The organism is Oceanisphaera pacifica (assembly GCF_017498065.1).
GTDB lineage: Bacteria > Pseudomonadota > Gammaproteobacteria > Enterobacterales > Aeromonadaceae > Oceanimonas > Oceanimonas pacifica.
This window is the reverse complement of sequence record NZ_JAGDFX010000004.1, coordinates 115,343-226,032: the sequence shown is the minus strand read 5'-3', so window position 1 is coordinate 226,032 and position 110,690 is coordinate 115,343. Positions and strand designations below refer to the sequence as shown.

96 protein-coding genes and 4 tRNA genes (1 of these 100 cut by a window edge) are annotated in these 110,690 nt (G+C 47.5%); 56 read left to right on the top strand and 44 right to left on the bottom strand.

Annotated elements, in window-relative coordinates; translation table 11 throughout:
* The coding region (locus J3U76_RS05085) for an IS630 family transposase (protein WP_208004751.1) at positions 1 to 485 on the top strand (485 nt) is incomplete at its 5' end.
* Positions 486 to 635: 150 nt separating this feature from the next.
* Positions 636 to 1,574: a D-alanyl-D-alanine endopeptidase gene (pbpG, locus tag J3U76_RS05080; protein WP_208004765.1), complete on the top strand. Its 939-nt coding sequence runs from the start codon at positions 636 to 638 to the stop codon at positions 1,572 to 1,574.
* A gap of 80 nt (positions 1,575 to 1,654) precedes the next feature.
* Here pbpG and recD read toward each other — a convergent pair whose 3' ends face one another.
* The 4 genes from recD to J3U76_RS05060 form a co-directional block, all read right to left on the bottom strand.
* Positions 1,655 to 3,715, bottom strand: coding sequence for an exodeoxyribonuclease V subunit alpha (recD, locus tag J3U76_RS05075; RefSeq protein WP_208004750.1), 2,061 nt, complete (start codon positions 3,713 to 3,715; stop codon positions 1,655 to 1,657).
* Complete coding sequence (gene recB / locus J3U76_RS05070) at positions 3,712 to 7,596, bottom strand: exodeoxyribonuclease V subunit beta (RefSeq protein WP_208004749.1); 3,885 nt, start codon at positions 7,594 to 7,596, stop codon at positions 3,712 to 3,714. Before recB ends, recD begins: the two co-directional genes overlap by 4 nt.
* Positions 7,593 to 11,099 (bottom strand): exodeoxyribonuclease V subunit gamma, encoded by a 3,507-nt coding sequence (gene recC, locus J3U76_RS05065; RefSeq protein WP_208004748.1) that lies wholly within the window; start codon positions 11,097 to 11,099, stop codon positions 7,593 to 7,595. Before recC ends, recB begins: the two co-directional genes overlap by 4 nt.
* Before the next feature lie 132 nt (positions 11,100 to 11,231).
* On the bottom strand, positions 11,232 to 12,086 hold the full coding sequence (locus J3U76_RS05060; RefSeq protein WP_208004747.1) for a helix-turn-helix transcriptional regulator: 855 nt from the start codon (positions 12,084 to 12,086) through the stop codon (positions 11,232 to 11,234).
* A gap of 332 nt (positions 12,087 to 12,418) precedes the next feature.
* Between J3U76_RS05060 and J3U76_RS05055 the strand changes: the two genes are divergently transcribed.
* From J3U76_RS05055 to J3U76_RS05045, 3 genes are all read left to right on the top strand, one after another.
* Positions 12,419 to 13,303, top strand: coding sequence for a LysR family transcriptional regulator (locus tag J3U76_RS05055; protein ID WP_208004746.1), 885 nt, complete (start codon positions 12,419 to 12,421; stop codon positions 13,301 to 13,303).
* 293 nt (positions 13,304 to 13,596) lie between these two features.
* Complete coding sequence (locus tag J3U76_RS05050; RefSeq protein ID WP_208004745.1) at positions 13,597 to 14,574, top strand: DUF1852 domain-containing protein; 978 nt, start codon at positions 13,597 to 13,599, stop codon at positions 14,572 to 14,574.
* Between the two features lie 26 nt (positions 14,575 to 14,600).
* Positions 14,601 to 15,629 (top strand): methionine synthase, encoded by a 1,029-nt coding sequence (locus J3U76_RS05045; RefSeq protein WP_208004744.1) that lies wholly within the window; start codon positions 14,601 to 14,603, stop codon positions 15,627 to 15,629.
* Between the two features lie 90 nt (positions 15,630 to 15,719).
* Here J3U76_RS05045 and J3U76_RS05040 read toward each other — a convergent pair whose 3' ends face one another.
* The gene (locus tag J3U76_RS05040; protein WP_208004743.1) at positions 15,720 to 16,031 is read right to left on the bottom strand and encodes a monooxygenase; all 312 of its coding nucleotides are present in this window, start codon (positions 16,029 to 16,031) and stop codon (positions 15,720 to 15,722) included.
* A 157-nt stretch (positions 16,032 to 16,188) separates the two neighbouring features.
* On the opposite strand from J3U76_RS05040, the gene J3U76_RS05035 reads away from it, so the two are divergent.
* A complete protein-coding gene (locus tag J3U76_RS05035; protein WP_208004742.1) occupies positions 16,189 to 16,791 on the top strand; it encodes a transglycosylase SLT domain-containing protein in 603 nt (200 codons plus the stop codon).
* Between the two features lie 94 nt (positions 16,792 to 16,885).
* Here the strand turns inward: J3U76_RS05035 and J3U76_RS05030 are convergent, their stop codons facing one another.
* From J3U76_RS05030 to cysK, 6 genes are all read right to left on the bottom strand, one after another.
* A complete protein-coding gene (locus J3U76_RS05030; RefSeq protein WP_208004741.1) occupies positions 16,886 to 18,253 on the bottom strand; it encodes a D-serine ammonia-lyase in 1,368 nt (455 codons plus the stop codon).
* Between the two features lie 146 nt (positions 18,254 to 18,399).
* Complete coding sequence (locus J3U76_RS05025; RefSeq protein WP_208004740.1) at positions 18,400 to 19,746, bottom strand: alanine/glycine:cation symporter family protein; 1,347 nt, start codon at positions 19,744 to 19,746, stop codon at positions 18,400 to 18,402.
* A gap of 87 nt (positions 19,747 to 19,833) precedes the next feature.
* Positions 19,834 to 21,936, bottom strand: a complete 2,103-nt coding sequence (locus J3U76_RS05020) for a tRNA(Met) cytidine acetyltransferase TmcA (RefSeq protein WP_243454078.1) — start codon at positions 21,934 to 21,936, stop codon at positions 19,834 to 19,836.
* A complete protein-coding gene (locus tag J3U76_RS05015; RefSeq protein WP_208004739.1) occupies positions 21,914 to 22,192 on the bottom strand; it encodes an HlyU family transcriptional regulator in 279 nt (92 codons plus the stop codon). The genes J3U76_RS05020 and J3U76_RS05015 overlap by 23 nt, the downstream gene beginning before the upstream one ends.
* A gap of 34 nt (positions 22,193 to 22,226) precedes the next feature.
* Positions 22,227 to 22,736: a PTS glucose transporter subunit IIA gene (crr, locus tag J3U76_RS05010; RefSeq protein ID WP_208004738.1), complete on the bottom strand. Its 510-nt coding sequence runs from the start codon at positions 22,734 to 22,736 to the stop codon at positions 22,227 to 22,229.
* A 156-nt stretch (positions 22,737 to 22,892) separates the two neighbouring features.
* Complete coding sequence (gene cysK, locus J3U76_RS05005) at positions 22,893 to 23,861, bottom strand: cysteine synthase A (protein ID WP_208004737.1); 969 nt, start codon at positions 23,859 to 23,861, stop codon at positions 22,893 to 22,895.
* A gap of 250 nt (positions 23,862 to 24,111) precedes the next feature.
* On the opposite strand from cysK, the gene J3U76_RS05000 reads away from it, so the two are divergent.
* On the top strand, positions 24,112 to 25,752 hold the full coding sequence (locus tag J3U76_RS05000; protein WP_243454077.1) for a L,D-transpeptidase family protein: 1,641 nt from the start codon (positions 24,112 to 24,114) through the stop codon (positions 25,750 to 25,752).
* Between the two features lie 340 nt (positions 25,753 to 26,092).
* Positions 26,093 to 26,677, top strand: a complete 585-nt coding sequence (mepK, locus tag J3U76_RS04995) for a peptidoglycan L,D-endopeptidase MepK (protein ID WP_243454076.1) — start codon at positions 26,093 to 26,095, stop codon at positions 26,675 to 26,677.
* On the opposite strand, the gene cysZ is transcribed toward mepK, so the two are convergent.
* Positions 26,620 to 27,402 (bottom strand): sulfate transporter CysZ, encoded by a 783-nt coding sequence (cysZ, locus tag J3U76_RS04990; RefSeq protein ID WP_208004736.1) that lies wholly within the window; start codon positions 27,400 to 27,402, stop codon positions 26,620 to 26,622. The two genes, mepK and cysZ, sit on opposite strands and share 58 nt — an antisense overlap.
* Before the next feature lie 371 nt (positions 27,403 to 27,773).
* Here cysZ and zipA point away from each other — a divergent pair, with 371 nt between their 5' ends.
* Both zipA and ligA read left to right on the top strand, forming a co-directional pair.
* Entirely contained in the window at positions 27,774 to 28,958 is a 1,185-nt protein-coding gene (zipA, locus tag J3U76_RS04985; protein WP_208004735.1) for a cell division protein ZipA, read from the top strand.
* Positions 28,959 to 29,145: 187 nt separating this feature from the next.
* Positions 29,146 to 31,179 carry an NAD-dependent DNA ligase LigA gene (gene ligA, locus J3U76_RS04980; protein WP_208004734.1) on the top strand — a complete coding sequence of 678 codons (2,034 nt, stop codon included), beginning with the start codon at positions 29,146 to 29,148 and terminating at the stop codon, positions 31,177 to 31,179.
* 34 nt (positions 31,180 to 31,213) lie between these two features.
* Here the strand turns inward: ligA and J3U76_RS04975 are convergent, their stop codons facing one another.
* On the bottom strand, positions 31,214 to 31,741 hold the full coding sequence (locus tag J3U76_RS04975) for a LysM-like peptidoglycan-binding domain-containing protein (RefSeq protein ID WP_243454075.1): 528 nt from the start codon (positions 31,739 to 31,741) through the stop codon (positions 31,214 to 31,216).
* A 239-nt stretch (positions 31,742 to 31,980) separates the two neighbouring features.
* On the opposite strand from J3U76_RS04975, the gene gltX reads away from it, so the two are divergent.
* The 6 genes from gltX to J3U76_RS04945 all read left to right on the top strand — a co-directional run bounded on the left by gltX (position 31,981) and on the right by J3U76_RS04945 (position 35,033).
* Complete coding sequence (gene gltX / locus J3U76_RS04970) at positions 31,981 to 33,393, top strand: glutamate--tRNA ligase (RefSeq protein ID WP_208004732.1); 1,413 nt, start codon at positions 31,981 to 31,983, stop codon at positions 33,391 to 33,393.
* 319 nt (positions 33,394 to 33,712) lie between these two features.
* Positions 33,713 to 33,788 (top strand) — tRNA-Ala (locus tag J3U76_RS04965).
* Between the two features lie 39 nt (positions 33,789 to 33,827).
* Positions 33,828 to 33,903 (top strand) — tRNA-Ala (locus J3U76_RS04960).
* Between the two features lie 49 nt (positions 33,904 to 33,952).
* A tRNA-Ala gene (locus J3U76_RS04955) sits at positions 33,953 to 34,028 on the top strand.
* 19 nt (positions 34,029 to 34,047) lie between these two features.
* Positions 34,048 to 34,123 (top strand) — tRNA-Ala (locus tag J3U76_RS04950).
* A 238-nt stretch (positions 34,124 to 34,361) separates the two neighbouring features.
* Positions 34,362 to 35,033, top strand: coding sequence for a DNA-3-methyladenine glycosylase I (locus tag J3U76_RS04945; RefSeq protein ID WP_208004731.1), 672 nt, complete (start codon positions 34,362 to 34,364; stop codon positions 35,031 to 35,033).
* Between the two features lie 59 nt (positions 35,034 to 35,092).
* Here the strand turns inward: J3U76_RS04945 and J3U76_RS04940 are convergent, their stop codons facing one another.
* Positions 35,093 to 35,707, bottom strand: a complete 615-nt coding sequence (locus J3U76_RS04940) for an arylesterase (RefSeq protein WP_208004730.1) — start codon at positions 35,705 to 35,707, stop codon at positions 35,093 to 35,095.
* Here J3U76_RS04940 and J3U76_RS04935 point away from each other — a divergent pair.
* On the top strand, positions 35,706 to 36,389 hold the full coding sequence (locus J3U76_RS04935) for an ABC transporter ATP-binding protein (protein ID WP_208004729.1): 684 nt from the start codon (positions 35,706 to 35,708) through the stop codon (positions 36,387 to 36,389). The two genes, J3U76_RS04940 and J3U76_RS04935, sit on opposite strands and share 2 nt — an antisense overlap.
* Entirely contained in the window at positions 36,382 to 38,826 is a 2,445-nt protein-coding gene (locus J3U76_RS04930; protein WP_208004728.1) for an ABC transporter permease, read from the top strand. The genes J3U76_RS04935 and J3U76_RS04930 overlap by 8 nt, the downstream gene beginning before the upstream one ends.
* Positions 38,827 to 38,944: 118 nt before the next feature.
* Here J3U76_RS04930 and J3U76_RS04925 read toward each other — a convergent pair whose 3' ends face one another.
* Positions 38,945 to 39,742: an IclR family transcriptional regulator gene (locus J3U76_RS04925; protein ID WP_208004727.1), complete on the bottom strand. Its 798-nt coding sequence runs from the start codon at positions 39,740 to 39,742 to the stop codon at positions 38,945 to 38,947.
* A gap of 193 nt (positions 39,743 to 39,935) precedes the next feature.
* Here J3U76_RS04925 and xsc point away from each other — a divergent pair, with 193 nt between their 5' ends.
* Positions 39,936 to 41,771, top strand: coding sequence for a sulfoacetaldehyde acetyltransferase (xsc, locus tag J3U76_RS04920; RefSeq protein ID WP_243454074.1), 1,836 nt, complete (start codon positions 39,936 to 39,938; stop codon positions 41,769 to 41,771).
* A 126-nt stretch (positions 41,772 to 41,897) separates the two neighbouring features.
* A complete protein-coding gene (locus J3U76_RS04915; RefSeq protein WP_208004726.1) occupies positions 41,898 to 42,659 on the top strand; it encodes a sulfite exporter TauE/SafE family protein in 762 nt (253 codons plus the stop codon).
* A 90-nt stretch (positions 42,660 to 42,749) separates the two neighbouring features.
* On the opposite strand, the gene J3U76_RS04910 is transcribed toward J3U76_RS04915, so the two are convergent.
* The 4 genes from J3U76_RS04910 to J3U76_RS04895 all read right to left on the bottom strand — a co-directional run bounded on the left by J3U76_RS04910 (position 42,750) and on the right by J3U76_RS04895 (position 46,253).
* Positions 42,750 to 43,127 carry a Lin0512 family protein gene (locus tag J3U76_RS04910; RefSeq protein ID WP_208004725.1) on the bottom strand — a complete coding sequence of 126 codons (378 nt, stop codon included), beginning with the start codon at positions 43,125 to 43,127 and terminating at the stop codon, positions 42,750 to 42,752.
* A complete protein-coding gene (locus J3U76_RS04905; RefSeq protein WP_208004724.1) occupies positions 43,120 to 43,473 on the bottom strand; it encodes a Lin0512 family protein in 354 nt (117 codons plus the stop codon). Before J3U76_RS04905 ends, J3U76_RS04910 begins: the two co-directional genes overlap by 8 nt.
* 63 nt (positions 43,474 to 43,536) lie before the next feature.
* The gene (locus J3U76_RS04900; protein ID WP_208004723.1) at positions 43,537 to 45,273 is read right to left on the bottom strand and encodes a cobaltochelatase CobT-related protein; all 1,737 of its coding nucleotides are present in this window, start codon (positions 45,271 to 45,273) and stop codon (positions 43,537 to 43,539) included.
* A complete protein-coding gene (locus J3U76_RS04895; RefSeq protein ID WP_208004722.1) occupies positions 45,270 to 46,253 on the bottom strand; it encodes an AAA family ATPase in 984 nt (327 codons plus the stop codon). Before J3U76_RS04895 ends, J3U76_RS04900 begins: the two co-directional genes overlap by 4 nt.
* A gap of 281 nt (positions 46,254 to 46,534) precedes the next feature.
* Between J3U76_RS04895 and J3U76_RS04890 the strand changes: the two genes are divergently transcribed.
* On the top strand, positions 46,535 to 46,918 hold the full coding sequence (locus J3U76_RS04890; RefSeq protein ID WP_208004721.1) for a nuclear transport factor 2 family protein: 384 nt from the start codon (positions 46,535 to 46,537) through the stop codon (positions 46,916 to 46,918).
* Positions 46,919 to 46,962: 44 nt separating this feature from the next.
* Positions 46,963 to 48,408 (top strand): NAD(P)/FAD-dependent oxidoreductase, encoded by a 1,446-nt coding sequence (locus J3U76_RS04885; protein ID WP_208004720.1) that lies wholly within the window; start codon positions 46,963 to 46,965, stop codon positions 48,406 to 48,408.
* 6 nt (positions 48,409 to 48,414) lie between these two features.
* On the opposite strand, the gene pdxR is transcribed toward J3U76_RS04885, so the two are convergent.
* Entirely contained in the window at positions 48,415 to 49,881 is a 1,467-nt protein-coding gene (gene pdxR / locus J3U76_RS04880) for a MocR-like pyridoxine biosynthesis transcription factor PdxR (protein WP_208004719.1), read from the bottom strand.
* Between the two features lie 319 nt (positions 49,882 to 50,200).
* Here pdxR and J3U76_RS04875 point away from each other — a divergent pair, with 319 nt between their 5' ends.
* The 5 genes from J3U76_RS04875 (at position 50,201) to J3U76_RS04855 (ending at position 54,827) form a co-directional block, all read left to right on the top strand.
* Entirely contained in the window at positions 50,201 to 51,214 is a 1,014-nt protein-coding gene (locus J3U76_RS04875) for a TRAP transporter substrate-binding protein (RefSeq protein WP_208004718.1), read from the top strand.
* 99 nt (positions 51,215 to 51,313) lie between these two features.
* Complete coding sequence (locus J3U76_RS04870; RefSeq protein WP_208004717.1) at positions 51,314 to 51,877, top strand: TRAP transporter small permease; 564 nt, start codon at positions 51,314 to 51,316, stop codon at positions 51,875 to 51,877.
* A 2-nt stretch (positions 51,878 to 51,879) separates the two neighbouring features.
* A complete protein-coding gene (locus J3U76_RS04865; protein WP_208004716.1) occupies positions 51,880 to 53,220 on the top strand; it encodes a TRAP transporter large permease in 1,341 nt (446 codons plus the stop codon).
* A 68-nt stretch (positions 53,221 to 53,288) separates the two neighbouring features.
* Positions 53,289 to 53,780, top strand: a complete 492-nt coding sequence (locus J3U76_RS04860) for a universal stress protein (protein ID WP_208004715.1) — start codon at positions 53,289 to 53,291, stop codon at positions 53,778 to 53,780.
* 12 nt (positions 53,781 to 53,792) lie between these two features.
* Entirely contained in the window at positions 53,793 to 54,827 is a 1,035-nt protein-coding gene (locus J3U76_RS04855) for a YeiH family protein (RefSeq protein WP_243454073.1), read from the top strand.
* A gap of 133 nt (positions 54,828 to 54,960) precedes the next feature.
* Here the strand turns inward: J3U76_RS04855 and J3U76_RS04850 are convergent, their stop codons facing one another.
* The 4 genes from J3U76_RS04850 to J3U76_RS04835 all read right to left on the bottom strand — a co-directional run bounded on the left by J3U76_RS04850 (position 54,961) and on the right by J3U76_RS04835 (position 60,289).
* Positions 54,961 to 55,851 carry a TIGR01777 family oxidoreductase gene (locus J3U76_RS04850; protein WP_208004714.1) on the bottom strand — a complete coding sequence of 297 codons (891 nt, stop codon included), beginning with the start codon at positions 55,849 to 55,851 and terminating at the stop codon, positions 54,961 to 54,963.
* 282 nt (positions 55,852 to 56,133) lie between these two features.
* Positions 56,134 to 56,634 carry a thiol peroxidase gene (gene tpx / locus J3U76_RS04845; protein ID WP_208004713.1) on the bottom strand — a complete coding sequence of 167 codons (501 nt, stop codon included), beginning with the start codon at positions 56,632 to 56,634 and terminating at the stop codon, positions 56,134 to 56,136.
* 260 nt (positions 56,635 to 56,894) lie between these two features.
* Positions 56,895 to 59,060, bottom strand: coding sequence for a phosphate acetyltransferase (gene pta, locus J3U76_RS04840; RefSeq protein WP_208004712.1), 2,166 nt, complete (start codon positions 59,058 to 59,060; stop codon positions 56,895 to 56,897).
* A 14-nt stretch (positions 59,061 to 59,074) separates the two neighbouring features.
* On the bottom strand, positions 59,075 to 60,289 hold the full coding sequence (locus tag J3U76_RS04835; protein ID WP_341534306.1) for an acetate kinase: 1,215 nt from the start codon (positions 60,287 to 60,289) through the stop codon (positions 59,075 to 59,077).
* 219 nt (positions 60,290 to 60,508) lie between these two features.
* Between J3U76_RS04835 and yfbV the strand changes: the two genes are divergently transcribed.
* The 4 genes from yfbV (at position 60,509) to J3U76_RS04815 (ending at position 65,718) form a co-directional block, all read left to right on the top strand.
* The gene (gene yfbV / locus J3U76_RS04830) at positions 60,509 to 60,949 is read left to right on the top strand and encodes a terminus macrodomain insulation protein YfbV (protein ID WP_208004710.1); all 441 of its coding nucleotides are present in this window, start codon (positions 60,509 to 60,511) and stop codon (positions 60,947 to 60,949) included.
* 108 nt (positions 60,950 to 61,057) lie between these two features.
* A complete protein-coding gene (locus tag J3U76_RS04825) occupies positions 61,058 to 61,822 on the top strand; it encodes a M15 family metallopeptidase (protein ID WP_208004709.1) in 765 nt (254 codons plus the stop codon).
* An 89-nt stretch (positions 61,823 to 61,911) separates the two neighbouring features.
* The gene (locus tag J3U76_RS04820; RefSeq protein WP_208004708.1) at positions 61,912 to 63,357 is read left to right on the top strand and encodes a succinate-semialdehyde dehydrogenase; all 1,446 of its coding nucleotides are present in this window, start codon (positions 61,912 to 61,914) and stop codon (positions 63,355 to 63,357) included.
* A 264-nt stretch (positions 63,358 to 63,621) separates the two neighbouring features.
* The gene (locus J3U76_RS04815) at positions 63,622 to 65,718 is read left to right on the top strand and encodes a BCCT family transporter (protein ID WP_243454072.1); all 2,097 of its coding nucleotides are present in this window, start codon (positions 63,622 to 63,624) and stop codon (positions 65,716 to 65,718) included.
* 66 nt (positions 65,719 to 65,784) lie between these two features.
* Here the strand turns inward: J3U76_RS04815 and J3U76_RS04810 are convergent, their stop codons facing one another.
* Positions 65,785 to 66,057 (bottom strand): hypothetical protein, encoded by a 273-nt coding sequence (locus J3U76_RS04810; protein WP_208004707.1) that lies wholly within the window; start codon positions 66,055 to 66,057, stop codon positions 65,785 to 65,787.
* Positions 66,058 to 66,357: 300 nt separating this feature from the next.
* Between J3U76_RS04810 and J3U76_RS04805 the strand changes: the two genes are divergently transcribed.
* The 4 genes from J3U76_RS04805 to J3U76_RS04790 all read left to right on the top strand — a co-directional run bounded on the left by J3U76_RS04805 (position 66,358) and on the right by J3U76_RS04790 (position 70,031).
* Positions 66,358 to 66,915: a glycine betaine ABC transporter substrate-binding protein gene (locus tag J3U76_RS04805; protein ID WP_208004706.1), complete on the top strand. Its 558-nt coding sequence runs from the start codon at positions 66,358 to 66,360 to the stop codon at positions 66,913 to 66,915.
* 92 nt (positions 66,916 to 67,007) lie between these two features.
* Positions 67,008 to 68,189 (top strand): formate-dependent phosphoribosylglycinamide formyltransferase, encoded by a 1,182-nt coding sequence (gene purT, locus J3U76_RS04800; protein WP_208004705.1) that lies wholly within the window; start codon positions 67,008 to 67,010, stop codon positions 68,187 to 68,189.
* A gap of 140 nt (positions 68,190 to 68,329) precedes the next feature.
* Complete coding sequence (locus tag J3U76_RS04795) at positions 68,330 to 68,917, top strand: histidine phosphatase family protein (protein ID WP_208004704.1); 588 nt, start codon at positions 68,330 to 68,332, stop codon at positions 68,915 to 68,917.
* A gap of 352 nt (positions 68,918 to 69,269) precedes the next feature.
* Entirely contained in the window at positions 69,270 to 70,031 is a 762-nt protein-coding gene (locus tag J3U76_RS04790) for an META domain-containing protein (RefSeq protein WP_208004703.1), read from the top strand.
* 71 nt (positions 70,032 to 70,102) lie between these two features.
* Here the strand turns inward: J3U76_RS04790 and pncB are convergent, their stop codons facing one another.
* Together pncB and J3U76_RS04780 are read right to left on the bottom strand one after the other, a co-directional pair.
* Positions 70,103 to 71,323 carry a nicotinate phosphoribosyltransferase gene (gene pncB, locus J3U76_RS04785; protein WP_208004702.1) on the bottom strand — a complete coding sequence of 407 codons (1,221 nt, stop codon included), beginning with the start codon at positions 71,321 to 71,323 and terminating at the stop codon, positions 70,103 to 70,105.
* A complete protein-coding gene (locus J3U76_RS04780; protein ID WP_208004701.1) occupies positions 71,316 to 71,963 on the bottom strand; it encodes an isochorismatase family protein in 648 nt (215 codons plus the stop codon). The genes pncB and J3U76_RS04780 overlap by 8 nt, the downstream gene beginning before the upstream one ends.
* A 151-nt stretch (positions 71,964 to 72,114) precedes the next feature.
* Between J3U76_RS04780 and J3U76_RS04775 the strand changes: the two genes are divergently transcribed.
* The 3 genes from J3U76_RS04775 to J3U76_RS04765 all read left to right on the top strand — a co-directional run bounded on the left by J3U76_RS04775 (position 72,115) and on the right by J3U76_RS04765 (position 74,985).
* Positions 72,115 to 72,456 (top strand): DUF2750 domain-containing protein, encoded by a 342-nt coding sequence (locus tag J3U76_RS04775; protein WP_208004700.1) that lies wholly within the window; start codon positions 72,115 to 72,117, stop codon positions 72,454 to 72,456.
* Positions 72,457 to 72,693: 237 nt separating this feature from the next.
* Positions 72,694 to 73,806 carry a cell division protein ZapE gene (gene zapE, locus J3U76_RS04770; RefSeq protein WP_208004699.1) on the top strand — a complete coding sequence of 371 codons (1,113 nt, stop codon included), beginning with the start codon at positions 72,694 to 72,696 and terminating at the stop codon, positions 73,804 to 73,806.
* Between the two features lie 147 nt (positions 73,807 to 73,953).
* Positions 73,954 to 74,985, top strand: coding sequence for a transposase (locus tag J3U76_RS04765; RefSeq protein ID WP_208004698.1), 1,032 nt, complete (start codon positions 73,954 to 73,956; stop codon positions 74,983 to 74,985).
* Positions 74,986 to 75,196: 211 nt separating this feature from the next.
* On the opposite strand, the gene J3U76_RS04760 is transcribed toward J3U76_RS04765, so the two are convergent.
* Positions 75,197 to 75,715: a DeoR family transcriptional regulator gene (locus J3U76_RS04760; protein WP_208004697.1), complete on the bottom strand. Its 519-nt coding sequence runs from the start codon at positions 75,713 to 75,715 to the stop codon at positions 75,197 to 75,199.
* 172 nt (positions 75,716 to 75,887) lie between these two features.
* Here J3U76_RS04760 and J3U76_RS04755 point away from each other — a divergent pair, with 172 nt between their 5' ends.
* The 11 genes from J3U76_RS04755 to J3U76_RS04705 all read left to right on the top strand — a co-directional run bounded on the left by J3U76_RS04755 (position 75,888) and on the right by J3U76_RS04705 (position 88,137).
* A complete protein-coding gene (locus J3U76_RS04755) occupies positions 75,888 to 76,940 on the top strand; it encodes an efflux RND transporter periplasmic adaptor subunit (RefSeq protein WP_243454071.1) in 1,053 nt (350 codons plus the stop codon).
* Positions 76,941 to 76,997: 57 nt separating this feature from the next.
* Positions 76,998 to 80,060, top strand: a complete 3,063-nt coding sequence (locus J3U76_RS04750; protein WP_208004696.1) for an efflux RND transporter permease subunit — start codon at positions 76,998 to 77,000, stop codon at positions 80,058 to 80,060.
* A 140-nt stretch (positions 80,061 to 80,200) separates the two neighbouring features.
* Complete coding sequence (locus J3U76_RS04745) at positions 80,201 to 80,782, top strand: anthranilate synthase component II (protein WP_208004695.1); 582 nt, start codon at positions 80,201 to 80,203, stop codon at positions 80,780 to 80,782.
* Positions 80,783 to 81,200: 418 nt separating this feature from the next.
* On the top strand, positions 81,201 to 82,415 hold the full coding sequence (locus tag J3U76_RS04740; RefSeq protein WP_208004694.1) for an aspartate aminotransferase family protein: 1,215 nt from the start codon (positions 81,201 to 81,203) through the stop codon (positions 82,413 to 82,415).
* Between the two features lie 85 nt (positions 82,416 to 82,500).
* Positions 82,501 to 83,550, top strand: coding sequence for an arginine N-succinyltransferase (astA, locus tag J3U76_RS04735; RefSeq protein WP_208004693.1), 1,050 nt, complete (start codon positions 82,501 to 82,503; stop codon positions 83,548 to 83,550).
* Between the two features lie 20 nt (positions 83,551 to 83,570).
* Positions 83,571 to 85,073: a succinylglutamate-semialdehyde dehydrogenase gene (astD, locus tag J3U76_RS04730; RefSeq protein ID WP_208004692.1), complete on the top strand. Its 1,503-nt coding sequence runs from the start codon at positions 83,571 to 83,573 to the stop codon at positions 85,071 to 85,073.
* A 132-nt stretch (positions 85,074 to 85,205) separates the two neighbouring features.
* Positions 85,206 to 86,078: an NAD(P)-dependent oxidoreductase gene (locus tag J3U76_RS04725; protein WP_208004691.1), complete on the top strand. Its 873-nt coding sequence runs from the start codon at positions 85,206 to 85,208 to the stop codon at positions 86,076 to 86,078.
* Between the two features lie 321 nt (positions 86,079 to 86,399).
* The gene (gene hupA, locus J3U76_RS04720) at positions 86,400 to 86,672 is read left to right on the top strand and encodes a nucleoid-associated protein HU-alpha (RefSeq protein WP_208004690.1); all 273 of its coding nucleotides are present in this window, start codon (positions 86,400 to 86,402) and stop codon (positions 86,670 to 86,672) included.
* Positions 86,673 to 86,818: 146 nt separating this feature from the next.
* Positions 86,819 to 87,250, top strand: coding sequence for a hypothetical protein (locus tag J3U76_RS04715; RefSeq protein WP_243454070.1), 432 nt, complete (start codon positions 86,819 to 86,821; stop codon positions 87,248 to 87,250).
* A gap of 1 nt (position 87,251) precedes the next feature.
* Positions 87,252 to 87,608 (top strand): sirohydrochlorin chelatase, encoded by a 357-nt coding sequence (locus tag J3U76_RS04710; RefSeq protein ID WP_208004689.1) that lies wholly within the window; start codon positions 87,252 to 87,254, stop codon positions 87,606 to 87,608.
* A 46-nt stretch (positions 87,609 to 87,654) separates the two neighbouring features.
* Positions 87,655 to 88,137, top strand: a complete 483-nt coding sequence (locus J3U76_RS04705) for a GNAT family N-acetyltransferase (protein ID WP_208004688.1) — start codon at positions 87,655 to 87,657, stop codon at positions 88,135 to 88,137.
* 277 nt (positions 88,138 to 88,414) lie between these two features.
* Here the strand turns inward: J3U76_RS04705 and purD are convergent, their stop codons facing one another.
* The gene (gene purD / locus J3U76_RS04700) at positions 88,415 to 89,707 is read right to left on the bottom strand and encodes a phosphoribosylamine--glycine ligase (protein WP_208004687.1); all 1,293 of its coding nucleotides are present in this window, start codon (positions 89,705 to 89,707) and stop codon (positions 88,415 to 88,417) included.
* A 193-nt stretch (positions 89,708 to 89,900) separates the two neighbouring features.
* Complete coding sequence (gene purH / locus J3U76_RS04695; protein ID WP_208004686.1) at positions 89,901 to 91,484, bottom strand: bifunctional phosphoribosylaminoimidazolecarboxamide formyltransferase/IMP cyclohydrolase; 1,584 nt, start codon at positions 91,482 to 91,484, stop codon at positions 89,901 to 89,903.
* 227 nt (positions 91,485 to 91,711) lie between these two features.
* Between purH and zntR the strand changes: the two genes are divergently transcribed.
* The 5 genes from zntR to J3U76_RS04670 all read left to right on the top strand — a co-directional run bounded on the left by zntR (position 91,712) and on the right by J3U76_RS04670 (position 97,140).
* Positions 91,712 to 92,140 carry a Zn(2+)-responsive transcriptional regulator gene (gene zntR / locus J3U76_RS04690; RefSeq protein ID WP_208004756.1) on the top strand — a complete coding sequence of 143 codons (429 nt, stop codon included), beginning with the start codon at positions 91,712 to 91,714 and terminating at the stop codon, positions 92,138 to 92,140.
* Positions 92,141 to 92,322: 182 nt separating this feature from the next.
* Positions 92,323 to 93,603 carry a purine/pyrimidine permease gene (locus J3U76_RS04685; protein WP_208004685.1) on the top strand — a complete coding sequence of 427 codons (1,281 nt, stop codon included), beginning with the start codon at positions 92,323 to 92,325 and terminating at the stop codon, positions 93,601 to 93,603.
* 69 nt (positions 93,604 to 93,672) lie between these two features.
* Positions 93,673 to 93,870 carry a heavy-metal-associated domain-containing protein gene (locus J3U76_RS04680; protein ID WP_208004684.1) on the top strand — a complete coding sequence of 66 codons (198 nt, stop codon included), beginning with the start codon at positions 93,673 to 93,675 and terminating at the stop codon, positions 93,868 to 93,870.
* A gap of 127 nt (positions 93,871 to 93,997) precedes the next feature.
* Positions 93,998 to 94,390, top strand: a complete 393-nt coding sequence (gene cueR / locus J3U76_RS04675; protein WP_208004683.1) for a Cu(I)-responsive transcriptional regulator — start codon at positions 93,998 to 94,000, stop codon at positions 94,388 to 94,390.
* 272 nt (positions 94,391 to 94,662) lie between these two features.
* Positions 94,663 to 97,140 (top strand): heavy metal translocating P-type ATPase, encoded by a 2,478-nt coding sequence (locus J3U76_RS04670; RefSeq protein ID WP_208004682.1) that lies wholly within the window; start codon positions 94,663 to 94,665, stop codon positions 97,138 to 97,140.
* A gap of 279 nt (positions 97,141 to 97,419) precedes the next feature.
* Here the strand turns inward: J3U76_RS04670 and chrA are convergent, their stop codons facing one another.
* Positions 97,420 to 98,550 (bottom strand): chromate efflux transporter, encoded by a 1,131-nt coding sequence (chrA, locus tag J3U76_RS04665; RefSeq protein WP_208004681.1) that lies wholly within the window; start codon positions 98,548 to 98,550, stop codon positions 97,420 to 97,422.
* 221 nt (positions 98,551 to 98,771) lie between these two features.
* Here chrA and J3U76_RS04660 point away from each other — a divergent pair, with 221 nt between their 5' ends.
* A complete protein-coding gene (locus J3U76_RS04660) occupies positions 98,772 to 98,915 on the top strand; it encodes an entericidin A/B family lipoprotein (protein ID WP_208004680.1) in 144 nt (47 codons plus the stop codon).
* A 110-nt stretch (positions 98,916 to 99,025) separates the two neighbouring features.
* Here the strand turns inward: J3U76_RS04660 and J3U76_RS04655 are convergent, their stop codons facing one another.
* The 3 genes from J3U76_RS04655 to hmpA form a co-directional block, all read right to left on the bottom strand.
* Positions 99,026 to 99,391, bottom strand: a complete 366-nt coding sequence (locus J3U76_RS04655; RefSeq protein WP_208004679.1) for a glutathione S-transferase N-terminal domain-containing protein — start codon at positions 99,389 to 99,391, stop codon at positions 99,026 to 99,028.
* Between the two features lie 109 nt (positions 99,392 to 99,500).
* Positions 99,501 to 100,343 (bottom strand): HpcH/HpaI aldolase/citrate lyase family protein, encoded by an 843-nt coding sequence (locus J3U76_RS04650; protein ID WP_208004678.1) that lies wholly within the window; start codon positions 100,341 to 100,343, stop codon positions 99,501 to 99,503.
* Positions 100,344 to 100,459: 116 nt separating this feature from the next.
* Complete coding sequence (hmpA, locus tag J3U76_RS04645) at positions 100,460 to 101,656, bottom strand: NO-inducible flavohemoprotein (protein ID WP_208004677.1); 1,197 nt, start codon at positions 101,654 to 101,656, stop codon at positions 100,460 to 100,462.
* 203 nt (positions 101,657 to 101,859) lie between these two features.
* Between hmpA and J3U76_RS04640 the strand changes: the two genes are divergently transcribed.
* On the top strand, positions 101,860 to 102,447 hold the full coding sequence (locus tag J3U76_RS04640) for a DUF4202 domain-containing protein (RefSeq protein ID WP_208004676.1): 588 nt from the start codon (positions 101,860 to 101,862) through the stop codon (positions 102,445 to 102,447).
* Between the two features lie 472 nt (positions 102,448 to 102,919).
* Here the strand turns inward: J3U76_RS04640 and J3U76_RS04635 are convergent, their stop codons facing one another.
* The 10 genes from J3U76_RS04635 to J3U76_RS14665 form a co-directional block, all read right to left on the bottom strand.
* Positions 102,920 to 103,234 (bottom strand): AzlD family protein, encoded by a 315-nt coding sequence (locus tag J3U76_RS04635; protein ID WP_208004675.1) that lies wholly within the window; start codon positions 103,232 to 103,234, stop codon positions 102,920 to 102,922.
* Complete coding sequence (locus tag J3U76_RS04630; protein ID WP_208004674.1) at positions 103,231 to 103,950, bottom strand: AzlC family ABC transporter permease; 720 nt, start codon at positions 103,948 to 103,950, stop codon at positions 103,231 to 103,233. The genes J3U76_RS04635 and J3U76_RS04630 overlap by 4 nt, the downstream gene beginning before the upstream one ends.
* A gap of 170 nt (positions 103,951 to 104,120) precedes the next feature.
* Positions 104,121 to 104,612 (bottom strand): porin family protein, encoded by a 492-nt coding sequence (locus tag J3U76_RS04625; RefSeq protein ID WP_208004673.1) that lies wholly within the window; start codon positions 104,610 to 104,612, stop codon positions 104,121 to 104,123.
* A 305-nt stretch (positions 104,613 to 104,917) separates the two neighbouring features.
* Positions 104,918 to 106,585, bottom strand: a complete 1,668-nt coding sequence (gene ettA / locus J3U76_RS04620; protein WP_208004672.1) for an energy-dependent translational throttle protein EttA — start codon at positions 106,583 to 106,585, stop codon at positions 104,918 to 104,920.
* Between the two features lie 206 nt (positions 106,586 to 106,791).
* Positions 106,792 to 107,565 carry a heme ABC transporter ATP-binding protein gene (locus tag J3U76_RS04615; protein ID WP_208004671.1) on the bottom strand — a complete coding sequence of 258 codons (774 nt, stop codon included), beginning with the start codon at positions 107,563 to 107,565 and terminating at the stop codon, positions 106,792 to 106,794.
* Positions 107,565 to 108,581 (bottom strand): FecCD family ABC transporter permease, encoded by a 1,017-nt coding sequence (locus J3U76_RS04610; RefSeq protein WP_208004670.1) that lies wholly within the window; start codon positions 108,579 to 108,581, stop codon positions 107,565 to 107,567. The genes J3U76_RS04615 and J3U76_RS04610 overlap by 1 nt, the downstream gene beginning before the upstream one ends.
* Positions 108,581 to 109,411, bottom strand: a complete 831-nt coding sequence (locus tag J3U76_RS04605) for a heme/hemin ABC transporter substrate-binding protein (protein ID WP_208004669.1) — start codon at positions 109,409 to 109,411, stop codon at positions 108,581 to 108,583. Before J3U76_RS04605 ends, J3U76_RS04610 begins: the two co-directional genes overlap by 1 nt.
* The gene (locus J3U76_RS04600) at positions 109,408 to 109,833 is read right to left on the bottom strand and encodes an ExbD/TolR family protein (protein WP_208004668.1); all 426 of its coding nucleotides are present in this window, start codon (positions 109,831 to 109,833) and stop codon (positions 109,408 to 109,410) included. Before J3U76_RS04600 ends, J3U76_RS04605 begins: the two co-directional genes overlap by 4 nt.
* The gene (locus tag J3U76_RS04595) at positions 109,830 to 110,453 is read right to left on the bottom strand and encodes a MotA/TolQ/ExbB proton channel family protein (RefSeq protein ID WP_208004667.1); all 624 of its coding nucleotides are present in this window, start codon (positions 110,451 to 110,453) and stop codon (positions 109,830 to 109,832) included. Before J3U76_RS04595 ends, J3U76_RS04600 begins: the two co-directional genes overlap by 4 nt.
* Before the next feature lie 3 nt (positions 110,454 to 110,456).
* On the bottom strand, positions 110,457 to 110,690 hold the end of the coding sequence (locus J3U76_RS14665; RefSeq protein ID WP_208004666.1) for a TonB family protein. It continues 462 nt past the right edge of the window; the window shows 234 of its 696 coding nt (coding positions 463–696); its start codon lies off the right edge, out of view; it ends in the stop codon at positions 110,457 to 110,459.

The following is a 110,690-nucleotide window of genomic DNA, read 5'->3' as shown; positions in this document are numbered from 1 at the left end:
GCCAGCAAAATACCACCACTCGACTGTGGGCTAGAACAGGCACACGTCCCCGAGTAGTCCGTCAGCAGCAGTTTGAATATGCCTATCTCTTCGGCTCCGTCTGTCCAGGCAGAGGAATAGGCCAAGCCATTGTGGTTCCATGGACGAACAAAGAAGCCATGCGGCTCCATCTACAACAGATCGCTGACATTACTGAGCCAGACCGGCATGCGGTAGTGATAATGGATGGTGCAGGCTGGCATACCGATGACATTGCAGCCGAATTTGAGAATGTCAGTATCATTAAATTGCCACCGTATTCACCTGAATTAAACGCGATAGAACAAGTGTGGAGTTGGATGCGTCAGCACTGTCTTGCCAATCGCGTTTTTAAAAATTATGAAGACATCATGAGCAGCGTCTGCGAGGCCTGGAACACCTTTATTGAAAGTGCCGAACGCGTGACACAAATGTGCTCCAGAGAGTGGATAAATCTGACCAGTTAATTTTACAGAATGGTATCACAGGCAGAGGTTAAGCCTAACTACATGAAAAACAGACAACTTGTTCAATCTAATTTATTGGTTATCTGTAAATTTTAAAAGCGAAGCTTGTGAATCAATACTGTAAACTAACCAATTTGAGTACTGTTTGTGATGATATCTAAATTAATTAATCCCTTTATTCTGGCCTGCAGCCTCTTGCTGGGCACGGCTATTAGTCATGCTTATGCTGCGGATGTACCGGTGAAACAGCCCAGTGTTGAGCAAAGCTTGGCCGCTGGCAGTGCACTTTTGGTGGACTTAGAAACCAATGAGGTGCTGTATGCTGATAATGCAGATTTTGTTGCGCCCGTTGCTTCGATTACTAAGTTGCTCACGGCTATGGTGGTGTTAGACGCAGAGCAATCTCTTAAAGAGCAGTTAGCGATTGTGATCAGTGATAATGCAGATATGGATGGCGTGTTTTCTCGGGTGCGTTTGGGCAGTACCTTAAGCCGTCATGATCTATTGCTGATCACCTTAATGGCATCCGAAAACAGAGCGGCGACCAGTTTGGCACACCATTATCAGGGGGGCTATCAGGCGTTTATTAAAGCGATGAATGAAAAAGCCCAAGCTTTGGGCATGCTAGACAGTGCTTTTATTGAGCCAACGGGACTGTCTGAACATAATGTGTCTAGCGCGCAAGACTTGGTATTATTGCTGAGTGCGGCTAACGATTATCCGCTTATCCGCAAGTTTAGCACCCTAGGCAAGCAGACTATGGTGTTTAGCAAGCCTCGTTATAGCCTGAACTTTCGCAATACCAATTATTTAGTGCGTAAGGATAATTGGCAGATTGAGCTCAGTAAAACCGGATTTACCAATAAAGCGGGGCATTGTTTGGTGATGGTCACCGAAATGAATGCGCGCCCGGTGGCATTTGTGGTGTTGGATGCCTTTGGTAAGTATACCCATATTGCCGATGCCAATCGGTTAAAGAAGTGGTTAGAAACAGGGGCGATAACGCCGGTGCCGGTTGCGGCGCTGAATTATAAAAAAGCCAAACAGCAAGAGCGTAAAGAGCAGGCTTCATTGCTCAGCCAGCAATAAGGTGTGGCGGATATTTTATTGTTAAATTAGAAATGTTTATTAGGCGCCGTATAACAGCGCCTAATAATAAGTGTTAGGGGCTAAGCCCTTAAGCCACTGGCGCGTGTTACTCGGCTATGTAGTGCTTGCTGTAACACGGCGTCTTTGCTGTGTATTAAGGTGAATTTTTCTTTAGAGCGAGTAATGCCGGTATAAATTAACTCTTTCGTTAATACCGGATTGCCATAGTCGGGCAAGACGAGGGCGGTGTGAGTAAACTCTGAGCCTTGAGACTTGTGTACTGTCATGGCAAACACGGTTTCTACCCCTTGTAGCCGGCTGGGTAGCACCCAGCGAATGCCTTGTTCGCCATCAGGAAAGGCCACTCTTAAGCCAACGTCTGGCCAGTATAAACAAATACCAATATCGCCATTCATTAACTTTAAGCTGTAGTCGTTGCGCGTCACTAATAAAGGGCGACCGGCATACCAGATGGCGTCGCCTTGAGGAAGTAAGTTTTTCTGTTGCAATGCCTTGGCAATTTCTTGATTTAAGTTATCAATGCCTACCGTGCCTTGGCGCACGGCGCTAAGCAGTTGAAATTGATTATGTTCGGCAAATACCTCCAGTGCCCACGCGTTTAAGGCGCCTAGGTTGGCATCGGGATCCTTGGTGAGTTGAGGAGGCTGTTTGGCCTTAGTTAAATAAGCCTGATAACCGCTCACCGCCAGTCGTGTTAGGGGAGTGAGATCCATAAAAAACTGATTATTGGCCGCCGACAGCGTTAGGCTATTTAAGCTTTGAGGTGCTTGTTTTACCGTATTGTTGAGGGATGAAGGCGTTGCTTGTCCGGAGTTAACTAAGGTGGCCAGCTGGCCGATGCCAGGATGAGCACTAAAACGATAACTGTGGCGTAGCATACAGGTGGCCTGTTGTAAGGCGCTGCCTTGAGGGTCAATAAACGACTCGGCGATATCTTCGTTGCTCAGCTGTTTTATCCAAGCTTGGGTCTTGGGGGTATAGTGAGCGGCATCGGCGGTTTGGCATAAGTCGCCTAAAATAGAGCCGGCTTCTACTGAGGCTAATTGATCTTTATCGCCCAATAAAATGAGTCGGGCGTGCTCGGGAAGTGCATCGACTAAATTGGCCATCATTTCTACGTCCATCATGGAAGCCTCATCCACCACTACCAGATCGGTGATTAAGGGGTTGCTGGCATGATGACGAAAATGACGAGTGTTGGGTAAACTGCCTAGCAGGCGATGCAAAGTGGTCACCTCAGTGGGAATATGGCTGCGCACCGATTCTGCCAGCTCGTGAGGTAATGGCAGTTTGGCCACGCTGCCGGCAATGGACTCACTGAGTCTGGCCGCCGCTTTACCCGTTGGCGCGGCTAGGTGAATGTGCAAGGGTGATTCTTGATTGGTGATACGCAGGCCTTGCAGTAACGCCAATAGCTTAACCACTGTGGTGGTTTTACCGGTGCCGGGGCCTCCGGTAATGATGGAAAAATGACTGCGGGCGGCTAATAAACAGGCCACTTTTTGCCAGTCGGTGGCGCGCGCTGTGGTATTGTCAGCCGATGTGCTGGGTGCAAACAGGGCGGCCAGTAAAGTTTGGGTCGCCGCATGAGGCAGTATGACTTGCTTAGCTAAGCGCTGGCTAAGGGAGTGCTTAATGCGTTGTTCATAAAGCCAGTAGCGACGCAAATACAGTAAGGGTCGCTCGGGGCTGCCAGCTAAAACCAGTGGCGTGTTATTGTGCTCGCTGTGTGGCGAAGCGCGGTCTTTGAGTTGGTTTTCTACCACATTGCTGGCGCTTAACTCGGCCAGCCAATGCTTGATATCAAGGTGGGCCAAATGGGCGCTCAGCTCTTCGCGCGCTTGGTGCTCGCTTACCCCATCGGCCATATTATGGATTGTGGATAATAATAATGCAGGCTGAGCCAGCGCTGCTGTTAAGTCTAAGCAAACATGGCCGTGGGCGTTACGCTCACTGACTAAGGCGACTGATAATAGAAGCAACTCACTGCTATTGGGCGCTTGCTGGTCAATAAAGCGGGTAAGTGCTAAATCTAAGCTGCGTAGTGCCCCAAGTTCTACCCAGGTGGCTAGCTGACTCAGCATTGCGGGTATGGGCAATGGGGTTGAGGTTGTGGTCATAAGCTCACTCCTTTTGTGGTATGGCTAAGCTCGGGGCTGTTACTTAGCTCAGGGCTGTTTACCTGCTCAGGGCTGTGACTAAACAAAGAATCTAGGGCTTCAATTAAGGCTTTGGGCGGTTTGTCGTGAAATATGCCTTGGTTAGGGGCCTGCCAACCTCGTAAAAATACATATAAAGCGCCGCCTACATGCTGGTCGTAGTCGTAATCGGGTAAGCGAGCCGTTAGTTGTCGGTGTAGGGCCAAAATATACAGCAGATATTGCAGATCGTATCTGTGTTCGAGAATGGCTTTTTGCAGGGCATCTTGGCTGTAGTCTTGGTCGTTGGGGCCTAAGTAATTCGACTTCCAGTCAATCACATAATATTGGCCATCTTGTTCGGCCACCAAGTCAATAAAACCTTTAAGCATGCCATTTAGCTGGTTGCCTTTTGCCTGTGGCGCAGTGGCCCCTTTAACGGTGTAAGGACGCACTAAGTTATCAAGGCTAATGGCATTGACGCCATGCACTTCAATTAAAAACTCTAATTCTACGGCTATATGCTTAGGGGTTAAGTCGCTGAGCGCAAAGCCGGTACAGGACCAAGATTGCAGTAAAAAGTCTTTTAGCCAGGCACTTAACGGTGCGGCTAGCTCTTCAATATTACGCAGTTTGCAGCGACTGGCGATCAGCGCCTCTCGGCCTGCATTATCTTCTATGGCCGCGATAAAACCGGTTAAGTGTTGGGTGTCGGGCTGAGTGCCCCGCGCCACGGCGGCCCATTCTAATAAGCCATGCAAAAAGGTCCCCCACTTAGGGCCCCGAGGAAATTGATGCATAAAGTCATTGCTGGCAGCGTGCTCTTGAATGGCTGAATATAAAGGCGTTGTTAAATGCAATGCGTGGGCGTCATCGACTTTGGGCTGACTTAATTCAAGTAATTGATCTTCTTGAGCGCTGGTGGGCTCATCTGGCTGTAAGCTGTGCGCTGATACAAGCGAGGCATCTGGTGACTGTCCTGTAAATTGCAGCGCTGAATAACTGGCTATCCACCAATTATTTAAATTGCCTAATGTAGGGGCAGCAAGGGCGTCTTCTAAAGGTTGCTCGTTAAGCTTGGGCGCTACTAAGTCGTGTGCCTTGGGGGCGGAGATTAAGCAAATCGCCGGATGCTCGGCTAGCTCTTTTAGCGCTTGCCATACCGCTTCAACATCGTTAAATTTCTGGCCGCCATTCAGTACATGGCCCAGTGCGGATCGTTCTAGTTGCACGTTTTTAGTGGTGCCTAAAGGAGCGATACCTAACCAGAGTGCGTGGCTGGCGCGGGTGAGCGCTACATATAACAGGCGTAAGTCTTCGTTAATGCGCTCGCTGTTGGCGATCGTCCACGCTTTTGGGAAGCGTTTTGTATCGGAGACTTCCGTATAAATACCAGCCTCTAGTTGGTAGGGCACCTGTTTTTGCTTGCCATCAATATTTTTCCAAGTGCTAATAAACGGCAATAACACCAAGGGAAACTCTAAGCCTTTAGACTTATGAATGGTGATAATTTTAACCCGATGCGCATCACTTTCTAGGCGCAATAAAAGTTGTTGATCGTCTTCGCCTAAGTGTTCGTAGAGGTGGCGAATTAAAGCCTGTTCGCCGTCTATTTGGCTGGCAGTTTGTTGTAACCACTCGCCCAAATGCAACAAGTTAGTGAGGCTACGTTCGCCTTTGGCTTGGGCTAACAAGCGTGCGGGTAGCTGGTAATGGGCCATTAGGCGTTGCAGCATCACCAAAATACCTTGTTGGCGCCAAATGCGTTGCCAGCGGCTAAACTGCTGCATTTGTGCCTCCCACGCTAATTCATCTTCTTGCCAGTGCGCCAGTTGGTGAAGTGATAAGCCTAAGGTGTAGGTGCCTAAGGCGGCTTTTACTAATTGTTCGTCGTTAGGCTCGGCACAAGCGCGTAACCAATGTAATACATCAGCAGCTTCTGGGCTGGCTAATAAGGCTTCGCGATCCGATAAAAAGACGCTGGGAATATTGCGCTGGTTAAGCGCTTCTGTGATCAAAGTGGCTTCTTTACTGGTTCTCACTAATATCGCAATATCACCTGGGGCCAGCGCGCGTTCTATATCTTGCTCACCAAAACCGGCTTTATTGGTAGCGGCGCTGTTTAGCCATTCGCTGATCTGACTGGCCGCGACCTTGGCGGCATGTTCACGAAACACTCCCATACTCAGGGGCGTGTTTTCTTCCTCATTGCTAAAGTACCAAAGAGTCATGGGAGCGGCGGCTTTTTGATCGAGAAACAGCTGCTCATTTCGGCCTTGGGCGTCTACCGGAATAAAGGGAATGGGATTTTCTGTGGCTTCATCATTTTGATAACGAAAAGCCGCCTGAGGTTGTTGTTCGGCATGGTTAAAGAACGCATTACAGGCATCCACCACGCCTTGGGTAGAGCGAAAGTTTTTCTTTAGGGTGTAATGACGACCTGCAGTGGCGTCACGCACTTGTAAATAAGTATGAATATCCGCACCGCGAAAGCCATAGATCGACTGCTTAGGATCGCCGATCATAAAAATGCCTTGCTCATCAGGGGTGTTGGCTACCTGATAAATGCGGTCAAATATTGAAAACTGAATGGGATCCGTGTCTTGAAACTCATCGATCATGGCAACCGGAAAGTTGCGCCCTAAAGTAGCGGCTAACGACAAAGCATGCTCACCAGAATGGTTGGGATCGAGCGCTTGTTCAAGCTGTATTAAAAGATCGTCAAAGCCCATTTGTGCATCTTGGTGCATGCGCTTTTGAAACTCGGTTTTAACCCATAAGGCGGCGTCAGCTAAAATAGCGACATTTATCGGCAATTCAGGCTGTTCTGCGTTGCGCAGTGCGTTTAATTCACTTACCCGATCAAATGCAGGCCAAGGTGCTAATTGCTTGATAGCGGCTTTTTTATTAATTTTTAACGCATCGGGAGCAAAGTGGTGCAGCTTGGCAGGCTCTGGCCCTTGGCCGTTGAGCCAGGCGGCAATGTCTGCTAAGACGTCAGGAAATTGCTCGGGCTTAAAAGATGTTTTATTCAGCCCAGGTTGCAAGGCGATTAAATGCTCACGTATCTCTTGCCAGCGCTCTGCCCATGCGGCGCGCACCTCGGCCAACTTTTGTTCTACCTGAGCTTGGTGATCTGCCCATTGCTGTAAAGTGCTATCAACTAACTGGGGTTGCGCCTTGAGTGGCTGGCCTATAAAGCTAATACCTTGGCTGGTGGGTTTAATAAGGTCAGTTAATGCCGCCTCTAGTTTGCTTGGCGAGGTAAACGCATCCAGCACGGCGCTGGCCTCCCCTCGGCTGAGCCCGTAAAAATGCACGCGCCAATAGTCTTCTACTACTTCAGTTAAGCGTTCACTGCTGTCGGTAACTAACTCTCGATTAAACAAGCCTCGAGTATCAAAGGTATGCTCCACTAACATACGGTTACACCAGCTATGAATGGTGGATACACTGGCTTCGTCCATGCTTTCGGCGGCCATTTGTAAACGCCAAGCGCAACGTGGCCATTCTGGTTCGGGGTAATCTTGGCGCAGCGCGACTAACAAGGGGTCTTGGGCAAGCTCGGGCTGTTTAAAGTAATCGGCGGCATCAACTAATCGTGCGCGAATGCGATCCCGCAACTCGCCCGCAGCTAGTTCGGTAAAGGTCACCACTAAAATTTCTTTAGGAATAAGCGGGCGCTGAAAGCCACATTGATTATTGCTTTGGCCTAAAATGAGCCGCACATATAACAGTGCCAAGGTAAAGGTTTTACCTGTGCCGGCACTGGCCTCAATTAAACGGCTACCAAATAACGGAAAGGTTAATGGATCAAGCTGTGCCACCTTAGGTGTCGTTGCTGTGGTTTGCGCTGAGCTCATAATGTGGTCTCCACTAAAGGCTGATAGAGTAAACGGGCAAAGTCCATAAAACGCATATCCTGAGTGAGGCTGTGATAATCGGGCCATGTTTGTTGTAAGGGGGGGATATCGGCCAGCTCGCCACGGTTTTCATAATCTGACGTGCTGTATCCGCCTTCATAGACCTCTTGCGGCTTTGCCGAAGCCACTAGGGAGGCAAACGCCGTTTTGCAGGGCAGGGGCAGCAATTGATCCATGCCGGCTTGATAAGCCGATAACATATCTAACAACAGTGTTTGAGCTGCCTCAGATGTCATGGATGGCAAAATAATATGGGTGTTGGGGCCGAATAAATGGGTTTCTACGCCTTGGCATAATTGCGCAAATACATGGGCGGGCCACTGGCGTATTAAGTGCTCATATTTATAGCTTTGACCTGAGTGTAAGTTGCTGGCTTGCATGATCAGGCGCACGAATTTTCCCTCGCCATTATGACGAATATCTGCCAATCCATCATTAAGCGTTAACGCTCCCATGCTGAGCTGTTGTACTGCTAGGGGTAATCGCTGTGAGTAGTCGGCCAGCCCTTGTTGGTATTCAGTGAGGGGCGGCGTTAATTCATCGCTTAGTGCCGTTTGTACTAGCGCGGCAAATGGCATCATGGGCAAGCTGCCGGCGCGCTGTAAACGCGCTAAGTTCTGATTTAGGCTATCAGTAATAGCAAGCTCGGGCTGCTGGATAAGCTCTGCGGTTACGCGTTCTATCAGTTGTTGTCTTAACTTCCAACTGTCGAGGCCGCTGGTGCTGAATAGCTCGTTATCTTCAATTTCTTGATTATTATCAAACCACTGAATACCTAAACGATGCTGATAAAAGTACATGGATGGGTGACGTAAAAAACGGCTGAGATCGCGCAGTGTAATGGTAGCTTGAGGTTGCCAAGGGGCTAACTCTTTGGGAGCCGCTGGTTGTTGTGGCTGGGTATGCAAGGCGCGCCACTCTTTAGCATAGGTAAACAGGCGTGGATCACGGTCTTGTTCAAAATAGCGCTGACTAAAAGGCTGCAATGGGTGCGCTGTGGTGAGAGCACTTAATACGTCGTTTTCGGAAGACGTTGCGGCCTCGGGGGCTAATTGCCAACCGGCGTGAATGTGGTCCCTAAGTTGGTTAACGATAACCGACGGCGGGCGTTCGGTATTATCGCGAATATCTCGGCCCACCCAACTGATGACTAACCGCTGACGAGTAGAGAGCAGGGCTTCTAAAAATAAATAACGATCGTCTTCACGGCGTGAGCGATCGCCGGGGCGATAATCTAGCGCCATTAAATCGAAGTCGGCGGGGCGCACATTGCGCGGATAATCGCCATCGTTCATGCCCAGCAGCCATAGCTGCTGAAAGGGAATGGCGCGCATTGGCATTAGGGTGGCAAAGTTAATGGAGCCGCCCAAGAATTTTTGGGTGAGCGTGGGGGCATCTAGGCCATTGAGTAATTCTTCTCGCACCACCTCAATGGGCAATAATTGCTCGCTCAAGCCGCCTTCTTGCCAGCTGGTTTGCAAACTTTCTAGCTGCATCTCTAAGTTAGTGATAGCCCAGCTGTCGGCTTGGCTGGTTTCCACAAAAAAATCTGCCACTAAACGCTCGATGATCTCAAGCCAAGCGGTGGGGGTGTGCTCGGCTAGCAGTTGCTGCTGCGCCTGTTGTAAGGCATCTAATAATAAGGCGAGCGGACCTACTAATGCAGCGTCTAGACCTGCAACTTCTTCGTAAGGTTCAATGCCTTGCCAGCTGGCATGATTGCCCACCGCAAAACCTAGCAACATGCGCTGTAAACCAAATAGCCAGGTGTTTTGCTCTAAAGGAGGGAGCTGTAATTGCTGGCGCTGAGCGGCGTTGAGTCCCCAGCGAATATTGGCTCCGTGGATCCAATGGCGCAAAGTGGGTAAGTCGGCTTCATTAATACCAAAGCGCGCGCGTAATGCTGGCGTATCCAGCAGATCAGATAACTCGCTAACGGTAAAACGCGATTGAGGTAAGTGCAGCAACTTTTCAAGGGCAATTAAGAGGGTATTTTGGCCGCGCTGGCTTTGATCAGAAATATGAAATGGCAAATATCGTGGATCCCGAGGCGAGTTAGCGTCATCGTTACTGGATAAATAGCGACCAAACACTGCCTGAATATGCGGGGCATAGATATTGATATCTGGCACCATCACCAGAATATCCCGTGGATTGAGTACCTCGCCTTTTGCCTTTGCTTTGGCAAAGCTGGCTAGCAGTTGATCGTGTAAGATCTCAACTTCGCGCTGGGCGCTATGTGCCACCATAAATTGCAGGCTGTTATCTTGCTCAGGGTTAATTGTTGTGTGCTGCGCTTGACGCTCGGTGAGTGGGCATAAATTGAGAATATCGGATTGCAACTGATGTAATAGGCAGCCGTCACCGGGTTCGCTAAACAAGTCTATTTTTTGTTGATTAAAGTGTTGGCGATAGCTGTCGGGCTGATCGTGCTCATCAAGCAGGTGTAAAAAGTCGCGGCCTTGTTTACCCCAAGAAGCTAATAATGGATGACCATAGGCATGCAAATCTTCCAAGTTTAAATTGGCAGGCGTTTTACGCTCAGCAATGCGTTTATATTCTTGCTTAAGCAGCGACTTGCCTTCAATTAAATCTCCCCAGTAATGTTGGCTGGGATTAGTGGCAAACACCATTACTTGGGTAAACTGAGCGATAGCTTGTAATAACTCCAGCGTTTGGCGGGGCAAAGAGGCAATGCTAAACACTATCACGCGACGTGGTAAATCGGCGGGGCGCTGCTCTGGGCTATATTGTTGGCATTCTTTAATAAATTGCTGATGCACCAAAGCACGGCTGGCGGTCGCCCAAGGACTGTCGGTTTGCGTGGCCAGTTCACTATGAATATCTTGACTGAGTACCCGCCATAAACAGGCTTGCCAACGCTGCTCTGGGGCTAATGGTTGGCGCTGGCCGGTGGCGGTAATAATAATATCTTGATCGGCTTCCCACGCAGTTAACCAATCGGCACGGTACAACTGATATTGATCGTAGAGATCCGACAAATTGGCCGCTAATTGATAGCGCCGACGAGGGTCTTGATCGGCGGTTAAAAATCCGGCCAACGGACCTAACGCCTCGGCCTGATCGCCAAGGCTTGCTTGTAGGCTTGGCCAATCTCCCAATAAGCGATAGATGCGCCAAGTTAAGGGCGTTTTATCAAAGGGCGAGCTGGTGGGGAGCTCGGCAAACACCGACCGATAAGCTTGCCAAATAAAGCGCCCCGGCAGTTGTACATTGAGTGCCGCGGCTATGCCTTTACCTTGCGAGTTAGTGGCTAAGGCCATTTTTAGCCATTGGGCCATGCCGTTACTTTGCACCAAGATACATTCATCTTCTAATGGGCCCAAAGGGTGCTGGGCCAGCCAATGTACGGCCACTTCTCGCAAGTCTTCTAAGCGGTTGCCTTGCAATACCATAAAGCCTGGAGATAAAGGCGAAAGCATAAGAAATTCCTCATTTATAAAGGTCAAGAGCGGGATAAAGCAACGATAGCCGTCAGTAATAATTGATAAGCTAAGACAAATTTCAGACTAATAGCAGCTGCAACCGCTGGCCGATGGTGTATGTATTTGTTGTTAAGTGGCATTAAAGCCAGGCGCTATGGCCATAGACGCTAGGGTTAATAATTCATGGCGATTAGCCAGATAAAGCGGATATTCAATCGGCGATAACACCCCTTGTAAAGAAGCATCGACTCGCAAAGAACGCAGGGAAAATCCGGCTAATGCTTTGCGCGTGCTGATATTACACACGGGTTTATCAACCAAACCTAAATCCATTTTTAGCGCTGCTGGATGAGTGTGCTTAGGATGCGGCATCAACGTTAGGGTCACGTATTGCTGCCAGTCTTTATCGGGGGGCACCATAACACTAAGCTTGGTCTGCTTGGCTGATAAGACGCGACTAAAACGAAATATTCGAAAGTCGGCTTTATCTACGTCATAACCGCGAAAATACCAAGTGCCTGTGGCTTCAAAAATGGCCAAGGGATAGACGCACCGTACCTTAGACTCAGAACTGGCCGAGTAATAATGAATATCAAGCGGGGTGGCTAAGGTAAGTGCTTTGGTAATCTGACTAATAGTGGTTAGGCTTTGGGCTTGATTGAGTGCTAAGTGACTCGACAAGGTGGGCAGTGTGGATAAATCGGCTTTTTGCAGCTCACCTATAAAGCGTTCTATGGTTCCATGAGCGATCACATTAAGTGCATCTTGTGCGCTGTGGCTAAATGCGGGTACAAAATCATCGGCTGCAAAATAGGTTTTTAAACGAGCATCGTAATTGATGCTATCAGGAAACTGCTCACGATATTCAGACAAGGCCCGAGACGCGGTTGCCACACTCATTTCGCCATGCAGCATTAAATCAGCCCGACGTAAGCGACCAAAAAAGGTGAGATAAAAGTCGATTATAGTGAGGTGTTTTTCCATGTGGCTCAATGCTGCCTCTGGTGAGCTTGCTGTGTATTAATGGCCGGTTACCCCTTGGTTTAGCTAACGCCCTTAATAAAATATGCCATTACTATGACCTATTAAGTATTAAAAACCAACCAAATTAATATCAATTGTTGATTTTAACTTTTATTATTAGAATCAAATGATTTGCATCTTTAGGGTTAAACGTAAGAATGTGGCATGTGAAAACTAAGAATGCGTCAGTCATGACGTCATGAATGGCTTTTAAATGATGAAAACCATACTCTGTTATTATATTAGTTATGAATATTACTCATTGTATTGAGTGTTAAAAAGCGAGAGTTGTGATGTTAGAGCGGTTTCATCTTGAAGTATTGGCGGCAATAAAAGAGCAGGGCACCTTAACGCAGGCGGCAGAAACGCTAAACTTATCTCAGTCGGCATTAAGCCATAGCATTAAAAAGCTAGAAGGCTTACTTAAAACGCCGGTGTGGAAAAAAGAGGGGCGAAGCTTGCGCCTGACCCATGCCGGTGAGCAAATTTTAACGTTGGCCAATCGGGTGTTGCCGCAGTTTAAACACACCGAATTGTTATTATCACAAATGGCAAAAGGTGAGATGGGATCATTGCGGGTGGGCATGGAGTGCCACCCTTGTTATCAGTGGTTATTAAAAGTCATTGAGCCCTATCTTGAAAAGTGGCCCAGTGTTGATATTGACGTTAAGCAAGAGTTTCAATTTGGCGGGTTGGGGGCTTTGCATAACTATGAGATAGATATGTTGGTGACACCGGATCCCTTATATAAGCCGAATTTAATATTTATACCCGTGTTTGATTATGAGCACCGGCTGGTGGTCTCGTCATCTCACCCTTTAGCTGCGCAAGATCATGTCATGCCTGAACAACTCAGTGATGAGGTGCTATTTAGCTACCCTGTTGAGCCGGAGCGGTTAGATATTTACAGCCAGTTTTTAAACCCAGCGAAGTGCACGGTTAAGCAGCATAAGACCATAGAAACCACAGAGATTATGTTGCAGATGGTGGCGGCGGGTCGAGGGGTGAGCGCCTTGCCGGGCTGGCTGGTGGATGAGTTTGCCAGCACCATGAACATTAAAAGCCTGCGCTTTGGTGAAAGTGGCATTAATAAACAGATCTTTTTAGGCGTACGCAAGGGCGAGGAGCAAGTTAGCTATTTGCAAGATTTTGTCACTTTAGCGCAAACCATTAGGTAACCAAGGCCGCGCCCATCCCTTTGGGAAGCGGCACGTGTAACGCTGTACGCCTTATATTAAAACAGACGCTCGTTGCTTTACGTATCGTGCTTGGCGGATAACGGAACTGGCTATTGATGAGACTTACTCATGTATTGATGAAATTAAATCATTTTTGTTCATGCAATGGGCGCGATATAACATACTCATAGCTTAGCTCTAGACATCTGGACTTCTCGTTAATCAAGGTCATCAAGCCCAGAAGAGCTACAACAAATTTAGATTTAACCTTAGCCGATGGGATACCCGATACGATGAGTAACAACTTTCAATTTACGATCAGCAGCATTGCCTTTGATGAAAACTACCACCCGTCAGACAACAGCCGTGCCACCACTAACTTTGCCAACTTGGCCAGAGGGGAAAGCCGTCAAGAGAACTTGCGCAATACCCTAAGAACCATTAACAATCGGTTTAATGCCTTGGCGCAGTGGGATAACCCTAAAGGGGATCGTTATTCAGTTGAGCTAGAAATTGTATCGGTCGATATGGATGTAGAGGGCAATGGCGATGCTTTTCCGACCATAGAAATATTAAAAACCTACATTGTTGATCATAAAACCAATCAGCGTATTGAAGGCATGGTTGGCAATAACTTTTCATCTTATGTGCGCGATTACGATTTTAGTGTGTTGTTGCTAGAGCATAATAAAAACCAAGCCAATTTTAGTATCCCAGAAGGCTTTGGTGACTTGCATGGCAAGATGTTTAAATACTTTGTTGATTCAAATAGTTACAAACAAAACTTTAACAAACCACCGGTTATTTGCTTAAGTGTATCGGATAACAAAACCTATCATAAAACTGAAAATGAGCACCCTATATTAGGAGTAGAGTATCAGCCCAACGAGTCTTCTTTAACGGAACAATATTTCAAGAAAATGGGCTTAGATGTACGTTATTTTATGCCGCCTAATAGTGTTGCGCCCTTGGCTTTTTACTTTTTTGGTGACTTGTTAAACGATTACACTAACCTTGAGCTGATCAGTAACATTAGTACCATGGAAACGTTCCAGAAAATTTATCGTCCCGAAATTTATAATGCTAATGCGCCAGCAGGCCAGTGCTATAAACCAAGCATTAATAACCCAGATCACTCTTTAACAAAAATTGTTTATGACCGAGAAGAGCGCGGTAAGTTAGCGATTAAACAGGGTAAATTTACCGAAGAGTACTTTATTAAGCCCTATCTAGCGACGCTTGAGAAATGGTCAGCAAATTACGCTGTATAATTAATTTGGATTAAATGGTATTTACAATGACAAAATTATTACCCACTTCAACGGCAGGTAGCCTGCCTAAACCGTCTTGGTTAGCAGAGCCAGAGAAACTGTGGTCACCTTGGAAGTTAGAAGGCGAAGCACTGATTGCCGGCAAACAAGATGCATTGCGAGTGTCGTTGCAAGAGCAAGCGAATGCCGATATTGACATTGTGAGTGACGGTGAACAAACCCGCCAACACTTTGTTACTACCTTTATTGAGCATCTTAATGGGGTCGATTTTGAGAACCGTAAAACCGTTAAAATTCGCGATCGTTATGATGCGAGCGTGCCAACAGTTGTGGGGCCGGTGAGTCGTCAAAAGTCGGTATTTGTGGAAGATGCAAGGTTTTTACGCCAGCAAACTGACAAGCCAATTAAGTGGGCATTGCCAGGCCCCATGACCATGATTGATACCCTGTATGATGATCATTATAAAAGTCGCGAACAGCTGGCTTGGGAATTTGCCAAAATACTTAATGAAGAGGCAAAAGAGCTAGAAGCGGCAGGGGTCGACATTATTCAGTTTGATGAGCCGGCCTTTAATGTATTTTTTGATGATGTGAATGCTTGGGGTATTGCCACGCTAGAGCGTGCCATTGAAGGACTTAAGTGTGAAACCGCGGTACATATTTGCTACGGCTACGGCATTAAAGCGAATACCGATTGGAAAAAGACCTTGGGCTCGGAGTGGAGACAATACGAAGAGGCATTTCCTAAGTTACAGCAATCTAAAATTGATATTATTTCCTTAGAGTGCCACAACTCTCATGTGCCTATGGATTTATTGGAGCTGATCCGCGGTAAAAAGGTCATGGTTGGGGCGATAGATGTGGCTGATAATCGCATTGAAACGCCAGAGGAAGTCGCTGATACGCTGCGCAAAGCCTTGCAGTTTGTTGATGCGGATAAGCTTTATCCCTGCACTAACTGCGGCATGGCTCCTTTATCTCGTGAAGTGGCCAGAGGCAAGCTAAATGCACTGAGTGCGGGTGCGGCTATTATTAGAAAAGAATTATCCGCTTAAAACTTTAAAGCCTTATCAAGCATGTAAGCGCTCACTTAGTGGGCGCTTTTTTCGTTAATAAGCCAATGCTTCTTGGTAAGGAGTTTAGGGCTATTTTTGATAGTGTCCGTGGTTAATATCAGTCAGCTCAGTATTAATATCAAAAATATTGGCTTTAATATCAGTTGCGCCCATGGCCGCTACACGCTCGGTATGCATACTTGCGTAGCGCTGAGCCAGTGCTTGGGTGGTAAAAATATAGATACCTCCGGCCCGCGCGGTGTGGGTATTTTCCGTCCAAATTTTAGAAATAAAGCCCGGTTCTTCGTTAATGGAGTGCGCAAGCTGTTGTGCGCCTTGGGTTAGCGCCTCACCCATCATGTGAACGGGAAAAGTAAAGTCAATTTGCAATACAACGGCCATAAAGACGTTTCCTTTAATATTAAGCAGCAGCTAGATATGAATGGTATTTAGCCGTCTATTACACCCTATACTCGCTGTTTAAAATGGGAGCTATCTGGAAGTTTTTCAAATGAACAGGCACTATTTACCTTAACTGTTCCTTAAATGAGTCAGCATCATGACCCCAACGCTCAAAATCTCTGCCTGCTTGCTGGCGACACTGTTGCTTAGCAGCTGTGCAGCTTCACCGCCGCGTAATCCTGAAAATATTTGCGCCATTTTTAAAGAGCATAAAAGTTGGCATAAGTCGGCGAAAAAAGCCCGTGAGAAGTGGGGGGCGCCCGTGCATGTCACCATGGCGATGATGTATCAAGAAAGCAGCTTTAAACATGATGCTCAGCCGCCGATGCGCTACTTTTTATTTATCCCTTATGGCCGCGCATCAGATGCTTATGGCTATGCGCAAGCTAAAAAAATGACCTGGGCTGATTATCAGCGGGAAAGCGGTAATGGCTGGGCCAGCCGCAGTAACTTTGACGATGCCATGGACTTTATGGGCTGGTATATGAGTAAAACCAGTAAAATTAATGGCGTGTCTAAGTGGGATGCCAATGGTCAGTATTTGAATTACCACGATGGCTGGGGTGGCTATCGCCGAGGCACCCATAAGCGCAAGGGTTGGTTATTAAAAGTGGCGCGCAAAGTGGATGCTCGCGCCAAACGTTATGCTAATCAATATTGGCAGTGCAAAGATGACTTAAACAAAGGCTGGTTTTGGTAAAGCTCCGTGAAGAGTGAAGTGTAATGGGTGAAGAGGACGAGATAACTCGAGAACTAAAGAAAACACTGCGCCTTAAGCCTGTTTCCTTACCCTTTTACTCTTCACTAGCCAGAGCAGCGGCTTGCGCTAAATATTGTTGCATTTCTTTTTCTGGCACCATGCCGCCGCCAGTGGCCCATACTAAGTGATGAGCATTAGCCAGCCTCTCTGGGCTAAGCCCTAAGCGCTGTAAATAATCGTTATCTTGAATAACTCGCCATGGGCCGGGCATACCGGCTAGAGCTGAGGGCTCTAACTGAATATGCTCTTGCTCATTTAGCTGGCCTAACAAAGTGAGCATGTCATTATCACTTAGGGTGTAAAAGCCATCTAGCATAGGAGACATAGTGCGCCCCACAAAACCAGAGGCGCGGCCTACGGCTAGCCCATCGGCGGTAGTGATATTATCTAGGCCGATATCTTGTACTGATATGCGCTCGTGTAACCCACTGTAAACGCCCAATAACATGCAAGGGGAGTGGGTGGGCTCGGCAAAGATACAGTGTACCGCATCGCCAAACGCCAGCTTTAACCCAAAGGCTACACCGCCAGGGCCGCCGCCTACGCCACAGGGTAAGTAGACGAATAAGGGGTGATTGCGATCCACCTTAATTTTTTGCTGCTCTAATTGTGTTTTAAGACGAAGGCCGGCAACGGCATAACCTAAAAAGAGCTGTATTGAGTGTTCATCATCCACAAAGTGACAGTAAGGATCGCCTTTGGCCTGCTCTCGGCCTTGGGCCACGGCAACTGAGTAATCACTTTCATACTCCACCACAGTCACGCCCTGTTCGCGTAGTTTATCTTTTTTCCACTGGCGAGCATCAGCTGACATATGCACGCTGGTATTAAAACCAAGTTTAGCGCTTATCATACCAATCGATAAACCGAGGTTACCGGTAGAGCCAACAGCAATGCTATATTGACTAAAAAACGTCTTAAAGGACTCGCTGTGTAGTTTCGCGTAATCATCTGTGCGTTGCAGTAAGCCGGCTTTTAACGCCAGCTTTTCGGCATGCTGTAACACTTCATAAATACCGCCTCTGGCTTTAATGGATCCCGAAATAGGCAGCTGGTTATCCAGCTTTATCCAAAGTTGTCCCGTTAATGTTTGCTGATATTGGCGATTCAGAGTGCGCTGCATAGCAGGAATCGCCTGCAAAGGGGATTCTAATAAACCCTGGCTAGAGACTGTTTCGGGAAAGGCGGCCTGAAAGTAGTTGGCAAAACGCGCTAAGCGTCGGCTAGCTGCATCGACGTCGTCGGCGGTTAACCCGACCACAGCCAGTGCCTGCTCTGCGGGCTGGCGCTCGGGATTAAACCAGCTGACAGGTTTGAGTGCTATTAATTCATTAACTAGGGGCTTGTTAAGGCAAAGCTCACTAATGGCCTGTTTATTGTAGTGCGGATAAGTTGGTATCATGCTTAACCCCGAATGATGAGCAGATTATGCAATGAGTATATCAGGTTCTCGCGTGAAAAAAGATCATAAAAAGGGAGTAAGCTTGAGCTTACTCCCTTTTTATTTAGGTGTGACTCTGAATCACTTTGTCATATTGACTTGTTAGATTAAGACTTTGCTTGGGCTTGCTTGGCAAAGTATTCCTTGGTTAAGCGAAACACTACTGGGCTTAATAAGGCTAATGCAATCAAGTTTGGAATGGCCATCATGGCGTTAAGCGTATCTGCTAGTAGCCAGATAAATTCCAGTGATTGAGTGGCACCAATTGGCAGAGCCAGTACCCAAGCTACACGAAATGGCACTATGGCTTTTACACCAAATAAGAACTGTACACATTTCTCGCCATAGAAACTCCAACCCAAGATAGTGGTAAAAGCAAACACGGCTAACGCCAAAGATACGATGTATTCGCCTCCTGGAATCGCCATAGAAAAGGCGAGGGCGGTTAACGAGGCTCCCGTTTCACCACTGCTCCAGCTACCGGTAACCACAATAGCCAAGCCGGTAATTGAACACACCACTATGGTATCTATAAAGGTCCCTAGCATGGCTATTAAGCCTTGGCGTACCGGGTCATCAGTTTTGGCAGCAGCATGAGCAATAGGCGCACTACCCAGACCGGCCTCATTTGAGAAAACCCCTCGTGCCACACCAAAGCGAATTGCCATCCATACCGCTGCACCAGCAAAACCACCTTGGGCGGCAACCGGTGTAAAGGCGTGCTCAAAAATTAATGCTAACGCGCTGGGCAGCTCAGGGGCATTCATCCCCAATACCACTATGCCAGATACAAAATAGGCCACTGTCATTAACGGCACTAATTTACCGGCTACCTCAGAGATCCAGCGAATACCGCCAATTAACACTAAGCCGACTAACACCATTAATACTAAGCCGGTCACACCGTGCGAAAAGCCAAAAGAGGATTCTAGCGCGTCGGCCACTGAGTTGGCCTGTACTGTGTTACCAATACCAAAGCCAGCAATACCGCCAAATAGCGCAAATGCCACCCCTAGCCAAGCCCATTTTTTACTCAGGCCATTTTTGATGTAGTACATAGGCCCACCAACGTGGTTGCCTTTTTCGTCGGTTTCACGAAAGTTAACTGCACACACGGCTTCGGCATACTTAGTCGCCATGCCCACCAATGCGGTCATCCACATCCAAAACAACGCACCCGGACCACCTAAGAAGATGGCGGTGGCGACCCCTGCAATATTACCGGTACCTATGGTGGCGGCGAGCGAGGTCATCAGTGCGTTAAAAGGAGAGATTTCCCCTTTTCCTGCTTCTGCCTTACTAAATAATAATTTAAAACCTGTACCCAGTTTGCGGATAGGCATTAACCCCATACCTAGTTGTAGGTAGAGCCCTAGGCCCAAAATACCCACCAACATAGGAACTCCCCAAACTACCCCATTAATCGAGGTTAACGCATTAGTAAGCCATTCCATATGCCATACTCCTAACCAAACTAGTATTAAGTGATACGTGCTTTACGCTGTTAGCCTAGCTGACTTTATATGTAAATAACAAGTGAATTATGGTTCAGATGGAGCTTTAAAGAAATGTTGCATTATGTTGCGCGATTGTGATATTGCCGTTTTGTAACCAGAGAGGCCATAGTGCGTGGCTACTTGGCTAGGGTTGGCTCCTGGCGTGAGCAGCGCTGTTAATATATTTTGTTGGTTAATTGTTAATTTATTTGGCCAAGGTTGCCTTTTAATAAAACGTAACAGTGCTGGCTGATCGCAGAGTAAGTCTCTGTGAAAGAAGGCAAAATCATGGGCGATTAGACGGTCTTGTTGAGCTGAATAGGTGGCTGGCGCTAAGCTGAGTTGCTGATAAATGGGCGTTAATGCCCGAGGCCAGATACCTTGACGATAAGCCTGCAGGTTAGCACTAAACTGTCCTTGCCAATCAAAGAGTATCTGTTGTGCCGAGGCCGAGCAGGGCCAGAGCATCATAATGGCATGCAAGCCGCTGACGCCGTCGCGACTTTGGCCTAAGCGCAGTGCTTTAAAACCATTATTTTGCCAAAAAGTGAGCAGCGAGGGACTGGCGCCAAAGCTGGTACCGATAAAGTCGCAGTGTGTTTTTTGCGGCAAATGCTGTTGTAGCCAAGCTAATAGCTGACTACCCAGACCCTGTTGCTGGCTATGAGGGTGCACCACAATGCGCATAATGCGATAATAACTATATTGTGTGGCCGTTGCTAAGCCACCGTGAAACGCCAAAGATTGCGGCAGCAAATGGCCTCGGGGGCGACGCTGTCCACGCCAAACGCCTTGGCTAAGCGCTGCTGATAATGGCCCTTCGGCACACAGCAGCGCCACGGCAATCGGCAGATTTCCTTGAAAGGTCACAGCTAGCAATAAGTTGGGGGCATCTAATAAGTGGCGTAAATCGCTGGGGCGCGTTTGATAATGTGCCAAGGTCAGCAAGCCAAACAACTGCTGTAATAAGGCATCGTTATCCAGCAAAGTTGCGCGGCTTATCCACTGGGTTTTGAGCCCCGATTTTGTTAATCCTCTAGGAGATTGCGGCTCGGCATTTAGAGCCAGTAAGTTAAAGATCAGTGGCTCTAGTGAGTCTTGTGGGCTCCAACGTGCCGGTGTATGTAAGTGCACTTTTCGCCAATGGGGCGATAGCTCATTGAGCTTTGGCTGAAACTTAAGTTGAAATCCCAAACCGGTTCCCTCATAGCCGTGCTCTGTGCTGGCAAAAATACAACAATAACGTTGAGCAAGAGTGACGAGCATGGGCACAGGAATGGCGGCTGCTTCGTCAATGAGTAAGATATCGGCAGTAGGCTGCTCAGATAACAGCGCATCAGGCGCCATAAAACGCAGTGGACTGGCACAGTGTTTAAATGCCTGTGCGGGGGCATCTTGATTGGATGCACTGAGCAACACCGTTAACCCAGACTGCAGTAAACGCTGAGCCGCTAACCCTAAAAGACTGGATTTACCTCGGCCACGATCGGCTGTTAATACCATATGTGTGCGGGTACGGGCACAGTGCAATATATTGGCTAAAGCGTGACGCTGCTGGCGATTTAGGCATCCTTTTGTATCGCGCACTGGTTGCCAAGCCTGTTGTGAGCAGCCTTGTGGTGAGTTAAGTGGTTGTAACAGAGCGGGCAGGGCAGGAAAGGGCTGGCCTTGATGCCAGATAATAACCTGCTTGTTGTGTTGTAACTCGCGTATAAAACGTCGTAAAAAACGGCTGTCTAGCGCTAACGCTTGTTCGGCTTGTGCCACATAGCGCGTTAAATCAGGGTCAGCATAGTCGGGCCATTGGGCTAGCGGTGGGCATAATAGCAACATGACGCCGCCTGCCTTTAAGGTGCCGGCTGTGGCGCCTAACGCGTCTGGGTGTAAGCCACTAAAGGCATTAAATATCAGGCTGTCGTATTCTTGGCCAAGGGCATTTTTAAACTTATTCGTCGCCAGTGCTTTGGAGTGTGTCGCTGGTGCTTGTTCGCCAAGCCACAGTTGGCAAGAGCCTGAATGGGGCATTAAATGATGCGCTTGCTCTATGGCCCACTCTTGGGTGCCAGCTAATACCAGTAAACGCCGTTGGCCATTGTATTGTAATTGTTGGCGCCAAGTGCGCCAGTTAGTCAAAGAGGCGAGCGCCATTTTCGTCAATAACGCGCTTAGCTTTATCTATCATTAAGCTAGCAGCGAGCTCTGCGCTAGGCAACAGATCGGAACGGATCAGGCGATACTCTTGTTGTTCGCCATTATGTTGTTGGGTTATGCGGCCATGTAAACGAAACTGGCCATGTTCTGCCAAAGGCTCGGGATAAATAGTAAAGCCTTGGTACGATTCTGGCTCAAACTGAGCGGGGTTATCCACTTTGGGTTGAGCTAAGCGTTTGAACCAATTAAACATGATGTAACCTAGATAGAAGTAAATTGCAGCGCTATTATTTTTTGACGCTAAGTATGATGTCTTCCGAGACGTTAACGGCACCGGTGTGTTTAGTGAGCTCTTTTATTTCATCCATATTAGAAATAACAATGGGAGTGAGTGTCGATTTGGTATTGGCTTCAAGAAAGGCTAAATCAAACTCAATAATAGTATCCCCCGCTTTTACCTGCTGACCTTCTACGGCAATGCGAGTAAAGCCTTCTCCCTTTAGCTCAACGGTATCAATACCAAAGTGTACAAATAGCTCTATGCCCGAATCAGACTCAATAGAAAAAGCATGATTGGTTTCAAAAATTTTACCAATAGTTCCATCGCACGGAGCCACCATTATGTTGCCGCTGGGCTTAATAGCTATACCATCACCGACTATCTTTTCGGCAAACACTACATCGGGTACATCTTCTATTGCAACCAACTCCCCTGAAAGCGGGGCAAAAATAGTGATGTTGCTGATATCTGCGACGTCGTCAGATACCATTCTCTTCAATTTATTGAACAATCCCATTATATTTGCTCCTCGCATTAGTTAATGCTGATGATACCAGCGCCACGCCATTAGCGCCAAACTTAGCCTTGTTTTACCAAGAGCAGATGACAAAAGCGCAGGCGGTAATAATACCGTCTGCGCTTTTATTGTGTACAAGCTCGTTAGCCTAGCTTGCTATGCGTTAAGCTCTTGCTCAGTAAACACACCTTGAAACAAAGCAGTGCTTAAATAGCGCTCACCAGAGCTTGGCAAGATGACCACAATGGTTTTGTTGGCAAACTCAGGTAGCTCGGCTAGTTGGTTAGCGGCCACAACAGCTGCGCCAGAGCTAATACCGGCTAAAATACCTTCTTCTTTCATCAAGCGACGCGCCATCTCAATGGCATCGTCACTGGTGACTTGTTCAACTCGGTCTACAAGAGACAGCTCTAAGTTGCCAGGTATAAAGCCAGCGCCAATGCCCTGAATTTTATGTGGCCCCGGCGTTAATGACTCGCCGGCCAACGCTTGGGCGATAACAGGAGACTCCACCGGCTCAACGGCAACGGTGGTAATGGCTTTACCTTGAGTATTTTTAATGTAGCGAGACACGCCGGTTAAGGTACCGCCTGTGCCCACGCCTGATACAAACACGTCAATGTCACCGTCTGTATCTTCCCACAGCTCTGGGCCTGTGGTTTTTTCGTGGATTTCTGGGTTAGCAGGGTTATTAAACTGCTGTAGTAATACAAATTTTTCAGGGGCAGAGTCTCTTAACTCTGTGGCTTTATCGATTGCGCCTTTCATGCCTTTAGCCCCTTCAGTAAGGACTAAATTAGCACCCAGTGCTTTTAATAACTTACGGCGCTCTATACTCATGGTGTTAGGCATGGTGAGAGTAATGGGATAGCCGCGAGAGGCTGCTACAAACGCCAACGCAATACCTGTGTTCCCACTGGTGGGTTCAATAAGCTCTTTACCAGGAACAAGTTCGCCGCGCTTTTCGGCATCCCAAATCATATTGGCACCAATACGGCACTTTATGCTAAAGCTTGGGTTACGGCTTTCTATTTTTGCTAGTACGCGACCCTTACTAACTCGGTTTAATTTGACCAGAGGTGTGCGTCCAATGGTTAAAGAGTTATCTTCAAATATCTTGCTCATCGTGACTATCCCTACCGTTTATTAATGCTGTGAGTATTGAATATATAAACAGCTTACTCATTCTTTTTTAAATGAGAAGTGACAATTTGTTATAACTATATGTTATTAAATGATTAAGTGATATTCCTTTTGTGCTTTTGAAGGCGCTGTTTTTAGGGGCTGAGGGTAAGTTTGCTATCAAGAGCCTAGTAAGCAGGGTATTCTATTAATAAGATACAAGGATGTAGTTTAAGGGATGAGGCGGCATTAAATGATAAATAACAAATGGATAAAACAATGTCGAGCCATAAGCGGACTCTGGATCTTGCTGTATTTAGGTGTCGGGAATGCCCTCGCCAGTAACTGGCAGGATGAGCCTGAAGCGCGGCAAAAATTGCATCAAGTAGGGTTAGAGCTCGCATTAGCCGACGTACATCCTAAGCTGACTTTGTGGTGGCAGCAGGCCGTAGGAGCAGAAACAGCTTCTGATGTGGCGGACGATAGACTTTTGCTGGGTATACAAAGTTTTTGGCGTTACTGGGCCAGTTTATCTTTTATTGAGCGCCAGCATTTACGTACGCGCCAAGCTGACTTGTCTTATACAGACAGTGATCAGGATAATTTACGATTGGCAAGTCAGTTACAGCGGCGTTTTAAATTAGTGGAAGGCATAACGCCAAACTTTGCCAATTATGCGCAATTACAGCAACAGCTGGCCCATTTACTCGCACAAAAACAAACCGCTTGGCCAGCACTGCACAGTGCAACCGTGCGCCCTGGTGACAGGCGGCCTGTGGTTGAGCAGATTAGAGGACGGTTGCGTATATTGGGCGATATGCCTGAAGTTGTCGAAATAGACACACCTTTAGTGCCTGATGTTGATACTGTGCCTGATATTGAGGTTGAACTGAATACTGCGGGAGCGCTACAACAGCCAGCACAAAGCCAAGGCACTCAACCTTCAGTGGCTTCGGTTCGTGACTCTTTGCAAGGAGAGGTCAACACCGCTTACGTCAGTAGCTCCCCAGTTACCAGTGAATTTGTTGACCCTTTGTTGTACGACGCTAAGTTAGAAAAGGCTGTGCGCAGCTTTCAGCAGCGCCATGGGTTAACGGTTGATGGCGTGATAGGGCCCAACACATATGAATGGTTGGATGCGACTCCTCTCGCTCGGGCGCAATTACTGATGCGTAGTATGATGCGAACGCTTATCAGTGATGAGCTACCTTCCTCTTACTTACTGGTGAATATCCCTGAGTATCACATGCGCTTGTATCAAGATCAGGTGATGGTATTAGAGAGCAGCATTATAGTAGGACGTGATAAGCGCAGAACGCCCATTATGGCTAGCAAAATCACTAATGTGGTGTTTAATCCACCTTGGAATGTACCGCGTTCTATTATCAATAAAGACATAGTGCCTAAGTTATATCGCGACCCCAGTTACCTACAAAGACAAGGGTTTGATGTACTGGAGGGAGGCAATAAAGTACCCAGAGAAGTGTGGCAAACGCGGTTAGAAGAAGGAGGCGGGTTTCCTTATCACCTGCGTCAGCGTCCGGGGCGGGGTAATGCACTGGGTGCTTATAAGTTTCATTTGCCCACGACGAATGCCATTTATTTACATGATACGCCTTCTCGTGGTTTATTCGCCCGCGACAGTCGTGCTTTAAGTTCGGGGTGTGTACGAGTAGAAGGGGCTGAGCAGCTAGCTAACTGGCTGGTAGAAGAGCGATTAGGCAGCCGTAGATTAGCCGCGTTAAAGGCTAAACCGACCACTAGCTGGGTGAAAGTGAGCGATCCTTTGCCGCTATTTATGGTGTATTGGCCTGGTTGGCTAAGCGCTGACGGTGTTGCGCATTATCGAACAGATATTTATAAGTACGATAAACGCTTAAATAGCCCTTTCTAACAGTCGATCCATACCAGTCTTTTTAGCCCGCGCCGCTGTCTTCTTTTTTATCAGGCGCGGGTTGATAACAGCAGTCTGAATGACCTATAAGTTAGCTTGGTGTCGTTATTGGGTGCCAAGCGCATCTGTATCTATTTTTTACTAATCCAATGGTGGTTTTTTAGTCTATTGTAGGGTATTTTCTCTGCTGTTTAGCGTGTGCATATCTGACAATAGTCAAAAATAACTGCCTAATAGATGCCAATCATTTGGGGCGGCAAGTACTGTGAGTGCTTGTTTATGCCATAGAGGGGGTTGAGATGATGCACCGATATTATTTTTGAAAAATGAGTTTGTTATTATGTTTAACTTTATGAAAACAGGGCAAGACGCGCAAAACAACAGTCAGCAGACGAGTCGCCGTCGCTTTTTATTGGGTGCCGGTGGCCTAGGGTTAGCTGCTATGTTGCCCTTATCGGCGCAGGCCAGTTTATCGGCTCCGGTACGTAAATTGCGTTTGCATAATTTGCACACCGGCGAGCAGGTCAGTGCTGATTTTTGGGAAAATGGGCGTTACTTAAAAGATGGACTCAGTACCCTTAATCATATTATGCGTGATTTTCGTGAAAACGAAGAGTTCGATATTGATCCTAAACTGTTCGATCAACTGTATTTGTTACAACACCGTTTAGGTAAACCTGGTGAAATCCAAATTATTTCTGGTTATCGCTCGCCTACCACCAATGCTATGTTGCGTCGTAAGAGCCGAGGCGTGGCCAAAAAAAGCTACCATATGAAAGGACAAGCCATTGATTTACGCCTGCCTAATGTGGAGCTATCACAGTTACGTAGAGCGGCTCTTGATTTAAAAGTTGGCGGTGTGGGCTATTATCCTAAATCTAATTTTGTGCACTTAGACACAGGTCCGGTACGTAGCTGGGCATAATGATCAACCCATAAGGCGGTTGCGCCACATACGGCCACAGGCATCACGAGTAAGTTGATAAAGGGCACGCCAGAACACACAGTAACAGATGCACCAAACCCCCAGTTAAGTGCGCGCTTATTGGCCAAGGAACGGCGCATTAAATCAAAGTCTACTTTGTGATTATCAAACGGATAATCACAATATTGGATGGCCATCATCCAAGCGCTAAAGGCAAACCAGACTAACGGAGCCAGTGTTTGCCCTATCACTGGCACTAAAAAGAGCAATAAGCAGGCGAGTGCGCGGGGTAAGTAATAGCCCATTTTGTGTATTTCACGACTGAGCATGCGAGGTGTGTCTTTGATTAAATCTAGCCAGCCCTCATCATTGATCTCTGAACCCGTGAGTTTTAGCTCGACCCGCTCAGCTAACAAACCATTAAAGGGGGCAGCAATAAAGTTAGCCACACTGGTAAAGATAAATGAAAACAACACCACTATAGTCAGCACGGCGATGGGCCATAAAATGTAACTAAGCCACTGAAGAAAGCTAGGAATTTGGCTTTCAAACCAAGTAAACAGCTGATCTAATTGCAAATAAAGCCAATAAAAAGCCCCGCCAAATAGTAATAGATTAATCGCAAGCGGGATCAGCACAAACAATCGTAAATCTCGCTCTGTAATAAGAGAAAGGCCCCTTAGCAAATAATGGGGTCCTCTAAGCTGATGAAAAGAAGCGGACATAACGGGCATCCTTGAATATCAATAAAGTAAAAGCAGACCGTAAGTGGTCTATTGGCTAAAGGCTCATTGGTTGTGAGAGTTTAACGGGCTAGCGCGAAGCCATTTGTCGTAATCAATCTTTATCAGTCATTCAGTAAGAAACTGCTCACATTTACGACAACATAGCGCCATTAACAGCAATCATGGCGGCTATTCTAGATAAAAATACAGAAAATGTTGATTTTTATTGCATCCTCGCCTGTCTGACTCTTGTCAAACCTTGATGGTAAACATACCCTTGTATTATCTTCAGTGATATTCCGGCTTAAGCCATGTTATTTATGCTGGTGTTAGCAATGGCCTAACATAAGCAAAAATTTAGAGATACGATAATGCAGGATTTGCGAATTATCTTGATCATTCTGGGAGCAGTGGCGATTGCCGCTTTACTTATCCACGGATTGTGGACGAGTCAGAAAGGACGTCAAAAGAATATAGGTGACAAGCCAATTAATAAAGTGGCTAACCAGACGGAGGATCAGGTCGAAAACGATCCTGATGGTTTCGATAGTGACGGTATTGGCTCGGTACGAGTAGTGAGTAGCAATCATCAAGCAGCCTCTTTGGTTGATGATGCTAATGCCATTGATGATTGGCACGAAACTCCTCATTTTTCGGCGGTAAATGAGGATGAAGATGATGAACCCCAATTAGGTTTGCCTCCTCGCCTGTCTAAAAGTACCTTTTCGGGCGCAGAAAAATCAGTTTTACCGGAAAGCACTGATACAGATAAAGCACCAGCACCCGAGAAAAAAGCATCTGATGCGGCATTAAGTCAAGATGCAGTGATAACAGACACGACACAAAGTCGCGAAACTGACGCAGAACAACGGGTACGCCGCTACCAAGAGGGAGAAATAGATCCCTTGTTTGATGAGCCCAAACAAACAACGTCAGAGGCTGATGAACCATATCCGGAGCCGCCCCAATCCGAGCCTGAAGCGCCTCTTGCCACAAGTATGAAAGACAGTGCACTTTTAGATGCAGAACAGGCAGAGCCTGAAGAAGTTCATACAGCTACACCACAAGATGACGTTGAAAGTAAACCTGAGCCAATGCCTGAGCCTGCGAAGCCGCTACGTGAAGTGCCTAAAACCTGGCAAGATGTGTATGTGATAAACCTAGTTGCGCGTCCTAATAAGCAATTACAAGGACAGGATTTGATTCGAGCGTTAACTCAGGCTGACTTTAGCTTTGGTGAAATGGATATCTTTCATCGTTATCAAAATGCTAACGCTCAGGGAGAACCACTATTTAGTTTAATTAATATGGTGCAGCCAGGCACGTTCAACCCTAACGCTATGGCCGAATTTAGTACTCCTGGGGTGTCAGTGTTTATGCAACTGCCACAACCTGGTATGGCTAAAAACCAGTTTAACTTAATGATACAAGCGGCAGAGAATATGGCAGAAACGCTAGATGCTATCCTGTTGGATGGGCAACGACGCCCGCTCAGTCCTGATTATTTGGCGCAATGCCGAGAGCAACTTAGAGACTTCGACAGTCAGGTGCAGTAAGCATTATAATCAACGTTAAGTGCGACCATAGGTCGCACTTTTTATTCGTGCTGTAGTAAAGCATTAAAGATATCATCTAACCCCACAAGACGCTTATATAATGGCGCCTAAAGCAAAAATGAGCTGGGCGTTTTTGCTTATCATTTCTTTACTCTTTTTAACCTAACTATTTAGTGGACCTCTCTCAATGATTGATGCCAAAGCTCAAGTGTTAGCCTTACGTGAGCAACTCGAACGTTATAACGAACAATATTATGTTGCCGATGCGCCCACTGTGCCGGATGCAGAATACGACAGAGTGATGCGTGAGCTTATCGCATTAGAGCAGGCTCACCCTGAGCTATTAGATGCCAGCTCACCCAGTCAAAAAGTGGGGGGCGCGCCTGTTTCGGCGTTTCCTGAAGTACGTCATGCGCTGCCTATGTTGTCACTGGATAATGTGTTTAGTGATCAAGAATTAGCCGCCTTTGAAAAGCGACTCATGTCACGATTAGACAGCACTACTGAGGTGACCTTTTGCTGCGAGCCCAAGCTAGACGGGTTAGCCGTTAGCTTGCTTTATGAGCAAGGGCAATTAGTACAAGCCGCCACCCGAGGCGATGGCACCACGGGTGAGGGAATTTTAGAAAATGTGCGCACCATTAAAGCCATTCCGCTGAAACTAAAAGGTCATGATTGGCCTGCACGGTTAGAAGTGCGCGGTGAAGTTTTTATGCCCAGTGCCGGTTTTGCTGCCATGAATGCTAAGGCCTTGACTAAGGGCGATAAAGTGTTTGCTAATCCGCGTAATGCGGCGGCGGGGAGCTTACGTCAGCTCGACTCTCGCATTACTGCTAAGCGACCCTTGTCATTTTATAGCTATGGCGTAGGGCTAGTAGAGGGGGAGCCACTTGCCGATAGCCACTTTGCTACTTTGCAACGCCTTAAAGACTGGGGCATGCCCATTAGCCCAGAAGTTAAACGCATGCCAGGGCGTGCGGGTTGTGAGCAATATTATGCCGATATTTTAAGTCGCCGAGATCAATTGCCTTATGAAATTGATGGTGTGGTGTACAAGGTGGACGATTTGGCTTTGCAAGCCGAGCTTGGCTTTGTTGCGCGCGCACCGCGTTGGGCCACCGCTCATAAATTTCCGGCACAAGAAGAGCTGACCAAGCTGCTTAATGTGGAGTTTCAAGTGGGGCGTACTGGCGCGATAACACCGGTGGCCAAGCTTGAGCCAGTGCAAGTGGCAGGTGTGGTGGTTTCTAATGCGACCTTACACAATGCCGATGAAATTGCCCGACTTGGCGTTATGGTGGGCGACACTGTGATTATTCGCCGTGCGGGTGATGTGATCCCCCAAGTGGTGGCGGTGGTGTTAGAAAGGCGCCCAGCTGATGCCACTGTGGTTACATTTCCGCAGTTGTGTCCGGTGTGCGATGCTGACATTGAGCGGTTAGAAGGCGAGGCAGTGGCCCGTTGTACCGGTGGCCTGTTTTGTGCGGCACAACGTAAAGAAGCCATTAAGCACTTCTCTTCGCGTAAGGCGCTCGATATTGAAGGCCTAGGCACTAAGGTGATTGAGCAACTAGTTGATTTAGAACTGGTAAAAACGCCTGCAGATTTATTTACCTTAGAACACGCCACCTTATTACAGCTAGAGCGTATGGGAGATAAGTCAGCCAGTAAGCTCTTGCAAGCCATCGATAAGGCACGAACCACCACTTTAGCGCGTTTTTTATATGCCCTGGGCATTCGTGAAGTTGGGGAGGCAACCGCCAATAATCTCGCGCAGCACTTTTTAACCCTAGAAGCAGTCATGCAGGCCGAAGTAGATAGCCTGTTAGCCGTGTCTGATATTGGGGATATTGTTGCTAAACATATTTATTACTTTTTTCGACAGCCTGACAATCAAAATGTGGTGCAAACACTGGTGGCAGGCGTGGAGCAAGGCGGCTGTGGATTAAGCTGGCCTGATATAGCAAAGCCCACCAGTGGTGGTCAGCCACTAGCGGGGCAAACCTTTGTGCTAACCGGCACCTTAACGCAGTTGTCTCGTAGCGATGCCAAAGCGGCATTACAAGCGCTGGGGGCTAAAGTGGCGGGCTCGGTATCTGCTAAAACCAGCTGTGTGGTGGCCGGAGAAGCCGCGGGATCTAAGCTAGTTAAAGCCCAAGAGTTAGGCATTGCTATTTTAGATGAAGAAGGCCTGTTGGCACTGCTGGCTGAACAATCTTAAATTGCCTGAGGGTTGGATAATCCAGCCCTCATTTTTAGGGGGTAGTAACTAGGCTAAACTCTTGCCCCATGCGGCGAAACGCATTTAATAGGCGCCCGTGATCATTCACTTCTAAATAATGCAGCTCCCCCTTTGCGTTAATAACCGCGGTAATATCTTGGCCTGCTTTTAGGTTACTCAGTGGTTGGTAAGATGGCTCAGCGCGGATCAGGGCAATAAGATCTCGACTGGGTAACTGCCATTGGCGAAAGAGTGCAGCTAGGGTCTCGCCCTGAGTCAGAGTATGATCAAGGCGTTGCCCGCCGTTTGGCACGGGTATCTCTCGCGTTTCGTTAGCAGCAACCGATAAGGTTAAGCGACCACTTATTTGTGCTTCGGGGGTCTTAGCCGCGGGCTGCCAAGCAAGTAATCCAAGCCATAAAGGCGTGAGTAATAATAAGCCCAGCTTATGCAGTGTGGGCACGCGCTGCCATGCCCGTAGCCCTCGGCCTATACCTTTACGAGCGGGAAGGGTAATGGCATTTATTTTGCTAAGTAAAGACTGGGGTTGATTACGTTTCATTGTTTTTCTTTTTGACATGAGTTAAGCACCTCGCTAAACATCAGTGTATCTAGGGGATGGCGACTCGACAAGCCATTAGCGTGCGCTATGGGCGGGCAGATAGGTGTATCGGCGCGTATATTGCTATCTTATCGGCAAAAAGAGACAAAGCGTTTAACCCTATGGCTGCCAGTGCTAAAATGAACGACACTTTTTGATCCCAGTCCATTTGGGCTTTATTTATTAGCAAAGGCAGAATGATGACAGTTAAAACGCGGTTTGCTCCTAGCCCTACCGGCTTTCTTCATGTTGGCGGTGCTCGTACGGCTTTATATTCTTGGCTTTATGCTCGCCATCTCAAGGGTGAGTTTGTATTGCGCATTGAAGATACCGATCTTGAACGCTCAACCCAAGAAGCCATAGATGCCATTTTAGAAGGTATGCAGTGGTTGGGTTTGAATTGGGAAGAGGGCCCTTATTATCAAACTGAACGTTTTGATCGTTACCATTCATTAATAGATCAACTGCTAAAAGAAGATAAAGCCTACAAATGTTATTGCTCTCGCGAGCGCCTTGATGGCCTTCGTGAGCAGCAAATGAATGATGGCGTTAAGCCTCGTTACGACGGTCATTGTCGTCATAGCGATCATCAACACGCCGCTGACGCCCCTTATGTGATCCGTTTTAAAAACCCAACGGAAGGGACAGTGGTGTTTGACGATCATGTGCGCGGGCGAATTGAAACCGGTAATGATCAGTTGGACGATCTCATTATTCGTCGTACCGATGGTGCCCCTACCTATAATTTTTGTGTGGTTGTTGATGACTGGGACATGGAAATTACCCATGTGGTGCGCGGTGAAGATCATATTAATAACACCCCACGCCAGATTAATATTTATCAAGCCTTAGGCGCGCCCGTGCCCGAGTTTGCCCATGTCTCTATGATCTTGGGTGACGATGGTGCCAAGCTGTCTAAACGCCATGGTGCAGTTAGCGTGATGCAATATCGTGATGACGGTTACCTGCCGCAAGCGCTGCTGAACTATTTAGTACGCTTGGGCTGGTCGCATGGCGATCAAGAAGTGTTCTCGGTTGAAGAAATGATCGAGCTGTTCTCGCTCGATGCCATTGGCAAGTCGGCCTCGGCGTTTAATACCGATAAGTTATTATGGCTAAACCAGCACTATATTAAGACGTTGCCTGCCACTGAGGTGGCTGAATATTTAGTGTGGCACATGCAAGCGCAAGGCATTGCATTTGAGCAAGGCCCAAGCTTGGCTGACATTGTGACGTTATATGGCGAGCGTTGTCATACATTAAAAGAAATGGCTGAACAAAGCCGTTATCTATTTGAAGATATTAGCGAGTTTGATGCCACTGCCGCTAAAAAACACTTACGTCCGGTGGCTGCCGCGCCATTAACCTTAGTACGCGAAAAGTTAGCAGTCTTAACAGAGTGGCAAGCCGCTGCCATTCATGAGCAGATTAACGCCGCCGCCGCCGAGTTAGAGTTAGGTATGGGTAAAGTGGGTATGCCATTGCGAGTGGCTGTTACGGGTGCGGGTCAGTCTCCGGCTATTGATGGCGTGATTGCGCTATTAAGCCAAGCACAAACCCTAGCCCGCATTGATATGGCGCTGGCCTTTATTGCCGAGCGAGCCAAAGGGTAAAAAAGCCGTAAGCCATAAGCTAAAAGCCAAAAGCGTGGATTGCCGCGCTACGCCCGCAATGACCCACACGCTTGTCATTGCGAGGAGTGAAACGACGCGGCAATCTATCGCACAGGCGGCGGTACACCGAGCGCTTTACGTAAAATCCAAGTGGTTTTATCTGTAACGTACGGTTTGGTTTTAAATTGCTGATAATTTCAGCAAGGCGCTTAAAAAGTGATTGTTTAATGGTTGTTTGTGAGTTTTTGGTTGACAGAAAAAGTCTGTCTGCCTATGATGCGCATCGCATTATAGGACTTGTCCTTAATGTTTGATAAGCGGGGCTATAGCTCAGCTGGGAGAGCGCTTGCATGGCATGCAAGAGGTCCGCGGTTCGATCCCGCGTAGCTCCACCACTTATCGAAGGTACAAAAGCTAGTTAGTATTTGCCTAATGGGGCTATAGCTCAGCTGGGAGAGCGCTTGCATGGCATGCAAGAGGTCCACGGTTCGATCCCGTGTAGCTCCACCAAATGGCAATATACTTAGAATGAGTACGACCAGCACCACCAATATGTTTTGGGGCTATAGCTCAGCTGGGAGAGCGCTTGCATGGCATGCAAGAGGTCCGCGGTTCGATCCCGCGTAGCTCCACCAAAACATATCACCCAATTTCGGGGCTATAGCTCAGCTGGGAGAGCGCTTGCATGGCATGCAAGAGGTCCGCGGTTCGATCCCGCGTAGCTCCACCACTTATTGTGGAATAGAAAAAGCCGCTGCATTATTGCAGCGGCTTTTTTGCGTTTGAGTTAAACACTTATCTGCAACGGAGCCCACGGAAGAACGCAGAACAGAGTGATCAGCTCTGAAAGGAAACTTGGTGCTCAGTGCACTTTATCGTCTGGGGTTGGGGGCTTTTGCTTGGTGTTGGGTGCATGGCGCTAGGCGCGGTACTATATGCTTATCAGAACATGAGGATGAAGCGGTTTTATGGAACATTTTAACGACATCTATCAACGGGCCTGTGAACGTCATGGTGGTGAGGCGATACTTAAAACATTAATTGCCTCGCCATTGGCCAGTGATGCTGAACTGGCGGCCATTACAGATGATCGTTGGTTGTCTTCTTTTACCATGAGCTTATTTCAGTCGGGCTTTGTGTGGCGGGTGATCCGAAATAAATGGCCCGAGTTTGAACGGGCGTTTTTTGGCTTCGATCCCGAAAAAATGCTGATGTTAGATGAGTCCCATTTTGAACGGCTCAATAACGACACCGGCATTGTGCGTCACGCTAAAAAAATTGCTGCCGTGCCAGCCAATGCGCGTATGATTTTAGACTTAGGCCAGCCGTATGGTGGTTTTGGCGCTTTTGTTGCCCAGTGGCCAAAAGAGGACATGACCGGCTTGTGGATGATGATTAAAAAACACGGGCAGTTATTGGGCGGTAATATTGGTCCTTATGGGTTACGCCGTTTAGGGGTCGATACCTTTGCCTTTACGCATGATGTGAGCGCCTATTTACGCCATCACAATATCGTAGGCGCAGGCTTGGGCAGTAAAAAGGGCATGCAACAAGCCCAAGCCGCTTTTAATGAGTGGCATCAACAAAGTGGTGCCAGCCTCACTGAAATCAGTAAAACCATCGCCCTTTCTATTGGTTGAAATATAGCGATCAGCTGACAGCTTTTAGCGATCAGCCGTCAGCTGTCAGTTTAAACAGCTTATAGCTTGTGGCTGTCCTTTAAATGGGGGGTTAAAAAGGCATGAACTTGTTGCACTATTTTGGGTTGTGCGTCGGCGGTGGGGTGCAGGCCGTCGTCCATCATCATGCCGTTTTGTTCAACTAAGGGAGCCACAAAAAAGGGCAGTAGCGCTAACTCATGTGTCTTGGCTACTTTAGGGTAAATACCCTCAAATTGCTGTAAATAACGACGGCCATAATTGGGGGGTAATTGGATTTGGGTTAGTACCACCTTAGTGCCGGCTTGTTGCGCTAGGCCTATCATCTTCTCTAAATTTTGCTCAATGGAGGCGGGGGGTAAGCCTCGCAGGCCGTCATTGGCCCCAAGCTCCAATAACATTAAGCTCGGCTTATGTTTTGTCAATAATGAGGGCAGGCGTTGTAAACCACCTTGAGTGGTGTCGCCACTGACGCTGGCATTAATCACCTCTACTTTCCTTCCTTCTTGTTGCCACTGCTTTTCTAACAAGGGCGGCCATGCTTGCTCGGCATTCATGCGATAGCCCGCGCTTAAACTGTCCCCTAAGATCAAGACAGTGTTAGCATGGGTAACAAACGACACTAATAACATCAGTAGCAAAAGGATACGAGGCATGGCAGTTTCTCCAATAATTAAGGTAGCTGAGTTAAGCCAGCAGGTTGCACTTGGCGAGCAGGTACTGACTATCCTTGAGGGGATAAGTTTTGAAGTCAAGTCTGGGCAAAGTGTCGCTTTAGTGGGCGCGTCTGGCTCGGGCAAGTCGACTTTATTGGGCTTGCTGGCAGGACTCGATAGCGCCAGTGAGGGGGATATTGCTATTCATGATCAATGGTTGTCGCAACTCACTGAAGAAGAGCGTGCCCAGTTGCGTGGCCAGCATATTGGCTTTGTCTTTCAATCTTTTTTGTTACTGCCCACCTTAACAGCATTAGAAAATGTGATGCTGCCCGCCGAGCTACAAGGGCAAAAGCATAATGCCGAGCGCGCGCGTACCCTGCTTGAACAAGTGGGGTTAGGGGCGCGTCTTCAGCATTTTCCTAGCCAACTCTCGGGAGGAGAGCAACAAAGGGTGGCCATTGCCCGGGCTTTTATGACTCAACCCGATATTTTATTGGCTGACGAGCCGACCGGCAATTTAGATAGCCGCACCGGCGCGCAGATTATTGAGCTATTATTTGAGCTTAATCGCCATCATGGCACCACCTTGGTCATGGTGACCCATGATGAGGCCTTGGCTAAGCGTTGCGAACGACGCTTAGTAATGACGGCTGGTTGTTTGGAGGAGCAAGATGCGTAGTTTAGCGCGGCCTACTTTAGGCTGGGGCTTAGTATGGCGAGAAATAGGCCGTGGCCCTCTGCGATTATTTATGCTGGCGCTGGCATTGAGTGTGGCCAGCATCTTGAGTGTTACTCTGGTTGCGGATCGTTTGACGCAAGCGTTAAATATGTCGGGGCGAGATTATATTGCCGCCGACCAAGTTTTGTCTGGTAGCCGAGCGGCAGAGCCGACCTGGCTAGATGAAGCTAAGCGCCAAGGCTTGGCGGTGTCTCGTACGCAGTCGTTTCAAAGCGTGCTATTTGCCGATGACAAACTGCAATTAGCCAGTGTGCGCGCGGTAGATGCGTCTTTTCCATTTTATGGTGAATTAGTATTAGCCCCCAGCGCGCCAGTGACACCGGGCCACATTTGGTTGTCCTCTCGGCTATTGGCGTTATTAGCACTTGAAGTTGGTGACACGCTTGAGCTTGGAAACACTGAGCTGAGTGTGGCAGGGGAGTTAATTAAAGAGCCCGATCAAGGGCTAAGCCCTGCATTACTGGCTCCTCGAGCCTTAATACATTTAGATGATGTGGCCGCCAGTGGTATTCAAATGGCGGGCAGCCGAGTGAGTTATCGCTATTTATTTAAAGGGGAAGCTCAGCCACTGGCGCAATATGCAGCCTGGTTAACCCCCAAGTTAAAACAAGGGCAGACATGGCAAGGGCCCGATAATACCGATAGTCCAGTGGCGCGGCCGCTGGCGCAAGCCGAGCAGTTTTTTCGTTTAGCGTCACTGATTGGTGTTTTGCTGGGAATTGTCGCCATGGCCATTGCGTTGGGGTACTTCTCTTATAAAGAGCAAGATCGCATGGCGCTGCTTAAAACCTTAGGTGCAAGCCGCCGTCAGTTATTTAGCTGGCTGGCACGGTTATTAGTGAGCTTGTTGTGTGTGGGCTTCTTGCTGGGCGCTGTGGTGGGGTATGGCGTGCATAAGCTGATTTTGTTGAGCTTAGGCGACGCCTTGGCCATTCCCCTTGCTGCCCCCTCTGTGACTCCCTTTGCCATAGCCATCGGCATGGCGTTGCTGACCACCTTAATGTTGTCGTTGGTGCCCATGGCACGTTTATTAAAAGTGCCGCCGTTGCGCGTGTTGCGCCATCAAGCGAGCGCCTCTATTTCTATATTTTGGACTGCTGCTATCTTGCTGGGGGGCACTTTTGTGTTAAGTGGGCTCTTTGCTCAGTCTTGGTCTTTGGCTGCGGGGCTATTACTGGGCTTGCTGGTGTTAATAGTAATATTAGGCACTGCTTGCTGGCTGATGCTGACCTTATTGCGCCGTTTTAATGGCAGTATTGGTTTTCGACTGGCGTTAAGTCGCTTGCAGCGGGCGCGCTGGGCAACCTTAATGCAGTTTGGTGGTGTGGCGCTGGCGCTCTTTTTAGGCAGTTTATTATGGGTAGTGCGGGGGGAGCTAGTGGGCGGCTTTTTAGCCAATTTACCGCCTGATACCCCAAACCGTTTTTTAATTAACATTGCCAGCGAACAACGTGAACCACTGCGCGCCCGGCTTGATCAAGCAGAGATAGCGCGCTCGCAATTTTATCCGATTGTGCGTGGGCGTTTAACCCAGATTAATGAGCAGGCGGTAGCGGCCAATGTAGATGCCAGTGATCAGCAAAATGCCGGCACTGGCCGAGAGCTTAACTTAACTTATAGTGAGCAATTACCCTATGGTAACCGCTTAATAGCAGGCCAGTGGAGCAGAGCGGCGAATAGTGTCTCTGTCGAGTCGGGATTAGCTGAGCGATTAGCCTTAACCTTAGGGGATACCATTACCCTAGATTTAGCGGGCCAGCAGATTTCTGCCACTGTGCGCAATGTGCGTGAAGTGGATTGGAACAGCATGAGGCCTAATTTTTATTTTATTTTTAGCCCAGATGTATTGGCTGATTATCCTGCGACTTGGCTGGCCAGTTTTTATCTTCCCCCCGAGCAAAAAGCGTTAGAAGTTGAGCTAATCCGCGCTTTTCCTACTATGACCTTATTAGACGTAGAGGCTTTATTACAGCAATTACGCCAAGTATTGGCTCAAGTGAGCCAAGCATTATTGGTTATTATGGCGTTAGTGACCGGAGCCAGCATATTGGTTTTATTGGCGCAATTAGAGACCACCTTGGCCAGCCGCCGCCGCGAGTTACTGCTACTGCGCACCCTAGGCGCAAGCCTTGGTTTAATTAAATCGTCATTACATTGGGAATGGCTGGCAGCAGGGCTGGTCTCCGGCCTAGCGGCCGCCGTGGCTGTTGAGTTGTGTGTGGCGATATTGTTGCCGTATTGGTTGGGGTTAAGCTGGCAGCCGCACCCGTTATTGTGGGTGGGCCTACCCTTATTAGGCGCGGTATTATTGCTATTAACCGGACGATTAGGCGGCATGACCAGTAATACCTTGATGAGTCGATTACGCCAGTGGTAATTGGGCTGTGAAGACGAATTAAAGTTTATTTAAAGGCGGTTTGTTTATATTTACATTATTGGCCCGTTTGGGCTAATAATGTCGACTACTTGAGTTAACAAAGTTAATCTCCTCACGCCTAACTCGTGGCTGAGCCATTTTGGCAGATGGTTGCAATGGCGTCGGCTGCGCGTTGTAAAGCGGGCAGAAATGAAAGGGCTTGCTCGCGTGTTACTCTCATTATTGGAGCCTGCATAGCCACCCCTATATTGGACACACCGCTCGGGTTAGAGGCCAATACCGCAATACATAGCAACCCAGGCAAAAACTCTTCGTCGTCAAACGCATAGCCTTGCTGTTTTACCGTCTCAATCTCCACCTCAAGCGCGTTAAAATCAGTGAGTGTGTTATGAGTAAATTTCTTCAATGGCATATCAGCAAGCAAGCGTTTGCGTTGTGCTGGCGCCATTTGGGCTAGAAACAGCTTACCACTGGCAGAACAGTGTACGGGCACGCGTGAACCAGGCTGCAAATAAAAACGCAGTGGGGCGGGTGTCTCAACGCGATCCAAATACAATACCTCACCACCAGACAGTGCAGTGATATTACAGCTTTCGCCTATTTCTTCCCCTAGCGAGGCCAGAATGGCATGCCGTGCTCCGCCTACGGTATCGTTCAATAGTAGGTTTTCTGCCAGTCGGCGTAAGCGTGCACCACGGCTGTAGTGCCGCCCATCAGCCTCTCGCTGTAACATGCCGGAGCTTTCTAATTGCTGCAGCATGCGGTGCAGCGTTGGTTTAGGGATACCGGTTTCTTCTACTAGTCCTTGTAGTGTAACAAATTGATCTTTTTCAGATATTACTTCTAATAGCGCAAGCAGGCGCTGGGTAGGAGTGCCGCCTTCTAGGCGGTGTTTGCCAGCTTTAGTGTTGATCATAGTGTCATCCTCTTTGTCATAATGATTATGTTTTATTTCAAAAAACAAATCAATTTGTATTAAATTGTGAAATCTATGTTGACGTTAGGTTTGGATAAGGTTAACTTTGAATCGCGTTCCGATTTTAGGGATGAAATTAATCGAAAAGTGAAACTTAGACCGATTGGCTTTGAGGCTACCCTGGAGAAAACTCATGAGCACTAACAATACAGAAATCCGTCAAGAAACAGATACGCGCCAAGTTGTTGAAGGCATGAAAAAAATGACACCTTCTGAGGCGTTTGTAGAAACGCTGGTGGCTAATGGCGTGACCGACATGTTCGGTATCATGGGCTCGGCTTTTATGGATGCGATGGATATTTTCGCTCCAGCCGGTATTCGCTTGATTCCGGTGGTACATGAGCAAGGGTCGGCACACATGGCCGATGGTTATGCTCGCGTATCTGGCCGTCACGGTGTTCTTATTGGTCAAAATGGACCTGGTGTATCTAACAGTGTAACCGGTGTTGCTGCAGCTTTTTGGGCGCACAGCCCTGTCGTTATCATCACGCCAGAAACAGGAACAACAGGCATTGGCTTAGGGGGATTCCAAGAGTGTAACCAACTGCCAATGTTCCAAGAGTTCGTTAAATATCAAGGTCACGTGACTCATCCATCGCGGATGGCTGAATATACAGGTCGTTGTTTTGACCGTGCAATGTCAGAGATAGGGCCTACTCAGCTTAATATTCCTCGTGATTATTTCTATGGTGAAATTGAAGCTGAAATTCCTCGGCCTGCACGCTTAGATCGCGGTCCTGGCGGTGCTAAAAGTTTGAATGAGGCGGCAGAGCTATTAGCTAACGCTAAGTTCCCGGTTATTATATCCGGTGGTGGCGTTGTTATGGCTGATGGTGTAGAAGAATGTAAGGCATTAGCTGAGCGTTTGGGTGCTCCAGTAGTGAATAGTTATCAACATAATGATTCTTTCCCCGCTAGCCATCCATTGTGGGCTGGACCTCTAGGCTACCAAGGCTCTAAGGCTGGTATGAAATTGATGGCTAAGGCCGATGTCGTTTTAGCCTTAGGTACTCGTCTTGGGCCTTTTGGTACCTTACCGCAGCATGGCATGGATTATTGGCCGAAAGATGCAAAAATCATCCAAATTGATGCCGATAATAAGATGCTTGGTCTAGTGAAAAAGATTGCTGTCGGTATTTGTGGGGATGCGAAAGACGCAGCACTAGCGCTAACTGAACGTCTGGCTGAGCGCGAGCTGGTGTGTGATGCGAGCCGTAGTGAACGTGCCGATCTTATTGCTAACGAGAAGGCAGCTTGGGAGAAAGAGTTAGATGAGTGGACGCACGAAACCGACGCATTCAGCCTTGATGCTATTGAAGAAGCAAAGGATGAGACTCCTTTCTCTGGCGGCTCTTATTTGCACCCACGCCAAGTGTTGCGTGAGCTTGAAAAAGCAATGCCAGAAGATGTGATGGTGTCTACTGACATCGGTAACATTAACGCTGTCGCTCATAGCTACCTGCGTTTTGAAAAACCACGCAGCTTCTTTGCACCAATGAGCTTTGGTAACTGTGGTTATGCCTTCCCAACGATTATGGGAGCTAAAGTCGCTGCCCCTGAGCGCCCAGCGATTGCTTATACCGGTGACGGTGCTTGGGGCATGAGTTTAATGGAAACAATGACAGCTGTACGTCATGATATTCCAGTCACAGTGGTTGTGTTCCATAACCGCCAATGGGGTGCAGAGAAGAAGAACCAGGTTGAATTTTATAACCGTCGTTTTGTCGCCGGTGAATTAGACAACCAGAGCTTTGCTGAAATTGCACGCGCTATGGGTGCAGAAGGTATCACTGTTGACCGCTTGGAAGATGTGGGAACCGCACTGAAAAAAGCCGTTAGCATGCAGATGAACGAAGGTAAGACGACCATTATCGAAGTGATGTGTACGCGTGAGCTAGGTGACCCGTTCCGCCGTGACGCACTGAAGAAACCCGTTCGCTTGCTTGAAAAATATCAAGACTATGTATAATACTTAGTTGTTGAATAAACGATAGCTCTTTTTACCCTCGGCATGCCGAGGGTTTTTTGTTATCTGGACGTAAACCAATACGCTACAGTACTCGGCAATCGTCGTGCTCTATCGGAGTGAATAATATTGATAAACTTCATTATTGAAGCGCCTTGGTTATTTCTAATTATTGCAGGCGTTGCTGGGTACTTTCAGACCGTGACCGGTTTTGGTTTAGGGATGATAGTGATGGGGCTCGCGGGTGGGTTAGCCATTGCTCCAATGACATCGGTTGCTGCCGTGGTCAGTATCATGACACTGATTAATTGTATGGTTGCGTTACCTGGGCGCTTGCATTATGTCCATTGGCCATCAGTAGGCATGGTTGCACTGGGTATTATTCCTACTATTACCGTTGGGGTGCTATTGCTAAATTATCTGAGTGGTAGTGCTGCAAATATCGTGAAAGCCCTGCTGGGATTAGTGATTGTATATGCCGCCGCGGGGCTATTACTTAAACCTAGCCTTCAGCAACAAGTCGCCAGTCGCATCAGTTTTGTGTGGTTTGGTGGCTTGTCGGGTTTTTTGGGAGGCTTGTTCGGTATTGCAGGGCCGCCACTTATTTATCATTACTACCGTCAACCATTAGATCTTATTCGTATTAGAACGACCTTAATTCTGTTGTTTGCTGTCTCATCTGGGGTACGAACGCTATTCGTAGTGGGGCAGGGGCAAATGAATATTGAAATCCTAACGCTCACGGCTTGGACTGTCCCTATCATAGCAATGGCAACTTGGGTAGGAAGGCATTGGCCACCGCCATTTTCTGCACAAACAATGTTGCGTTTGGTATTTTTTGTATTGATGCTGATTGGCGTATCACTGATTGTTGCGGGCTTATTTAGCTGATATACAGCAGGTGTTTATAGGGCGGAATAGCTCCGCCCTGTCGTGCTGTAACATTAATTGGAGTCAGTGCAAGAGGGGCGATGAGGGGTGTTATTCGCTATTGGATGGCGATAGTTTCCATGCACCCGCTTTAATCGGCAAAAATGCGGCGACCGCTGCGTTGGCAATAACATGGGTATTGTTGTTATCAGGGTCATGAACATTCAGACCCCCGTGTACCGCGGTGACTTCAGCACGGCCACGGGGCAGGGTAGCGGCAACGGTGGCGCAATTTACTTGATCGGGGCGTTGCACGCCAATGGTGACTTGCACTCGCATTTGACTGTGTTCGTAGCCCAATGATTTAAAAAGCACAATTGATGAGTGGCGTAAGGCGTCTTGTACCGCACGACAAGCGGCTTCAGTATAGTCTTCTCGGTACAGCGAATTACCACTTCCCATTTCTAAAATTATGCGTTGTTCAGTCATGATTGGGCTCCATATCGAAGGAAACAATAACCGCAGCATTAGCGATTACGCAGGTGCCACTGCCGTCGGGCTTGTCGATGTCTAGCCCGCCTTTAGTCACTGATATTTGGGGGCTGCCATAGGGAAAAATGCCCAATAGCGCCTGAGTATCTACTTGTTCAGGTTGTTGTACGCCAAGCTCAACGTCAATCAACATGGCGTCACGAGGAAAATCAAACGCATCAGCGACATTCAGGGAGTTATGCCATAATGCATCGCGAATGGCCCGATCGCAGGCCTGTGTGTAATCAAGGCTGCGAATGGAAGTTCCCATACCAAATTGATGCACTAAACGAGTTTTTGCCATTATATGGTTCCTCTAGTAAGTCAGTGTGACTGTTTTATATGAAGCATAAGCTAGAGCTGATTGTTAACGACGCTTCTGGTGGCCAATCAAGCGCACGATTTCATCAAATAGATGACTATCTAGTGCTTGTGACATATCAGTGGCTAGACAGTGACGGTAAAATGGACTCAAATCTAGGCCTACGCCTAGCCCAAAAATATCTACTTCGTTTTGCCGTTCGCGGCGGGCGAGCACTTCTTTTAAATGATTATCAAGATAATAAGCGTCGTTGGTTAGGTTAGTCGCACTGTCTGCTGGGCTGCCATCAGAAATAACGATAAGAATTTTTCTATTTTCACTGCAGGTAAGTAAACGGTTACAGGCCCAATCTAGTGCCTCGCCATCGACTCCTTCACGAAACAGATCGCCTTTGAGTAGGGCGGCAATATCACGGCGAGAGCGACGCCATCCACAATTTGCTTCCTTAAACACCAGGTGGCATGTTTCATTAAGCCGGCCGGGGTAGGGGGGGCGACCTTGTCGCATCCACTCTTTATGCGGTTTACCGCCATTCCAAGTATTAGTGGTAAACCCTAATAGCTCGCTGCTGGCTCCTATCATATCTAGGGCGCGGATCAGACAATCAGCTAGCATGGCAATAGGTTCAATTTGATGGCGCATGGATCCTGAGCAGTCAATCAAGATACTGACCACGCAATCGGCCACGGGTCGTTGACGCTCCTGATAAAATAGACGCCGTTCAGTCGGCGAGCTTACCAGTTGCGCCAAGCGTCTACCATCAATGCGCCCCTCTTCCTCGCCATATGACCAACCATCAGACTGGGGGCGTGCCAGCGTTGCTGTAAGCTGGCGCGCTAGCCGTTGGATATTTATCCCCTGTTCGCTAATGCCTTTATCTAAGCGTTCTCGATATTCTTCCAGTTGCGCCGCGCGTACCAAATTACTGGCTTTTACTTCTCGGTCGTAAGCGTTGCTATATACCTGATAACCCTGTTGGTTCTCGCCATAAGCTCTACTGGCACCACTGCGTGCAGTGGCAAAGCCGTCGCTGTCGTCACCGTCTTGATCAAAGTCTAATAGCAGAGCGAAGCTTGATTGGGCGTCTTGGTCTTGATCCTGACCCTGGTCTTCGTCTGCGTCCTGCTCAGCACGTTGTGCTTCTATAATACCGTCCACCAGCTCGGCTATTGCCAGCGCGTGGGGAATAAATGCTGCTTGTTGATGTCGAGTGCGGCGCAGTCCCGACAGCGAAGCTCCCATTGACGAAGCCAGCGAAAAGCGGGTACTTTCGATAAAATCTTCCGTTTCCTCTAATACTTGGCAGGCATTAAGCCGTGACCAACACATTTGTGCGACTGTATATAAAAGAATACCACTGCTGTTTTCGGTGTGGCCAGAGCGGTGAAAATCTTGGGACCAGCGTACAAAACGTTCTTCCACGTTAGTGGCGATACCGGTGAGATGTGCAGGTACTAATGCTTCAACGCGCAATTGCTCTAGCAACTCGAACACGAGCCGTGCAATGGGTTTTTGCGGGCAATGCATTTGATGTAATTTAGCATTGCTGTACATCAAGCGTAAGGCCATGCCGTCTGCTGCGGCACGGCAGTCGGTAAAAGAGGCGGTGGCGGTATCGATGCGGTGATGAGGCGCGTGCATGGGGAGACTGCGCTCGCCCTGATATAACACTTTGCCACGAAAGTGCAGATCGGGTTTGCCACTAAGGGCTCGTATGGAGGCGGCGCACAGCTCTTCAACCCGTTGCTGGCGGCGGGCCTGTTGCTGGGCTAGGTTGCTCATAGACTAAGTGACTCCTTAGACCAAGACTCGTCTAATTCTTCATCAAAGCAGCGTTGATAATATTCGGCCACAATTTGGCGTTCGGCATCGTCACATTTATTTAAGAATGACAGCCTAAAGGCCACTGCAGAGTCACGGAAAATCTCACAGTTTTCGGCCCAAGTAATCACGGTGCGAGGCGACATTAGGGTCGAAATATCGCCAGCGGCAAAGCCTTTACGTGTTAAGTCAGCCACACTCACCATCCTATCAATCAGCTTGCGGCCTTGTTCGGTATTTTTCTCCGGTACCCGAGCCAATATGATCGCGGCTTCTTCTTTAGCGCTCAGATAATCCAGCTTCGCCACAATATTCCAGCGGTCAATTTGGGCATGGTTTAGCACCTGAGTTCCTTGGTACATACCTGACATATTGCCCAAACCGACGGTGTTCGCTGTGGCGAATAAGCGAAAATGGGGGTGTGGCTGAATGACACGGTTTTGATCCAGTAAGGAGAAGTTGCCATCGCGCTCGAGAATACGTTGTATAACAAACATTACATCGGGTCGGCCAGCATCGTACTCGTCAAAAATTAATGCAATTGGGCGTTGCAGTGACCAAGGCACAATGCCTTCTTGAAACTCAGTAACCTGAACGCCATCCCTGATCACAATTGCATCTTTGCCAACCAGATCAAGACGACTAATGTGTCCGTCTAGATTGACCCTCAAGCAAGGCCAGTTTAAGCGCGCCGCGACTTGTTCTATATGAGTAGATTTACCCGTGCCGTGTAGCCCTTGAATCATCACTCTGCGATTACGGGTAAAACCGGCAAGAATGGCCAGGGTCACGTCTGGATTAAAGCGATAAGCCTCATCAATATCAGGAACATACTCGTTGCGCTCGCTGAAAGCTGGCACCTCTAAGTCACTGTCTATACCGAAGAGCTCACGTACCGAACGTAGGGTGTCGGGCTGCTGGCTACCTAGCAAATCTGTCATGTGTTGCTCCTTTGGACGCGTACAAAGTTATATTTTAATCACTTCAGCTTAACTTATCAGAATAATAGTTCAAAGTGGAACGTTATGTTTCACTTTTTGCTTGTTTTCTGATGTTGCATTGGTTGTTGCTCTTGGTTGCCAGTTTGTTATTTTTTGGCCCAAACAATGTGTTGTAACTGGCACTAATGAATAAAAAAACGGTGGCGTAGACTTATTCGTACTCGATTTTCACGTCATGGGACGAGAAAGTTATTACCCAATTATTTTAAATGGAGTTAATTATGAGCCAACCTACTGTTGCTTTTCTTCAAGCCTTTGGCGATGCACTTAACCGTCACGATATTGATGCGTTATTAGAGATGATGACCGAGGATTGCGTGTTTAATGGCGTGGCCGGTAAAGAATTACAAGGTACCAGCTTTGTAGGGCCTGCAGCGGTACGTGAAGGCCTTTCTAATGCGTGGAAAAATGCGCCGGATGCCTGTTGGGTAGATGGTGAATTCTATGTGGTTGGTGATAAAGGCTTTATGGAAACGACCTATAAAGGGACCACAGCTGACGGCCTGCGGACCGAAGCTCGTATGATTGATGTATTAACATTTCGCGATGGAAAAATAGCCATTAAAAATGCTTTCCGTAAGAATCGCCCGCCTGTTAACGCTTGAGATATTTACTCTAAAGCCTAGCAACTCGATCAAGGGAAACGGTCATGGAAACTGTAGATTTGAACAATCAAGCCGGTGTAGATACTGAACAGCGCACCGCGCCGCTGAAGTCTTATGATCCCACTTACGATCCGCTGACCAGCGAGACTCCGGGGCAGGGGCGAGACTATGCACCAACTTATTGGATTGGCACTGCGGGTGAACCTCCTGCAGATGACGGTCCGGTGCAAGGTGATATGGACGCTGATGTCGTGATTGTTGGCGCCGGTTTTACGGGGCTGACTGCTGCTATTTTTTTAGCAGAAAAGTACGGTATTAAAGCGACGGTATTGGAGGCGAATCGTACTAGTTGGGGGTGCTCTACTCGTAACGGTGGGCAGGCGCAGTGTGCAACAGGTCGGTTAAAACGTTCACAGTGGATTGACCGTTATGGTTTGGATATTGCACATAAATTACATCAAGAGTGTCTTGATGGCATGGCAACGTTTAAAGATTTGATCAAAGATATTGATTGTGATCCACAACCTGGTGGGCACCTATATATAGCGCATCGTGATCGACAAATGCCCGTTTTGGAAAAAGAAGCAAAACTGCTGCGTGAAACCTTCAATTACGATGCGCAAATGATGGGAGCGGAGGAAGTTAAACGAGATTGGTTTGGTGATCAAGAAGCTGCTGGTGCCATGCACGAACCTGAGGGGATCGGTATTCATGCTGGCAAGCTGGCCTTTGGCTATCATCGTAAAGCGCGGGCTTTAGGGGTGAAAATTCATCCCGCTAGTCCGGTACAAAGTTGGGAAACACGCAGTGGAGTACATTATTTAACTACACCTGGAGGTGTGGTTAAAGCACGTTCAGTGGGGATGGCAACCGGCGGTTATACGTCTCAAGGTTTGCACTCGCAGTTAAAAAATCGTCTGCTGCCTGTGTTATCTAATTCTATTGTGACACGGCCCCTGACCGATGAAGAGGTTGCAGCTTGTAATATGCACACGCGACAGGTGATCACTGATACCCGTATCTTGCGCCATTACTATCGTTTGCTCCCCGATAATCGATTGCAAATTGGCAGTCGCAGCGCGATTACCGGTCGCGATGCTCCGCAAGAAAAGTATAAGAATATGCTGATCAGGGACATGTATCGCAAATTTCCGCTACTGCAGGGGATAAAGATAGACTACTCGTGGTGGGGATGGGTGGATGTCAGTCACGATATGATGCCTCGAATTTTCCAACCTGATCCGAGAGAAACAGTATATTACGCACTGGGTTATGGTGGTAACGGCGTTATGTATTCGGCACAGGCTGGAAAACGTTTAGCACAGCTGATAGCAGGTGAAAAAATAGACATGAGTATGCCTATTTTTAACTCTAAACTCCCCTTCCCTAATGTGAAAGAAATGGTCGAATCACAGGTCTTTGCACCGTTTCGCCGCTTGGGGCAGAGTGTTTTGTATCGATGGTATAGCCATAAAGATGAGCGACCATAAGCTGAATTAGCGTTCACGCATAGCCTGCGGTACTAATCGAGCCAAGAGCTTTAAGCCTGGCTCGATTTTTTCTGTCTGTATCGCAGAGAAACCAAGTCGCAAATGCTCATTACATGACCGATCAAAATGGTGAATATCGCCACATTCAATCAAGATACTCTGCTTTCTAGCTAAGGCTTGCAGCTTACGAAAATCGAGATCTGCTGGGGCTTTTAGCCAAAAACTAGTACCTCCGATATTAGAATGCGTACTAAACTGAGGCAGGTGAGTTTGCAGTGCTTTACTCATACACTCCCACCGTTGTTTAAGTGCACGATGGATTTGTCGTAATAATACATCGTGATATCCACGCTCAATAAATAATGCCAGTGTACGCTGATTATTCGTCGGCGGATGACGCAACATGAGTCGTCGTATTGCGCGGACTTCATTGATCAATTTTGGATGTGCCACCATATAGCCTAGTCGCAGCCCTGGTGCGAGAGTCTTGGACAAACTACCTATATAAATCACCCGTTCATGACGGTCCAAGCTTTTAAGTGCAGGGGTGGGGTTACTTTCGTAGTTTATTTCGCTGTTATAGTCGTCTTCAATGATCAAAAAGTTGTCTTTTTCTGACAAATCCAAGAGTTGCCTGCGACGTTCTAGCGGCATAGTCACCGTCGTTGGGCTTTGGTGACTGGGTGTGACATAAACAAGCTGGCATTCAGACAAAGAATCATCAATTTGCATTCCTTGGTCGTCCACGGGCTGCAATTGAATATCTTCAGTCAACAGACTTGCAATATTATACATATCGACATAACCCGGGTTTTCCATGGCAAAGCGTCGGTCTGCTTTGAGTAATAGCTGAGCTATCATCCACAGTGCTTGTTGGGTGCCAACGGTAATTAGAATTTGTTCTGGCTTGGCCCATACCCCACGTCTTGGTAGTAGCCGAGTACGGATCTGTTCAATAAGTAAGGGGTCATCTTCATCAAAATGATCCACTGACCAACTGCGTATTGCCTGCACATTCATTGAATCTCGGCTGCACTCGCGCCAGTGCTGGGTTGGAAATAATGCAGGATCAAGCTGCCCATAAAGAAAAGGGTAATCGTAATTGTACCAGTCTTTGGGCTTGCGAATATTGTGCTGTAAAGAAGGGCGAACTGTTAATAGTGTTTCCCATGATGTGGGCTTAGCATCAATATCGTTAAGTCGTATTTGTTTTTCAGCGTGACCTTGCAAAATATCAGCATTGACGAAATAACCACTACGACTTTTTGCAATCAAATAGCCATCATCAAGTAACTGCTCATAGGCCAGAACGACTGTGTTGCGCGCAATGTTTAATTCATTAGCGAGTTTGCGACTGGAAGGTAGTGCTTTATCCAATGGGATCTGCCCGTCGAGAATAGCATTAGCTATTTTTTCGCGTAACTGACGCTGTAGGGTTTCGTTCAGATTAGGGTCGAGATGAAAAAGGAGCATGGCGCTTGGCTCTATTTTTGTTGAATGTGATAGTCCCCAAGTATGACACAGTGATCAAGGTCGATAAAAAATAAGTATCTGGGATTAAAGGGATAAATTTATGCAACAGTATACGTCTGGCCCAATACATGGTTGCTGGTTGGCTCTATGGATTAAGCGCCAGAATGAGTAAAAAGGAAGTGTTAACGCCAGTTAACACCAGTTAAACATTTAGGGTTGATTTGTTAACATGAGTTTCGTAAGCGAGCTAAGGAAAGAGTAGGTGAGATAGTAGTAGAGCTACTCTCCCACATCAACAACAAGAACAGGATTTATCACTATGCGTACATATAAATTAGCACTCCCAGCCATGATATCAGCGGCCTGCTTGGCACTCAGTGCCAATACGATGGCTGAAACTTGGAAAATGGCTATTGGTGATGCTGCGGGCGGCACCCAGTATGAACTTGGAGAACGTTTTGCTGAGGAGTTTAAAAAGCGTACTGACGGTAAGATAGACGTTAATTTATTTCCTAATGGCCAACTTGGTAGTGAACAAGATACCCTCAATAATGCAAGCATGGGTATGCTTGATTTATCTATTTTGGCTATCAATAATATCACTCCATTTTCACCGACTGTAGGCGTATTGACACTGCCTTATGTTATTCAAGACGCCGAAGAAGCTAAACTACTCACCCAAGGTGACGTGGGTAAAGAGCTAACAGAAAATACGATTCGTGATGCGGGTGTGCGTATTGTGGGGTGGGCTTACTCAGGCTGTCGCAGGTTAACCAACTCGGTTAGGCCAGTGTCATCTCCAGAAGATCTCGAAGGTATGGTTATTCGAGTACCTAAAAACGAAATCATGATTGCGTCTTATCAGGCATGGGATATCAACCCTAACCCAATGGCTTGGTCTGAAACCTTTACTGCATTACAGCAAGGTGTAGTACATGGCCAAGATAACCCTTATGTAACCATTGATGCCATGAAGTTCTATGAGGTTCAAAAATATATTACCAATAGCTGTTATGTGTTTTCTTTAGAGCCATTGGTAATAGGTGAGGGGAAGTTTCAGAGTCTGAGTCCAGAAATGCAGGCCACTGTGCTTGAAGCCGGTCAGGCTGCGACAGATCACAGTTATGATTATCTAATAGATCAAGAAGAAGTGATCAAAAAGCGTTTGGTAGAAGAGCATGGTATGACAATTACCGAGCCTGCCAATAATGAAAGTGAATGGATTGCCAAAGCATCTACTATTTGGCCAAAATTTTATAAAAGCATTGGTGGTAAAGACAAGCTTGATAATGTGCTAAAAGTTCTAGGTCGTGAGCCGGCACCAGAAAAGTAATTACAAAAATTCACCAAGTATCGTTTCAATTTTCCAAGCTGGTCTATCTGATTGGCTTGGAAATTGTTACGAGAGTCTTTTCTTTAGGTGGTCGCAGGTATGAAAAGTAATCTGTTTAAGTTTATCAATAATATTGAGAGCTACCTTTGTCAGTTGCTCTTAGTACTTTTTGTTGTTTTATTATTTCTTCAAATTGTACTAAGGAATATATTCAGCTATTCGATACCATGGGGGGATGAACTGGCGACCTATGCTTTTGTTTGGTTCGCTTATTTAGGTGCAGTATATGCTGCAAAAATGTCCGCCCACAATCGAGTTACTTTCCAGTTTAAGTTTTTACCACCTTGGGTAGAAGTATTTTGCTCGATACTGACAGATATTATTTGGATCGGGTTTAATGCGTTTTTTGTCTATCTAAGTTACGACTTCGTTTTCAATAAAATGAATTTATTTTGGAAGTCCCAAACTATGGGTGTTCCAATGAAATATTTTTATTTAATCCTACCTATTGCCTTTGCTGCAATGACATTACGTATTATTCAAAATAACTATCTTCGTTTTGTTAAAAAGGTAGATCTTATTGATCCTGAAGCCAAAGCCCTTGATGAAATAACTAAAAGTCAAAGCACAGACACTAATAATCAGGGCATGGGAGAAAAATAATCATGGAAAATACACTCATACCCGTTCTTTTCGGGGCCTTCTTTTTGTTGTTAGTGCTGGGTGCACCTATTGCTGTATCCTTGGCAGTCGCAGCCTTGGCAACCTATCTAACTTTGGGTGAGAATCCATTAGCTTTTGTACAAATGGCTTTTACATCAGTGGGTGCTTTTCCACTTATGGCACTGCCCGCGTTTATTCTCGCTGGGGCGCTAATGGAGGCGGCTGGTATTTCGAAACGGCTGGTGGATATCGCAGAGGCGTTTGCGGGACCTATGACCGGCGGCTTGGGAGCGGCAACTATATTTGCATGTATGTTCTTCGGTGCTATTTCTGGCTCAGGTCCAGCCACAACAGCTGCTGTAGGCATGCTGATGATCCCCGCTATGGCACAGCGCGGATACAACAAAGGCTATGCGTCTGCGGTGACGGCGTCTTCTGGGGGGTTAGGGGTTGTGATACCTCCATCAATCCCTATGGTCATTTTTGGTATTTCTGGAATGGGTCTACAGCCGCCATCTGAAGCTGTGGCTTTACATGGTAGTTTTCAAACACTGTCTATTCCTAAGTTATTTATTGCCGGTGTTGTACCTGGTATTGTTATGGCCAGTTTTTTACTGACCGTTAATTACGTTATTTCTCGAAAATGTGGTTATCGTGGGTTGAGTGATACTTGGTCTTTCAGTGATATTAAGACAGCATTGCGTAAAGGAATATGGTCAATGTTGGCCCCCATTATTATTTTGGGCGGTATTTATACCGGACTCTTTACACCTACCGAGTCAGCTATAGTAGCCATTGTTTACACGCTAATAGTGGGTACTTTTCTCCATAAAGAACTGCAGCTTAAGTCAGCATTACGAACGCTAGAAACGACGACTTGGATTACCGGTAGGGTGTTATTGATTTTATTTACGGCAACCGTCTTTGGTCGCTTGCTAGTAGAAAATCAAGTGCCGGCTATTATTGCAGAATCTATGCTTAGCTTTACTGATAATACTTATGCTATCTGGGCGATGATTATTTTCTTCTTGCTCTTCGTCGGCATGTTTATGGAAACCTTAGCCGCGATTATGATTTTGACTCCAGTATTGTTACCTATTATGTACATGCTGGGTATGGATCCGGTACATGTGGGCATAGTCGTAGTGTGCTCGTTAGCCATTGGCTTTCAAACTCCGCCATTGGGTGAGAATTTATTTGTTGCCTCGGGAATCGGGGGAGCTTCGATAGAAGAAATATCAGTGAAAGCGCTTCCGTTCGCAGCTGCATCTATTACTGCGGTATTTGTTATTGCTTACTTCCCGCAATTATCACTGTGGTTACCTGCTCTTATGGGCTATTGATTTATTAGCACCTTTAATTACACGGTTAGCGGTATCAGCCAGTACAGAATATCGCTTAGGAGATGAATATGACGAAGAAAATTAACCGTATTTTATGCAGTATCGGTATGCGGGGTAATTGTGACAACGTGATTGAGCAAAGCATTAATCTCGCTTTGGCTACGGGGTCTAGCCTGAATATTTTACACGTAGTTAAATCATTGACAGAAGATGTAATGAATACCCTGAAAGTGAATATACGAGATCGTGACGTGCTTGGCTCACTCATGGAACAGCGTATCGAGCAATCTCATGAAAAGTTAGCTGCGGAGTTGGAGGCTTTTTGGGTTCGTCACCCTCAATTGCGCGAAGCTACGAAAGATCGTGAGATAACCTTGACGGTCTTAGAAGGTGATCCCGCGTCAGTTATCACTCATTTTGCCAATATTGGTAAATTTAATTTGATTGTGATGGCGGCCAATAAACGCAGTTATATTGCAACTCATGCCGGTAGGGTCACTAAAGATGTGATCAAACGGGCTAAAGTCCCTGTCGTGGTTGTTCCTGTTGCACGGCCATAGGAGGCAAAGAATATGTCTATGATTGAAACGCCAAAGTCTTCATTTAAACGATTAATTGAACCAGGCCAGCGCTTGATGCCTGGTGTCATCATCTGTATCACTATTGCTTTGGCAACCACCTTTATTGCGGATCATTATGGTGGGCCTACATTACTGTATGCGCTGTTATTTGGTATGACATTGCACTTTCTTACTGAAGAAGGGCGCTGTTTAGCCGGTGTTGAATTTACCTCACGCACTATATTGCGCCTTGGCGTGGCCTTGTTAGGGGTACGGATCACGCTAGATGAGGTGGCCGCGTTGGGGGTTGCGCCAATATTTATGGTGATCGCAGGCGTGACCTTAACCATTGCCGTGGGAGCACTGTTAGCACGCATTCTAGGTTTGAGTCGTGATATGGGACTACTAACTGGAGGTTCAGTGGCTATTTGTGGAGCGTCAGCGGCATTGGCTCTGTCTGCTGTGATGCCACGCCATGAAACCCACGAGCGTAATACAATTATGACGGTAGTGGCGGTGACGACCTTGTCCACTGTGGCGATGATTGTCTATCCATTACTCGTTAGTCTACTGGGGTTAAGTGATAACGAAGCGGGCGTTTTTTTAGGGGGAACGATTCACGATGTTGCTCAGGTAGTGGGTGCTGGCTATATGATTTCTGAAGATACGGGATCTGTTGCTACCTTAGTTAAACTATTGCGGGTTGCTATGCTGGTGCCGGCAGTCGTGATGTTTATATTTTTATTCCGTAAGAGTCGTGCAGAAGGAAGTAATGGTAAAGTTCCAATGTTACCAGGTTTTCTTGTTGCTTTTATCGTGATAGTGCTGATCAACAGCCTAGGCTGGATCCCGACTATGGCAACCGAAATGGCGACTGATTTATCCCGCTGGTGTCTGGTCGCTGCCATTGCAGGACTGGGTATTAAAACTTCGTTTCAAAAGTTAGCTGTGGTGGGCTGGAAACCGGTCATTTTAATGGTCGCTGAAACCATATTCTTACTCTTGTTTGTACTCGGTTTTATTTACTTTGGGTTAGGAGAGCTATAACAACTAAGGTGCAAGTACACTTTTAAGATCTATTATCTTAATGTATAAATATAAACTTAATTTTTAAGTAAAGTTGTATTTATTGGTGTGCTTGCACTCTTTTATGGTGTGTGAATAAAAGTAGTTTATGTTATTAAAGCGTGGCTTTTAGGGCTTTTTCGAGAGTAGGGTAGCGAAAGTGAAAACCGGCTTTTTGCAGACGTACGGGCATGACTCTTTGCCCGGTTAGCAGTAAGTCGGCCATTTCGCCAAATAATAAGCGCATGGTCCAAGCGGGAATGCGGGCAAAATGGGGTTTGTTTAATACTCGAGCTAATGTGCGGCTAAATTGCTGATTGGTTAGCGGCTCTGGGGCACTTGCATTAAAAGGGCCTTGGCATTCGTCATGCTCTAATAAAAACAACAACAGGCTTATCACATCATCAATATGGATCCATGACATATACTGTTGCCCATGACCAATAGGGCCACCTAAACCTAAGCGGTAAGCGGGCAGCATTTTTTTTAAGGCTCCACCTTCACTTCCTATTACCACCGCCAATCGCACGTGACATACCCGGGTGTGTTCACTGGCAGCACCATCAGCCAGTTGCTCCCATTTAGCGCAAACCTCATGGCTAAACTCTGCATGAGGGTGGGAGTCTTCATCTACTAAAGCTTCGCCTTGGCGCCCATAAAAACCAACGGCCGATCCGCTGATCAATACTTTGGGTGGTGTATGTCCAGCATTAAGCTTATTAACAAGCTGTTCGGTAATATGCCAACGACTATGACAAATCCGCTCTTTTTGGGCCGGGCTCCAGCGTTTATCGGCAATGGGTTCGCCTGCTAAGTTAATCACGGCATCAAACTGGTTGAGGTTATCGAGTTCATCAAGTGAAGCTAACGCTTTAATATCGTGGCCTAAGCGCTGGTGTACTTTATTAGGCGTACGGCTGAGTACAGTGACGCTATGATGGGGTCGTAAATGGTTCATGAGACGCTGACCAATAAAACCCGTCCCACCTGTAATGAGTATGTTCATGATCCAATCCTCTTTCTACCCAGTGGTCATTTATTCAATGTCACCACTCACTGTTGAGCAATATGCGAAGCCACAGGGTTGACATCGACAGTATGTATTGAGGTTAACAGAAAAGCGCGAACAATAGGAAAACAGCTGAGGGTTAACAGAAAGAAGTACAGAAGGGAGAAAAGCCGAGGTTATCCACATAAACTGTGAGTAAGTCTGTAGATTACCTCGGACATTAAAGCTAGCTTATTGATATCACATCAAAAAACCTAACTGAGCAGGGATCCATCAGGATCATGAAAGTGCTGCAATAGCCGCATCGTATGCAGGTTCGTCTGTGATTTCAGAAACCAGCTCGCTGTAGCTGACTTGGCCTTGTTCGTCGATGCAAACCACGGCACGGGCCGCAAGGCCACGCAAAGGACCGTCACTTAGCGCAACGCCATAAGCATTCAAGAATGCAGCATGACGAAAAGCAGAGGCGGCTTGTACGTTTTCAATGCCTTCTGCGCCACAAAAGCGACCAAAAGCAAAAGGTAAGTCCATAGAAACACACAGTACTTTAGTATTTGAAAGAGCGGCGGCTTTTTCGTTAAAAGTGCGCACACTGGTGGCACAGACGCCGGTATCAACGCTTGGAAAAATGTTTAGCAATACTTTTTGACCTTTAAAATCAGCCAGACGAACATCGTTCAACTCGCCATCAGTCAGTGTGAAGTCAGCCGCCGCCTGGCCTGCTTGTGGAAACTGGCCTGAAACAGCAACAGAATTTCCCTGAAAAGTAACGGTAGACATGTATGACTCTCCTTGTTGTAAACCACGGTTACTAACAGTGTGGTTATTGATAGGTTGTGTGAAAAAAGTATATCGAGAGTGTTACGTTACCAGTTTTCACCATAAGGAAAAGGCTTTTATTTTTATAAAGGGATTTACTTGTGCCAAGTTTGCACCAATAGCGCGGTAATAACGGCGATTAAAGCGCAACAAAAACACCCAATGTGCACATTGGGTGTTTTTGTTGAGAGCAGAGAAGCTAAGCGCGCTTGATAATTAAGCTAGTTGTTAGCCGCGGTCATTTGCGCACTCTGAATGGCGGTGAGCGCTATGGTGTAAACAATATCGTCGACTAGTGCACCACGAGATAAGTCATTAACGGGCTTGCGCATGCCTTGTAGCATGGGACCAATAGAGACTAACTGTGCTGAGCGTTGTACCGCTTTATAGGTGGTATTGCCGGTGTTGAGATCAGGGAAAATAAACACAGTAGCCTTGCCTGCGACCGGTGAGTCGGGGGCTTTAGACTTGGCGACATTTTCCATAATGGCGGCATCATATTGCAGTGGGCCATCAATCACTAAGTCTGGGCGCTTTTCTTGTGCCAGACGGGTGGCCTCTCGTACTTTAACCACTTCAGCCCCTGCGCCTGATGTGCCGGTAGAGTAAGAGATCATCGCCACTCTAGGCTCTATGCCAAAGGCGATGGCAGACTCTGCAGACTGAATGGCTATGTCGGCTAATTGCTCAGCACTTGGATCGGGGTTAATGGCGCAGTCACCATAAACCAATACCTGATCGGGCAGTAGCATAAAGAAAATGGAGGAAACTAAAGATGATCCCGGTGCTGTTTTAATCAGTTGCAACGGAGGGCGTATGGTATTGGCGGTGGTATTAATGGCGCCCGATACTAGGCCGTCCACTTCATCACGCTCTAGCATCATAGTGCCTAGCACCACATTATCTTTTAACTGCTCTCGGGCCACAATATCGGTGAGGCCTTTGCCTTTTCGCAACTCAACTAAGCGTTCCACATACTGCTCGCGCACATTATCAGGCTCAATAATGTCGACCCGCTCATCCAGCACCACTCCTTGCTGTGCGGCAACGCGAGTAATTTCCTCTCTATTACCCAGTAGTACAGGGTAAGCTATATTGCGCTCTACACAAATAATGGCGGCTTTAATGGTGCGCGGCTCTTCCCCTTCAGGAAGTATAATGCGCTTATTAGCGCGTCGCGCCAGCTCCGTTAACTGATAACGGAACGCCGGTGGGCTCAAGCGACGGCTGCGGGTTGAGGTGGCGCTCAGCGACTCAATCCAGTTTTGATCAATATGGCTGGCCATATAATCTTGCACCACCCCAATGCGCTGACGATCATCGGTGGGAATTTCGATATTAAAGTGTTGTAAGTTCACCGCGGTTTGCCAAGTGTTGGTTTCTACCATTAAAATAGGCAAGCCGGTCTCCATGGCGCGTTGGCACAAGTTCATCACCTCAGGCCCAGGGCGATAGCCGCCATTCAGCAACAAGGCGCCTATTTTAACGCCATTCATGGCCGCTAAACACACGGCTACGATCACATCACTGCGATCGCCTGAGGCAACTAAGAGGCTGTCGGCTCTAAATAGCTGCGTCATATTTTTTAAGTCACGGGCACAAAAGGTCACGCTTTGTAAGCGACGGGTACTTATTTCCCCTTCATTGAGTACGCTGGCATTTAAGTGGCGCGCTAAATCAATGGCGCGCGGGGCAACGAGCTCGGTATTCCAGGGAACATAGCCTAAAATGCGCAGCGGGGTTTTGCCAAATACTTGCAATACTTCTAAATTAGGTGTGTGTGGCTCAATTTTGTTATTGGGGTTAAACATTTCGGACAAGTCGGGGCGGGTATTGCCTTGCTCGTCCATAGGTGCGCCCACTTTATTAATAATGCAGCCAACAATCTGCTTATTTGTCAGACCACCAAAATTTGAGCAAGCCAGCTCAATACGCTCTTTTAGTTGCTGGCTGCTGTCGTTGCCGGGCTGGGCAATAAACACCATATCGGCATCTAAGGCTTTGGCTACATCATAGTTGATACGATTAGCAAAATGATGTTTATCGGTGGGAGTCAAGCCTTCTACTACCACGACTTCGGCGTCACTGTCGGTTACGTGTTTTTCAACACAAGCCACAATTTCCTCAAGCAATACATCCAGCTCACCCCGTGAGATCATCCCTTCTGCATAGCTAAGAGTAAAGGGCTCTGGTGAGTGAATACTGGAGCCAATGGCAATCACAGCGGTGGAGTGATCGTTTATTTTATAAGGGGTTCTTGGTTGAGACACAGGCTTAAAAAAGCTGACATTTACGCCATTACGTTCCATGGCATGAACCATGCCTAAACTAATTGATGTGGCACCCGCACCGCTGCTAACGGGAATAAGCATGATTATTCTAGCCATAAAGTCCTCTTTTATTACGCTGTGAGAGTGTGGGCGCTTTGTGCAAGGCGTTGGGCGTCTTGCGCAATGACCCACTCTTCGTTGGTGGGAATTACCCACGCGGGTATACTGCTTGGTATGCTAACACAAGCCGCTTTACCAAAGCGCGCGTTTTTGTTTGCTTCTTGATCTAGTTCAAAGCCTAATAAACTAAGCTTTTTTAAGGTTAAAGCGCGCACTAATATGGAGTTTTCACCAATGCCGCCAGTAAAGACGATAGCATCTAATCGACCATCTAGAGTACAGGTGTAACCAGCAATATATTTTGCTAAACGATGACAGAAGATATCCATAGCACGCTTGGCTTCAGGCTCAGTGTCGTAATGCTCAGCAATGTAGCGACAGTCATTGGTATGGCCGGTAAGACCTAATAAGCCAGATTTTTTGGTTAGCATAGTGTTAATGCTGTCTAAGCTGTAACCCAAATTATCGTGTAAATGAAAAATAATGGCCGGGTCAATATCACCACAGCGAGTGCCCATAATGAGGCCTTCCAAAGGGGTGAGTCCCATTGAGGTATCAACTGATTTGCCGTTTTTAATAGCACACACAGAGGCGCCATTGCCTAAGTGACAGCTAATAATATTGAGTTTGTCGAGTGGCTTATCAAGGTACTTAGCGGCTTGTTGCGCAATAAAGAAGTGACTGGTGCCATGCATACCGTAGCGGCGAATATCATGATCTTGGTATAGCTTATAAGGAAGGGCATACAGATAAGCCGATTCCGGCATGCTCTGATGATAAGCGGTATCAAACACGGCCACCTGCGGTAAATCTGGAAAGGATTTGCGGGCTGAGGCAATGCCGATTAAATGTGCTGGATTGTGTAAAGGCGCTAAACTCGCACAGTCTTTAATTCCTTTTATAACGGCATCATCTATAATCACGGAGTGCGTAAATTTCTCACCACCGTGTACTACTCTGTGGCCAACGGCCGTTAAGTGCTGCATTAATTCGGGGTGAGAGATAAGTAAATTATTGACGATAAAATCAAGCGCTTCTTGGTGTGCCTTATTGGCACCTAAAAATGCACTGTCTTTTTGACCATTTAAGGTCCAGCTAATGCGGGTATCTGGCTGATAAAAGCATTCAGCAAGACCTGATAGTTTTTCCTCACCGGTATCGGCATTGAGAATGGCAAATTTAAGCGACGAGCTGCCGCAGTTAAGCACTAAAACCAGTTTGCTAATCATCTGTAAACCTTGCTGTTAAATAAAAGATAAAGTAACCCTTCTAAGTCGCTTCCTGCTTACAGGCCGTTGCCTGAACACACAGAAGTGCAAACCTTATAAAGATAATAACAGTGGGATAATCTCCGTCTAGTGGCGTAAAATATTATTAACAAGGCGATTTTTTTATGTTAAGGGATCACTCGTTATCAAGCGGATAAACGCTTTCAAGGAGTCATAATGGGGATATTAATAAGCAAGTTACACAGAGGGGGTGCCTATTTGGCGGTATGGCCTAAAGAGCGGCAGTTGGCAGCGTTATTTCCTGAATATCGCATTGTTAATGCCACTCGATTAGGGATACGAGTGATGCCAGCCCTCATTGTTTTGTGCGTACTGATGCAGTTTCAGTTTGGTGACCCGCGCTTTTGGCCGGGAGTGATAGCCTCCATATTGTTTTTAGCCAGTTTACCTATGCAAGGTTTGTATTGGTTAGGCCAGCGTGCAGATACACGGTTGCCACCCACATTAGTCACCTGGTATCGCAGGCTATATGAGCAAATCGCCACCGCGGGCATTGCGATTGCCGAGCCCGTTGCTCGACCTTGTTATTTTCAACTTGGCGAAACGCTTAATGTGGCGTTTAAGCAGCTCGATAAATCCTTTATTCGCGATCTATAGCGCTAATTCAGTGGCTTTTTCTTGCAAATAGACGTTATGTTAATGAGGCTAACACCGACTTCTTAACATGCTTTATGGTATTTTTTTATTGTGAGATAGGGCGAAAATATGAATTTTTTATCTCAGGCTATTGTGCAAGCTCCCGCACCGGATTGGACGGCAGTGCTAGCCCTACCCATCATCGACAATCAAGACTCGCTAGTATCCTTGGGGTTAGTTAAAGCCCCGTTACGGTCTTATCCTGCTTACTTTCATCAAGGCATACCTAATGCGCTTAGTGATTGTTATGTTCGCCGTAGTGTGTTGTTTCGTTTATACAAAGCAGCACGCCTTTTGCCCATAGGGGTAGAATTGGTAGTGTTAGATGGCTGGCGCCCCTTATCCGTGCAGCAATATTTATTTGATAGTTTATTTGCCGCGATAAATGCTCATTCTGTGCACCACAGTGAGTCTGAGTTACTTAACCGTACCCGTCATATTATTGCTCCGCCCAGCACAGACTCCCTTGCGCCTAGCTCACACTTAACCGGTGGTGCGGTTGACGTTACTTTATGTGATGCAGAAGGGCTGTTTTTAGACATGGGAACGGAGTTTGATGAGATTAGTCCTTTGTCTTATAGTGGTGCTTTTGAAGTCATCGACAAGCCGAGTGCGCGACAAGCTGAGGTAATTGAAAATCGTCGCTTACTACATAGTGTGATGCGACAAGCTGGTTTTACCAATTTACCCAGTGCGTGGTGGCATTTTGACTACGGTAATCAGTCTTGGGCGTGGTGTGCTAACAAGCCAGAGGCTAAGTTTGGTCTTATAGAGTTGCTCTCCTTAAGACAGCGCTGGCTTAACAATGTCAGGGACGAAGGCGAGTTTCGTTAAGCGTCATATGATGCGCGTTAAAGGCTTATGATTTGATATTGCTTTTAGTCGATAGCTTATGGCGTCAATTTTTTAAAAGGAGAAGCTCAGTGGATAACGCACATTTTTTATGGCAAACCGGCTGGTACTGTGATGGCCAGTGGCGTGATAGTAAACAACAGTATGAAGTGAATAATCCAGCGAGCGGCCAATTACTTGCCAAGGTGGCAGTATGCGGCACTCAAGAAACCCAAGCGGCCATTGATGCGGCAAAGCGAGCTTTTGGCTCTTGGCGTAATAAAACAGCCAAAGAGCGAGCGGCCATATTGCGCCGCTGGTATGAATTGATGATGGAGCATCAAGATGCCTTAGCTGAATTGATGGTATTAGAGCAAGGTAAGCCGCTAAATGAAGCCAAAGGTGAGGTGGCTTATGGGGCTAGCTTTTTAGAGTGGTTTGCCGAGCAAGCTAAGCGCGCTAACGGGGAGACGATTCCCAGCCCCACTGTTGATAATCGCTTGTGGGTGATTAAGCAGCCCGTGGGCGTGGTGGCCGCAATTACACCGTGGAACTTTCCGATGGCGATGTTAACCCGCAAGGTAGGGCCGGCACTGGCGGCGGGCTGCACCGCTGTGGTGAAGGCGTCGAGTGACACTCCTTTGTGTGCGAATGCCTTGGCTGTATTAGCGGAGCAAGCCGGATTACCTGCGGGGGTGCTTAATTTAGTCTCGGGTGATACCGCCGCAATTAGTGACACTCTGATGGCAAGCCCTGACGTGCGTAAACTGTCTTTTACCGGCTCGACTAGAGTGGGTAAGTTATTGATGAGCAAAGCCGCTGACACGGTTAAAAAGCTCTCCCTAGAACTGGGAGGCAATGCGCCTTTTATTGTATTTGATGATGCTGATTTAGACGCGGCCGTGGCGGGCGCCATGGCGTCGAAATTTAGAAATACCGGTCAAACTTGTGTGTGTGTTAATCGTTTTTTTGTACAAGAGGGCATTTATGATGCCTTTGTAGAAAAATTAGCTGCCGCAGCCAGCAGGCTTACGGTCGCGGACGGAATGACTGAGGGAGCCGAGCAGGGACCCCTCATTAATTCAGTAGGGCTAGAAAAAGTAGAGCAACATGTGAGTGATGCCTTAGCGAAGGGGGCTCACTTAGTTTGTGGTGGCAAACGTCATGCTTTGGGGGGGACTTTTTATCAACCCACAGTACTAAGTGACGCTAACGAACAGATGCTGTTAGCCGCTGAGGAAACCTTTGGGCCTGTGGCTGCGTGTTTTCGTTTCACTAGTGAGTCTGAGGTAATTAAGCGCGCTAATGATACGCCTTTTGGCTTAGCCGCTTATTTTTACACCCAGGATCTCAACCGCGTCTTTCGCGTCTCCGAAGCATTAGAGTCGGGCATGGTGGGGGTCAACACCGGCATGATCTCCAATGAAATGGCCCCTTTTGGGGGAGTCAAAGAGTCAGGCTTAGGCCGTGAAGGCTCGAGCATGGGCTTGGATGAGTTTTTAGAGACCAAATACGTCAACTTAGGCCAAGTGAACTAATTATTACGTTTTTCATTGAGTGCTTGTTACCTACTTTTTAGCCGCTGTTTACAGCGGCTTTTTAATGAGCCATTGCTGGCTATTCTAGTGCTGCATCATCTAATTGATTTTTAAAAGTTTTGTGCAGATATATGCCAAATACTTGAAGCGACCAGCATTTTTCAACTGAATCCTGTTTATGATAAAAAATGGCCGTCTTTTACGTTAGACTGGTTAAGAGTACGTGACATTTATATAACGAAACATAATACAGGAGTGCGATTTATGGCTTCAGAAAAGGTGAGTGCGGATAAATCACCTCCTTCCTCTACCATTTTAGTGCCGGTTTTCATTCCGGCCGTCATTGTTATTGCGCTTATGGTGATTGGTACCATGAGTAACCCAGAACTGGCGGGAGACATCTTTTCAGATATTTTGGCCTACTTTACTCAAAGTTTTGGCTGGTTCTATATGTTATCGGTCGCCATATTTTTGGTGTTTATTGTGGCTGTCGCGTTTAGTAAGTGGGGCAATATTAAGCTTGGGCCCGATCACGCTGAACCTGAATACAGCTTTGTAGCTTGGTTTGCCATGTTATTTTCGGCCGGTTATGGCATCGCCTTGCTGTTCTTTGGCGTGGCAGAGCCGGTATTACATTACGCCTCTCCCCCTGCAGGACCTGCGATGACAGTGGATGCTGCCAAGCAGGCCATGCAAATTTCATTTTTCCACTGGGGTTTTCATATTTGGGCCATTTATGGCTTGGTGGGCCTATCGCTGGCCTATTTTGCTTTTCGCCATGGCTTGCCGCTGTCGATGCGCTCAACCTTGTATCCCTTAATTGGTGAGCGAATCCACGGTCCTATGGGGCATATCGTGGATGTATTCGCAATTTTGGGTACCTTGTTTGGTATTGCTACCACTCTTGGGTTGTCGGTGGCACAAATTAATGCGGGTCTTAATTATCTTTGGCCCAGTATTCCGCTAAGCACTACGGTACAAATTACCGCCATTGTGGCGATTACCGCCTTGGCGACCTTGTCGGTGGTGGCGGGCATGGACAAAGGCGTAAAGCGACTGTCGATGCTGAATATGGTATTGGCCATCTCGCTGATGATCTTCGTGTTTGCCGTAGGGCCGACGGTATTTATTCTTAATACCTTTATGCAAAATACCGGCAGTTACTTAAGCAATATCGTTGAGCGTACCTTTAATTTGCAGGCCTATACCGCTAGTGATTGGATTGGTAACTGGACGCTGTTTATTTTCGGCTGGACCATTGCGTGGGCGCCCTTTGTAGGCTTATTTATTGCAAAAATTAGCCGAGGCCGCACCATTCGCCAATTTGTAGTGGGGGTGATGGTGGTGCCAACCGTGTTTACCTTTTTATGGTTTTCGGTATTTGGTGATACTGCCCTGCACCTGATTATGGTGGACGGTTACACCTCACTCATTGACGAAGTACAAAACGATCAGGCCATTGCTTTGTTTAAGCTATTTGAACAGTTGCCACTGACCTCGATTGTGTCTTTTATTACCGTGTTTTTGATTATTACCTTTTTTGTTACCTCATCTGACTCCGGCTCTTTAGTGATTGATTCACTGGCATCCGGTGGTGTGGCGCAAACACCGGTATGGCAGCGGGTATTTTGGGCGTCAACCGAAGGTGTGGTGGCCGCGGCGCTATTGTTAGCGGGGGGCTTGGGCGCATTGCAAACCGCGACCATTGTTAGTGCCTTACCGTTCGCCATTATTATGCTGATTGCCATGGTGGGTATGTGGCGCGCGCTGGTTATTGAAGGTCACCATGAGGTGAGCTTGCAACAGCATATGCAGTCACCACAAGGGGGCGTTAAATCAGGCCCTGGGTTTTGGAAAAAACGATTGGCAAATTTGGTGGACTTTCCGCCGCGAGAAGCGGTTGAAAAGTTCTTACGCACCATTGCTTTTCAAGCCATGCACAAGGTTGAGGTAGAGCTTGAGCAACAAGGCTGGGAAGCTGAAGTCAACTTTGATGAGCAAAACTGCCGCGCGCAATTTCAGGTGTTTCAAGAGGGAAAACTGGAATTTATTTATGAGGTGCGCCTGCGAGGTTACGCCATGCCAGACTTTGCATTTCCCGAAACAGAAGAGGTGGACAGTGATGATCACTACTACCGTGCAGAGGTGTTTTTACGCCGGGGTGGTCAGGCCTACGACGTGTACGGTTACGATCAGCAAGACATTATTAGTGATATTCTCGACCAGTTTGAGAAGTACTTACACTTCTTACATATTTCACCAGGTATCTTGCCGTGGAAGATGGAAGAGCACGATGATGACTTAGTCAACGAAAGTGATGAGCAGCCAGAAGAGACCTACTTGGCTGATAAGCCCCTGTAATAGACAAAAAGCACAAAGTAAGACACAAGCACCGAATTTGAGAGGATTCGGTGCTTTTTTAACGGGTTATTCCTGTTCTAGCATGGCTTTTAACTTTGCCTCTGCAGCCTCCAGCTTCTTTTGCGCGGCTGCCAGCTCTTGCTGCAACTCACGCCTCTCTTGTTCGGATAAAGCGGCTTTATCTGCTTTATTTGTGCTCGGCCGAGTGTCCGCCGCTGTAGCTTTTGAAGACGCCCCCCTAGACTGCTGCTGGCCAGTGGGCGTTTCTATAGGCGCCACACAACCACCAAGTAAAAGGCTAAACAACAAAAGTGAGGACAGGCAAATCTTGTTATTCATGGTGAGGCTCTTAGGCAGTTAATTGGTTTAAGGGAGCTGAATTCAGATAATAACCAAGACTGTAACATGCAAAAAACAAGAGACAGGACAGGCAAATCTTGCAAAAAAGGCAAGACAGGCAAACCTTACTATATATCAGTTATGATAACTAACGCTTATACACTCCTTAAGTTGATGCTTTTACTGACTTTTAGCATGTCCAGCGTCGCTATATCTATATGCGGTTAAATGTACTGAGTAACATGATATTGGCGTCAAATTCTGGCATTCTTGGGGTGTTTATCACTATTAAGGAACATCATGCAGCGACTGGCTAAAATAGCGCTATTGGTCTCTGGCTTGTTATTAGCCGCTTGCTCAGAGCCTTCAAAAGATATTCACTTATTAACGGGGGCAGACGCCGCGGAGCTTGCGCGAACGCACTTAGCGAAAGCGGTATTAGAGCAGCAAGGCTTTAGCGTTACAGTGAGTGAAGTGCGGTTAGGCCAAATTTGGCAGCGCCTATGGGCGGGTAAAGCCGATGCCAGTGTGACAGTGTGGTTGCCACAAGCCTCGGCGCCTTTTGTTGCCCGTTTTTTTGATAGGCTTGATGATATGGGCCCCAAGGGCCAACAGTTAGCCCAAGAAACCTGGCCAAGCCATGATAAGCCGCACACCATCATTCGGCGCAGTTTGGCGCAAGAATCGCCTAAGGCGAGAGCGCTATTGCGCGATTTGCAGTGGCAGCCGCAAGATTTAGAGCAGATTATGGCGCACTGGCAGCAAAACCAAAATTGGAACTTAGCGGCAGAAAACTGGTTGGCTAAGCAAAATAGTGCTGTTATTGAGTATGATATGGACTCTCTCTTAGAGCATTAACAGCAAGTCTAGATGGCATTTTAGCCCCGTATTTAGCATATTATTCTATTGTTGCCGCTGAGCGCGGTGTATTTTTTATAGGGACAATATTGATGACAACCATTGGAACGCCGCTCTCGGCAAGTGCAACGCGAGTATTACTGTGTGGTGGAGGCGAATTAGGAAAAGAGGTGGCCATTGAGCTGCAACGCCTAGGGGTAGAAGTGATAGTGGTTGATCGCTATGCCAACTCTCCGGCCATGCAAGTGGCGCACCGTGCCCATGTTATTTCCATGCTCGATGGGCCGGCACTTAGGGCGGTAATTGAGCAAGAGCAACCGCATCTTATTGTGCCCGAAATAGAAGCCATTGCGACCGACACCTTGGCCGAGTTAGAGCAAGAAGGTTTTACTGTGGTGCCAACGGCGAGAGCCACACAGTTGACCATGAATCGAGAAGGCATTCGCAGTTTAGCCGCCGAAGAGCTGGGCTTGGCAACCTCGCCGTATCGTTTTGCTGGTACTTTAAGTGAGTTTCAAGCTGCTGTGGCAGAAATAGGGCTACCTTGTGTGGTGAAGCCTATTATGAGCTCATCTGGCAAAGGCCAAAGCACCTTACGCCATCAAGATGATATTAAAGCCGCGTGGGATTATGCCCAAGAAGGAGGGCGTGCCGGGGGCGGCCGAGTCATTATTGAAGGCTTTGTTGAGTTTGATTATGAAATTACCTTGCTTACGGTACGTCACGCCAAGGGAACCAGTTTTTGTGAGCCCATAGGGCACTTACAAGAAGACGGTGATTATCGTACTTCTTGGCAACCTCAAGCCATGAGTGCTGCCGCCTTAGCGGCCTCGCAACAAATGGCAGAGCAAGTTACAAGCGCGTTAGGCGGCTATGGTGTTTTTGGGGTTGAGCTGTTTATTCGTGGTGACGAGGTGTTGTTTAGTGAAGTCTCGCCGCGCCCTCACGATACCGGCTTGGTCACACTCATCTCACAAAACCTATCGGAGTTTGCTTTGCATGCTCGCGCTATTTTAGGTTTGCCGGTGCCGCTTATTCGCCAGTATGGCCCCGCCGCCTCGGCGGTGATTTTGCCAGAAGGTCAGTCTAGCCAAACTCAATTTGGGAATTTAGCTGGCGCTTTGGCCGAACCCGATACCGAGCTGCGTTTATTTGGTAAGCCCGAGATCAGCGGCCGCCGCCGCATGGGGGTTGCCTTAGCGTTGGCTGATGATATTGACGCCGCTAAAGCCAAAGCTTGTGACTGTGCCGCCAAGGTAAGAGTCGAGTTTTAGGACATATTTAAACGTTTAAAGGCTTGCTTGCCACGGCATACCCGGAAGAATTAATGACTAAGATTTTATCTTTCGTACTTGTCTTATTTTGTGTATTCCGTGGCCAAACAGCGCTAGATTTGCGATTAAGGTAAAAGTATATGTCTCGTACTATTTATGTATTGCGCCACGGCCAAACTCAATTTAATGCCGAGCAGCGGTTGCAAGGGCACTGTAATTCAGATTTAACCGAGCTAGGTTTGCAGCAGGCTAACGCCATGGCGAATACCTTATCGGGGCTTATTGCGGATCCTAAAGACTGGGCGATATATTCAAGCCCGCTAGGGCGCGCCCAACAAACGGCACACATTATTTGTGAGCATCTGCAGCTACCGGCTGATCATATACAGCTCGATAAGCGATTGATGGAAGTGGGGCTAGGAGAGTGGGAACAGCTGCGAGCACCGGATTTACAGTTAAAATTTCCGCATATTTCACAAGCGGTTTTAGATTGGTATTTACAAGCACCTAAGGCTGAGCGCTTTGTTGATGCTAAGCAACGTCTGAATAACTGGCTACAAGATCCCAAGCTTCCTCAGCAGGTTATTGTTATTGGCCATGGTTTATCTGGTGCCATCTTACGTGGCTTATATGCAGGGTTGGAATACCATGAGATTTGGCAGCAATCGATTCCACAAAATGCCTTTTTTAAGCTGCATCATGGTCAGGTTACACGCATCACCTGCTAAAGATATTAAAAGCTAAATGCAGAGTTTATCTGCATTTAGCACTATTTATTACAGATTTATGCACTAAAAGATCTGACTGTCCCACCTTTATTACGTATTTATGTATCAAAAGATGTGACTGTCCTATCTTTTCTTTTGAGCTATAAGCTTTGACTGTCCCATCCTGATAGATTTGGCAGTTTGTGTCGTGGTGGCGCTGTTTGCTGGGGGTAAGATCTTACTTTTTGTTATGGTTCGCGCATTTAGATGAAAAAATCGTTACAGTGATCAAGTTGTTACTTTCACGTTAGCTTGCAAGCGGATTTGCATTATTGCTCAGGGATAATAGAGCCTAATTATTTGAGGTGTATTGATGAATCGACTCTCTGTTTTTGCATTAACGTCTGTGGCCGCCATTACGGCATTAAGCGGCTGTGCTGCACATAATGATATAAGCCAACAGCAAGAGGTGACGGGCTCTTTGTCTTATTTGTCCCGTATTATGCTGGCGCCTAATAGTGTTGCTGAAGTGACAGTGCGCGATACAAGTGTGGCTGATGGCGACATTGTGGCGAAGCAGCGTATAGATTTGAATAAGCAAACATTGCCGATTCCGTTTAATGTGATGCTGAATACGCAAGAGTTAAACTCCGGTGCTTACAGTCTCAGTGCCGTGATTAAAGAGCAAGACCAAGTGAGCTGGCGTACTGCTCCCAAAGGGATTTCAGTTGAGCCAGGTGTGACTGAGGTAGGAGATCTAGTCTTACAGCAAGTAACCGAGGGCGAGACAGTTACGCAACTAGAGGGAGTGGAGTGGCGCGTAACCCACTTAAACGGTGAGGGGGTGTCGGTGCCCGCTGAGGCGGAAGTTGAAGCCAGCATTCAATTTGGCGACGATGGTCGAATGTTTGGCCGTGCGTTTTGTAACAGCTTTAATGGCAGTTATCAGCTACAAGGCGATATGTTAAGTACGTCTCAGCTGGCGGGCACCATGATGATGTGCGATGAGGCTCAAATGAAGCACGAGCGTACCATGCTAGACATCTTGGGACAGGCACAACGTGTCGAGCGCACCGATAATGGCAGTGTGATTGTCTTTGCTAACGACGGCCGCAGCTTAACCGTTCAGCAGTAAGCCTTTTAGTTGTCATACATGAGCACTAGATTACGCTTATATTTAAACGGCCAGCCGATGCTGGCCGTTTTTTATTTGACCGCTGCTAAATTCACATTAAAAACTTGAGCTAAATAGGCCATGTAGCCCTCGTCGTCACTCATGGCTTTGCCCGGGCTGTCGGATAATTTGGCGACCGCTTGGCCATTACAACGGGTCATTTTAAGCACTATATTAATGGGGGAATGGCTCATTATATCATTGGTTAAATGAGTCCCTATGCCAAAAGCAGGTTTACATTGATCTTTAAACTTTTGATATAAATTGAGTGCGCTGTGCATGGTTAAGCCGTCACTATAGACCAAGGTTTTGCTGCGCGGGTCTATATTGAGTCGCCGATAATGCGCGAGTGCCTTTTCAGTCCACTCCACGGGATCACCGGAATCTTGGCGTAATCCATCAAATAATTTCGCAAAATAGAGATCAAAATCCCGTAAAAATGCGTCCATTCCCACCACATCCGTTAGGGCTATGCCTAACTGACCGCGATATTCATGTACCCAAGCTTCTAGCGCCATCTTCTGGCTATCAATGAGTCGAGGGCCTAATGCCTGAAAAGCTTGCATAAATTCATGAGCAAGGGTGCCCACCGGCTTAAGGTTAAGCCGGCGTGCTAAGTCTAAGTTACTGGTACCGCTAAATTGTTGTGGTAGCTGTTGCGCAAGCTCTATCACCACTTCTTGTTGCCAAGCGCGAGAGTAACGACGGCGAGTACCAAAGTCAGAAAAGCGAAAGTCGCCATGAGTAAGGTCGCTTTTCACCAAATCAATTTTATCTTGTAGGCGGCTACGGGCGCCTTGCCAATCGGGCTTGGGATGATGACGACGACAATAGACTTCACTAATAATAGAGAGTAAAGGAACTTCAAATAGAATAGTGTGCAGCCAAGGGCCGCGTATTTTGAGATCTAAGGTTCCTTGATGGCAGCTAAGGTGAATAAAGCGTTGATCGAGACGAAATAGCCGTAAAAAATGAATAAAATCAGGTTTGATATAGTCTAGTGTCCCCAAGTAAGCCAGTTCATCCTCGGTGAGTTTTAGCTGGCAAAGGTGAGCTATTTCTGCGGCTATATCATCAATGCAATCACTAAAGTCTAAATCCAGATTACGGCTGCGAAAGTGATACTCTACCTCGGCCGCCGGGTGTTGATGCAATACGGTCTGCATCATAGTGAACTTATATAAATCAGTATCAAGCAACGACTCTATTACATATTCATCTTGAGGTTGATGCTGAATGTGGCTGTTAATCATGGCTAGGCTCCAGCTCAGCGCTGTGTTGTATAAAATGGGCACCTTGTTTGAGCATATTGCTGATGGCAGCTTGGCTCGTTTCTTGAGCTACCCCTCGGGTGGCGGCGCGATTAACGATAACGCTAAACCCAGCTTTTAATAACTGCAACACTGTATGGTGAACACAATAGTCGGTGGCTAAGCCCCCAACAATCACAGTGTTGACGGCGTTTGCGGTTAAATATTCAATAATGCCGGTGCTCATGCGTTCAGCTAAATCGTGATAACAGGCCCCGTAAGGGTGCATATCTAGCTCCACGCCTTTCCAGACAAAAAAATCATAGTCAGCAGGCTTTGGTAAGCCGTCTAGCAGCTCAAACCCTTTGGTGCCTGGCACGGCATGGCTTGGCCAGCGAATATCGACATTCCCGCCTTCTACCTTACTAAAAGCGGGGTGCTGATCGTCACTTACCCACAATGCCTGCGGAGAATGAGCATCTTTAGACCCCAGTCGATACCTCGCAAACTGCGCTTGGCTATTTAATTCATCGGCAATGGTATCTCCCTCCACCACAGGAAGCTCGTTAGGGCAGACGGGAGTAAAGGTATATTGGGCATCAACATCTAAGCTTGCCACAAATTGTTTGGCGGGTAATTTCATTACTCCAGCTCCTATTATTTAATATGGGCATGCTGCCCTTGTATGGCGCGGTATCTGTTAGTATTGTTTTAATTGAGTCTAGGGGAGATTTGGTTCAGTATCGCCCCATTATAGGGGTATCTTCCCCATTACCAGCCCAAAGGTGAACAACATGAGCGACAGTCATCAACAAAGTTACCAGCGTTTTCTTGACGAGGTTACCCAAAACCGTGTGATGTGGGGACTACGCTTCGGGGAAGATTGGGTCGTTTGTGACTCATCCGAGTTTGAAGATACCGAAGTTATGCCGGTATGGTCTAGCGAAAGTGACGCAAAAGTGCAATGTATTGACGAATGGGCTGAGTATGAGCCTTTTGAAATTACTTTACCTGAGTTTTTAGAGGTATGGGTAGAAGATATGTCCGAAGACGGTGTGCGCATTGGTCCAAACTGGGACGCCGAACTAGACGGGGTTGAACTGGATGTGCTCGATGTGGTGAAAGATTTAGCTTAATCACACGGGATTAGCTGGCGGCCTGTTCTATTGATAGAGCAGGCCGTTTCTGTTTAGTCCAACACGCCTCAGCGATCAGAATTAACTACAGAGTGAGGACAGGCACAACATAGCTCACATGCAACGCTATAACAGCTAATTCCTGATGAATAACTGAAAGTCAGGACAGGCAAAACTTATGCGCAGTTAACTGCAAACTAGGCGTTATGGGGCGGCATTTTAATCAACGGGGGACAAATGTCTGAGAATTCTCCTTACTTTGCCTATCAACAAGCATTGCACGCAGGCTTTAAAGAAGAGGCCTCTCAACGCGCTGCCGTTACGCACCTAGAGCATTGTTATCAGCAGCTAAAAGCCGGTAACACCAAAATATCGGGTGTGTATTTGTGGGGGCCAGTTGGGCGGGGTAAAACTTGGCTAATGGATTGCTTTTATCGCAGTCTCACCACTGAGTTGGCTATTAACTCCCAGCGAATGCACTTTCATCATTTTATGCGCTGGGTTCATCAGCGTTTGTTTCAGCTTACCGGACAAGCAGACCCGCTGCTGTTATTAGCACAAGAGCTGGCGAGCAAAACCCAAGTACTATGTTTAGATGAGCTGTTTATTAGTGATATTGGCGATGTGATGTTACTAAGCCGTTTATTGCAGCAGCTGTTTGAACAGGGGTTGATTTTGGTTGTGACCTCTAATCAGCCACCAGAAAAGCTGTATGAAAATGGTTTTAATCGTGAACGCTTACTCCCGGCGATTGATGCGATAAATCGCCACATGCAGGTGCTAAGTATGAATGGAAAAGAAGATCATAGATTACACCCAGGTCAGCCGGTATGCCGTTTCTGGGTGAATGATCCTCAGTCATTAGCCTCTGCTTTTTCAGCATTAGCAGCGAACTCTGCGCACAAACAAACATTATTGTTAGGGCACAAAAATATTCGAGTAATACAGCGTACAGAGCAGATGTTGTGGTGTCGTTATACCGATCTCTGTGAGCAACCTTTGGCAGCTTCTGACTTTATCGAGCTATGTAATTCATTTTCAAGTATTTTTCTTAGTGAAGTGCCTAAATTAACAGGGAGCGATCAGCAAAAAGCAATTGCCAGAGGGACTGAAGATGGCGTGACTCAAGTGATAGCCGGTGATAGAGAGTTGCCAGCATTATCTCGCCAAGACGATGGTGTACGCCGTTTTATTGCCTTGGTTGATGAGTGCTACGATCGTAAGATACCTCTGTATCTGAGTGCAGAGGTGCCATTACATGAGCTTTATACCCAAGGTGCATTAGCCTTTCCATTTCGACGTACGTTAAGTCGATTGCAAGAGATGCAACTGCAACGATTTGGTCAGTAACCTAGCGTTTACTTTGTTACACAACTGCGAAAGTACTTTATAGGACAGTCATAGGTTTCCCACACCTGCTTAGTGTTTGCTATTTATTGGGCTATTTCACGTTTAATGACTAAGCTTGATGTTATTGGACAGTGATTAGGAATGATTATGACTACCGCTCGCCGTCATTTGATTGATGTAAATAGTACGCCCTATTATCATGTCATCCATCGTTGTGTGCGTCGTGCTTACCTTTGTGGCGAAGACGAAAACACAGGTCGCAGTTATGAGCACCGCAGAGCCTGGATTATTGATAGGGCTAAGCGACTCGCGAGTATTTTTTGTATTGATATTTGTGCCTATGCGGTGATGTCTAATCACTACCACTTGGTGTTAAAAATCGATGTGCAGACTCACCAATCTCTCTCACATCAAGATGTTGTGTTTCGTTGGCTACAAGTATATTCGGGTAGTTTAGTGGCCAAAAAGTTCTTAAATGATGAGGTGTTAACTGACGCTGAGCAGCTGTTATTAGATACTGATATTGCAAACTGGCACGAGCGTTTAGGTAGCATTAGTTGGTTTATGAGTAGCTTAAATCAATATATTTCCCACAAGGCGAATCAAGAGGATGATTGTAAAGGCGCTTTTTGGGATGGGCGCTTTCGATCCCAAGCATTAATTGGCGAGCAAGCGCTGTTAGCCTGCATGATGTATGTCGACTTAAATCCCATCCGAGCGGGAGTGGCCAACTCACTGCAAGACTCTGATTACACCTCTATTCAACAACGGATTGGTGAAGCATCTAAACCGACACTGTCTGGCTCTCAGCCTAGTTCTCAATCTAGCCCAGATGCTAAAAAGTTACCTTTGAAGCCTTTATTAGCTTTTGCTGGAACTATACAAGGCTCGATTCTCGCAGGGATCCCGTTTCACTTTATTGATTATCTCGATTTGATCGATTGGACGGGAAGAGCCATACGCAATGATAAACCAGGTTTTATTCCGTCTTCGCAACCCAGTTTACTGGCTAGGCTCAATATCAGCACTGAATCTTGGATAATCTCTGCGAAAGAATTTAATCGTCAATACAGCGGTATATGTGGGCGCTGGAGCGACATGTGCGCCATGAAGCAAAAATATGGCGGTAAATGGTGCCGAGGAAAAGCACAAAGTGAAGCCCTGCACCCGAACGGCTAAAGGGTATTTTTAATATGACTGATTTTTATGATAAGTAGCCTACTGCTTATTGATGATTTATCCTGTTTTAATCCCACCAAAATCAGGCATGCATCATTTTTACGTTAATACTCTCGTCTTGGCCACTATTTTTCGCTATTTTACTGATTAAAAATTGCCTGTCTTAGCTTTTCCTAAATGTTAAAAGACTTGCCTGTCCTAGGTTAGCCCTTTATTTAAAAGATCTGCCTGTCCTATCTTTTGATCTTTTCTCTGGGGGGGGGCAATTGGACTCTTTGTGATCTGTATGAGCGAATGCTGTGCCGCTTGCGCCCAGGGCTACTAAATATTGTATGCTGGCTTCTGTAGAAGCGGTGAGATCCGTCGTAGCTTTAGGAGTCACCTTAAGCATGCCGTGGTCATTACGGGTAACATAGCCTAAGGCTTCTAATTTATTCACTTTACGACGTACTGTTTCGCGTGCAATGCCACTGCACTCAGCAACAGATTGGATATTAATGGGCTGGCTGATAATGCTCTTGTTATCATCAGTAATAAATTCATCGTATGTCATGGCCTTAGTGTGCCTTGCTGGTAAAGTTCGCGAGCCAATAATGGCTAAAATCAACATTAAATCGAGGTCCCCAGAAAATTGTTTACGTAAAATAATCAGTAGTTCGCATAATTCTTCTATATGGGTCGGAAAAATATGGCCAAAATGGGTGGTAATCTTTTCATAACTAAATGGCATAGTAAGTTCTTATTGTAAAGGATAGTTAACATGCTAGGTCGCCCATTTTGGGCATAGGGTGCGTTGTCTGCAAGCGCTGTTTGACTCACACTAGTCTGTTATCCCTCTATACTGGGATAACAGACTAGTGTGATAGTTGGCTGCAATCACTTTTTAAAGCGGGAGTATCAGGTTGAATAAATATATTGGCTGGCTGGTAGCAAGTTTGCTACTGGGGGTATTGAGTGGTTGTGGTGAAAAAGAAGTTACAGAGGAGCCAGTTGAAATCTCGCGACCGGTGACAATGCTTACCGTGGATCCTGATGAGACAAGGTTAGACTTACGCTTTCCTGGTCGTGTACGAGCAGTAGAGCGAGCTGAGCTGGCTTTTAACATACCGGGGCGTTTAATTGAACTACCGGTCAAAGAAGGTCAGCGAGTGGCGAAAGGAGATTTGGTGGCAACCTTAGATGGTGAAAGCTATCAGATTGTACTGGCGTCAGCTAAGGCCGAGTACAACAAAGCTCGCACTGACTATAACCGTGTTCTAAAAATTTGGAAGCAAAGCCAAGCCATTGCTAAAGCGGAAGTGGATCAACAAAGAACCGCGATGGAAGTAGCCCGTGCGCGTTATTTATCCGCTAAAAAAGACGTGGATGATACGCGCTTAACCGCTCCTTTTGCTGGGGTAATTACTAAGCGGCGGGTAGAGAATTTTAGTAATGTGCAGGCCAAAGAGCCCATTGTGAGTTTGCAAGATCTTAGTCAGTTAGAAATTGTGATTAACGTGCCCGAGCGCATTGTGCGTAATCGACCTAAGCAAGTGGTGGGCTATGCGGTTTTCTCTGGGCAAGAAGAGCATCGTCTGCCTGTTAGCCTTAAATCATTTTCTTCAGAAAGTAATAGTCAAACGCAAACTTATGAAGTGGTGCTAGCGCTAGAGCCAGATAATGAAATAACAATATTACCGGGTATGTCCGTGGATATATTCCCAACTAATGCATTATCAACAGACACTGCTCGCTCAATTCAAGTGCCGTTACAAGCCATCTATGCCAATGGCGATGGAACCACTGGGGTATGGGTCGTCAACCCAGATACCGATCGCGTGTCGCTGCGCGCCTTGGAATTGGGAGAAGTCATGGGAAGCAATGTAGTTGTGAAAAGTGGCTTAAAGAGTGGTGAAAAAATTGTGACTGCTGGTGTTAGCCAACTGCGAGAAGACATGCTAGTAAGACCCCTATAAGGGGGTGTTATTGCACTTAAGGCGTAAAGGTAACGATTTAAATATAAGGCGCATAACGTGAATATTGCTGAACAAACATTAGCAAAACGTACTATCGCTTGGATGGCGTGTGTGTTGGTGCTGATTGGCGGGTACATTAGTTATCAGAAGCTGGGGCGTTTTGAGGATCCTGAATTTGTGATCCGCCAAGCGGCCATTACCACTCCCTATCCGGGGGCTCTGCCTGCACAGGTGGCGGAAGAGGTCACAGAGGTTATTGAAGAGGCGGTACAGCAGCTACAAGAATTAAAAGAAGTTACCTCAGTATCGCGAATGGGGAGCTCGTTGGTTAAAGTTGAAATTGAGATGAAGTTTGCCCATAGCCGAGCCGAGCTTGAGCAAGTATGGGATAAGCTCAGACGTAAAATTAATGATGCACAAAATAACCTGCCCCCGGGGGCAGGGCCTTCTCATGTTAATGATGATTTTGGCGATGTGTATGCGCTGTTTTATGCGGTAACCGGTGAAGGTTATAGCTTGCAGCAAATTAAAGATTACCTTGATGATTTAGAGCGAGAGCTATTACAAGTGCCGGGTGTGGCACGAATTGCCACCTTAGGGGCGCCTCAAGAGGCCATATTTTTGGAGATAGCCTCAGCCAAAGCAGCGCAGCTGGGCATTTCACAAAACCAAATTTATGAGTCGTTACGTCAGCAAAATGTGATCAGCGAGTCAGGCAATCTTAAAATTGGCCCACAACGAGTACATCTTAGCCCCAAAGGACAAGTCGATTCAGTCGCAGCCCTAGGCAATATTGCCTTGGCATCGCCTGCTGGCGATCAAGTGATCTTCTTAAAAGATATCGCCACCATTACGCGCTCTACCATAGAGCCACCTCGTGCTTTAATGAGCTACGATGGTAAGCCTGCCATTGGCTTAGGTATCTCTCAAGTTGCCGGCGGAAACGTGGTGGATATGGGGGATGCGGTGCGTGCTCGCCTTCATGAGCTAGATGGGCAACGCCCGCTGGGAATGGATCTAAACATAGTATCCTATCAATCCGACTCGGTCCGCGATGCCGTTAATGGCTTTGTGGCTAACCTTGCCGCTGCTGTTGCCATAGTAGTGTTAGTGTTGATTATCTTTATGGGTTGGCGCAGTGGTGTGATTGTGGGCAGCGTCTTGCTACTCACAGTGGCCGGCACCTTAATTGCCATGTATATGGATAATATCGCCATGCAGCGGGTCTCGCTGGGGGCATTGATTATCGCCCTTGGCATGCTGGTGGATAATGCGATAGTGGTGACCGACGGTATTTTGGTGCGCATGCAAAAGGGTGAGCAAGCCGAACAGGCAGCGGCCGCGGTAGTTAGAGATACTCAATGGCCGCTATTGGGCGGTACTTTAGTGGGTATTTTAGCTTTTAGTGCTATTGGTCTATCACCGACTGACATGGGCGAGTACGCGGGCTCCTTATTTTGGGTGATCATGTATTCCATGCTGCTCAGTTGGCTATTTGCGGTCACTTTAACGCCCTTGTTGTGTGTTAGTTTACTGAAAGTCAAAGTGGGCGCTAAACATGACGATGATCAGCCTACTGGTATTTTAGCGCGCTATCGTAGCTTGCTTAACAGTGCACTGCGCCGTCGAATGATCACCGGCGGAGTTTTGCTGGCGCTTTTAGCGGGGGCTATTTTTGGTTTTGGTTGGGTACAGCCAGGCTTTATGCCAGAGTCGGCACGTCCCCAGTTTGTGGTAGACATGTACTTACCTCAAGGCTCTGATATTAAAGAGACTGCCGCTGAGCTTGCAGAAATGGCCGACTACGTTGAGCAACAAGAAGGCGTCACCCATGTCACCAGTTTTGTAGGGCAGGGCGGACTGCGCTTTATGCTAACCTACAGCCCTGAAGATCCGAACAGCAGTTATGGCCAATTATTGGTGGACGTGGACGATCCGACCATCATTGCGCAACTCGTTGAAGACTTACAAGCACAGTTATCTGAACGCCATCCATTAGCGGCAATTAAAGCCTGGAAGTTTATGCTGGGCCGTGGCGGCGGTAAAAAAATAGAAGCCGCCTTTATGGGGCCGGATCCCGCAGTGTTACGTCAATTAGCTGAACAAGCGAAAACGATTATGGCGGATGATGGTGATGCGATTGCTATTCAAGATAACTGGCGAGAAAAAACGCCCGTGTTACGCCCTGTGGTTGATGAAGTCGCAGCCCGTCGAGCAGGGGTTGATATTACTCAAATTAGCCAAGCGATTAATCGCGCCTTTACCGGAGAGCGAGTGGGTGTCTATCGAGAAAGTGATAAGTTAATTCCCATTATTGCTCGTGCGCCCGAGGCTGAGCGTGCGGTAGCGCAAGATATCGACAGCGTACAAGTGTATAGCCCGACTGCCCAACAATACCTGCCGGTGAGTCAGCTTATTACTGGTGTGGATGTGGAGTGGGTTGATTCTATCTTACGTCGAATTGACCGCTTTCCTACCATAATCGCACAAGCCGATCCGCCCCCTGGGGAGCAAGCTAATCCCTTGCTAGCAAGGTTAATGCCTAAGATTGAAGCCATGGAACTACCTCCAGGCTATCGTCTTGAATGGCACGGTGAGTATAAGGCGTCTAATGAGTCAAACGAAGGTCTAGCTATTTCTGCACCTTATGGTTTTAGCGCCATGATCTTAGCAGTGGTGGTGATGTTTAACGGCCTGCGTCAACCCTTGGTTATTTGGCTTACGGCTCCATTGGCGATTGTGGGTGTGACTGTTGGTTTGGTTATTTTCCAAGTGCCGTTTGAATTTATGGCGATCTTGGGTTGCTTAAGCTTAGTGGGGATGTTGGTGAAAAACTCCATTGTATTGGTGGATCAAGCCGATGCGGAAATTCGTGGTGGTAAGTCTGGCTTTACTGCTGTGTTAGATGCCGCAGTCAGTCGCGCGCGGCCGGTGTTCTTGGGGGCTTTCACCACGATTTTAGGGGTGGCGCCATTATTATTTGACCCCTTCTTTAAGAGTATGGCGGTAGTGATCATGTTTGGTCTCGCCTTTGCCACTGTTCTTACATTAGTTGTGGTTCCCTTGTTATACGTTACTGTATTTCGTTTACCGCCCGACGAGCCACAAACTCAGGGTTAATAACTAGACATATATCAACCCTTTAGTCACCTAATACAAAGCGCCCTAACCGGGCGCTTTTTGTTTATCACATAATTGCTAATCACCCTTTAACCAAGCAAAATAAGCGAGTCTCAACACTCTTTCCACATAGGCCAACCATGCTGCTAATAATCGATAACTATGATTCTTTTACCTATAACCTAGTGCAGTATTTTGGTGAGTTGGGACAAGAGGTGGTGGTGCGACGCAACGATGATATTAGCTTGGCCGAAATAGCCGCATTGCGCCCTCAAGGCTTAGTTATTTCGCCCGGGCCTTGCACCCCCAATGAAGCGGGTATTTCGTTAGCAGCCATCACCGAGTTTGCTGGTAAACTCCCCATCTTAGGCGTCTGTCTAGGGCATCAAGCTATAGCCCAAGCCTTTGGTGGTCAAGTGGTGCGAGCTCGGCAGGTGATGCACGGTAAAACCTCGGTCATTCGTCATACAGGAACGGGACTATTTTCAGTGCTGCCCGATCCTTTAACGGTCACCCGTTATCATTCTCTTGTAGTAGAAAGCAGCAGTCTGCCGCCTTGTTTTAATATAACGGCATGGAGTGAAACAGAAGAGGGAGAGCAAGATGACATTATGGGAATGCAGCACAACGAACTGCCCTTACATAGCGTACAGTTTCACCCCGAAAGCATCTTAACTGAGGGCGGACATCAACTGCTTAAAAACTTTCTTCGTCTGCTTTAATGTACAAAACTTAGCTGACCAATAAGATATGACTGTCCCGACTTTTAAAGGGGGGGGGGGTGATGTGAAAGATGTGACTGTCCCAACTTTAAACGGTAGTGATGCAAAAGATGTGACTGTCCTGACTTTTTTAATCGGTAGGGTTGTGCAAAAGATATGACTGTCCTGTATCTGTATTTAGGGGGAGATTGCTGCTCAAATAATTTTTATGCACTTTTTATGAAAGAAGTGCAAATTAACGGTTTTTGGTGATAAGTTATTCACTGTTTTTGATTTTTTATGTGTTTTTGTGGTGAGTAATAAGCACAAAGTGCTCTTTTGCCGAGACAGAACATCAATAGTTAGTAATACTAGCGCTAGCATTTACATTTATGTCACATTATTCGCACGCTAAGTTGTGATACTTAAAGGAGTAAGCATGTCTAATATGGCTGTCACCCGCGAGTCATTCGATAAGGTAATGGTTCCCAATTATGCCCCCTCAGAGGTTATTCCGGTGCGCGGCCAAGGTGCGCGAGTGTGGGATCAGCAAGATCGAGAGTATATTGATTTTGCCGGTGGCATCGCCGTGAGCTGTTTGGGGCATTGCCATCCAGCTTTGGTGGGCGCATTAACAGAGCAGGGGCAAAAGTTGTGGCATGTGAGTAATGTTATGACCAATGAGCCTGCGTTGCGCTTAGCCAGTAAAATGGTGGCGGCGACCTTTGCTGAAAAAGTGTATTTTTGTAACTCGGGAGCCGAGGCCAATGAGGCGGCGTTTAAATTAGCTCGTCGTTATGCACTTGAGCACTTTGGTGAGCAAAAATCACAGATTATTGCGTTTAACCAAGGGTTTCATGGCCGGACGTTTTTCACTGTCACCGTGGGAGGGCAAGCAGCTTATTCTGATGGTTTTGGCCCTAAACCGGCGGATGTTGAGCATGTCGATTACAACGATTTAGATGCACTGAAAGCGATTATCTCTGATAACACCTGTGCCGTGGTAATGGAGCCTTTGCAAGGCGAAGGCGGCGTGATAAGCCCAGATCCTGCATTTGTTAAGGCGGTGCGTGAACTGTGCGATCAACATAATGCGTTATTAATTTTCGATGAAGTGCAAACCGGCGTTGGGCGCACCGGTGACTTGTTTGCTTATATGGGATTAGGGATTACACCTGATATTCTCACCAGTGCTAAGTCATTGGGCGGTGGTTTTCCTATTGGCGCCATGTTAACCCGCGCAGCCATTGCTGACTCATTTAAGCCCGGTACTCATGGTTCTACTTATGGTGGTAACCCCTTAGCCTGTGCGGTGGCAGAAGCGGCTTTTGATGCGGTAAATACCGATGAAGTGTTACACGGCGTAGCAGAGCGTGAGTCTTGGTATCGTGAAGGGATCGCGGCCATTAATGCTAAATATCAGTGCTTTTCTGAAGTGCGCGGCAAAGGATTGCTGTTAGGCTGTGTGCTTAATGACCAATACCAAGGCCAAGCTAAAGCCTTTTTAGATGCCGCCATTGATGAGCAGTTAATGGTGTTGGTCGCAGGCGCGAACGTGGTGCGTTTTGCCCCCTCGTTGGTGATTAGCAAAGCAGACGTAACCGAAGGGCTGGCTCGGTTTGAACGAGCGGTGGCTAAGGTTGTTAATGGCTAACAGTGGTTAATTAAACCATATAGACCATAAATAGCGGGGCTGCTTGCCTCGCTTTGGCCACGACTTAAGTGATAAGGAGGGCTGTATGTTGGTTATTCGTCCCATCGAACAGCGGGATTTCCCCGCCCTTAAACAGTTTGCTATTGAGTCTGGTCATGGCTTTACTTCGCTGCCAGTAAATGACGAACTTCTGCAAAGCAAACTTTCTCTCTCCATCGCTTCTTTTGCTAAGCGCGCGCCAAGTAAAGGCGAGTCTTTATACTTCTTTGTGGCTGAAGATACTCACACCGGCGAGGTGATGGGCACCTGTGCGATTGATGGCGCTGTGGGCTTGTCTGCGCCTTTTTATAATTATCTGTTAGGTAAGCAAGTTCATAGCTCAACCCGCTTGGGCATTTATAATGTGGTAGAAACTCTAACCCTCACCAATGATTACACAGGTGTAAGCGAACTGTGCACGCTCTTTTTACGAGAGCCGGCGCGCCATGGCTTAAATGGGCGCTTATTATCTAAATGTCGTTTTTTATTTTTAGCTGAGTTTAGTGAGCTATTTGATCAGCGAATTTTGGCAGAAATGCGCGGCGTATCAGATGAAAAAGGCAACAGTCCTTTTTGGTGCTGGTTGCAAGAGCACTTTTTTTCCATGGATTTTTCTACCGTAGATTACCTCACCGGCATTGGTCGAAAAGGCTTTATTGCCGATCTTATGCCTAAGTTTCCAATTTATGTCAGCTTATTGTCGAAAGAAGCCAAGTCAGTGATTGGCATCACCCATGATAATACGCGCCCTGCACTGCGTATGCTGGAAGAAGAAGGATTTAGGTGGCGTGGTTATGTCGATATTTTTGATGCCGGCCCCAGTGTGGAGTGTGAGCTATCACATATTCACAGTGTACGAACGAGCCGACGGCTAACGGTGGGTATTCTTGAACAACAACAATATTCAGCCCACGCAGATAAACATACCTATTTACTCAGTAATATTGAATTTAAGCACTTTAGGGCACTGATTGCTGAGGCCGTGATCGATGAGGATAAACAACAGGTGATGCTGCATAAAGACATTGCCACTTTGCTCAAAGTAAAAGAGGGCGATACCGTTCGGTTAGTTAAATTAACTCATCCACAGTCTTAAGCTAATAAGGAGGGGATAAGATGACGGATACCTTGCACACTAATGCGCTCGGCACCGCAGAGGCCGTTCACTATATTAATGGGCAGTGGCAGGCGGGTGAGGGTTCATTATTTACTTCTCTTAACCCGGCTAATAACAAGGTGCTGTGGTCGGGGGCTGCAGCCAGTGCCGATCAGGTTAATACGGCTATATTGGCTGCGCGCGAGGCGAGCGTGTCTTGGGCCAACCGCGATGTGGAAGATCGCCTCATTATTGCCAAGCACTATGCAAGCTTATTGGTTGAACACAAGGCGCGGTTAGCCGAGTTAATTGCAGAAGAAACCGGTAAGCCTTATTGGGAAAGTCTAACCGAAGCGGCGGCCATGGCCGGAAAAATAGCCTTATCAGAACAAGCCTATTTTGAGCGCACTGGCACCACAGAAAACCCCATCGCTGCGGGGCGTGCCTTTATTCGCCATAAACCCCATGGCGTGGTGGCGGTGTTTGGCCCTTATAATTTTCCGGGACATTTACCCAATGGTCATATTGTGCCCGCACTTATTGCCGGTAATACGGTGGTATTTAAGCCCTCTGAGCTCACCCCTAGGGTAGCTCAAGAAATGGTCACCTTGTGGGAGCAAGCCGGCTTGCCGGCTGGGGTGCTAAATTTGGTGCAAGGTGAGGTTAGCACCGGCCAAGCGCTGGCCAGTCACCCCAATATCGATGGTTTGTTTTTTACAGGCTCATCTCACACGGGCAATTTATTGCATACGCAGCTTGCTGGGCAGCCCAGCAAAATTCTAGCCTTAGAGATGGGCGGCAATAATCCATTAGTGGTCAGTGAAGTGGAAAATATAGATGCCGCCGTGCATACCATAGTGCAGTCGGCGTTTATTACCACAGGGCAGCGCTGTACCTGTGCACGACGCCTGCTGCTGCCGCGTGGTGAGCTAGGTGATCGTATTTTACAGCGCCTACTTGAGGTCACTAAAGCGATAAAGGTGGGGTTATATAATGACGATCCTCAACCCTTTATGGGCTCGCTAATTTCAGCAACAGCGGCCAAAGATATGATTGCCGCCCAAGCTCACCTGCTTGCACTTGGGGGCGAGTCTTTACTGATGTTAAGCTCACTAAAAAGGGGCACCGGATTAGTTTCACCGGGCATTATAGATGTGACTCATATTACTGAATTGCCCGATGAAGAGTATTTTGGCCCACTCTTGCAGGTGATCCGCTATGGCGATTTAGCTGAAAGCTTGGCGATTGCAAATAATACCCGCTATGGCTTGTCAGCAGGCTTATTATCAGACTATCAGCAAGATTGGGAATACTTCTATCGCCATATTCGAGCCGGTATTGTTAACTGGAATAAACCCATTACCGGCGCTTCTGGGGCGGCTCCGTTTGGTGGGGTCGGAGACAGTGGTAACCACAGAGCCAGTGCTTATTATGCCGCCGACTACTGTGCATATCCGGTGGCGTCAGTAGAAGAAGACACCGTGAGTTTGCCAGACACACTGTCTCCCGGCTTGTCATTTTAACGCGCCCGTTATCACTATTATTAACCTTTAAGCCTCCTTATCTTTGATACGGAGGCTGTTCTTTTTATTTGTTAACAATGATACAAATACCGAAATTTAACCCAATAGCATTAAAATTAAGGAGTCACAGTCATGAAGTTGGCATTTATCGGTTTAGGGGTAATGGGATTCCCCATGGCGGGGCACTTACAACAAGCCGGTCATCAGGTGTGTGTTTATAATCGCAGTGAAGCCAAGGCGAAAGATTGGGCCGAACGCCATGGTGGCAGCTTCGCTCTCACCCCAGCACTGGCAGCAGAAGGTGCTGATATGGTGATGGTCTGTGTCGGTAATGACGACGATGTACGCGCTGTGGTGTATGGCGAACAAGGCGTATTGGCGGGCATAAAAGCCGGCGCTTTATTGGTTGATCACACCACTACCTCAGCAATGCTGTCTGAAGAGTTAGCGGCAGCGGCAAAAAAGCAAGGCGTACGCTTTATTGACGCCCCCGTGTCGGGTGGCCAGTTAGGAGCCGAAAACGGTGCACTGACTATTATGGTCGGCGGTGCTGAGGCCGATGTGTCTGAAGCTGCAGAAGTGTTGTCGGCATACGGCAAAAAAGTTACCCGTTTGGGGCCAGTAGGCGCGGGGCAGCGCTGTAAGATGGTAAACCAAATTTGTGTTATTGGCGCCGTGCAAGGCATTGCTGAGGGTCTGATGATTGCACAAAAAGCCGGGCTAGATATTCCCACCATGATAGATGTGTTAGGCGGTGGGGCGGCACAAAGTTGGCAGTTAGAAAACCGTGCGCAAACCATGGCCAATGGCGAGTTTGACTTTGGCTTTGCCGCCCAGTGGATGCACAAAGACTTAGGCATTTGCCTTGATGAAGCCAAGCAGCAGGGCTTAACTCTGCCGCTAACTGATCATGTGCACAAGGTATATGAAACATTGCTTGAAGAAGGCTTTGGCCGCTGTGATTCTACGGTGGTAATCAAAGATTTAGCCTCGCAAAAGAAATAGGTATGGCAGGAGTTGGCACTTCATTTTACATATCATTCAGCATCACCTTTCGGTCGATTCTTGTCGGCATAAAAGGCGTACTGTGAGACTAATTATGTTGAAAAGTGCTTGAACTCTGGAAGCGAGAGCTTGGCTCGGTTATGCTGAGTCTGTTGTTTGTTATAGCGTAGCGGCCTTGCTTGTGGTCGTTATGTGATGTTTTTCGCAGTTTTTGCACAAAACAACGGCACTTGATGCCAAGCTGTAAGACAAAGGCTTTGCTTGATGCCTAAATTTGAATAGAGTGGGTAACCACTTAATGCCAAGTGAGAAAGGATCCTTATGAATAAGACTCAGCTTGTTGATGCAATTGCCGCTAAGGCAGATTTAAATAAAGTTCAGGCTAAGGCCGCGTTAGAAGAAGTACTCGGCGGAATTACGCAAAGCCTGAAAGAAGGTGACCCAGTACAACTGGTTGGTTTTGGTACCTTTAAAGTAAACCATCGTGCTGCTCGCACTGGCCGTAACCCTCAAACTGGTGAAGAGTTACAAATTGCAGCGGCCAATGTTCCTGCTTTTGTTGCGGGTAAAGCGCTAAAAGACGCCATTAAGTAACAAAAACGCAGCAGCTGCTGTTCGTTTTTATTACTCAATACTGTATTCAAACCCGGCCTTTGCCGGGTTTTCTGTTTTTTCAAGCTTGCTTCTTTAGTGGTTAGGTTGTTATAACTTAATAGAATCAGTTCCCTCACAGGGAGGCGATGATGGAAGTTAATAGCATTCAACAAATAACCACGCCTTGGGCTGGTAGCCGAGGGTTAACCACAGGTTTAATGTTAACTGAAATCTACCAGGACGTATGGACAGGCCAACTTTTACTTTCTATGGGGATGCCTATACAAGCAGCAGTCGCGCCCCAAGTCATTTATCAGTTACAGTTTGATTATTTACTCGGTTATCGTGTGTTAGAAGGCACAGATGCGCTAGAGGAAATGGACGATGACGACTCAGGATCAGACAGCCAAATACACTTAATTACTCCTTCTCGCTTTTTAATTTGGTTTCATCAACAAAGCCAAGGTATACACTTAGACAAGGACATTCAGCACTATCGTATTGCCAGCTGGGATTATTGTGTCGATGTACTAGCAGCACAGGAGCCGCTAGTAAAACAACATAAACAAAAGGAATAACATGAAAGGCTTTATACTGGTTGCCCATGGTAGTCGTCGCGTGGCGGCCAATGAAGAAATTGCAGCGTTTGCTCAGTCGTTATTTAGTGGCATGTCTTCACGTTTTGATCTGATGGGGCATGCCTTTTGGGAGCTGGCCGAGCCAAGCTTGGCCGACGCTATTGATCAACAAATTGTCGCCGGTGCGACTAGCATTCGGTTATTTCCGTACTTTTTAGCTCAAGGCCGTCATGTGGTTAATGATCTGCCCAGTGTGGTAGAGCAAAAGCGCGAGCAATATCCTAACGTAACTATTAGTCTCTCTCCCCACTTAGGCGCCTTGCCTAACTTTGCTCACTGGTTAGGTGAGCAACTTTAAAGTGTAAAATGCAGGCCAGCGTTAAAGCGTTAAAATCAGGGTGATTATGTATCAATTAGTCGACATTCAAGCGCAGCATAATGCCGATATTAGCCGTGTGATCAAACAAGTGGGTGCAGAGTTCGGTGCCATAGGAGACGGCTTTGGCCCAGGCGACCCTGAAGTGGCGTGCATGAGTGAGCACTACTTACTAGAAAACCGTAGCCGATATATAGTGGCGCTTGTTAATGATCAGCCCGTTGGCGGAGCAGGCATAGCGCCTTTTCAGCCGGGTAGCGATACTTGTGAGCTTAAAAAGTTATTTTTACTGCCCCAGTACCGTGGCCTTGGCATAGGTGTGGCGCTCACGAAAGCCTGTTTAGCCTTTGCCCAGCAACAGGGTTATCAACACTGTTATTTAGACACTTTAGCTAATATGACAGCCGCAATACGTTTATATGAAAGCGTTGGTTTTACACATCTCACTCAACCCATCGCTGGCTCAATACATGGCGGCTGTGATGTATGGATGCTAAAAACGCTGTCTTAAAACTATGATTTTTGGTCGATTGAAATCGACCCTACAACACATCAGTGCAAAACCATACCTTACAGATAAAACGTTTTGACTTTTTGTATAGCGGTCAGCGTAAAGCGTATGGCGTCCCGCTGTCTGTTACATTGGATGCCTAAAATGTGGGGGCGAATTTATTCGACCTCTTTAGGTATTGTGATAGTTGTTGGTTGATTGACATCACCCCTTGCGCTTGTGCTCAAACAAAAAAGCCGCCATCAAAAGCGGGCGGCTTATTATTTGTAGCAATCAATTAAGAGGCTTGATTCTCGCGCTCAATCGCACGATAGGCAATATCGTGGCGATAGAACACGCCTTGCCAATTAATTTGCTTAGTGACGGCGTACGCATTGGCTTGCGCCTCTGTTACCGTGTTACCTAATGCAGTGGCGCACAGTACACGGCCACCAGATGTCACTAAGGTGCCATCTTTTATGGTGCTGCCCGCATGAAAGGTTTTGCTAATGTCAGTTTCTGCCGGAATATTGGTGATGGCATCAAACTTGCGATAACCGTCAGCTGGGTAGCCGCCGGCAGCCAACACCACACCCACAGCGGCGCGTGGGTCAAACTCGGCGGTCACTTTATCTAACTCGCCGTTACAACCCGCTAAACACAGCTCAACCAAGTCAGACTGCAAACGCAGCAAAATGGGCTGAGTTTCTGGGTCACCAAAGCGACAGTTAAACTCAATAACCTTTGGCTGTCCTGCCTTATCGATCATTAAGCCTGCATACAAAAAGCCCTTATAAACATGGCCTTCTGCTGCCATGCCGCGCACGGTAGGCATAATCACCTGCTCCATAATACGCTTATGGATATCAGGCGTAACCACAGGAGCTGGGCTATAAGCGCCCATGCCGCCAGTGTTAGGGCCGGTATCACCGTCACCCACCCGCTTGTGATCTTGACTGGTTGCCATCGGCAACACGTTTTCGCCATCTACCATCACAATAAAGGAGGCTTCTTCACCCTCTAAAAAGTCTTCAATAACCACGCGGCTACCCGCATCGCCAAAGGCATTACCCGACAACATATCGTGCACCGCACTTTCGGCCTCAGCCAAGGTCATGGCCACAATCACCCCTTTACCTGCGGCTAACCCATCGGCTTTAACCACAATAGGTGCGCCTTTTTTGCGCAAATAGGCAATCGCGGGCTCTACTTCGGTAAAGTTTTGATACTCAGCGCTGGGGATCTGTTGGCGAGCCAAAAAGTCTTTGCTAAACGCCTTAGAACCTTCCAATTGCGCCGCCGCCGCAGAGGGACCAAAAATGGCCAAACTCTCAGCTTCAAAGGCATCCACCACACCCGCCACCAATGGTGCTTCTGGGCCAACAATCGTTAAGCCAATTTGCTCTTGCTTGGCAAAGGCTAACAAGCCTTGAATATCGGTGGCAGCAATGTCCACATTGGTCAAGTTAGACTCAAGCTCGGTGCCCGCATTACCCGGTGCGACAAACACCTGACTAACACCCGCCGACTGCGCCGCTTTCCACGCTAATGCATGCTCACGGCCACCACCACCTATGATTAATACTTTCATCAATCTTGTTCCTCTAAATGTATAAAGCAACTGATATAAACTAGAAATTCCGCTTGCAGAGCAGGGCAGGGGCAATCACTAAGCCGACCATCACATGACAGGGATGTCATGTGCTGAGCGCCGCATGGATGCGGTTTAGCGTGTTGGCGTGTGATGCGCCTGTCCTGCTCGTGCTTTAGCTTCTAGCTTATAATTAGTGGCGAAAGTGACGCATGCCGGTAAATACCATGGTCATGCCATGCTCATCCGCCGCCTTAATCACTTCATCATCACGCATAGAGCCACCAGGCTGGATCACACAGCTAATGCCCGCTGCTGCCGCCGCATCAATCCCGTCACGAAACGGGAAAAATGCATCAGAAGCCATCACAGAACCTTCAACCTGCAAATTCTCATCGGCCGCCTTAATACCGGCAATTTTGGCTGAATAAACACGGCTCATTTGACCGGCGCCCACCCCAATGGTTTGCGCATCTTTTGCATACACAATGGCGTTAGACTTAACATACTTGGCCACTTTCCAGCAAAATAATAAGTCTTGTAGCTCAGCGTCAGTGGGCTGGCGTTTACTGACTACTTGCAAGTCATCTAACCCCACCATGCCCTGATCACGGTCTTGTACTAAAATGCCACCGTTAACCCGCTTAATATCACGGCCTTGAGTTTTGCTCGTCCATTGGCCCGAGACCAACAAGCGGAGATTTTTCTTCTCAGCCACCACGGCTTTCGCCGCCTCAGACACGCTAGGCGCTATGATCACTTCCACAAACTGGCGCTCAACAATGGCCTTGGCCGTCACTTCATCTAGCTCACGGTTAAAGGCAATAATGCCGCCAAAGGCGGAGGTAGGGTCGGTTTTAAATGCACGATCGTAAGCTTCAAGCAAATTCTCGCCCAATGCCACACCACAAGGGTTGGCATGCTTTACAATCACACAAGCGGGGCCATCAAACTCTTTAACACACTCTAATGCGGCATCAGTGTCATTGATGTTATTAAAAGATAATGCCTTGCCTTGCAGCTGAGTAGCCGTGGCTACAGAGGCTTCATCAATGTTGTTCTCTACATAAAAAGCGGCACTTTGGTGGCTGTTTTCGCCATAGCGTAAATCTTGCTTTTTAGTGAACTGATAATTAATGGTGCGCGGGAAAGCCGATTGTTCGTCGGCTGCATGATAAGCCGGCACCATGGTGCCAAAGTAGTTGGCAATCATGCCGTCGTACTGAGCTGTGTGTTCAAAAGCGGCAATGGCCAAACTAAAACGAGTGGCTTGAGTGAGGCTATTATGGCCGGCATCCATTTCGCTAAGTAGACGGTCGTAGTCGCTGGCATTCACCACAATGGCGACATCATTGTGGTTTTTAGCAGCGGCACGCACCATAGTTGGCCCGCCAATATCGATGTTTTCGATCGCATCTTCGAGGCTGCAATCGGCATTGGCAACGGTATTAGCAAAAGGGTATAGGTTAACCACTACCATATCGATGGGGGCGATGGCGTGCTCGGCCATAATGGCATCATCTGTACCGCGACGGCCCAAAATACCACCGTGTACTTTTGGGTGTAGGGTTTTAACGCGGCCATCCATCATCTCAGGAAAACCGGTATAATCAGACACTTCAGTGACAGGTAAGCCTTGTTCTGCTAACAGGCGGGCGGTGCCACCGGTAGATAGGAGTTCAACACCACGGTCGTGTAGACCTTGTGCGAAGTCAACAATACCGTCTTTGTTAGATACGCTCAGTAGCGCACGGCGAATGGGGCGAGCAATTTCCATGGTTTCTCGTTCCTATAACGATCTATTGGGGGGTTTGGTAAAATCGGCGCACATCTCGTCGATTTTACCAAACCGCCTAGCACATTAAGCCGCAAGGCTAATACGCCAGAAACGCAGGGGCATATTCTACTGTATTTTGCCACGGCTTGTGTGACTATTTATGTCTATGCCCTGAATTTTTAGGGGATAAGGGGAGGATTTTTATGCGCTTGCAGGGAGAATAATTGATGTTTCGAATTGGTGAGCTAGCAAAGCATTTTGGTGTAAAGGCCGATACGCTGCGCTTTTATGAAAAAGAGGGCTTATTATCACCCAGTTCCCGTACCGATGCCGGATATCGGGTCTACAGCGAGGAAGATAAACGCCGGTTACATTTTATTTTGCGCAGTAAGCGAGTGGGTTTTACCTTAAAAGAAATTGATGAGCTGTTATCATTGCGCGTGAGCAGTTGCGAGGTGACGTGCGCGCAAGTAAAAGCGGTAGCCGACACCAAAATACAAGATGTCACAGAGCGCATTGCCGAGTTAGAGCAGTTTCGAGATTCGTTGAAGCAGTTATCTGATGCCTGTTGCGGCGGGCTAGAAAGCGCGGAACATTGCTCCATCTTAGAAGCGCTAGATGGCAAAAGAATAACCGACGATAATAATGCCCGTTAATAGAGAGCAGGAAGCTAGAAGCTGTCAGCGATCAGCTAAACCACAACCCGAAGGGCTGCTGTTGGTCTTTAACTGACCGCTTAAGGCTGACGGCTTATAGCTGCCCGAAGGGCTGTTGTTGGTTCTTTAACTGATCGCTTAAGGCTTATCGCTTATCGCTGCCCAAAGGGCTGGAGTTCTATATGTATGCACGTTTTGGCTGGGGACTGAGTGTCGGCCAATGGTTTATTTTTTTATTAGCTAATGCCTTGGCGCTGCCCATTATTTTAGGACAGGCCTTTGGTTTAGAAGGGGCCGAGGTGGCGGGCTTAATGCAACGTACCTTGCTCTTAGTTGGCTTAAGTTCGCTGGTGCAAATTTGCATTGGGCATCGTTATCCGGTGGCAGATGGGCCGGCCGGCTCTTGGGCGATTGTCTTTATTGTGATGGCCTATATCGGGCGGGCGCAAGGCCACGAAGGCGGTGAAATATTGCGCTTACTGGCCGGCGGTGTGTTAGTGGCTGGGGGCATTATGTTAGTGCTGGGGCTGGCTAAACAAACCCACCGCTTGTTGTTTTTATTTACTCCCTTGGTGACTGGCTGTTTTATGTTATTGCTGGTGATCCAGCTGTCGGGGGTGTTTTTTCGTGGCATGGTCACGGATCCACAAACCGGCTTAATGACGATGCCGGTGGCCGCCATTGGGTTATTGGTCTTTATTGGCGTCTTGCTCTGCTCTTTTAGTCGCTATGCCATAGTGCGTACTTATGCGGTACTCATGGGCATAGTGGTTGGTTGGTGTGCTTTTGCGATATTTGATTTAAGTGGCGATGCGCTGCCTAACACGGCATCGGGCATAGCCCTACCTTCATTATTTGCCTTTGGCTTGCCTAAGTTAGATTTAGGCATGTTGGTGGTGGCGGTGCTGTTTTCACTGTTATTGGTGTCTAACCAAGTGGCGGCGATTACTGCTATTTCCTCTGTGGTAAAGGGCGAGCAGCCAAGCATGAAAGATGCCTTAAATGGCAGTAGTTTAGCCTCGGGCATTAGCCATGTGATGGCGGGGGGCTTATCCACCATAGCGGTCGTGCCATTGCCAATTACCGCAGGCTTTATTCAGCTTACCAATGATCAAAGGCGCGCGCCTTTTATGGTGGCTTGTATCTTGTTGGCCGGTGTGAGTTTGTTTCCTGCAGCTGTGGGCTTTTTATCTCTGCTGCCCGCCCCTGTGGCAAACGCTGCCTTGTTGGCGGCTTTTATTAAACTGGTGATGTTAGCATTTCAGCTATTAACAAAATATCCGCTTGATCAGCGTTCTGGTACTATATTAGGCGTAACTGTATTACTGGGTGTAGGCTGTATGTTTTTACCGCCAGAGCTGTATCGTGACTGGCCAGGGCTGGCGCAATATCTATTGGGTAATGGTTTATTAACCGGTACCTTAATTGTGTTAGTTATGGAGCAGGTGTGGCGTAAAGCATAACGCTAAGCGGCCAGTTACATCTGATATGTGCATGTGTGTTGAAAAATAAATTAGATAAGGAAACGAACCATGGTTGAATTTACACTACCCGATATGACCTGTGGTCATTGCGTGGGAGCCATTAATGAGGCATTAACCACACTTGATCCCAACTGTGAAATAGAATTTGATTTACTCAATCACCTTATTACCGTTAACAGCAGTGCTACAGAGCAGCAGTTGATTAGTACCTTAACTGATGCCGGTTATCCGCCAAAACAAAGCTAAAATAGCGGCAAAGCAAAAAACAGCGCCTTTTATAGCCCGGCGCTTTAGCTGTAAGTGGTCGGGTTATATGCTGGCGTGGTTTAAGCGAAGTAGCAGACCGCTTAAGCTCTCCGTAGGAGGTAGGTAGATGAACATAGGTGAGGCGGCAAAACGTAGTGGTTTATCGGCTAAAATGATCCGCCATTATGAGCAAATAAAACTGCTTAAACCGGCCAAGCGCAGTGCGGCAGGCTATCGGCAATATAATGAGCAAAATATTGCGGTGTTGACTTTTATTCGCCAAGCCCGCCTGCTGGGGTTTTCTATTGCTCAAATAGATGACCTATTGCGTTTATGGCAAGACCCAGCTCGGCCAAGTCGAGCGGTGAAAGAAGTAGCACAGCATCACTTGCAAGAAGTGGAGCATAAAATGCATGAACTGGCCGCCATGCAAAGCACGTTACAACAAATGATCTCCGCCTGTCCCGGCGACGATAACCCCCAATGCGCCATCCTCGAGCAACTCTCTAAAAAACCATAAAGGCGAGCTCTTAAAGACTTGTTTACCACGGAATACACGGAAACAATTAAGATGCGATTAAGATCGAAAAGTGATGGGATTCATATCTTATAAATCATACTCGCTGTCGATTTTTTACCGCCTTTATGTCTGTGTATTCTGTGGCAAATAGGTTTTAGTTTTGTCTACTGATAGCTTATCGCTGACGGCTGATCGCTGCTTTTGAAGCTTGACCTTCCCCCTATGGTAAGCCTTAAGCTGCATGTATCAATGCCATGCTTAGGAGTCGACTTATGAGCGTTACCCCCTCTACAGTTGCACCTCAATCTCAGTCTCAACAACAGCTACAACTGTCAATTAGTGGCATGAGCTGCGCCTCTTGTGTGCGCCGTGTTGAAAAAGCCTTGCTAAATGTGCCGGGCGTAGCCGAGGCCAAGGTTAACTTGGCCAATGAAAAAGCCGATATTGAGATGGCGGCAGACACTCAGGTTGATGCCTTAGTGCAGGCCATTAGCAAAATAGGCTTTAACGTGCGTGACGAAACCTTTGAGCTGAGCATTATTGGCATGAGCTGCGCGTCTTGTGTGGGGCGAGTTGAAAAAGCGCTGCAACAGTTATCTGGGGTTAGGGTGGCCAATGTGAACTTAGCTACCGAAAGCGCGCATATTGAGGCATTGGCTGGTCACTTAGAAGAAGCGCAGCTAGTGGCGACCATTAACAAGGCCGGTTATACCGCAGAGCCGCTATCTAGTCAGCGTGATGACGAACAAGCGCGTAAAGCCCAAGAGCAACACAGCTTGCAGCGGGCCTTTTGGTGGGCCTTTGCCTTTACCTTGCCGGTCTTTATTTTAGAAATGGGATCACACCTAATCCCCGGCATGGCCAACTGGGTTGAGGCAACGTTAGGGCAAACCCTTAACTGGAGCCTACAACTGGTATTAACCAGCTTGGTATTATTCGGCCCAGGTCTGCGCTTTTTACGCTCAGGCATTCCGGCTTTGCTGCGAGGCGGGCCCGATATGAACTCCTTGGTGGCCTTAGGTAGCTTGTCGGCGTGGAGCTTTTCTTTGGTGGTGTTATTAGCGGGAGACTTACTGCCCGCAGGCACGCAACATGTTTACTTTGAAGCGGCGGCGGTGATTGTCACTCTTATCTTACTGGGCCGAAACCTAGAAGCCAGAGCCAAAGGGCGCACGGGTGAAGCGATTCAAAAGCTGCTGAGTTTACAGGTGAATACCGCACGAGTACGTCGTAATGGCCAACTAGAAGAAGTCGCCCTCGATCAAGTGCGAGTGGGAGATTGTGTGTTAGTGCGCCCAGGCGAGCGCATTCCGGTTGATGGCAAAGTGCACTCGGGGCACTCTTATGTGGATGAGTCTATGTTAACCGGTGAGCCGGTGCCGGTAGAAAAACAACCTGGGGATGAGGTAGTAGGTGGCACCATTAATAAAAATGGCGCGCTGGAATGTGACACCACCCATATTGGTAACGACACCTTATTGGCACAAATTATTCGCATGGTTGAACAAGCCCAAGGGGCGAAATTACCTATTCAAGCCTTAGTGGATAAAGTGACCGGCGTATTTGTGCCCGTAGTGATGGCCATGGCGGTACTCACCTTTTTATGCTGGTTATGGCTGGGCCCAAGCCCAGCTTTAAGTTTTGCCCTTATTAATGCGGTCGCGGTACTGATTATTGCCTGCCCTTGTGCCATGGGCTTGGCCACGCCTACTTCTATTATGGTGGGCACCGGACGTGCGGCTGAGTTGGGCGTGTTATTTCGCAAAGGCCAAGCATTGCAAACCTTACGCAACACTAAGGTGGTGGCGTTAGATAAAACCGGCACCCTCACTAAAGGCCAGCCAGAGCTGACCGATTTAACCGTAACAGCAGGCTTTGATAAGTCTCAGGTATTGGCACAAGTGGCAGCAGTAGAGCAACACTCAGAGCATCCCATAGCCCAAGCCATAGTGGCTGAGGCCAAGGCGCAACAGCTAAATATCATTGGGCCTCAGGCTTTTAAGTCGTTATCTGGGCTAGGGGTATGTGCTGAAGTAGGCGGTCAAAAAGTCGAAGTGGGGGCCGATCGGTATCTGGTGAAACTAGGCTATGAGCTAAGCGCTTTGAGTCAGCAAGCCGAACAGCTTGCCCAACAAGGAAAAAGCCCCTTATATGCCGCCATTGATGGCAAGTTAGCCGCCATTATTGCCGTGGCCGACCCCATTAAAGAGGGCACACCAGAGGCGATCACGGCACTGCATCAGCTTGGGCTAAAGGTGGCCATGATAACCGGTGATAACAAGCACACGGCACAAGCCATAGCTAAACAATTAGGCATAGACGAGGTCGTGGCCGAGGTGATGCCTAATGGTAAAGTGGCGGCCTTAAAAAAGCTGCGTAAACAATATGGCGCAGTGGCCTTTGTTGGCGATGGTATTAATGATGCCCCTGCGTTAGCCGAGGCAAATGTGGGCTTGGCGATTGGTACAGGCACCGATATTGCTATTGAAGCGGCAGAGGTGGTGTTAATGAGTGGTGACTTACGCGCCGTGCCGAATGCCTTGGCCATTAGTCAGGCTACCTTGCGCAATATTCGACAAAATCTATTTTGGGCTTTTGCCTATAACGCCTGCCTTATTCCGGTGGCTGCCGGCATTTTATACCCAGCATTTGGCATCTTACTGTCTCCTATGCTGGCTGCCGGTGCCATGGCGTTATCGAGTGTGTTTGTAGTGACTAATGCCCTAAGGCTAAAGCGATTTAAAACTTAACTGACAGCACCCAGCATCAAACTCAACATTTTCAAGAGCTATTTTTGCCACGGAACCCACGGAAGGACACGGAAAAATTAAGCTAAAGTAAGACCGACGAAAGAGATAATTAATGGTAACAGCTCCCCCTCGTGTAGGAGCTGTATTTGCTCTTAACCATTAAGGCTTTTATCTTAGTTTAGTCAGATTTAATCACTATTTTTCTGCGGGTTCCGTGTTCTTCCGTGGCAAATAGGGTTTAGGTTTAGCCTTTTGGCGGAGCTTGGCGCTGTATTGTGACTACAACCAAAACCCCAGCAGCATAAATACCGGGATCAGCACTAACACTGGGCAGCGTAAGGTGCGCAGAGCCAGCAAGCCAATGGCGGCCGCCGCAAGTGCAGGCGCCCCAGTCACGCTGCTCACAAACACCGGTTGATAGAGTGCCGCTAATAATAAGCCCACCACAGCGGCGTTAATGCCACGCACCGCGCCTGCCAACATTGGCTTAGACGCCAGTGCATGCCAGCTATGCTGTAAAGCCAAGACCAATAAAAAACCGGGTAAAAAGATGCCAAAGGTGGCCGCCAATGCGCCCAACACGGGGGCGTTAGGGTGAAGTTCGGCTCCTAAAAAACTGGCCATGCTAAACATGGGGCCGGGCATAGCTTGCGCGACACCGTAACCGGTTAAAAAGGTATCTTGTGACAGCGTCTCGGGCAGGGTGTTTTCCAGTAACGGCAGCACCACATGACCGCCACCAAAAACTAAGCTGCCTGCTTGATAAAAGTCGGCAAAAATAGCAGCAGTATCGGTGAGGCTTAACAAGGGCATAAGTAACAATAACCCTAAAAACAGAGCCAAAAAGGGCCAGCTAATGCCTAAGGTATGTGAGCGCTCACTGGGCTCTTCTTTTAGTAAGAATGAGCCTGCTAATGCTGCGACCAATAACACGGCAAATTGGCTAATAAAGCTTGGCAACAGCCAGAATAGGGCGGCACTGAGTATGGCAATAATAAGCGTACTTTGTTGGCGGCAAAATTGCTTAGACATCGACAATACAGCATCGGCGACAACCACCAACGCAAAGAGCTTAAGCCCAGTCACTATCGCTAAGGCGGCGGGCTGGTTAGCCCAAGCACTGCCTGCTAAGGCCAACCCTAGCATTAATAAAAAAGAGGGTAGGGTAAAGCCAACAAAAGCGGCAATGGCACCAAACAAGCCCGCACGTTGGTACCCCAAGGCAAAGCCTAGCTGGCTTGATGCAGGTCCGGGTAAAAACTGACATAAGGCGAGAGTGGAAGCGAAACGGTCTTGCGGCATCCAACCAAGCTTTTGCACAAAGTGGCGCTGAAAATAGCCAATATGTGCTGCCGGCCCGCCAAAGCTTATCCAACCTAATTTAAAAAACTGCCAAAACACCTCAAGCATGATAGTGACCTTTCGTGATTATATTCATCATAATGGAATGTATTTTACATTGTTTCATTCAGAGTAAAGCAATAATGAGTCAAGCGTATTTCTTTATGCCGTGTGTAAAGCTGGTGTGAGAGTCACGACAATATCAGGCATAAAAATGCTGGCAAGGGTCGCAAGTGAACCTAATTAAGGCTAGGCTATCATTGGTAACTCACCTAAAGGAGAATAACATCATGTTAAACAAGATAATGGCCGTGTTAATGGTGGTTGGTTTAGTTGGTGGTTTAAGCGCATGTAATACTTTTGCTGGCGCCGGTGAAGATATTCAGCGTGGTGGAGAAGCCATAGAGGGCGCGGCAAGGGATGTGCAAAACTAACGATTAGTGACACTTTTAGTAAGCAACACGCAAAAAAATACCGAGCTTAATGCTCGGTATTTTTTTGCGTGACATATAGCAGAAGCGTTTTAGTTTTCACGCTTCACTTTTTAAGCAAAGCGCTGTTCGAGATAGGCGATAATGTCATTGGACTCATACATCCAACGGGTTTCACCATTTTCTGTAATCTGTAGGCAAGGTGACTTTACACGACCGCCGCCTGCTGCTAACTCATCCCGATAAGGTGAGCCTGGGTTTACATTGCGTTTTTCTATAGGGAGGTTTAGCTTGTGCATATTACGGCGCACTTTAATGCAAAATGGGCAGCGTGGCAGTTGGTATAAGGCTAACTCTTTGCACTGCTCTTCAACCTCAAGCTGTGCTTCGGGTGTGCGCTTCATTTTAGTGGGGCGCGTTATTAAATCACCCAGCTGCCAAATGCCCCCAACCCCATTACGTAACACTTTAACTAGCATAACGACCCCTTACTTGATTGATAATTTCATCGATATTAATTGAGCAGCCTGATATGGCTGCTCAATATTTAATAACGAGTCTATCTCAAACAAGAAGCCGTGTTTAGCATCACTTACCTAAATTAGACACCAGCTCCATAATTCGCTTAGCTCTAGATATAATAGGTAAATCAACCATATTACCTCCTACCGCCACCACAGCGCCTTTTTCACGGGCTTCGGCCTCAATAATATGCTTGGCCCAAGAAATTTGAGCACTGGTGGGGGTTAAGGCTTTTTGGGCCGGTTTAACTTGGGCGGGGTGAATTAATAAAAAGCCACTAAAGCCTAAGCGCATGCCTTGACGGGCATAGTCAGTGAGTCCTTTGGCGTCATAAAGTGCGGTAAAAATACCATCAATGGGAGCGGCTAAACCATGCACTCGTGAACAAACCACCAGCTGACTGCGTGCATATAAAAATGCCGACTCATCTAAGGGTTCGCCTGCTGGTTGTGGGTAGTCCATGCCTAAATCGAGGGCTAAGTCGAGCTTGCCAAATAAAAAGCGGGCGACGCCAGAGACTGCGGCAATATCATTAAGACGATGTAAGGCGAGGGCCGATTCAATAAACGGCAATAAAGGCTTTTCGCAAGCGCGGGCCAGCTCAGCTAAGGCATCAGCATCCTCAACTTTAGGTACCACCACACCAGCCACTGCCTTAGAACGACACAGCTGTATATCTTGTTTAAACCAAGGGCTATCAATGGGGTTAATGCGGATTAATACTGAGTGGTTAGGTTGGGTGTCAAGCCAAGTGCTAAGTGCCTTACCCGCCGCTTCTTTTTCTGCGGCGGGCACTGCGTCTTCTAGGTCGATAATAATGGCATCGGCTCCACTGGCCAATGCCTTGTCAAAGCGCTCTGGTCGTGTGGCCGGAACGAATAGCAGTGTTTGTAGCGCATTAATGTCCATAGAAAACCCCTGTTGATGTGAGCGATGTGCTTAACATCGTGTGATGGAGTCTTCTGTTTAAACCAGTGCGCCAATACTGTAAACCGTCAGTATCTCATAGTGAGATCTATGTAGAATTACAGCGTCTCGTGAGGGCCAAATACTTCGTAGTGTAAGCGTTCTTCATTAATGCCCCAACCAGCTAGCACTTCTTTTACCATTGCCATAAAAGGCAAAGGACCACAGAAGTAATAATGGGCGTGAGGCATGATGATACTGTCTTTTAATGGGTTTAAATCCATGATGCCAGTAGCATTATAATGCGCTTGCTCTTGAGCGTTCGCCTCGGGCTCGCGATACCACACATGCGTAGTTAAATTATGGTTGGCTTGGCGCAGCGCTTGAATGCTGTCTTTAAACGCGTGTTGTTGACCATTTTCACAGGCATGCAACCAATGAATATCCGCTTTATGCTGATGTTGAATAAGCTTGTCAAGCATAGCGCGCATCGGCGTTTGACCCACACCGCCAGAAATTAACACCACAGGAGTGTCAGTGCTTACTTCCATAAAGAAGTCACCCGATGGCGGCAGTACTTGCAGCGTATCGCCAATGTGCACTTCATCATGCATAAAATTAGAGGCCACACCGTTAGGCTCACGCTTTACGGCAATGCGATAGTTTTTACCGTTTGCCGCTTGGCATAATGAATATTGACGATATTCATTATTAGCCAGCTTAGGGCTAACTAGATGCAAGTTAAGATATTGACCGGGTAAAAAGTCGAGCACAGCATCCCCGTCTTCTGGCGTTAACAAGAAGCTAGTGATCAGGGCACTTTCTTCGCGCTTTTCGCTCACCACAAAGTTGCGGTAACCACGCCAGCCGCCGGTTTGTTGTTCTTTTTCTTGATATAGCTGTTCTTCGCGGCCAATAAAAATGCCGGCCAAGGCGCCGTAGGCTTGGCCCCAAGCGTCAATCACTTCGGGGGTGGCGGCGTCGGGGGCCAACTCCTTAATGGTTTCTAATAGGTGATGACCCACAATATCGTATTGCTCTGGCTTAATAGAGAAACCAGTATGTTTTTGGGCAATGCGCTCAACGGCGTGGCTTAACACGGCAGGGTTATCAATATTTTTGGCATAGGCGAGTACCGCAGTAAACAAGGCAGCGGGTTGGCGACCTGAAGCTTGATTGCTTAGGTTAAACACGTCTTTAAGCTCGGGGTTATCACGAAACATCCGTTTATAGAAGTGCTCGGTCAGTGCGGTATTGGCTGATTCAAGCAAAGGGACGGTACTTTTTACAATTTCTCGGGTGCGACTATCCAACATGATTAACTGCCTTAATGTGTATTTGTAATGCAACTTAGTGGGTATGTTATAGTGTCACTTGATTTGCATCAATATAAATTTATATTTTTTGTGTTTAACCCTCCGAGCAGCGGTACGCACAGGCGCAATTCAGGTACGACAAGAGCCAACTTTGGCGTATAGCGCTTAGCGTAAGGCGCTGAGCTTAGATACAGGACGATGAAATGACCAATAACTCTCGACTACAGCAAGTATGGGCTTTAATTGATGCTGAAAATAAGCAAGATCCCAACCAAGAGCAAGTAGATGGACAAGTCTGGCCCAAAGAGTATTTATACAGTGTGCGTATGAGTGCGAAACAGGCTGAGTTTGCGCCTAATGCCAGCGAACTGCTGCAAATCGCCTGTCGTGCACAGCATATTAAGCGCTGGCATATTCCCCGTGCAGACTACCCAATGGACAGAGCCGGCTATAAACGCTGGCGCACCGACCTAGGTGCTTTTCATGGTGACTTTACCGCAGAGCTAATGGCCAAGGTGGGCTATAGCGACACTGAGCAAGCGCAAATTAAAGACTTGCTATTAAAAAAGCAGCTTAAGCGTGACTCAGAGGTGCAAACCTTAGAAGATATTATTTGCTTGGTCTTTATGGAATTTTATTTAGCAGATTTTGCCCAGCGTCATAGCGAAGCAAAGCTTATCAGCATTATTCAAAAAACCTGGGGCAAAATGTCGGCTGAAGGCCAAGCCGCAGCTTTGCAGTTGCAGCTAAATAAAGAAATCAGCGAGCTGGTCGGTAAGGCTTTGCAGTAGTAAAACTATCAGCGGTCAGCTCTAAGCTGTCAGCCGTCAGAAAACATATGGCAAAGCAAAAAAGATGCTAAAACAAGTTCAGTAAGGCGATAAAGGAGTAACCTTAAACCTAAAAAATAACACCAAAATACTTTTGCAACGGAATCCACTGAATCCACGGAAAAATAGATATAAGACTTGTAAAGGGTGATGGGTGAGGAGGACGAGATAAAGCAAACTGATTAAAGCGAGATTAGGGAGCAGCTGTTGTTTTGAGTATCGTCCCCCTCACCCCTCATCGGTTTATCTCAGCCAGTCCGCTTTACTGTTACTGGTAGAAGCCGCTTTAGCTGGCTGGTGGCGCGAAGCGGCACTTGGGTAGACCTTATCAATAGTGAGCATTTTCAGATCTGATCCCTATTTTTCCGTGTTTTCTGCGGGTTCCATTGCCAATCATCTTTAGCTTTGGTGTTTAGCTGGGCGCTATATTAATTCATCCCAAAAAATGGCGGCTGAGGGCCGCGGCAATCACGCCGGCGGCAATGGCAGGTAGTTGTTTTTTTAACACCAACATAGTGAGCGCTGTGGTCAGCAAGGCGGCGCGCGCACCTATATCGCCGTTCACCGCCATGGGGGTCAAAATGGCCACTAATACCGAACCCGACATGGCGGTAATAAACTGGTGTACCCGTTGGCTAATGGGAATAAACGACATCACAAATACGCCGCCTAAACGGGTGGCGAGTGTGACCAATGCCATCACTAAAATAATCAGTAAGGTGCCATTGCCTGCTGTTTCAAGGGTCATGATTTAGCCACCTCAGCTTTTTCCATCCACAATGCCCCCAGCACGCCACCGGATAAAGCGCCAACCACCACATGGCTATTAGTAGGTAACCACCAATACGCCAACATAGATGAACAGGCTGCTACACACCAAATAATCAGGGTGCGGCTATTTTTACGCCCACCTAAGGTCATGGCTAATAAAAAGCAACCCAGCACCATATCTAACCCCACACTCACAGGGTCTTGAATCGCACTACCAAAATAAAGGCCAATAGAGGTGCCTATCATCCAACACGACCAAATTGCTAAACCGCCGCCAAATAAAATACCCAGCGCCCGCTCGCCACGATGAAAGCGTTGCATGGCCATGGCCCAGTTAGCATCAGAAGCCAAAAGCATAATGCCATAGCGTTTAGTGGGGGTGAGATAACGTAACCAAGGGTATAAAGTTGCCCCCATTAATAAATGGCGCGCATTAATAGCGAAGGTGGTAATAATTAATGGCACCAGCGGGATTTGTGTGCCCCACATATCAAGGACGGCAAATTGTGAGGTGCCGGCAAATACAGTTGCACTCATCAACATAATGGTGCCATTGGTTAAGCCTTGTTGTGATGCGGCTAAGCCAAATGCGAGGCCAAAGGCACCGACAAAAATAGACAGTGGTAATAGCTGTTTAAAACCATGCCAAGTATCGGCGGCCTCAAGTTTGGCCTGTGCTGCATAAGTGTCCATAGCGATAATGAGGGCTCATACGTTAAAGGACCAATAAGCTTATCATTATGCGCGCTAAGGGGCGAGCTTAGCGGTGAAAGACAGTGCTGAGTGAGAATAGATAATAACACACCGCTGACGAGGGCGGTGTGTTAGAGGGTAAGCAATAATTGTTTATCGGCAACGTTTAATTAAAAACGATAAGTTGCACCGACTGAAAAGCCATCAATGGTCACATCATGCTTATCGTAGTAATTCATATATTCAATATTTAGATCAACATTGGGGTTGATACGAATATCGGTACCAAAGCCAAATGAAATATCGTTACCAGAATCGCTGTAGCCGTTAGATGATAATTTAACGTCGGTAAAACCCACTGTGGCATACGGGAAAAACACATCAGCAACAGGAATGCCGCCACGTACATAAGCACCGACAAGGTGTTTTAATTTAACTTTATTACCATAAATAGTGTCATCGTCTATACCGGTACCCAAACGCACTTCGCCAGAAAAGTTTTCAGAAAACTCGGTACCTAAACGACCATACAAGGCAACCAAATCGGCATCGCCTGCTTCAACGGCGGCAATGTTGCCCCCAACATAGTTTGCGGCCATGGCCTGACTGCCACAAGTGAGTGCTGCTAAAGCGACAGAAACAGTAGTAATTTTTTTAAACATAGTGCCTACTCTTTTTTGTTGAGATTGTATGTTTTGTTGTTATTTTTAAGACGCTGGGTCTGTTTATTGTTCGACTCTGATGCAATATCACCAAAGTGTGAAACAAGCATAACCTAGCGCCGAGTCAGTCCTTGTCGTTGTGAAGTTTTATTTGTAAAGCAGGTCTGTGTCGTGCGGAGAATAAGCGCTTAGTATTATTTTTTACGAGGATAAAAAAACACCGCCGGTGAGGGCGGTGTTTTAAGGTATATATTAAACCTACTGGCTTAAACGCAGACTTTTTACTAATCAGCTTAAGTCATTGCTTACTTAGTTACGCGCTTATATTTAATACGCTTAGGCTGTATTGATTCTGCACCGTAGGTTTTCTTTTTCCAGTCTTCGTATTCGCTAAAGTTACCTTCAAAGAACTCTACTTTGCCTTCATCTTGATAATCTAAGATATGAGTGGCAATACGGTCTAAGAACCAACGGTCGTGGGAAATGACCATGGCACAACCAGGGAACTCTAAAATGGCGTTCTCAAGGGCGCGTAGCGTTTCAATATCCAGGTCGTTGGTGGGCTCATCCAGTAATAGCACGTTGCCGCCGGTTTGCAGTAGCTTTGCCATATGCAAACGGCCACGTTCACCACCGGATAACTCACCGACGCGTTTTTGCTGATCATTGCCTCTAAAGTTAAAGCGGCCTAAGTAGGCACGGCTGTTCACTTCAAGGTTACCAATGCGCAGAATATCTTGGCCGTTGGCCACTTCTTCCCACACGGTTTTCTTATCGTCCATGTCGTCACGAAACTGATCAACCGAGGCCAATTGCACAGACTCACCCAAGGTGATGGTGCCAGAGTCGGCTTGTTCAGTGCCGGTTAACATACGGAACAGCGTTGATTTACCCGCGCCGTTGGGGCCGATAATACCCACGATGGCGCCCTTAGGAATACTAAAGGATAAATCGTCAATTAATACGCGATCGCCATAAGACTTGGTCAGATTTTCAACGTCGATTACCTGATCGCCCAAGCGGGGACCTGGCGGAATAAACAGTTCGTTGGTTTCGTTACGCTTTTGAAAATCTTGGTTTTGTAGCTCTTCAAAGCGGGCCATACGAGACTTAGATTTAGCTTGGCGACCTTTGGGGTTTTGACGCACCCACTCCAATTCTTTTTGAATGGATTTTTGGCGAGCCGCTTCAGAAGATTGCTCTTGAGATAAGCGCTCGTCTTTTTGCTCTAACCAAGACGAGTAGTTACCTTCCCACGGAATACCTTCACCACGGTCTAGCTCCAAGATCCAACCGGCTACGTTATCTAAGAAATAACGGTCGTGGGTAATGGCCACGACTGTGCCTTCGTAGTCGTGTAAGAAACGCTCTAACCAAGCAACAGATTCGGCATCCAAGTGGTTAGTGGGCTCATCAAGTAACAGCATGTCGGGCTTTTCTAGCAACAGCTGACACATGGCCACACGGCGGCGCTCACCACCAGATAGTTTATCTATGGTGGCATCCCAAGCGGGTAAGCGCAGCGCATCGGCGGCACGCTCGAGCTGGTTGTCTAGGTTATGGCCGTCGTGGGCTTGAATAATGGCTTCTAGCTCGCCTTGGCGTGTAGCTAGCTTGTCAAAATCGGCATCGGGGTCGGCATAAGCGGTATACACCTCGTCCAGCTCTTTAAGCGCGCCGGCTACTTCTGATACGGCTTCTTCAATGGCTTCGCGTACTGTTTGCTCAGGCTTTAACTTTGGCTCTTGGGGTAAGTAGCCAATGTTTATACCAGGTTGTGGGCGTGCTTCACCTTCAATTTCGGTATCTATGCCCGCCATAATGCGCAGCAAGGTCGATTTACCAGCACCATTTAAACCCAATACGCCAATTTTGGCACCGGGGAAAAATGATAAAGAAATATTCTTCAGAATATGACGCTTGGGCGGAACCACTTTGCCCACGCGGTTCATACTATAAACAAATTGAGCCATAGCTATAATTGTCCTGATCTTACAAAAAATAATAAGTAATAAAGGTGGCAACTCAGGGAGGTGAACCCCATCGCGCACCCAAAAGCATTGGCGTATATGGTACTGACCTGAGCGCGGAAAGCCAGCGTTGAGAGAATTTGAGTACCAAGCGCCCTGTGCCACCTGTGCGCTGCAGCGCTGGTGTTTTTGTCTAGCTAGGCGCTATTTTAAACCAGCACTTGATGGCCGTGGGGGCTTTGCATTAATTGTGCACGGTAGCCAAAGTATTGCTCCACATTTATAGGCGTTAGTACTTGCTCTGGGCTGCCAAGGCTGACGATGTGTCCTTTGTCTAGCAATACCAGTTGATCGGCATAGCGTGCAGCTAGGTTAAGATCATGCACAATGATTAGCACGGCGCAGCCCTGAGCGGCGAGTTGTTGCGCCTCACCAAGTAATTGGTGTTGCTGGCCTAAATCTAATGCGGAGGTGGGCTCGTCGAGCAGTAATATACGGGGTCTGGGCTCACCGGCTAACTGCGCCAAAATACGGGCAAAATGCACCCGCTGTTTTTCACCCCCAGATAAACGAGGATAAGGCGCGTCACGCAAATGCCAGACCTTAGCTTGCTCCATGGCCTGCTGAATAATGGGCAGATTGTCTCGCTCACAACTTTGGTGAGGAATACGCCCAAGGCTGACGACTTCACGAGCTAAAAAGGGAAACTGCAACGCCGATTGTTGCGGTAACACGGCTAACTGCCGTGCCAGTGCTTGGCGTGACCATTGTTCACGAGGCCGCCCAAATACCTTAAGTGTACCACTGGGGTTATGCTCACCGGCAATGCACTTAAACAAGGTACTTTTACCTGCGCCATTGGCACCAATAAGGGCAGTCACCTGACCGGCAACTAACTGTAAATTTATGTCACTGAGCAAGCTGTTACGGTTAATGGTCAGTGACAGTTGCTGTATATCTAGTAAAGGAGTGGGGGTCTTCATTATGCCAGCCCTATGCCGCGTTTTTGTTTTAACAACAGCCACAAAAAGAAGGGGGCTCCTAATAAGGCGGTAACAATACCCACCGGCATTTCTGCAGGGGCAGCCACAGTGCGCGCCATCATATCGGCCAGTAATAATAACCAAGCGCCTAATAACGCAGAGAGCGGTAACAAACGGCGATGATCGGGGCCTGCCACAAGGCGCACCAAGTGTGGCACCACTAAGCCGACAAAACCAATAATGCCCACCGCGGCCACACTGATCCCCACCGCCAAGGCCGATAACAACACCATTTTACGCTTAAGCAATTGCACATCTATACCCAAATGGCTGGCTTCGGCTTCGCCTAGCGCTAAGGCATTTAAACTGTGGGCATGGCCGCGTAATACCCAAGTTAACATGAGCGCGGTGGCACAGACTAAGGCCAGGTAAAAAGGCTCGCTTTTGGCCATAGAGCCCATTTGCCACAAGGTGAGATCTCTTAGGGTTTGGTCGTCGGCTAAGTAGTTTAACAAGCCTAAAATGCCGCCACTTAAGGCGCCGATGGCAACCCCTGCTAATAATAAAATACTCACAGACGTGCCCTGAGGAGTGCGCGCAAGTTGATACACCACCAAGGTGGTGATCAAGCCCCCAAAAAACGCCATAAGAGAGGTTAAGCTGGCACCAAGCCAAGCGGGTAATAACACCGCAAACGGGGCCAGTAACACCATAGATAACGCGGCCCCTAATGCGGCACCGCTAGAGACCCCAATAATGCCAGGATCTGCCAGAGGGTTACGAAACAGTCCCTGCATGACAGCGCCACATAAAGCCAAAGTGGCTCCCACGCCTAAACAGAGTAGGGTACGGGGCAGGCGAATATGCAGCAAAACGAGGTTTTCGGTGCTACTAAATTGTGCTGGGGTCAATAACTTAAATAAGTCTAATGACATAGGGCCTGTGGCTAAGGAGCCAAGGCCGGTGACAATGAGTAACCCCAGCAAGATAGGGTAGAGGGCGGTGCGCTTATTCATTAGTGGCTTAACCAGTTTTGATGCAAGCGTTCGGCTTCACTTAGGGTGCTTAAACCAAAGCCACCAATTAAGGCTTTACCATTAATGGGCACAATGGCGTTATGATCGGCGGCGGGCGTTTGGCGCAACAACGGAAACTGCTTAAACAGGGCGTTATCGTCTAAGGTATCGGTTAAATGGCGACGACTCACTAAAATCACTTCTGGTGCCATGGCCACTATGGTTTCCATGGCCACCGGCTTATAACCCTCTACTTGTTCGATAGCAGGGTTAGTGCCGCCAGCTGTGGCTATCATGGCATCGGCTAGGGTGTTACGTCCGGCAATTTGTACGGTAGCGCCATCACCAATCAACAGAAAAATAGTGCGCTTAGGCTGCTCAATTTTGGTGTTAAGCGCCTGGGCTCGGGTGTTAATTTGTTGGTGTAATTGCGCGGCTTGCTTGGTGCGATCAAGTAACTCACCTAAGTGCGTAATATTAGTTTGTAGCTCTGCAATCGACATGGCCTCGGGCAGGGATGCTACCTGTATGCCTGCTTGGCGTATCAGCTTAAGTGTGGTGGGCGGGCCCATTTCATCACTGCCAATCACTAAGGTGGGTTGAGTTGATAAGATACCCTCGGCGCTTAGCTGGCGATGATAGCCTAAACGTGGCAATTCACTGTCTTGTGGCAGTGCACTTGTGCTGTCTACTGCCACTAAATGTTGCCCGGCATCTAGGGCAAAGACTAGTTCGGTAACACTGCTACCGGCACTCAACAGTCGAGAGGCGTCGGCGTGCACAGTGCCGGTGGCTAATAAGACCAGTGGCAAAAGTAAGCGTGCGATCATTGTGAGTCCTCCATCAGTATTTGGGTGGCGGCAATTTGATGCTCTTGCAAAAAGGCCAGCAGCTTTAACATGCTATCAACGGTGACGTCTTTATCAGACGCCAACACCAGATCCGTGTCTTTTAATTGGCTGATTTGCGACTCTAAAATAACTTTAAATTGATCCCAGTTGTCATATTGTTCACCGTCCAGTGCCCAAGCGGGGGTGTCGGCCAGCATATTAATGGTCATGGATTCACTATCTTGTACGCTGGTGAGTGCTTGGCTGTCGGTGTCAGGTAAATCGACTTCTAAGGATTGCAACGGAATATTGGCCGTTAGCAGCAAAAACACCAATACAATAAAGATAATATCCAGCAGTGGCGTAATATCGGGGGTTAAGGAACGCCATCCGCCGTTGGAGCTATCGGGGCGGCCTATCATGACGGACAGCCTCCTAGTGCCACGCCATCTAGGTGTAAGTTGCACTGGTTGAGTTCATGGGTAAGCTTGTCGAGCAGTCGATCGGCCCATAAGCCAAATAGCTGGGCACCGGCAATGGCGGGCAAGGCAATCATTAAGCCGGCAGCTGTGGTGCTCATGGCAAGCCCTAAACCATCGGCAAGCAGAGCAGGAGTGACAGGGTTGCCGCTTTCGCCAATGCTGGCAAACATACTAATTAGCCCTAATACCGTACCCAGTAGCCCAAGCAGTGGGCTAATAACCCCCACTAAGGTGAGCACGCGTAACCCTGAATGCAGCTTACGTCTTTGCTGTTGTAGCCAAATGCCGGCTAAGTCTTCACGGGTGGCTTTGTCACAGTCTTTATGCTGCACCAATAAACGACAGCCTTGTAAAATTAAAGAATTAGGGTTTTCTAGTTCGACCGATGAAAATTTATTGCCAGCTAGGCGCAGCTGCTTTTTTTCTTGTTCGCCTCGTGAACTCACCCATAGCAAGGTTAAGCCTCGCTCAAGCCACAGCGCTAAGGTAAGCACAGAGCAGAGGATCAGTGGCCAGCTCATTAGGCCTAATTGCTGATGTAATTGATGTAGTAGAGTCATGATTTAATCCAATTTAAAACGAATGGGAATATGAACACGGTGAGCAATACCTTGCCCATTTTCTATATAAGGAGAAAAACGGTATTTAGCCACGCCTTTTAAGGCGGTTGAATCTAGCGCTTTCACACCAGAAGACTGCACAATAACGCGCTTGGTTTGCTCGCCGCGCTTATCTAACCACACTTCAATAACGACAGTCCCTTCTTGACCCCGGCGACGAGCTCGAGACGGATAAGA

Coding starts and splice junctions, on each gene's coding strand:
- pbpG (WP_208004765.1), top strand. CDS start 636: ATGATATCTAAATTAATTAATCCCTTTATTCTGGCCTGCAGCCTCTTG.
- recD (WP_208004750.1), bottom strand. CDS start 3,715: ATGACCACAACCTCAACCCCATTGCCCATACCCGCAATGCTGAGTCAG.
- recB (WP_208004749.1), bottom strand. CDS start 7,596: ATGAGCTCAGCGCAAACCACAGCAACGACACCTAAGGTGGCACAGCTT.
- recC (WP_208004748.1), bottom strand. CDS start 11,099: ATGCTTTCGCCTTTATCTCCAGGCTTTATGGTATTGCAAGGCAACCGC.
- J3U76_RS05060 (WP_208004747.1), bottom strand. CDS start 12,086: ATGGAAAAACACCTCACTATAATCGACTTTTATCTCACCTTTTTTGGT.
- J3U76_RS05055 (WP_208004746.1), top strand. CDS start 12,419: ATGTTAGAGCGGTTTCATCTTGAAGTATTGGCGGCAATAAAAGAGCAG.
- J3U76_RS05050 (WP_208004745.1), top strand. CDS start 13,597: ATGAGTAACAACTTTCAATTTACGATCAGCAGCATTGCCTTTGATGAA.
- J3U76_RS05045 (WP_208004744.1), top strand. CDS start 14,601: ATGACAAAATTATTACCCACTTCAACGGCAGGTAGCCTGCCTAAACCG.
- J3U76_RS05040 (WP_208004743.1), bottom strand. CDS start 16,031: ATGGCCGTTGTATTGCAAATTGACTTTACTTTTCCCGTTCACATGATG.
- J3U76_RS05035 (WP_208004742.1), top strand. CDS start 16,189: ATGACCCCAACGCTCAAAATCTCTGCCTGCTTGCTGGCGACACTGTTG.
- J3U76_RS05030 (WP_208004741.1), bottom strand. CDS start 18,253: ATGATACCAACTTATCCGCACTACAATAAACAGGCCATTAGTGAGCTT.
- J3U76_RS05025 (WP_208004740.1), bottom strand. CDS start 19,746: ATGGAATGGCTTACTAATGCGTTAACCTCGATTAATGGGGTAGTTTGG.
- J3U76_RS05020 (WP_243454078.1), bottom strand. CDS start 21,936: ATGGCGCTCGCCTCTTTGACTAACTGGCGCACTTGGCGCCAACAATTA.
- J3U76_RS05015 (WP_208004739.1), bottom strand. CDS start 22,192: ATGTTTAATTGGTTCAAACGCTTAGCTCAACCCAAAGTGGATAACCCC.
- crr (WP_208004738.1), bottom strand. CDS start 22,736: ATGGGATTGTTCAATAAATTGAAGAGAATGGTATCTGACGACGTCGCA.
- cysK (WP_208004737.1), bottom strand. CDS start 23,861: ATGAGCAAGATATTTGAAGATAACTCTTTAACCATTGGACGCACACCT.
- J3U76_RS05000 (WP_243454077.1), top strand. CDS start 24,112: ATGATAAATAACAAATGGATAAAACAATGTCGAGCCATAAGCGGACTC.
- mepK (WP_243454076.1), top strand. CDS start 26,093: ATGTTTAACTTTATGAAAACAGGGCAAGACGCGCAAAACAACAGTCAG.
- cysZ (WP_208004736.1), bottom strand. CDS start 27,402: ATGTCCGCTTCTTTTCATCAGCTTAGAGGACCCCATTATTTGCTAAGG.
- zipA (WP_208004735.1), top strand. CDS start 27,774: ATGCAGGATTTGCGAATTATCTTGATCATTCTGGGAGCAGTGGCGATT.
- ligA (WP_208004734.1), top strand. CDS start 29,146: ATGATTGATGCCAAAGCTCAAGTGTTAGCCTTACGTGAGCAACTCGAA.
- J3U76_RS04975 (WP_243454075.1), bottom strand. CDS start 31,741: ATGAAACGTAATCAACCCCAGTCTTTACTTAGCAAAATAAATGCCATT.
- gltX (WP_208004732.1), top strand. CDS start 31,981: ATGACAGTTAAAACGCGGTTTGCTCCTAGCCCTACCGGCTTTCTTCAT.
- J3U76_RS04945 (WP_208004731.1), top strand. CDS start 34,362: ATGGAACATTTTAACGACATCTATCAACGGGCCTGTGAACGTCATGGT.
- J3U76_RS04935 (WP_208004729.1), top strand. CDS start 35,706: ATGGCAGTTTCTCCAATAATTAAGGTAGCTGAGTTAAGCCAGCAGGTT.
- J3U76_RS04940 (WP_208004730.1), bottom strand. CDS start 35,707: ATGCCTCGTATCCTTTTGCTACTGATGTTATTAGTGTCGTTTGTTACC.
- J3U76_RS04930 (WP_208004728.1), top strand. CDS start 36,382: ATGCGTAGTTTAGCGCGGCCTACTTTAGGCTGGGGCTTAGTATGGCGA.
- J3U76_RS04925 (WP_208004727.1), bottom strand. CDS start 39,742: ATGATCAACACTAAAGCTGGCAAACACCGCCTAGAAGGCGGCACTCCT.
- xsc (WP_243454074.1), top strand. CDS start 39,936: ATGAGCACTAACAATACAGAAATCCGTCAAGAAACAGATACGCGCCAA.
- J3U76_RS04910 (WP_208004725.1), bottom strand. CDS start 43,127: ATGACTGAACAACGCATAATTTTAGAAATGGGAAGTGGTAATTCGCTG.
- J3U76_RS04905 (WP_208004724.1), bottom strand. CDS start 43,473: ATGGCAAAAACTCGTTTAGTGCATCAATTTGGTATGGGAACTTCCATT.
- J3U76_RS04900 (WP_208004723.1), bottom strand. CDS start 45,273: ATGAGCAACCTAGCCCAGCAACAGGCCCGCCGCCAGCAACGGGTTGAA.
- J3U76_RS04895 (WP_208004722.1), bottom strand. CDS start 46,253: ATGACAGATTTGCTAGGTAGCCAGCAGCCCGACACCCTACGTTCGGTA.
- J3U76_RS04890 (WP_208004721.1), top strand. CDS start 46,535: ATGAGCCAACCTACTGTTGCTTTTCTTCAAGCCTTTGGCGATGCACTT.
- J3U76_RS04885 (WP_208004720.1), top strand. CDS start 46,963: ATGGAAACTGTAGATTTGAACAATCAAGCCGGTGTAGATACTGAACAG.
- pdxR (WP_208004719.1), bottom strand. CDS start 49,881: ATGCTCCTTTTTCATCTCGACCCTAATCTGAACGAAACCCTACAGCGT.
- J3U76_RS04875 (WP_208004718.1), top strand. CDS start 50,201: ATGCGTACATATAAATTAGCACTCCCAGCCATGATATCAGCGGCCTGC.
- J3U76_RS04870 (WP_208004717.1), top strand. CDS start 51,314: ATGAAAAGTAATCTGTTTAAGTTTATCAATAATATTGAGAGCTACCTT.
- J3U76_RS04865 (WP_208004716.1), top strand. CDS start 51,880: ATGGAAAATACACTCATACCCGTTCTTTTCGGGGCCTTCTTTTTGTTG.
- J3U76_RS04860 (WP_208004715.1), top strand. CDS start 53,289: ATGACGAAGAAAATTAACCGTATTTTATGCAGTATCGGTATGCGGGGT.
- J3U76_RS04855 (WP_243454073.1), top strand. CDS start 53,793: ATGTCTATGATTGAAACGCCAAAGTCTTCATTTAAACGATTAATTGAA.
- J3U76_RS04850 (WP_208004714.1), bottom strand. CDS start 55,851: ATGAACATACTCATTACAGGTGGGACGGGTTTTATTGGTCAGCGTCTC.
- tpx (WP_208004713.1), bottom strand. CDS start 56,634: ATGTCTACCGTTACTTTTCAGGGAAATTCTGTTGCTGTTTCAGGCCAG.
- pta (WP_208004712.1), bottom strand. CDS start 59,060: ATGGCTAGAATAATCATGCTTATTCCCGTTAGCAGCGGTGCGGGTGCC.
- yfbV (WP_208004710.1), top strand. CDS start 60,509: ATGGGGATATTAATAAGCAAGTTACACAGAGGGGGTGCCTATTTGGCG.
- J3U76_RS04825 (WP_208004709.1), top strand. CDS start 61,058: ATGAATTTTTTATCTCAGGCTATTGTGCAAGCTCCCGCACCGGATTGG.
- J3U76_RS04815 (WP_243454072.1), top strand. CDS start 63,622: ATGGCTTCAGAAAAGGTGAGTGCGGATAAATCACCTCCTTCCTCTACC.
- J3U76_RS04810 (WP_208004707.1), bottom strand. CDS start 66,057: ATGAATAACAAGATTTGCCTGTCCTCACTTTTGTTGTTTAGCCTTTTA.
- J3U76_RS04805 (WP_208004706.1), top strand. CDS start 66,358: ATGCAGCGACTGGCTAAAATAGCGCTATTGGTCTCTGGCTTGTTATTA.
- purT (WP_208004705.1), top strand. CDS start 67,008: ATGACAACCATTGGAACGCCGCTCTCGGCAAGTGCAACGCGAGTATTA.
- J3U76_RS04795 (WP_208004704.1), top strand. CDS start 68,330: ATGTCTCGTACTATTTATGTATTGCGCCACGGCCAAACTCAATTTAAT.
- J3U76_RS04790 (WP_208004703.1), top strand. CDS start 69,270: ATGAATCGACTCTCTGTTTTTGCATTAACGTCTGTGGCCGCCATTACG.
- pncB (WP_208004702.1), bottom strand. CDS start 71,323: ATGATTAACAGCCACATTCAGCATCAACCTCAAGATGAATATGTAATA.
- J3U76_RS04780 (WP_208004701.1), bottom strand. CDS start 71,963: ATGAAATTACCCGCCAAACAATTTGTGGCAAGCTTAGATGTTGATGCC.
- J3U76_RS04775 (WP_208004700.1), top strand. CDS start 72,115: ATGAGCGACAGTCATCAACAAAGTTACCAGCGTTTTCTTGACGAGGTT.
- zapE (WP_208004699.1), top strand. CDS start 72,694: ATGTCTGAGAATTCTCCTTACTTTGCCTATCAACAAGCATTGCACGCA.
- J3U76_RS04765 (WP_208004698.1), top strand. CDS start 73,954: ATGACTACCGCTCGCCGTCATTTGATTGATGTAAATAGTACGCCCTAT.
- J3U76_RS04760 (WP_208004697.1), bottom strand. CDS start 75,715: ATGCCATTTAGTTATGAAAAGATTACCACCCATTTTGGCCATATTTTT.
- J3U76_RS04745 (WP_208004695.1), top strand. CDS start 80,201: ATGCTGCTAATAATCGATAACTATGATTCTTTTACCTATAACCTAGTG.
- J3U76_RS04740 (WP_208004694.1), top strand. CDS start 81,201: ATGTCTAATATGGCTGTCACCCGCGAGTCATTCGATAAGGTAATGGTT.
- astA (WP_208004693.1), top strand. CDS start 82,501: ATGTTGGTTATTCGTCCCATCGAACAGCGGGATTTCCCCGCCCTTAAA.
- astD (WP_208004692.1), top strand. CDS start 83,571: ATGACGGATACCTTGCACACTAATGCGCTCGGCACCGCAGAGGCCGTT.
- J3U76_RS04725 (WP_208004691.1), top strand. CDS start 85,206: ATGAAGTTGGCATTTATCGGTTTAGGGGTAATGGGATTCCCCATGGCG.
- hupA (WP_208004690.1), top strand. CDS start 86,400: ATGAATAAGACTCAGCTTGTTGATGCAATTGCCGCTAAGGCAGATTTA.
- J3U76_RS04715 (WP_243454070.1), top strand. CDS start 86,819: ATGATGGAAGTTAATAGCATTCAACAAATAACCACGCCTTGGGCTGGT.
- J3U76_RS04710 (WP_208004689.1), top strand. CDS start 87,252: ATGAAAGGCTTTATACTGGTTGCCCATGGTAGTCGTCGCGTGGCGGCC.
- J3U76_RS04705 (WP_208004688.1), top strand. CDS start 87,655: ATGTATCAATTAGTCGACATTCAAGCGCAGCATAATGCCGATATTAGC.
- purD (WP_208004687.1), bottom strand. CDS start 89,707: ATGAAAGTATTAATCATAGGTGGTGGTGGCCGTGAGCATGCATTAGCG.
- purH (WP_208004686.1), bottom strand. CDS start 91,484: ATGGAAATTGCTCGCCCCATTCGCCGTGCGCTACTGAGCGTATCTAAC.
- zntR (WP_208004756.1), top strand. CDS start 91,712: ATGTTTCGAATTGGTGAGCTAGCAAAGCATTTTGGTGTAAAGGCCGAT.
- J3U76_RS04685 (WP_208004685.1), top strand. CDS start 92,323: ATGTATGCACGTTTTGGCTGGGGACTGAGTGTCGGCCAATGGTTTATT.
- J3U76_RS04680 (WP_208004684.1), top strand. CDS start 93,673: ATGGTTGAATTTACACTACCCGATATGACCTGTGGTCATTGCGTGGGA.
- cueR (WP_208004683.1), top strand. CDS start 93,998: ATGAACATAGGTGAGGCGGCAAAACGTAGTGGTTTATCGGCTAAAATG.
- J3U76_RS04670 (WP_208004682.1), top strand. CDS start 94,663: ATGAGCGTTACCCCCTCTACAGTTGCACCTCAATCTCAGTCTCAACAA.
- chrA (WP_208004681.1), bottom strand. CDS start 98,550: ATGCTTGAGGTGTTTTGGCAGTTTTTTAAATTAGGTTGGATAAGCTTT.
- J3U76_RS04660 (WP_208004680.1), top strand. CDS start 98,772: ATGTTAAACAAGATAATGGCCGTGTTAATGGTGGTTGGTTTAGTTGGT.
- J3U76_RS04655 (WP_208004679.1), bottom strand. CDS start 99,391: ATGCTAGTTAAAGTGTTACGTAATGGGGTTGGGGGCATTTGGCAGCTG.
- J3U76_RS04650 (WP_208004678.1), bottom strand. CDS start 100,343: ATGGACATTAATGCGCTACAAACACTGCTATTCGTTCCGGCCACACGA.
- hmpA (WP_208004677.1), bottom strand. CDS start 101,656: ATGTTGGATAGTCGCACCCGAGAAATTGTAAAAAGTACCGTCCCTTTG.
- J3U76_RS04640 (WP_208004676.1), top strand. CDS start 101,860: ATGACCAATAACTCTCGACTACAGCAAGTATGGGCTTTAATTGATGCT.
- J3U76_RS04635 (WP_208004675.1), bottom strand. CDS start 103,234: ATGACCCTTGAAACAGCAGGCAATGGCACCTTACTGATTATTTTAGTG.
- J3U76_RS04630 (WP_208004674.1), bottom strand. CDS start 103,950: ATGGACACTTATGCAGCACAGGCCAAACTTGAGGCCGCCGATACTTGG.
- J3U76_RS04625 (WP_208004673.1), bottom strand. CDS start 104,612: ATGTTTAAAAAAATTACTACTGTTTCTGTCGCTTTAGCAGCACTCACT.
- ettA (WP_208004672.1), bottom strand. CDS start 106,585: ATGGCTCAATTTGTTTATAGTATGAACCGCGTGGGCAAAGTGGTTCCG.
- J3U76_RS04615 (WP_208004671.1), bottom strand. CDS start 107,565: ATGAAGACCCCCACTCCTTTACTAGATATACAGCAACTGTCACTGACC.
- J3U76_RS04610 (WP_208004670.1), bottom strand. CDS start 108,581: ATGAATAAGCGCACCGCCCTCTACCCTATCTTGCTGGGGTTACTCATT.
- J3U76_RS04605 (WP_208004669.1), bottom strand. CDS start 109,411: ATGATCGCACGCTTACTTTTGCCACTGGTCTTATTAGCCACCGGCACT.
- J3U76_RS04600 (WP_208004668.1), bottom strand. CDS start 109,833: ATGATAGGCCGCCCCGATAGCTCCAACGGCGGATGGCGTTCCTTAACC.
- J3U76_RS04595 (WP_208004667.1), bottom strand. CDS start 110,453: ATGACTCTACTACATCAATTACATCAGCAATTAGGCCTAATGAGCTGG.